99 protein-coding genes and 3 tRNA genes (2 of these 102 only partly in view) are annotated in these 113,968 nt (G+C 57.6%); 52 read left to right on the forward strand and 50 right to left on the reverse strand.

The genetic code is table 11. The features are described from left to right. From RSQ48_RS04545 to RSQ48_RS04560, 4 genes are all read right to left on the reverse strand, one after another. Positions 1–612: the beginning of a gamma-glutamyltransferase family protein gene (locus RSQ48_RS04545; protein ID WP_240209035.1), read on the reverse strand. The gene continues 996 nt to the left of window position 1, outside the view; only the first 612 of its 1,608 coding nucleotides appear in the window; it begins with the start codon at positions 610–612; its stop codon lies beyond the left edge, outside the window. Further along, positions 609–1,625, reverse strand: a complete 1,017-nt coding sequence (locus RSQ48_RS04550; protein ID WP_059318742.1) for a Bug family tripartite tricarboxylate transporter substrate binding protein — start codon at positions 1,623–1,625, stop codon at positions 609–611. Before RSQ48_RS04550 ends, RSQ48_RS04545 begins: the two co-directional genes overlap by 4 nt. A gap of 90 nt (positions 1,626–1,715) precedes the next feature. Continuing rightward, positions 1,716–2,627 (reverse strand): LysR substrate-binding domain-containing protein, encoded by a 912-nt coding sequence (locus RSQ48_RS04555; protein WP_131071372.1) that lies wholly within the window; start codon positions 2,625–2,627, stop codon positions 1,716–1,718. Further along, complete coding sequence (locus RSQ48_RS04560) at positions 2,624–3,622, reverse strand: LLM class flavin-dependent oxidoreductase (protein ID WP_003802682.1); 999 nt, start codon at positions 3,620–3,622, stop codon at positions 2,624–2,626. Before RSQ48_RS04560 ends, RSQ48_RS04555 begins: the two co-directional genes overlap by 4 nt. 88 nt (positions 3,623–3,710) lie before the next feature. Here RSQ48_RS04560 and RSQ48_RS04565 point away from each other — a divergent pair, with 88 nt between their 5' ends. The 3 genes from RSQ48_RS04565 (at position 3,711) to RSQ48_RS04575 (ending at position 6,800) form a co-directional block, all read left to right on the forward strand. Continuing rightward, complete coding sequence (locus RSQ48_RS04565) at positions 3,711–4,322, forward strand: class I SAM-dependent methyltransferase (RefSeq protein ID WP_003802680.1); 612 nt, start codon at positions 3,711–3,713, stop codon at positions 4,320–4,322. 526 nt (positions 4,323–4,848) lie between these two features. After that, on the forward strand, positions 4,849–5,661 hold the full coding sequence (locus RSQ48_RS04570; RefSeq protein WP_039943581.1) for a mechanosensitive ion channel family protein: 813 nt from the start codon (positions 4,849–4,851) through the stop codon (positions 5,659–5,661). A gap of 206 nt (positions 5,662–5,867) precedes the next feature. Continuing rightward, positions 5,868–6,800: a LysR substrate-binding domain-containing protein gene (locus RSQ48_RS04575; RefSeq protein ID WP_059318812.1), complete on the forward strand. Its 933-nt coding sequence runs from the start codon at positions 5,868–5,870 to the stop codon at positions 6,798–6,800. 122 nt (positions 6,801–6,922) lie between these two features. Here the strand turns inward: RSQ48_RS04575 and RSQ48_RS04580 are convergent, their stop codons facing one another. The 11 genes from RSQ48_RS04580 to RSQ48_RS04630 all read right to left on the reverse strand — a co-directional run bounded on the left by RSQ48_RS04580 (position 6,923) and on the right by RSQ48_RS04630 (position 18,216). Continuing rightward, entirely contained in the window at positions 6,923–7,849 is a 927-nt protein-coding gene (locus tag RSQ48_RS04580; RefSeq protein WP_240209036.1) for an acyltransferase domain-containing protein, read from the reverse strand. Positions 7,850–7,851: 2 nt separating this feature from the next. Beyond that, a complete protein-coding gene (locus tag RSQ48_RS04585) occupies positions 7,852–8,814 on the reverse strand; it encodes a triphosphoribosyl-dephospho-CoA synthase (RefSeq protein WP_059318746.1) in 963 nt (320 codons plus the stop codon). Next, on the reverse strand, positions 8,804–9,508 hold the full coding sequence (mdcG, locus tag RSQ48_RS04590) for a malonate decarboxylase holo-[acyl-carrier-protein] synthase (RefSeq protein WP_059318747.1): 705 nt from the start codon (positions 9,506–9,508) through the stop codon (positions 8,804–8,806). Before mdcG ends, RSQ48_RS04585 begins: the two co-directional genes overlap by 11 nt. Continuing rightward, the gene (mdcE, locus tag RSQ48_RS04595; protein WP_059318748.1) at positions 9,508–10,221 is read right to left on the reverse strand and encodes a biotin-independent malonate decarboxylase subunit gamma; all 714 of its coding nucleotides are present in this window, start codon (positions 10,219–10,221) and stop codon (positions 9,508–9,510) included. The genes mdcG and mdcE overlap by 1 nt, the downstream gene beginning before the upstream one ends. Next, entirely contained in the window at positions 10,218–11,120 is a 903-nt protein-coding gene (locus RSQ48_RS04600) for a biotin-independent malonate decarboxylase subunit beta (RefSeq protein ID WP_240209037.1), read from the reverse strand. Before RSQ48_RS04600 ends, mdcE begins: the two co-directional genes overlap by 4 nt. Then, positions 11,117–11,467 (reverse strand): malonate decarboxylase acyl carrier protein, encoded by a 351-nt coding sequence (gene mdcC / locus RSQ48_RS04605; RefSeq protein WP_003802665.1) that lies wholly within the window; start codon positions 11,465–11,467, stop codon positions 11,117–11,119. The genes RSQ48_RS04600 and mdcC overlap by 4 nt, the downstream gene beginning before the upstream one ends. A 34-nt stretch (positions 11,468–11,501) precedes the next feature. Then, the gene (gene mdcA, locus RSQ48_RS04610) at positions 11,502–13,184 is read right to left on the reverse strand and encodes a malonate decarboxylase subunit alpha (protein WP_240209038.1); all 1,683 of its coding nucleotides are present in this window, start codon (positions 13,182–13,184) and stop codon (positions 11,502–11,504) included. A 58-nt stretch (positions 13,185–13,242) separates the two neighbouring features. Continuing rightward, a complete protein-coding gene (locus RSQ48_RS04615; protein ID WP_240209039.1) occupies positions 13,243–14,523 on the reverse strand; it encodes an amidase in 1,281 nt (426 codons plus the stop codon). 9 nt (positions 14,524–14,532) lie between these two features. Next, positions 14,533–15,942, reverse strand: coding sequence for a short-chain fatty acid transporter (locus tag RSQ48_RS04620; RefSeq protein WP_240209040.1), 1,410 nt, complete (start codon positions 15,940–15,942; stop codon positions 14,533–14,535). 510 nt (positions 15,943–16,452) lie between these two features. Then, entirely contained in the window at positions 16,453–17,223 is a 771-nt protein-coding gene (locus tag RSQ48_RS04625) for an IclR family transcriptional regulator (RefSeq protein WP_003802658.1), read from the reverse strand. 144 nt (positions 17,224–17,367) lie between these two features. Next, complete coding sequence (locus RSQ48_RS04630; protein WP_003802655.1) at positions 17,368–18,216, reverse strand: RNA methyltransferase; 849 nt, start codon at positions 18,214–18,216, stop codon at positions 17,368–17,370. A gap of 108 nt (positions 18,217–18,324) precedes the next feature. Between RSQ48_RS04630 and RSQ48_RS04635 the strand changes: the two genes are divergently transcribed. The 3 genes from RSQ48_RS04635 to RSQ48_RS04645 are packed head-to-tail and all read left to right on the forward strand — an operon-like array spanning position 18,325 to position 21,645. Next, positions 18,325–19,116 (forward strand): inositol monophosphatase family protein, encoded by a 792-nt coding sequence (locus RSQ48_RS04635; RefSeq protein ID WP_003802652.1) that lies wholly within the window; start codon positions 18,325–18,327, stop codon positions 19,114–19,116. Positions 19,117–19,174: 58 nt separating this feature from the next. Continuing rightward, positions 19,175–20,758, forward strand: coding sequence for a TerC family protein (locus RSQ48_RS04640; RefSeq protein WP_003802650.1), 1,584 nt, complete (start codon positions 19,175–19,177; stop codon positions 20,756–20,758). A 26-nt stretch (positions 20,759–20,784) separates the two neighbouring features. Then, entirely contained in the window at positions 20,785–21,645 is an 861-nt protein-coding gene (locus RSQ48_RS04645) for an undecaprenyl-diphosphate phosphatase (RefSeq protein WP_240209041.1), read from the forward strand. Positions 21,646–22,694: 1,049 nt separating this feature from the next. On the opposite strand, the gene RSQ48_RS04650 is transcribed toward RSQ48_RS04645, so the two are convergent. From RSQ48_RS04650 to RSQ48_RS04660, 3 genes are all read right to left on the reverse strand, one after another. Then, entirely contained in the window at positions 22,695–23,492 is a 798-nt protein-coding gene (locus RSQ48_RS04650; protein WP_003802647.1) for a UDP-2,3-diacylglucosamine diphosphatase, read from the reverse strand. Further along, positions 23,482–23,991 (reverse strand): peptidylprolyl isomerase, encoded by a 510-nt coding sequence (locus RSQ48_RS04655; protein ID WP_039943527.1) that lies wholly within the window; start codon positions 23,989–23,991, stop codon positions 23,482–23,484. The genes RSQ48_RS04650 and RSQ48_RS04655 overlap by 11 nt, the downstream gene beginning before the upstream one ends. A gap of 169 nt (positions 23,992–24,160) precedes the next feature. Continuing rightward, positions 24,161–24,772 carry a tetratricopeptide repeat protein gene (locus tag RSQ48_RS04660; RefSeq protein WP_230406263.1) on the reverse strand — a complete coding sequence of 204 codons (612 nt, stop codon included), beginning with the start codon at positions 24,770–24,772 and terminating at the stop codon, positions 24,161–24,163. A gap of 264 nt (positions 24,773–25,036) precedes the next feature. Between RSQ48_RS04660 and cysS the strand changes: the two genes are divergently transcribed. From cysS to RSQ48_RS04710, 10 genes are all read left to right on the forward strand, one after another. Further along, positions 25,037–26,488 carry a cysteine--tRNA ligase gene (gene cysS, locus RSQ48_RS04665; protein WP_240209042.1) on the forward strand — a complete coding sequence of 484 codons (1,452 nt, stop codon included), beginning with the start codon at positions 25,037–25,039 and terminating at the stop codon, positions 26,486–26,488. Beyond that, on the forward strand, positions 26,473–27,144 hold the full coding sequence (locus tag RSQ48_RS04670; RefSeq protein WP_003802640.1) for a DNA-3-methyladenine glycosylase family protein: 672 nt from the start codon (positions 26,473–26,475) through the stop codon (positions 27,142–27,144). Before cysS ends, RSQ48_RS04670 begins: the two co-directional genes overlap by 16 nt. A gap of 26 nt (positions 27,145–27,170) precedes the next feature. After that, on the forward strand, positions 27,171–28,136 hold the full coding sequence (locus RSQ48_RS04675) for an acetyl-CoA carboxylase carboxyltransferase subunit alpha (RefSeq protein WP_003802638.1): 966 nt from the start codon (positions 27,171–27,173) through the stop codon (positions 28,134–28,136). A 130-nt stretch (positions 28,137–28,266) separates the two neighbouring features. Further along, positions 28,267–29,214, forward strand: a complete 948-nt coding sequence (tilS, locus tag RSQ48_RS04680) for a tRNA lysidine(34) synthetase TilS (protein WP_003802637.1) — start codon at positions 28,267–28,269, stop codon at positions 29,212–29,214. A 168-nt stretch (positions 29,215–29,382) separates the two neighbouring features. Then, entirely contained in the window at positions 29,383–30,636 is a 1,254-nt protein-coding gene (locus RSQ48_RS04685) for an aspartate kinase (RefSeq protein WP_003802636.1), read from the forward strand. A gap of 60 nt (positions 30,637–30,696) precedes the next feature. Then, positions 30,697–30,789, forward strand: a tRNA-Ser gene (locus RSQ48_RS04690). A gap of 409 nt (positions 30,790–31,198) precedes the next feature. Then, positions 31,199–31,759: a hypothetical protein gene (locus RSQ48_RS04695; RefSeq protein ID WP_230406265.1), complete on the forward strand. Its 561-nt coding sequence runs from the start codon at positions 31,199–31,201 to the stop codon at positions 31,757–31,759. 169 nt (positions 31,760–31,928) lie between these two features. Continuing rightward, on the forward strand, positions 31,929–32,069 hold the full coding sequence (locus RSQ48_RS04700; protein WP_162829359.1) for a hypothetical protein: 141 nt from the start codon (positions 31,929–31,931) through the stop codon (positions 32,067–32,069). Continuing rightward, positions 32,059–32,979 (forward strand): prohibitin family protein, encoded by a 921-nt coding sequence (locus RSQ48_RS04705; RefSeq protein ID WP_131071381.1) that lies wholly within the window; start codon positions 32,059–32,061, stop codon positions 32,977–32,979. Before RSQ48_RS04700 ends, RSQ48_RS04705 begins: the two co-directional genes overlap by 11 nt. An 83-nt stretch (positions 32,980–33,062) precedes the next feature. Further along, positions 33,063–33,422 (forward strand): DUF4870 family protein, encoded by a 360-nt coding sequence (locus RSQ48_RS04710; RefSeq protein ID WP_003802631.1) that lies wholly within the window; start codon positions 33,063–33,065, stop codon positions 33,420–33,422. Here the strand turns inward: RSQ48_RS04710 and RSQ48_RS04715 are convergent, their stop codons facing one another. From RSQ48_RS04715 to RSQ48_RS04725, 3 genes are all read right to left on the reverse strand, one after another. After that, on the reverse strand, positions 33,423–34,406 hold the full coding sequence (locus tag RSQ48_RS04715) for a helix-turn-helix domain-containing protein (RefSeq protein ID WP_039943525.1): 984 nt from the start codon (positions 34,404–34,406) through the stop codon (positions 33,423–33,425). It lies immediately after the preceding gene. A gap of 227 nt (positions 34,407–34,633) precedes the next feature. Continuing rightward, positions 34,634–35,704, reverse strand: coding sequence for a nitrilase (locus RSQ48_RS04720; RefSeq protein WP_240209043.1), 1,071 nt, complete (start codon positions 35,702–35,704; stop codon positions 34,634–34,636). A gap of 221 nt (positions 35,705–35,925) precedes the next feature. Then, on the reverse strand, positions 35,926–36,183 hold the full coding sequence (locus RSQ48_RS04725) for a hypothetical protein (protein WP_003802624.1): 258 nt from the start codon (positions 36,181–36,183) through the stop codon (positions 35,926–35,928). Between the two features lie 109 nt (positions 36,184–36,292). Between RSQ48_RS04725 and RSQ48_RS04730 the strand changes: the two genes are divergently transcribed. After that, positions 36,293–36,892, forward strand: a complete 600-nt coding sequence (locus RSQ48_RS04730; RefSeq protein ID WP_131071385.1) for a phenylacetic acid degradation protein PaaY — start codon at positions 36,293–36,295, stop codon at positions 36,890–36,892. 248 nt (positions 36,893–37,140) lie between these two features. Here RSQ48_RS04730 and RSQ48_RS04735 read toward each other — a convergent pair whose 3' ends face one another. From RSQ48_RS04735 to RSQ48_RS04745, 3 genes are read right to left on the reverse strand one after another with little or no spacing between them, the layout of a single operon-like run. Next, complete coding sequence (locus tag RSQ48_RS04735; protein ID WP_240209044.1) at positions 37,141–38,145, reverse strand: extracellular solute-binding protein; 1,005 nt, start codon at positions 38,143–38,145, stop codon at positions 37,141–37,143. Positions 38,146–38,161: 16 nt separating this feature from the next. After that, entirely contained in the window at positions 38,162–39,829 is a 1,668-nt protein-coding gene (locus RSQ48_RS04740; RefSeq protein WP_240209045.1) for an ABC transporter permease, read from the reverse strand. Positions 39,830–39,834: 5 nt separating this feature from the next. Beyond that, the gene (locus RSQ48_RS04745; RefSeq protein WP_003802617.1) at positions 39,835–40,884 is read right to left on the reverse strand and encodes an ABC transporter ATP-binding protein; all 1,050 of its coding nucleotides are present in this window, start codon (positions 40,882–40,884) and stop codon (positions 39,835–39,837) included. Positions 40,885–41,539: 655 nt separating this feature from the next. Here RSQ48_RS04745 and RSQ48_RS04750 point away from each other — a divergent pair. The 3 genes from RSQ48_RS04750 to RSQ48_RS04760 are packed head-to-tail and all read left to right on the forward strand — an operon-like array spanning position 41,540 to position 44,416. Next, complete coding sequence (locus RSQ48_RS04750; protein WP_003802615.1) at positions 41,540–42,658, forward strand: NAD(P) transhydrogenase subunit alpha; 1,119 nt, start codon at positions 41,540–41,542, stop codon at positions 42,656–42,658. 4 nt (positions 42,659–42,662) lie between these two features. Further along, positions 42,663–42,983 carry an NAD(P) transhydrogenase subunit alpha gene (locus RSQ48_RS04755; RefSeq protein WP_003802613.1) on the forward strand — a complete coding sequence of 107 codons (321 nt, stop codon included), beginning with the start codon at positions 42,663–42,665 and terminating at the stop codon, positions 42,981–42,983. Continuing rightward, on the forward strand, positions 42,980–44,416 hold the full coding sequence (locus RSQ48_RS04760) for an NAD(P)(+) transhydrogenase (Re/Si-specific) subunit beta (RefSeq protein WP_003802611.1): 1,437 nt from the start codon (positions 42,980–42,982) through the stop codon (positions 44,414–44,416). Before RSQ48_RS04755 ends, RSQ48_RS04760 begins: the two co-directional genes overlap by 4 nt. A gap of 86 nt (positions 44,417–44,502) precedes the next feature. On the opposite strand, the gene RSQ48_RS04765 is transcribed toward RSQ48_RS04760, so the two are convergent. The 4 genes from RSQ48_RS04765 to RSQ48_RS04780 form a co-directional block, all read right to left on the reverse strand. Then, entirely contained in the window at positions 44,503–44,835 is a 333-nt protein-coding gene (locus RSQ48_RS04765; RefSeq protein ID WP_240209046.1) for a hypothetical protein, read from the reverse strand. An 85-nt stretch (positions 44,836–44,920) separates the two neighbouring features. Next, positions 44,921–45,304 carry a hypothetical protein gene (locus RSQ48_RS04770; RefSeq protein ID WP_003802606.1) on the reverse strand — a complete coding sequence of 128 codons (384 nt, stop codon included), beginning with the start codon at positions 45,302–45,304 and terminating at the stop codon, positions 44,921–44,923. Positions 45,305–45,820: 516 nt separating this feature from the next. After that, positions 45,821–45,897: transfer RNA gene (locus RSQ48_RS04775), tRNA-Arg, on the reverse strand. A gap of 458 nt (positions 45,898–46,355) precedes the next feature. Next, positions 46,356–46,432 (reverse strand) — tRNA-Arg (locus tag RSQ48_RS04780). A 484-nt stretch (positions 46,433–46,916) separates the two neighbouring features. Between RSQ48_RS04780 and RSQ48_RS04785 the strand changes: the two genes are divergently transcribed. After that, positions 46,917–48,086, forward strand: a complete 1,170-nt coding sequence (locus RSQ48_RS04785; RefSeq protein WP_275694071.1) for an alpha-hydroxy acid oxidase — start codon at positions 46,917–46,919, stop codon at positions 48,084–48,086. Here the strand turns inward: RSQ48_RS04785 and RSQ48_RS04790 are convergent. The 7 genes from RSQ48_RS04790 to RSQ48_RS04820 all read right to left on the reverse strand — a co-directional run bounded on the left by RSQ48_RS04790 (position 48,080) and on the right by RSQ48_RS04820 (position 52,752). Continuing rightward, positions 48,080–49,093, reverse strand: coding sequence for a glutathione S-transferase family protein (locus tag RSQ48_RS04790; protein WP_240209047.1), 1,014 nt, complete (start codon positions 49,091–49,093; stop codon positions 48,080–48,082). The genes RSQ48_RS04785 and RSQ48_RS04790 overlap by 7 nt on opposite strands. 14 nt (positions 49,094–49,107) lie before the next feature. Next, complete coding sequence (gene wrbA / locus RSQ48_RS04795; protein ID WP_003802600.1) at positions 49,108–49,707, reverse strand: NAD(P)H:quinone oxidoreductase; 600 nt, start codon at positions 49,705–49,707, stop codon at positions 49,108–49,110. A gap of 171 nt (positions 49,708–49,878) precedes the next feature. Beyond that, positions 49,879–50,286 (reverse strand): PaaI family thioesterase, encoded by a 408-nt coding sequence (locus tag RSQ48_RS04800; protein WP_003802598.1) that lies wholly within the window; start codon positions 50,284–50,286, stop codon positions 49,879–49,881. Positions 50,287–50,291: 5 nt separating this feature from the next. Continuing rightward, a complete protein-coding gene (locus RSQ48_RS04805; RefSeq protein ID WP_003802596.1) occupies positions 50,292–50,606 on the reverse strand; it encodes an I78 family peptidase inhibitor in 315 nt (104 codons plus the stop codon). A 60-nt stretch (positions 50,607–50,666) separates the two neighbouring features. Continuing rightward, the gene (locus RSQ48_RS04810) at positions 50,667–51,284 is read right to left on the reverse strand and encodes a DNA-3-methyladenine glycosylase (RefSeq protein ID WP_003802594.1); all 618 of its coding nucleotides are present in this window, start codon (positions 51,282–51,284) and stop codon (positions 50,667–50,669) included. After that, entirely contained in the window at positions 51,277–52,314 is a 1,038-nt protein-coding gene (locus RSQ48_RS04815) for an adenosine deaminase (RefSeq protein ID WP_240209048.1), read from the reverse strand. The genes RSQ48_RS04810 and RSQ48_RS04815 overlap by 8 nt, the downstream gene beginning before the upstream one ends. A 57-nt stretch (positions 52,315–52,371) precedes the next feature. Further along, positions 52,372–52,752 carry a DUF423 domain-containing protein gene (locus tag RSQ48_RS04820; protein WP_059318762.1) on the reverse strand — a complete coding sequence of 127 codons (381 nt, stop codon included), beginning with the start codon at positions 52,750–52,752 and terminating at the stop codon, positions 52,372–52,374. A gap of 92 nt (positions 52,753–52,844) precedes the next feature. On the opposite strand from RSQ48_RS04820, the gene RSQ48_RS04825 reads away from it, so the two are divergent. From RSQ48_RS04825 to RSQ48_RS04860, 8 genes are all read left to right on the forward strand, one after another. Continuing rightward, the gene (locus RSQ48_RS04825; RefSeq protein WP_059318763.1) at positions 52,845–53,849 is read left to right on the forward strand and encodes a magnesium and cobalt transport protein CorA; all 1,005 of its coding nucleotides are present in this window, start codon (positions 52,845–52,847) and stop codon (positions 53,847–53,849) included. Between the two features lie 41 nt (positions 53,850–53,890). After that, positions 53,891–55,483: an acyl-CoA dehydrogenase family protein gene (locus tag RSQ48_RS04830; RefSeq protein WP_131071388.1), complete on the forward strand. Its 1,593-nt coding sequence runs from the start codon at positions 53,891–53,893 to the stop codon at positions 55,481–55,483. 48 nt (positions 55,484–55,531) lie between these two features. Continuing rightward, positions 55,532–56,167 (forward strand): thermonuclease family protein, encoded by a 636-nt coding sequence (locus tag RSQ48_RS04835; protein ID WP_003802584.1) that lies wholly within the window; start codon positions 55,532–55,534, stop codon positions 56,165–56,167. Next, positions 56,161–58,347: an ABC transporter substrate-binding protein gene (locus tag RSQ48_RS04840; protein WP_003802582.1), complete on the forward strand. Its 2,187-nt coding sequence runs from the start codon at positions 56,161–56,163 to the stop codon at positions 58,345–58,347. The genes RSQ48_RS04835 and RSQ48_RS04840 overlap by 7 nt, the downstream gene beginning before the upstream one ends. Further along, on the forward strand, positions 58,347–59,324 hold the full coding sequence (locus tag RSQ48_RS04845) for an ABC transporter permease (RefSeq protein ID WP_003802581.1): 978 nt from the start codon (positions 58,347–58,349) through the stop codon (positions 59,322–59,324). The genes RSQ48_RS04840 and RSQ48_RS04845 overlap by 1 nt, the downstream gene beginning before the upstream one ends. A 7-nt stretch (positions 59,325–59,331) precedes the next feature. Further along, on the forward strand, positions 59,332–60,786 hold the full coding sequence (locus RSQ48_RS04850) for an ABC transporter permease (protein ID WP_240209049.1): 1,455 nt from the start codon (positions 59,332–59,334) through the stop codon (positions 60,784–60,786). Beyond that, positions 60,783–62,468, forward strand: coding sequence for an ABC transporter ATP-binding protein (locus RSQ48_RS04855; protein WP_240209050.1), 1,686 nt, complete (start codon positions 60,783–60,785; stop codon positions 62,466–62,468). Before RSQ48_RS04850 ends, RSQ48_RS04855 begins: the two co-directional genes overlap by 4 nt. Positions 62,469–62,554: 86 nt before the next feature. Beyond that, positions 62,555–63,019, forward strand: coding sequence for a DUF1178 family protein (locus RSQ48_RS04860; RefSeq protein WP_039943557.1), 465 nt, complete (start codon positions 62,555–62,557; stop codon positions 63,017–63,019). On the opposite strand, the gene RSQ48_RS04865 is transcribed toward RSQ48_RS04860, so the two are convergent. Further along, positions 62,970–64,853 (reverse strand): sigma-54-dependent Fis family transcriptional regulator, encoded by a 1,884-nt coding sequence (locus RSQ48_RS04865; protein ID WP_240209051.1) that lies wholly within the window; start codon positions 64,851–64,853, stop codon positions 62,970–62,972. The two genes, RSQ48_RS04860 and RSQ48_RS04865, sit on opposite strands and share 50 nt — an antisense overlap. Positions 64,854–65,096: 243 nt before the next feature. Between RSQ48_RS04865 and RSQ48_RS04870 the strand changes: the two genes are divergently transcribed. After that, a complete protein-coding gene (locus tag RSQ48_RS04870) occupies positions 65,097–66,623 on the forward strand; it encodes an aldehyde dehydrogenase family protein (RefSeq protein ID WP_059318770.1) in 1,527 nt (508 codons plus the stop codon). Between the two features lie 134 nt (positions 66,624–66,757). Continuing rightward, the gene (locus RSQ48_RS04875; RefSeq protein ID WP_003802565.1) at positions 66,758–67,906 is read left to right on the forward strand and encodes an iron-containing alcohol dehydrogenase; all 1,149 of its coding nucleotides are present in this window, start codon (positions 66,758–66,760) and stop codon (positions 67,904–67,906) included. 152 nt (positions 67,907–68,058) lie between these two features. On the opposite strand, the gene efp is transcribed toward RSQ48_RS04875, so the two are convergent. From efp to prpB, 8 genes are all read right to left on the reverse strand, one after another. Further along, a complete protein-coding gene (gene efp / locus RSQ48_RS04880; RefSeq protein WP_003802564.1) occupies positions 68,059–68,616 on the reverse strand; it encodes an elongation factor P in 558 nt (185 codons plus the stop codon). 72 nt (positions 68,617–68,688) lie between these two features. Further along, positions 68,689–69,828 carry an elongation factor P maturation arginine rhamnosyltransferase EarP gene (earP, locus tag RSQ48_RS04885; protein WP_240209052.1) on the reverse strand — a complete coding sequence of 380 codons (1,140 nt, stop codon included), beginning with the start codon at positions 69,826–69,828 and terminating at the stop codon, positions 68,689–68,691. Between the two features lies 1 nt (position 69,829). Next, positions 69,830–71,041: a DUF2863 family protein gene (locus tag RSQ48_RS04890; RefSeq protein ID WP_230406266.1), complete on the reverse strand. Its 1,212-nt coding sequence runs from the start codon at positions 71,039–71,041 to the stop codon at positions 69,830–69,832. A gap of 156 nt (positions 71,042–71,197) precedes the next feature. Next, positions 71,198–73,783 (reverse strand): bifunctional aconitate hydratase 2/2-methylisocitrate dehydratase, encoded by a 2,586-nt coding sequence (gene acnB / locus RSQ48_RS04895; RefSeq protein ID WP_003802555.1) that lies wholly within the window; start codon positions 73,781–73,783, stop codon positions 71,198–71,200. A gap of 139 nt (positions 73,784–73,922) precedes the next feature. Continuing rightward, positions 73,923–74,198, reverse strand: a complete 276-nt coding sequence (locus RSQ48_RS04900) for a GNAT family N-acetyltransferase (RefSeq protein ID WP_059318773.1) — start codon at positions 74,196–74,198, stop codon at positions 73,923–73,925. A gap of 11 nt (positions 74,199–74,209) precedes the next feature. Next, a complete protein-coding gene (locus RSQ48_RS04905; RefSeq protein WP_131071393.1) occupies positions 74,210–74,611 on the reverse strand; it encodes a hypothetical protein in 402 nt (133 codons plus the stop codon). Between the two features lie 212 nt (positions 74,612–74,823). Beyond that, a complete protein-coding gene (prpC, locus tag RSQ48_RS04910) occupies positions 74,824–75,987 on the reverse strand; it encodes a 2-methylcitrate synthase (RefSeq protein WP_415302184.1) in 1,164 nt (387 codons plus the stop codon). 105 nt (positions 75,988–76,092) lie between these two features. Next, complete coding sequence (prpB, locus tag RSQ48_RS04915; protein ID WP_003802547.1) at positions 76,093–76,992, reverse strand: methylisocitrate lyase; 900 nt, start codon at positions 76,990–76,992, stop codon at positions 76,093–76,095. A gap of 254 nt (positions 76,993–77,246) precedes the next feature. Here prpB and prpR point away from each other — a divergent pair, with 254 nt between their 5' ends. Continuing rightward, on the forward strand, positions 77,247–79,160 hold the full coding sequence (gene prpR, locus RSQ48_RS04920) for a propionate catabolism operon regulatory protein PrpR (protein WP_415302185.1): 1,914 nt from the start codon (positions 77,247–77,249) through the stop codon (positions 79,158–79,160). A 55-nt stretch (positions 79,161–79,215) separates the two neighbouring features. Here prpR and RSQ48_RS04925 read toward each other — a convergent pair whose 3' ends face one another. Beyond that, entirely contained in the window at positions 79,216–80,676 is a 1,461-nt protein-coding gene (locus RSQ48_RS04925; protein WP_415302186.1) for an MFS transporter, read from the reverse strand. 101 nt (positions 80,677–80,777) lie between these two features. On the opposite strand from RSQ48_RS04925, the gene RSQ48_RS04930 reads away from it, so the two are divergent. Then, positions 80,778–81,602, forward strand: a complete 825-nt coding sequence (locus RSQ48_RS04930; RefSeq protein WP_003802542.1) for a helix-turn-helix transcriptional regulator — start codon at positions 80,778–80,780, stop codon at positions 81,600–81,602. A 127-nt stretch (positions 81,603–81,729) separates the two neighbouring features. On the opposite strand, the gene RSQ48_RS04935 is transcribed toward RSQ48_RS04930, so the two are convergent. Then, entirely contained in the window at positions 81,730–82,719 is a 990-nt protein-coding gene (locus RSQ48_RS04935) for a malate dehydrogenase (RefSeq protein ID WP_003802540.1), read from the reverse strand. A gap of 279 nt (positions 82,720–82,998) precedes the next feature. Here RSQ48_RS04935 and RSQ48_RS04940 point away from each other — a divergent pair, with 279 nt between their 5' ends. From RSQ48_RS04940 to gltA, 7 genes are all read left to right on the forward strand, one after another. Beyond that, positions 82,999–83,778, forward strand: a complete 780-nt coding sequence (locus RSQ48_RS04940) for a GntR family transcriptional regulator (protein WP_415302187.1) — start codon at positions 82,999–83,001, stop codon at positions 83,776–83,778. Between the two features lie 102 nt (positions 83,779–83,880). Further along, entirely contained in the window at positions 83,881–84,294 is a 414-nt protein-coding gene (gene sdhC, locus RSQ48_RS04945; RefSeq protein WP_003802537.1) for a succinate dehydrogenase, cytochrome b556 subunit, read from the forward strand. After that, positions 84,294–84,677, forward strand: a complete 384-nt coding sequence (gene sdhD, locus RSQ48_RS04950) for a succinate dehydrogenase, hydrophobic membrane anchor protein (RefSeq protein WP_003802535.1) — start codon at positions 84,294–84,296, stop codon at positions 84,675–84,677. Before sdhC ends, sdhD begins: the two co-directional genes overlap by 1 nt. 3 nt (positions 84,678–84,680) lie before the next feature. Continuing rightward, the gene (gene sdhA, locus RSQ48_RS04955) at positions 84,681–86,459 is read left to right on the forward strand and encodes a succinate dehydrogenase flavoprotein subunit (RefSeq protein WP_003802531.1); all 1,779 of its coding nucleotides are present in this window, start codon (positions 84,681–84,683) and stop codon (positions 86,457–86,459) included. Between the two features lie 13 nt (positions 86,460–86,472). Then, a complete protein-coding gene (locus RSQ48_RS04960; RefSeq protein ID WP_003802530.1) occupies positions 86,473–87,189 on the forward strand; it encodes a succinate dehydrogenase iron-sulfur subunit in 717 nt (238 codons plus the stop codon). Positions 87,190–87,207: 18 nt separating this feature from the next. Beyond that, positions 87,208–87,468, forward strand: coding sequence for a succinate dehydrogenase assembly factor 2 (locus RSQ48_RS04965; protein ID WP_003802528.1), 261 nt, complete (start codon positions 87,208–87,210; stop codon positions 87,466–87,468). Between the two features lie 18 nt (positions 87,469–87,486). Beyond that, on the forward strand, positions 87,487–88,791 hold the full coding sequence (gene gltA / locus RSQ48_RS04970) for a citrate synthase (protein WP_039943520.1): 1,305 nt from the start codon (positions 87,487–87,489) through the stop codon (positions 88,789–88,791). A gap of 184 nt (positions 88,792–88,975) precedes the next feature. Here gltA and lldR read toward each other — a convergent pair whose 3' ends face one another. Then, complete coding sequence (lldR, locus tag RSQ48_RS04975) at positions 88,976–89,755, reverse strand: transcriptional regulator LldR (protein ID WP_059318777.1); 780 nt, start codon at positions 89,753–89,755, stop codon at positions 88,976–88,978. A 243-nt stretch (positions 89,756–89,998) separates the two neighbouring features. On the opposite strand from lldR, the gene RSQ48_RS04980 reads away from it, so the two are divergent. Then, complete coding sequence (locus RSQ48_RS04980) at positions 89,999–91,762, forward strand: L-lactate permease (protein ID WP_003802522.1); 1,764 nt, start codon at positions 89,999–90,001, stop codon at positions 91,760–91,762. A gap of 257 nt (positions 91,763–92,019) precedes the next feature. Here the strand turns inward: RSQ48_RS04980 and RSQ48_RS04985 are convergent, their stop codons facing one another. Beyond that, positions 92,020–94,314 (reverse strand): NADP-dependent malic enzyme, encoded by a 2,295-nt coding sequence (locus RSQ48_RS04985; RefSeq protein ID WP_003802519.1) that lies wholly within the window; start codon positions 94,312–94,314, stop codon positions 92,020–92,022. A 520-nt stretch (positions 94,315–94,834) separates the two neighbouring features. Here RSQ48_RS04985 and RSQ48_RS04990 point away from each other — a divergent pair. The 5 genes from RSQ48_RS04990 to RSQ48_RS05010 all read left to right on the forward strand — a co-directional run bounded on the left by RSQ48_RS04990 (position 94,835) and on the right by RSQ48_RS05010 (position 103,248). Beyond that, the gene (locus RSQ48_RS04990; protein WP_003802517.1) at positions 94,835–97,702 is read left to right on the forward strand and encodes a 2-oxoglutarate dehydrogenase E1 component; all 2,868 of its coding nucleotides are present in this window, start codon (positions 94,835–94,837) and stop codon (positions 97,700–97,702) included. Positions 97,703–97,736: 34 nt separating this feature from the next. Next, positions 97,737–98,951: a 2-oxoglutarate dehydrogenase complex dihydrolipoyllysine-residue succinyltransferase gene (odhB, locus tag RSQ48_RS04995; protein WP_003802515.1), complete on the forward strand. Its 1,215-nt coding sequence runs from the start codon at positions 97,737–97,739 to the stop codon at positions 98,949–98,951. A 163-nt stretch (positions 98,952–99,114) separates the two neighbouring features. Further along, complete coding sequence (lpdA, locus tag RSQ48_RS05000) at positions 99,115–100,542, forward strand: dihydrolipoyl dehydrogenase (protein ID WP_003802513.1); 1,428 nt, start codon at positions 99,115–99,117, stop codon at positions 100,540–100,542. A gap of 217 nt (positions 100,543–100,759) precedes the next feature. Then, complete coding sequence (zapE, locus tag RSQ48_RS05005; protein WP_003802510.1) at positions 100,760–101,851, forward strand: cell division protein ZapE; 1,092 nt, start codon at positions 100,760–100,762, stop codon at positions 101,849–101,851. A gap of 74 nt (positions 101,852–101,925) precedes the next feature. After that, on the forward strand, positions 101,926–103,248 hold the full coding sequence (locus RSQ48_RS05010) for a tryptophan--tRNA ligase (RefSeq protein WP_003802508.1): 1,323 nt from the start codon (positions 101,926–101,928) through the stop codon (positions 103,246–103,248). A gap of 249 nt (positions 103,249–103,497) precedes the next feature. Here the strand turns inward: RSQ48_RS05010 and RSQ48_RS05015 are convergent, their stop codons facing one another. Then, positions 103,498–104,010 carry a hypothetical protein gene (locus RSQ48_RS05015; protein WP_003802506.1) on the reverse strand — a complete coding sequence of 171 codons (513 nt, stop codon included), beginning with the start codon at positions 104,008–104,010 and terminating at the stop codon, positions 103,498–103,500. Positions 104,011–104,013: 3 nt separating this feature from the next. Next, positions 104,014–106,362 (reverse strand): Tex family protein, encoded by a 2,349-nt coding sequence (locus RSQ48_RS05020; RefSeq protein ID WP_415302188.1) that lies wholly within the window; start codon positions 106,360–106,362, stop codon positions 104,014–104,016. Between the two features lie 160 nt (positions 106,363–106,522). On the opposite strand from RSQ48_RS05020, the gene RSQ48_RS05025 reads away from it, so the two are divergent. From RSQ48_RS05025 to RSQ48_RS05050, 6 genes are all read left to right on the forward strand, one after another. Then, positions 106,523–108,577 (forward strand): ATP-dependent DNA helicase, encoded by a 2,055-nt coding sequence (locus tag RSQ48_RS05025; RefSeq protein WP_415302189.1) that lies wholly within the window; start codon positions 106,523–106,525, stop codon positions 108,575–108,577. 407 nt (positions 108,578–108,984) lie between these two features. Beyond that, positions 108,985–110,466: a SulP family inorganic anion transporter gene (locus RSQ48_RS05030; protein WP_415302190.1), complete on the forward strand. Its 1,482-nt coding sequence runs from the start codon at positions 108,985–108,987 to the stop codon at positions 110,464–110,466. 263 nt (positions 110,467–110,729) lie between these two features. Beyond that, positions 110,730–111,095 (forward strand): ethanolamine utilization protein EutQ, encoded by a 366-nt coding sequence (locus RSQ48_RS05035; RefSeq protein WP_230406269.1) that lies wholly within the window; start codon positions 110,730–110,732, stop codon positions 111,093–111,095. Further along, complete coding sequence (locus RSQ48_RS05040) at positions 111,092–112,417, forward strand: NAD(P)/FAD-dependent oxidoreductase (RefSeq protein WP_059318783.1); 1,326 nt, start codon at positions 111,092–111,094, stop codon at positions 112,415–112,417. Before RSQ48_RS05035 ends, RSQ48_RS05040 begins: the two co-directional genes overlap by 4 nt. Before the next feature lie 48 nt (positions 112,418–112,465). Further along, positions 112,466–113,458: a TRAP transporter substrate-binding protein DctP gene (dctP, locus tag RSQ48_RS05045; RefSeq protein WP_415302191.1), complete on the forward strand. Its 993-nt coding sequence runs from the start codon at positions 112,466–112,468 to the stop codon at positions 113,456–113,458. Positions 113,459–113,478: 20 nt separating this feature from the next. Beyond that, a protein-coding gene (locus RSQ48_RS05050) for a TRAP transporter small permease (RefSeq protein ID WP_003802492.1) crosses the window boundary here: on the forward strand, positions 113,479–113,968 show its 5' portion. Its footprint extends 17 nt past the window's final position; only the first 490 of its 507 coding nucleotides appear in the window; the start codon lies at positions 113,479–113,481; the stop codon falls past the right edge of the window.

Here is a 113,968-nt window from a genome sequence, read left to right on the forward strand (position 1 = left end):
GGCAATACGCTCCAGCGTGTTGGCCTGGTCCGGGTTCTGGTACCACTGTCCGGCAACGGGGGCTTTGCCATCGCGTAAAAAAGCCTCGGCAAAACCGGGCTGATCGCCCAGGCGTTGACGGCCCAGTTCCCACAAGCGGGCAATCACGGGTGAGACAGGAAAGCCGTCACGGGCATAATGAATCGCCGGGGCGGCAACCTGCTCCAGGCTCAGGCGTCCCAGCTTGCTGGACAGCTCGGCCCAGGCAGAGACGGCACCGGGCACGGAGACGCTTTCCCAGCCTTTGTCGGGCATGGCTGTGTGGTCTTTGAATCGATCCGGCGACCAGCCTCGGGGCGAACGTCCGGAAGCGTTCAGGCCATGCAGTTCTTTGCCGTCCCAGACGATGGCAAAGGCGTCACTGCCTATGCCACAACCAGTGGGTTCCACCACGGTCAGGGTAATGGCGGCAGCCAGAGCCGCATCGACCGCGTTGCCCCCGGCTTGCAACATGCGCAGTCCTGCTTGCGCAGCCAGGGGATGGGAGGTGCTGACCATGTTCTGGCCAAGTACGGCAGAGCGGGCGGACGGGTAAGGGTTGTGCCAGTCCATGCCTTTGTCAGTGGTATTCATTGAATCTGTATTCCAGTCAATTTAATCAGGCTTTGCCAGCGTGCGCTGTCTTCGCGAACCAGGGCAATAAAATCTTCCCGGCTGGTGCTGCGAGGTTGGTCCACGCCTAGGGTTTGCAGGCGCGAGCGCACGTTGGGGTCCTGAATGGCATGTGCAAAAGCTTGATAGGCTTTATCACGGATGTCGTCGGGCAGGCCTGCCGGTGCATACAGCCCGAACCAGGTTACCGACTCGTAGCCCGGCAGCCCCGACTCCTGAAAGGTGGGTAAATCGGGAGCCAGCGGCGAGCGCTGTGGACCGGTGACGGCCAGAGCGCGCAACTGACCACTTTTCACATAGGGCATCCCCGTGGGGATCGCATCCAGTAAAACATGGATGGAGCCACCCAGCATATCGTTAATGCCTTGACCGGTGCCACGGTAAGGAACGTGGGACATGACGATATTGGCCTGATTCAAGAAGGCTTCGGTGCCCAGATGCACAATCGTGCCGTTGCCGCTGCTGGCGTAGTTCAACTCATCAGGATGGGCGCGGGCGTAATCAATCAGCTCTGGCAGCGTTTGTGCGGGTACGGACGGGTTCACCAATAAGACGCTGGCGGCATCGCCCAAGTGGGCGATGGGCGTGAAGTCTTTCTCTGCATCGTAGGGCAGGGACTTGTACAGGTGCGGAGCAATCGCGTGGGTGCTGCTGGTGGTGAACAAGAGGGTGTAGCCATCGGGCTTGCTGCGGGCTACCTCGCCAGAGCCAATGGTCCCGCCTGCGCCCGTTCGATTGTCCACCACAATGTTGGTGTTCAGCTCTTTGGCGGCGCTCTCGGCAATCAGGCGGCTGATGACATCGGTGGCGCCCCCCGTGGGGAAAGGCACAATCAGGCGAATGGGGCGCTCGGGCCAATCACTGGCGTGCGCGACCAGGGCGCTGCTCGCCAACAGGGCGCCTGCAAAAGACTGGACAAGCCGCCGCCAGGAACGGCGCGGCGCGGGTAAGGGTTCGGTGCTGGGTCGGGTCATGGCTATCTCCTCAATCAAGAGATGATAGGAAAGGCGATGATGCCGAACCAGCAACAAATAAGCAGGCCAGCGTTGCTATTTCGGCAAGCCTTAAGGCGCGATTTCAAGCTGTGGCAGCAACTCATCCAGAAAGCGGCGAACAATAGAGGGCAAGCGGCGGCCAGCCAGGGCCTGCACTTCAATTTGACGGTTCAGCAAGCCGCGTTCATGGATGAAACTGGCTTGCAGCAAACCTTGCTCAATCAGGTGACGCGCCGAGAGCAAAGCCGACACGGTCACGCCTGCGCCGGACAAGGCAAATTGATGCAGAGACTGCATGTGGTTGCTGCTGAATACGGGGTCCAGGCTGAGGTTTTGCGCGCTGCATGCCACGTCCATCATTTGCCGCACTGTGGTGTCGGGCCCGGGCAAGGCCAAAGGGTGGGCCAGAAGGCTTTTCAGACTGATGCGTTCTGTCCGGGTGACCGGGTGCCCGGGAACGGCCAGGGCCATGACAGGGGCATCGCGTCGAAACAGCGTTTTAATATCTTTCTCGGCCGTCTGCGTAAATTTGATGCCGATATCAATTTGCCCGCTCAGGAGCAGCATGGTGATACGTTGTGGGGGCAACACGTCCAGCTGAAAACGTATGCCTTGATGCTTTTCACGGAATTGCGCGATGCATTGAGGCAGGAGCTGAGCGGCCAGTCCTTCAGAGGACGCAATCCGTATCAGGCCGGTTTGCAGGCCTTGCAGGGCGGCAATATCGTGCAGGGTGCGCTCGGCGTCCAGAGCACTGCGGCGGGCATGAGCCAGCAAAAGCTCGCCCGCCGCTGTCAGGCTCATGCCACGGGCATGGCGTTCGAACAGGGCCATGCCCAGGTTTGTTTCCAGCCCGCTGATCTGACGGCTGATGGCCGAGGTGGCGACATACAGATTGCTGGCCGCCTGCGAGATAGAGCCACAGCGCGCCACTTCCTGAAAGTAGCGCAGTGCGGTCTCTTGGAGATGACGTGGGTTCATACCAGACTGCCGCGCAACTGGGCGGCAATCTCGTAGGAGCGCAAGCGCTTGTTGTGGTCAAAGATATTGGCGTTGATCATCAGCTCGTTGGCGCCCGTCAGTTCGATGAAACCTTTCATCTGTTCAAGCACTTGCGCCGGATTGCCAATGGCCGTACAACTGAGCAGGGAGTCCAGAAGATGCTGTGCGGGTGGGCTGCATTGCTCGTAGTAGTCACGCACGGGCGGCGGCAACTGGCCCGGACGACCGCTGCGCAGGTTCACAAAAGACTGCTGCCAGGAGGAGGCCAGCAACTTGGCTTCGTCTTCGGTGTCGGCGGCAAAGACGTTGTAGCCCAGCATGATGTACGGTTTCTCCAGATGGATCGACGGCTGGAACTGACGGCGGTAAACCTCAATAGCATCCATCAACTGGGCAGGCGCAAAATGCGACGCAAAGGCATAGGGCAAACCCAGCGCGGCCGCCAACTGAGCACCAAACAGGCTGGAGCCCAGAATCCAGACCGGCACGTTCAGGCCACGACCTGGCACGGCCATGATGCGGTTGCGGGGCTCGTCAGACATATAGTCCATCAGCTCGAGCACATCGCGAGGGAACTGGTCCGGGTCGCTGCTCAGATTGCGGCGCAAGGCGCGAGCGGTTTCGGGGTCTGAGCCGGGCGCGCGGCCCAGGCCCAGATCAATCCGGCCCGGGTACAGGCTGGCCAAGGTCCCAAACTGTTCGGCGATCACCAGCGGAGAGTGATTGGGCAACATGATGCCGCCAGCCCCGACCCGAATGCGGCTGGTCTGGCCGGCAATATGGCCGATCAGTACCGCCGTAGCGGCGCTGGCGATACCGGGCATGCCGTGGTGTTCAGCCAGCCAGTAACGGTGATAGCCCCACTGCTCGGCATGGCGGGCAAGATCGGCAGAACTGCGGAAAGACAGCGCTGCAGTGGAGCCCTGCACAATAGGGGACAGGTCTAGGACGGAGAGCGGATAGCTTGGCTTCATGGCATCAGATTCAAATTGGACTCAGGATATAGTCGATCCATCGTTAGGTAGCGTCAAGTAAACCCATAACACAGGCAAGGATGTTCAGATGAAAGAGACCAGTCGTCGCACCGTCAATCATTATCAGGACCATGCGCAGGCGTACCGTGATGGCACCTGGGACCATGATGTCAGCCAGAACCGGGACGCTTTGCTGGCCGCCATCGGCGCAGCCGGGCCGGTGGATATTCTGGATCTGGGTTGTGGACCCGGCCGTGATCTGGTGGCATTTCAGGCCATGGGTCACCGACCTGTGGGACTGGATGGGTGCGCGGCCTTTGTCGAGATGGCGCGCCAGCAAACCGGTCTGACGGTACTGCATCAGGATATCCTGGATTTGAAATTGCCTGCCGCCGCGTTTGACGGCGTGTTTGCCAATGCCGTGTTATTTCACATACCCAGTGCGCAGCTACCGGCTGTGCTGACAAGCTTGCGGCACAGTCTGCGACCCGGTGGCGTGCTGTTTTCTTCCAATCCGCGCGGTCAGGGGCAAGAAGGCTGGAATGGACAGCGCTATGGGTGTTACTACAGTTGGGAGCAGTGGGCGCAGCGCCTGGAGCAAGCAGGTTTTGAGTATATCCATCACTTTTACCGCCCCACGGACAAGCCGCCTCAGGAGCAACATTGGCTGGCGTCTTTGTGGCGCGTGCCGGTCTCCTAAGCAGCCAAATGGTGAATCCCTGACCTGGCTACCTATCTTTTTGTTTTGTAATGGGTTTTTTGGCTAATACAGGGGTTTTCCCTATTTTTATGCACATCTTTTGTGGATAAGCCGATCGTTAGCATGAAGGACCAGGTCCGGGGAAAAAAATGGTAAAGAATTGTCGATTCTCTGATCGGGTTTGTTAAGTTGTTGAAATTGTTTAGATAAATGCACTGATTCACGGTTTATCCTGTGACTTGTCCACATTTTATGGGGATAAGATTGCGGGTGTTGAGGCATTTGGCCGTTTTCTGCCCGCCCGTTTTAAGTGGCTGATACTACGAACGGTTTTTCTGATTTGCCCAGTTTTTCCTACGAGCTATCCACAGTTTTCGTGGATAAGATCACGCGTTTGAGCAGCTTGGGTTCCCCTCAGTCTCAAGGCTATGATGCACACGAGCAATGTTGACCTTTAGCGGCCAGTCCCTTCGGTTCTTTGCCATTTTCTTCAGGAGAGTGAAACGTGGAAAAATTGCAAGTCTGGATGACAGAATTTCCCGCTGTGGTCGCGATTGGGCTTAACGTCGTGATCGCGTTGTTGATTCTGATTATTGGCTGGTGGCTGTCAGCCGTTGCCGGCCGGGCCATCAAGCGAATGGCAGCCAGCTCCCCCCGTGTGGACCCCACCATCGTGCCTATGGCCCAGTCGGTCACGGTCTGGACGATCCGTATTTTTGTACTGATTGCGGTGCTGGCACGCTTTGGCGTCCAGACAGCCAGCATTATTGCGGTGCTGGGTGCGGCTGGCCTGGCAGTGGGTTTGGCCCTGCAGAACACCCTGCAAAACATTGCCGCTGGCATCATGTTGTTGATGCTGCGCCCTTTGCGTGCGGGTGAGTTCGTGTCGGTTGTGGGCAAAGGGGATGGTACGGTACAGGAAGTGGGCTTGTTCTTGACCCGCTTCGAGCAGGTCGATGGCATTCAGTTTACGTTGCCCAACAGTCTGATCTGGGGCAATCCCATCATCAATTACAGCCGCAATACGACTCGTCGTCTGGATTTTGGTGTGGGTGTCCGGTACGGTGACGACCTGGATCTGGCCTTGAAGTTGCTGCAAAACCTGCTGGACGAAAACGACAAGGTTTTGAAGGACCCGGCCCCTCAAGTGATGGTTATGGAGTACAAGGATAGCGTCATTACGGTCAATCTGCGTGCTTGGATCAGTGCCGCTGACTTCTGGGATACCCGCTTTCACTTGTTCCGTCGCGCGATTCAAGTGCTGAATGAAGCTGGTTTGCAAACCCCGGTTCCCGTACGGGAAATCGTGCAATCGGGCGGCGATAAAAAAGCGGCCTGAGCCGGATGGCCGCCGAGGCCGGATATCGAGCCGTTTCAGTGGTCAGGACAGCCACGTCTAGTGTGGTTGCAAATAGCAGCAAAAATGCCCCAAGCCTTGCGATCAGCAGCTTGGGGTTTTTTTTCGGGTTAGCCTGCATTGGAGGCAGAGAGCGCTTCCTCCATACTGTACGCTTTGCCTGAACGCCACCCCTATCGCTCCCCACGATGTTTCTGATCGACGAAAAAATTACGGTACGACGTTTGGAAGTTTTGTTGGCCTTTTTGGAGGCTGGCACGATTTCCCGTGCGGCGGACCAGTTGGGTACCAGTGCGGTCAGTGTTCATCGGGCATTGAAAAGCCTGGAAGAAGGCTTGCGGTGCCCCTTGTTCTTGCAGGAGGGGCGTAATCTGGTACCTCAGGACTCCGCCCGTGAGCTGGCCGAGGCAGCCAAAGAAACCATACGCACCTTGCAGCAGGGTATTGATGCCGCGCGTGAGGCCGGGGGCTACTCCTCGGATCAACTGCGCATTGGCTCCATGTATTCACTGACAATCCGGCTCGTTCCCCGTCTGTTGGTGGAGCTGAAGATACACAAGCCGTTGTTGCAGATCGATCTGGTGCTGGACTCCAATGAAAAGCTGCTGCAAAAGTTGCGCAGTGGTCATATTGATGCCGCCCTGATCGAACTTCCGCAGGCCCAGCCTGATCTGGAGTTGCTGCCAATCTTTGATGACGAGCTGATGTTTGCCGCGCCGCTGGGCTGGCACGGTGCGCAAGGGTCGGTCGTGGATTTGGCGCGGTGTTCCAAAGAGCGTTTTGTATCGTTGAGCGATGATTTTGCCACTGGGCGTGATATGCAGCGCATGATGGCCAAGGCCGGGTTCGAGCCCGAGATTGTGATGCGTACCGGCGACATCTTTTCGTTGATGAGTCTTATCAGCGGCGGGGTGGGATGCTCTCTATTGCCTGCCCGTGCCAAAGAGGTGTTTTCTGACAAGATCCAGTGGTTAAGCCTGGAGTGGCCGTATCGGCATTCGCAGCGGATTGGTCTGGTTTGCATGAAGTCGCGCGAACGCAGCCCCAATGTGTTGAGTGTGCTGCGGGCGTGCCGTATTGTGCGCAATCAACTGGAGAAAGAAGGGCACAAACCGGTTTGATAGGAACGCGATGGCCTTGCTGGAGCTCGGTCAGGAGGGAGGGGCTGCCGCTTCCAGATGCTCAGCTCAAGCCCCCAGCGAGTCTGCCAGGGCAGGAGTACACCTGGTGCTGCAACTGACAGTCAGGCCCATCTGGACAGCCAGCGTTGCACGCCATCCAGGGTTTGGAATTCATCCACGCAGCGTGCAGGGATATCGGGATAGCGTTGGTTCCACAGGGTCGCCAGGCTGCGCCCTGGGCCGATTTCCAACACCACATCGGGCTGACGTTCTTCAATCTGTTCCATGCAGGCATCCCATTGCACGGTCTGCATCAGTTGCGCTGCCAAGGCGTGGGCCGCACTTGCCGCGCTGTGTACCCACACACCGGCATTGCTTGGCCAAGGCACATTGGGGGCCGCCAGCCCACTTTGGTTTAGCTGCTCGTGAAAGGCGTGAGCGGCGCTGCTCATCCAATGGGTATGGGATGCAATAGTCACGGCCAAGGGCGTGCAACGCGCCCCCTGTTCTTGAGCGAATGTTTCCAGGGCCGAAAGTTTGTCGCGTGGCCCCGCACAGACGGCGCTCTCGGGACCATTGCGTATGGCCAGGGCAGCGCCTTGTGCCTGGCACCATTGTTCAATTGACCGAATGGAAACCCCACTGATCGCCAGCATGCTGCTGTCTTGTCCGGCCCCGGCCTGATCCATGAGGGCGGCTCGTTGTCCGGCCAGTGTGACCGTGTCGCTGCTGGAGAGCACTCCCGCGACGCATGCAGCCGCCAGTTCGCCAATGCTGTAGCCAGCCACGGCAGCCAGACAAGGGCTGGGCGCCTGCAGGGCAGGGACGCGTTCCTGCAATTGCTGCCAGGCGGCCAAGGCGCAGGCTGTCAGGACGACCTGGGCATGGGCGTTGGTGCTCGCCCAATTGGCATCGCGCATGGCGCTGCGCCAATCGGCAACGTGCAACTGATCCTGCATCTGCAGCAGCAAGGGATGGGTTGGCTTGAGCCAGGGCAGCATGTCCGCGCATTGCATGCCTTGCCCGGAAAACAGCAGGGCGATTTTCATGGTCAGACTCCAGTAGGGCGACGTTGGCGTGCACGGCCGGGAGCCGTGGCTTGCAGGCGGTCCAGCCAATAGCAGGCCGACAAGGTATCGGCAGCGCCTCCAGGGGACAGACGGCGCTGCATAAAGGCGTGATGCAAGGTTTGGGCGCGTTGCACCGCATCCGGGGTAAATGCGCTGCCTGCGTGCAAATACTGTGCGGCGCAGCGGCGCGCGTAGTGCAGCCCCTCCAGTCCGCCACGATGGGCCAGATTGCTATCGTCAAGGACCGCCATCACCGAAAAGAAAGTATGCAAACCCACGGTCTGCAATTGCTGATCGGTAATAGGTGCGCTGTGCGGAGACAAGAGGTTGACAGCGGCTTGCCAGGCGGGCCAGGCCGTTTCAAACAAGGTGGGAAATCCTTGGGCGGCTTCCTGGTTCGCGCCCTGTAAACCATAGCGGCGTACCGCTTGTCCACCCGGCAGTGCGGACGAGGTTTGCTGGCTGCGGGCCTGTAAAGCTGCCCCCCATAATGTTTGAAGTTGGTCCCGAATCGTGGCGGGAGTCAGGGCGCGAAAAGGAAGGCAGGCGCCTGCGGCTGCACACAGCAGGCCGAGCATGAAGATGGCTCCACGGTGCGTATTGATGCCGGCGGTTGCCGCCTGCATGCGAGCCTCCGCTGCCATCCCGCGAGTTTGCAGTTGGCAAAAGGGAGCACGCTGTTGGCCCAGGGCTGCCATGTCAGAAAAATAGTGGCGCAGAGCGAACAGACTGCGGTAGAAGGTGCTGGCGTCCATATCGTCATGGCTGCCGCTGTCGAGCAAGGAAACCAGTCCCGGCTTGGGGGCCAGAATCAGCTCGTCATACAGCGCCAGAACAGCCGCCCGGCCTATGTCCGCACAACGCCAGGAAGGGGATGGGTCCATGAGCTCAGGGGGCGTCGGTGGGGGCGCCCATACCCTTGTTTCAATGGCATCAAGCAGCATGAGAAGACTCCAGGGCAGGGGCGTGCTCAGGCCAGTCCGAGTGCGCCTGAATACGTAAACCATGCGTGTGTTTGATCATGACTTTGCTGCTGGCACCACTGCGCCATTGCTGCCATTCACGCCAGGCGATGGCGGCGTCATCCGGAAACAGCAGCTCGCCATCCAGACGGGGCAAACCCGGCCATTCGCTGGCCGCATGCAAGAGCTGCACCAGACGATCGGCCTGCGTGGCGCACTGCACGGGCAGCAGCAAATCCAGGTCCGAGCCTTCACGCACATAACCTTGCCCCGTGATCAGCTCCCAGCCATAACTGCCATAAACCTGAGCTGTGCAGCCGTGTGCCTGCATCTGCTGGCATAAGCTCAGCCAGTCTTGCGCCAAGGAAACCAGCAGCAAGGTTTGGGCTTCATGGGCGGGGGGGAAACAGCCCCAGGCCAGGCTCCGCGCCTGGGGAACAATCAGGGACAGACGTTGCCGTCCCCAATCGGTCGGTAACGGAATGCCCACTTGCAGCTGCCCGTGACGCAGTTCACCTGGCTGACGGCTGACTACCAGCGGCCAGCCTCGGGCCTGCCATTGCTGCAGGCTCAGACTGGCGTGGCTGCTTGGCTCCAGATCCGCCAGCACCTGATCCCAGGCTGGGCTGTCCAGCGTAATCAGATGGTGACGGCGAGCGGGCAGTGGTGCGGTCATCAGGATGCCTGCAAGACTTGGTCAATGATCTGGGCCGCCAGACGGCGACCACCGCGTTGGGCGCCATCACTGGCACGGCGATCCTGGTGATCGGACTGGGCCAGTGCCGCACGCAATGACGCACGCAGATGCTCAGGCGAACGGTTGTCCCAGACAGCCTGAATACCCCCCATGGCCACATAGTTGTCTACGCCGGGCGCAAAAACCGGATTGGACTGTGCCAGTTCTTCCAGCAGGGCTTCGGGCAGCTTGGTGACGCGGGCCATGGCGGGAATGCGCATGACGCGAATCTCGGCCTCGGGTACGGCATAGCAGGCGTCGGCAATCAGCCCGGAGGTGATGAATCCGCCTGAAAGTGCCTGGTCATAGACCAGTCCAATGACTTTGTGACCTTTGCGTCGGGCCAGATCCAGACACATGCCCAAATGGGCCATGGCGCGGTTGATACCCAGCAGCTCATCGCGGCGGCGCAGTTGCTGGCCTTGGGTATCGACCAAGAGCAGCAGACTGCGGCCAGGATGGTGCCTAATGGTGTCCAGCACCGCCTGAGCCTGGGTCAAAGCCAGGGATACGCCAATAGGCGCGTGTTCGGTGGTTCCAATAACGTTCAGTGTTTGACCCTCAAACTCGGCTGTCCCCTGTAAAAATAAATCCTGTTCGGTGATGGTGTGCTGCGTATCGAACAGCGATTTCACCAGTGCTTCCCATTTCATGACAGCGCCTCCTGGCTGCGTAATGCTTTGACGGCCGCGGCATCCATCTGCCCGACTTGATCGCTGTGCTTCAAACCCAGCGCCTGCCATAAGTGGCGAGCCTGGTTCTCCGTGTGCTCCCATTGTTCGACAGGCAGCAAGGCGGTGCGATGGGCCAGCATCCGGTGTTCCTGTTCCAGTTCTTCCACGGTGACGGGGCCACGGGCTGGTTTTTTCAATCCTTGCACGGCGGCAGCACGGAAAGCTGTCACAGTGTCAGGCACAAGGTCGTCGCAATCGGCGGTCAGCCAGCGATGTTTCCCGCCACTGGTCTGCCAGACCAGCGCACGGTCTTTGGAGTCGTATTCCTCCACACCGTGTGAAGCTTCAATGACTTCGGGGCCGGACATGGCCAGACGGCCTACATCACTCATGATGAGGTGATTGGTGCAGCGAGCCACTATGCCCATGCCGCCAAAACAACCGTTTTGCCCGCCTACCAGGGCAATCACCGGCACCCCGGCATTGCGGGTATCCAGCAGGGCGCGCATCACTTCCGACACGGCGATCAAACCTGCATTGGCTTCGTGCAAGCGTACACCGCCGGACTCCAGTAGCAGCACCACGCCAGCAGGGCGGTCGATCATGGCACGACGCAGCAGGCCCACCAGCTTGGCGCCGTGGACTTCGCCCACACCACCGCCCATGAACTCGCCTTCTTGCGCTGCCACATAAACGGTCTGCCCTTCCAGCAAGGCATGGCCGATGGCCACACCATCATCAAAAGAGGAGGGGACGCCCAACTGAGCCAGGTGCGGGCTGCTGATGCGTTGCGCCGGGGGCAACCACTCATGAAAGCTGTTCGCGTCAAACAGAGTCTGGACGCGCTGGCGGGCAGAACATTCCAGATAACTGCTCATGACTGTGTTCCTTGTGCTTGGCTACGTGCCAGCGCTTCGCTGGCGGCCTGGTCCAGACGCAGGCTGACCACGGCCGGGGTGGCTCCCATATCGTTGATGTCAAAGTGAATGCCGGCCAGCGGATGACGCTGGTGAAAGTCCCGTACCACGGCATCCCAGATGGCGGAAAACCCTCGTGCTGAGGTATGAATGTGAATAGTGCAGTCGGGGCTGTCCTTGGGTTCGGCCAGTACTTCCAGATTGCCCGAACCCACGACGCCAATCAGCACGGGCTGGAAGGGGCCAATGGGCTCTTGCCCCTGAAAACGGTAGGCCAGGGTCTCCAGGCCGTGAGGATGCTGAGTCATCGTGATCTCCTAATGCAAATAGCGGTGCGGGCCCTTACCAATTACGAAAGCGCGCCGGGGGCTGATACAGGCCGCCCGAGGCGTCAACCAGATCCCGCATGCTGCGTGCGGCCAATAGATTGCGAGTGGCCTGACGTGGGTCTATGCCTAAATCCTGCGGTCGCCGGATGATGCCGCGGTCGCGCAGGTTTTCCACCATGCGCACATCGCGGCCCAGGCCTACGGGCGTATACCCGGCTACGCCGCGTATGGCCTGCTCGCGTTCTTCGTCGCTCCGGCACAGCAACAGGTTGGCAATGCCTTCTTCGGTCAGGATGTGGGTGACATCCTCGCCATACACCATGATGGGGGGCAGATCCATGCCGGTCTGCTCCTGCAGGGTCCAGGCATCCAGGGTGTCCACAAAGGCCGGCGTCATGTGTTCGCGGAACGTTTCCACAATCTGCACCACCAGCTTTTGGCCTCGCGGCGTACCGGCCGCCCCCTGGCGTCCTGCGCGGGCTTGTTGACCTGCTTTGAGCCAGGCGGGGCTGGCGTGGCGCCGGCCACGGGCATCGGCCCCCATATTCGGTGCGCCACCAAAACCGGCAATGCGGCCCAGCGTGGCGGTGGAGCTATTGCCCTGCAGATCGATCTGCAAGGTGGAGCCGATGAACAGATCGCAGGCATAGTGACCCGCTGCCTGACAAAAAGCACGATTGCTGCGCATGCTGCCATCGGGACCAGTGAAGAACACATCGGAGCGGGCGCGCAAGTAATTTTCCATGCCAAGCTCGGAACCAAAGGAATGCACGGATTGCACCCAGCCAGCCTCAATCGCGGGGATCAGGGCAGGATGCGGATTTAAGGCCCAGTGCTGGCAAATCTTGCCTTTCAGGCCCAGCGATTGACCGTAGGTGGGCAAGAGCAACTCGATGGCGGCGGTATCAAAACCGATGCCGTGGTTCAGGCGCTGCACGCCGTATTCCGCGTAGATGCCCTTGATCGCCATCATGGCCATCAAGACCTGTATTTCGCTGATCTGCGCCGGGTCGCGGGTAAACAGCGGTTCGATAAAGTGGGGGCGCGGGGCCGGGATGACGAAGTTCACCCAATCTGCGGGGATGTCCACGCGAGGCAGGCGCGTGGTCTTGCTATTGACCAGTTCATTGACCTGAGCAATCACAATGCCGCCCGAAAAAGCGGTGGCTTCCACAATGGCGGGGGTGTCCTCGGTATTGGGACCGGTGTATAGATTGCCGTGCTCATCGGCGGCCTGAGCGGCGATGAGCGCCACATTCGGAGTCAAATCGACAAAGTAACGCGCAAACAACTCCAGATAAGTATGAATAGCACCGATGTTCAGTCGCCCTGCCGATGCCAGCCGGGCCAGGCGTGCACCTTGCGGGCCCGAAAAGCTGAAATCCAGGCGGCTGGCGATGCCTTTTTCAAACACATCCAGATGCTGGGGCAAGGCCAGCACGGATTGCACCATGTGCAGGTCATGAATCTGTGTGGGATCGACCCCCACCAACGCGTCAGCCAGAAAATCGGCTTGTTTCTGGTTGTTGCCTTCCAGACATACACGATCGCCTGCCTGCAAGACGGCTTCCAGCAATAAGCTGGCTTTATCCGTGCTGCACAGTTTGCCTTGCAGCGAGTCTGCCAGTGCTCGGCTGGCGCGTTGCAGTCGTTGCTGACGCGCTTGATTCTTAAGATTCCAGTTGCTGTCCGTCATTAGGTTTCCCTGTCATACCTCTGTCGATGTGTTTCTTTAAAGCCTGTTGCCTGAAGTGTCACGAACGCAGCTCAGGCAGCGCGATGGAGCGGGTGCCCAGGTGATGGGCGATGCGAGTGGCTGCTTCCAGCAGCAGGTCATCCTGCCCGGGCCGGGCGGCCAGTTGCAGGCCCAAGGGAAGCCCCTGGCGGCCAAAGCCAATGGGAATGTTCAGACATGGAATGCCCAACGCTGTCCAGGCCCGACACAGCACCGGATCGCCCGTCGTCTCACGTGTAGGGGCTTCGCCCAAGGCCGAGGCGCTCAGGATCAAATCTGCATCGCCGAAGATCAGCTCGGGCTGGCGTTTGAGCTGATTGACCAGGCCTTGGGCCTGAATCAGTTCAACCGGCCGAGTCTGCGCACACCGGTCCAGATAGGCCTGCAAAGCGGGTGACAGCAGCTCAAGATGGTGCTGGCGCTCATGGCCTAAATGAATCAGCACTTCAGCGCCCATGATGGCCTGTTGTGCATGAGTCAGCTCACCAAACAGGCTGTCCTTACCGTTACGTTGGATCTCAAACTGGCCGTCGTTGGCGCTCAGATGGGCTATCACCGCCTTGAGTCGGTCCCGCAGATCGTCTGATAGTTCCTCCCACCACGGGGTCTGTAAAAAACTCAGACGCAAGGGGGCTTGCAACAGGCTGGATGTGATTTCCGGGCTGGTGCGCAGCACATTGAACACGCGCTGTATATCTTCCAGGCGCTGGCCCAGGATTCCCACGGTGTCCAACGAGGGACTGATCGTTTTCAGGCCGTTGCTGGGCAGGACCCCAAAGCTGGGCTTGAAGCCGTAGATACCGCAAAAGGCGGCAGGGCGCACGACAGAGCCGGCGGTTTGGGTACCCAAGGCCACAGGCACCACATTGGCCGCTACGGCGGCGGCCGAGCCTGATGATGAGCCGCCGGGCGTGTGATCCGGATTCCAGGGGTTGCGGGTCTTGGGGGGATGGAACAGGGCGAATTCCGTGGTCACGGTTTTCCCAAAAGGCACCGCAGCGGCCGCGCGAAGAGCTTGCACGATGGGCGCGTCCTCACTGGGCCGGTTGTCCCGGTAAATGGGTGACCCGTAAGTGGCCGGCGCATCGGCCGTATTGATCAGGTCCTTGATGCCGATGAGCAGCCCCTTCAAAGGGCCGCTACGGTTTTCCTGCTCCCGGGCCAGGCGCCGTACCTGCTCCTTGTCCAGATGGGCAAAAGCCTGGATCAGATCCTCGGTTTGTTCGTAGCGGGCAAGAGCAGCTTCCGCCGCCTGCTGGCTGGATGTCGTGTTTCGGGTGGCGAACTCATTCACAGACATGGCATGACCTCAGATCGTGAAAGGAGCAATAAGAATAGCAATCGTCAACACGACGGTGCCAATCAGAAAAGCCACGACGGTAAAGCCCATGACCTGCCGCACATTCAAGCGTGCGATGGCCAGCACGGGCAAGAGCCAGAAGGGTTGGATCATATTGGCAACGGCTTCGCCAAACGCCACGGCCATGGACATCAGGCCCAGATAGGCAGGGCTGTCCTGACCGATGGCCAGAGCTGACTGCACGGCGATGGGGCCTTGCACCCCCCAGTGTCCGCCACCGGAAGGGACAAACAGCGAGATGATGATGGAGGCGATAAAGGTCAGGAAGGGCAGGGTGTATTCATTGGCCCCGGTGACCAGCGCGGAGGACAGGATTTCTTCCAGGGCGCGGCCGCCTTCCATGGGGATATAGGCCAGCAAGCCCATAATGCCGCCATACAGCGGGTATTGCAGAATCAGCGGGCCAGCCGTTTTGGCGGACTCGACAAAGGACTTGATAAAGCGGATAGGCGTCCAGTGCAGCAGGGCACCCGTAACGGTAAACAGCATGATCATGGAGGAGATGTTCAACGCAAAACCGCTGCGCACGAAGTAGTACATACCCGCGGCAAAGAACAGCACATTCAGAATCCACAGGTTCTCCAGCTTTTCAGCCGGAGTGCTAGCCTTGGTTTTGGGCAGGTCTTTCTCAATATCGGCAAAGACGGCCGGGTCGGGCGGCAAGGCATGTTCGGGTTCCATGCGCCAGATCGTCAGAAATAGCAGGATGATCAGGGCCAGCACCGGAATCCAGCTGTAGGGCTGAAAGATGGTCAGGCTGAAAGGCACCGTCATGTTGGTCAACTGGTGGATAACATTGATCGGGCTGTTGGGGTCGGTATTGGCCAGTGCAATCGAGCTGGAGAGCCCTTGAGTCCAGAGTAAATAGCCCATATAGCCCGAGGCAATCAGATAGCCAAAGTGCACGTGAGGCAGACGGCGGGCGACCTGACGCGCGACCAGAGCGCCGGCAACCAGGCCCAGGCCCCAGTTCAGCAGGCAAAAGAGGGAACCTACGGCAAAGCACAGCAGCGCACCTTCAACCTGATTGCGGGCACGAGAGGCCAGCCAGATAATGGCGCGTTTTAAGGGCGGCGCTTCGGCAAGCGTATAGCCGGTCACCAAAATCAACACCATTTGCAGGGCAAAGGTGAAAATGCTTTTCGGCCCCCATACTCCACGGTACCAGGCATCCACCATTCCTCCAGGGGTGGCGCCGTCTACAAACAGGGCGATTAAACCGACAACCAGCAAACTCAGAATGACGGCGAACAGATACGGGTCAGGCATCCATTTTTCTACGTAACGCACGCAGATGTTGGTAAAGCGTGTCAGCAAGTTCGGCCTGGGCTTGGCCGTGAGGGTAGCAGTGGTGTTCATGATGAACTTATCCTTGTTTTTGTCTCCCCGACCTGGCTAGTGGGTCGGCTAAGGGGTAGGGTTGCGTGATGCACCGTTTCGCCAGCACGTGCAGCTGGGTCGGGACGGTTGCCTGCATCTCGCTTTCCTCTTTTGGGTGTGCCCTTGGTGGGCTTATCGTTGTGCTGACAAGATAGCGACAGGCTTGGGCGTGGATCAATAAAGCAAATGTCGCTTTATTTACGCAGGGTGAAACGATGCCGCGTTAACCCTAGGGGAAAACAGGGTTAGCGCAGAGCCAAGCAGTTGCTTTAGATATAAAGCGGCTCGGATTTGTGCAGAGAGGATATTTAGCGAAAACGAACGGATCAGACGATCAGATGTCCAGGCCCGCAAGGGGCTGGATGAGTGGATGACCAGGGAGCGCAGGGGCTCAGAGCTTTAAAGGGTCGGAGTCAGCGGGTGGCGAAAAGGGGCGGCTAGGCGGGAAAGCCCGGCGCGAAGGAAAGAAAGCGGTACCCGCTGCTTTCCTTAAAATTTGTCAGCGACTGAATCCAGTGCATCGCGCAACAGACCGGCAATCTCTTTCTGACGCGGTGCGGGCATGCGTTCGGTAATGGCGGTCACGCTCATGGCCAAAATGGGCCGGCCTTTGTGATCGCAGAGCGCACAACCTACTCCCAGAGCGCCGCGAACGGCGTAATTGCCGACCACCGAGTAGCCGCGAATCCGGGTGTTGGTGACCAGTTGGCGCATCTCCCGTTGGGTCATGCCCCCATACTGATCCAGTTGATTGGCGTTGCGTTCGATGATCTGCTCGATTGCCTCGTCTCCCAGTGTGGCCAGATAGGCCATGCCGCCTGAGCCCACTCCCAGAGGCTGACGTTTGCCCACATAAGTCGCCAGTATCTGCACCGGATAGGGGCCGATTTCACGCCACAAGCTGACCGAATCGTCGCCATCGCGTCCCACCAGAAAAACAGCATCCCCCGTCAGCTGCGCCAGCTCCTGCATGATGGGTTGCATGATGGTGACCCTGGGGTCCATGCCAAACAAGCCCTGGTCCTGACGTGTGGCGCTGTAGCGGCGGCTGTGACTGCTGTTTTGCACCAGCCCGTGATCGATCAGGGCGGCCAATAGGCGGTAGATCGTGGGACGCTGCAATTGGGTGGCACGCGATAGATCGGTGACGCTCAGTCCTTTGCCTTGATGGTTCTGCAAAGTCTTGAGCACCAGCAGGCCGCGTTGCAAGGTGCGCGGCCCGGCCTGATCCTGCGGTTCTACGGTCTCTGGAGTATTCATGCTTGAAAACGGCCGATGTTTACCAAAACGTAACCTGCTAAGAATATACGCCAGCTCGGAAAGTGTCCACTGTGTGATCGTTCAATAAAGCAAATGCCCGCTGCGTGCAGCGGGCAGGCGGGAGCGACGGCAGCCGTGGCGCAATCAGCGCTGCTCGGGACCGGCGGATTCCTCTTTGCGTTGCTCGGGGATGGGGTGCCCCGCTGCTCTGGCGGTCTTGATCATGGCGGTACACAGGCCCCGCAACATATCCACCTCGTCCAGGCTCAGTTGCGCGCGTCCAAACAAATGCTGCATGCGGGGGACCAGTTTTTTGGGATGCTTGGGGTCCAGGAATTTGACGCTTTCAATGGCCTGTTCCCAATGCTGCATCAGGGCTTGCACTTTGGCCTGGGTAGCCAGCGCTTTGCCAGGGTCCACCTTGCCCTCGGTGTGGGGCAAGAGGGGGGCGCCGCTTTCGGCCAGCAAGGCGTAACGCAACTCCCAGGCAGCCAGTTGCAGTGCCTGGGCAACATTCAGTGAGCTGTACTGGGGGTTGGCCGGAATGTGGCAGACGTACTGGCACTGGCTGATATGATCGTTGGTCAGTCCGACACGCTCAGTGCCCAGCACGATGGCCACCGTACCGGCGTGTTGACGCAGGTGTTCGCGGCTCAGTTCGGCGGTCTGGCGAATATCGGCAGCCGGGGGGCCCAGATAGCGGGGGCGGGCGGTCAGGGCAAACGCCAGGGTGACCGGTTCCAGCGCATGAGCCAGGGTGGGAACGATACTTGCTTGTTCCAAAACGTCTAGGGCGCCGCTGGCCAGCGAGATGGCCTGAGGGTTTTGTACAACGTCCGGGTCCAGCGGGTCGACCAGACATAAGTCGCCAAAGCCCATGGTTTTGATCGCACGGGCCGCTGCGCCCACGTTTCCAGGGTGGCTGGGTTGCACCATAATGAAGCGAACCCGGTGAAAATTATCATCAAATGCCGATGCTTGCGTCTGAGTCATTTAAAATAGCTACTTTGAAGCTACGCTTCCTGTGTCTGCCCATGCGATTTTGCCCTGCGACAGGGCACGCCAGGCAGGCTCAATTATTGTTAAAAAAACGGAATTTCCATGCACCCGATGCTCAATACCGCCATCAAGGCGGCTCGCCGTGCCGGCACCATTATCTCTCGCGCCAGTCTGGACCTCCAGCACCTGTCGGTTGCGCGTAAAGGCCCTAAAGATTATGTCACGGAAGTGGATCGCGCAGCAGAGGAAGCCATCATTGAAGTGTTGAGCGAAGCCTATCCCGATCATGGTTTTATCGGTGAGGAAACGGGCGAGCGCCCACCGCTGGAACCCGCAGGCGAAGGCACTCCCGAGTACCAGTGGATTATTGATCCGCTCGATGGCACCACCAACTTTATCCACGGTTTTCCGTGCTACGCGATATCGATTGCGCTGATGCACCGTGGCCAGGCTGCCCACGCCGTTATTTACGATACCAACCGCAACGAATTGTTTACAGCCAGCCGGGGGGGCGGTGCCTTCCTGAATGATCGTCGTATCCGTGTCTCGGGCCAGACCCGTTATCACGATGCCCTGATCGGTGCGCACGTTCCCGATTCGGGCGCGGGTGTAAAACCCACGTCTCCGTTCGCCGACATGCTGGCCGATTGCGCCGCCGTGCGTCGCATGGGGGCAACGGTTCTGGATCTGGCCTATGTGGCGGCAGGTCGTCTGGATGGTTTTTGTGCCGTCAACCTCAAATCCTGGGACCTGGCTGCGGGCACCTTGCTGGTTACCGAAGCCGGGGGCCTGGTGGGCGACTTTGAGGGCGAACAAACCTGGAAAGAAACAGGAAATGTGATTGCCGCCAGTCCGAAGATCTTTATTCAGATGCTGTCGCACCTGCAAGATTAAGAACCTAGACCCCGGCATCGCCGGGGTGTTCTTTTAATCACAGCGCCAAGGAGCTGAGATGGAGTGGTTGATGGACCCGACCGTCTGGGTTGGGTTGCTCACACTGGTAATTCTGGAAATTGTTCTGGGCATCGATAATCTGGTGTTCATTGCAATTCTGGTGGACAAGCTGCCGCCGGCACAGCGTGACCGGGCGCGTGTGCTGGGTCTGTCATTGGCCTTGCTGATGCGTCTTGGCCTGCTGACCGTGATGTCTCACCTGGTGCAACTGACAGACCCTCTGGTCTCTGTCATGGGTCTGGCTTTTTCAGGTCGAGACCTGATCATGATCGTGGGCGGATTCTTTCTCTTGCTCAAAGGTACGCTGGAACTGCACGAGCGTATCGAAAACCGCAGCGCGCATGCCTCCGGCTCGCGCATGTATGCCAGTTTCTGGGTCATTGTGGCGCAGATCGTGGTGCTCGATGCCGTGTTCTCCCTGGATGCGGTCATTACCGCGGTGGGCATGGTCGAGCATTTGCCCATCATGATGGCTGCTGTGGTCATCGCCATTGGCATCATGCTGGTGGCCTCCAAGCCGCTGACCGCCTATATCAATAGCCGTCCGACGGTGGTGATCCTGTGCCTGGGCTTTTTGCTCATGATTGGTTTTTCGCTGCTGGTCGAAGGTTTTGGCGTACATGTACCCAAGGGTTACCTGTATGCAGCCATTTCCTTTTCCATCCTGATCGAAATGTTCAACCAGTTGGCGCGTCGCAAGCTGCGTCTGTTGCAAGCGGGGCGTCCGATGCGCGAGCGCACGGCCGAGGCGGTGCTGCGCATGCTGGGTAAGCGTCCGGACTCGGGCGATGCGGCGATCGGTCCCGATCTGCCGGGTGTGGCAGCGCAGACCGTGTTCGGTCAGGAAGAGCGCAATATGGTCAGTGGCGTGCTCACCTTGTCCGAGCGAACCGTCCATTCGGTCATGACGCCACGCAATGCCATTACCTGGGTCAACATTCAGGACGATGTCCAGGTCCTTCGCGAGAAAATGACACAGGAGCCTCACAGCATGGTGCCTGTGTGCCGTGGTTCGCTCGATGAGGTGATTGGTATCGGTCGAAGCAAAGAGTTACTGGCAGATTTGCTGATTCATGGTCATATCCGTCTGGACCAGTTGCGTCAGCCGGTGTTTGTGTATGAATCCATCGGAATTTTGGATCTGATGGAAACCATCAAGCAAAGCCGTGGCCAACTGGTTATGGTGACCGACGAGTTTGGGACGATTGAAGGGCTGGTGACGCCGCTGGATATTTTCGAGGCGATTGCGGGCGACTTTCCCAGCGAAGATGAAAGTCCCGATATTGTTCAGGAGTCCCAGGATCATTGGTTGCTGGATGGCTCGACGGACTTGCATCATCTGGAGCAGATGCTGGGTGTAGACGGCCTGGTCGATGAGCAGGAAGAGTATGCGACCCTGGCGGGCTACCTTCTGACACGTTTCGGACAATTGCCCAAGGTGGGTGATGTCTGTGAGCTTGAGCAACGCGATGCCGTGTATCGCTTCAAGGTTCAAGAGCTGGAAGGGCGTCGCATTTCCCAAGTCAGCCTGGAGCGTCTGCCCTACGATGAAGAACAAATTGATCCGTTCTTGAACACTTAATTTTTATTGGCGTTGATTGACACAACATGACCGAGCAAACTCTCTATTTGTTGAAAGCCCTGTTTCTGGGGATTGTTGAAGGCATAACGGAATTCATTCCTGTCTCCAGTACCGCGCATTTGTTGATTCTGGGGTCCTGGATTGATTTTTCCTCGGGCGATGCCAAGGTGTTCGAGGTCGTGATTCAGTTCGGTTCGATCCTGGCGGTTATCTGGATTTTTCGCGCCCGCCTGATTCAGCTGATTATGGGGACCTTGCGCGGTGATCGCACGGAGCTGATGTTCACGCGCAATCTGCTGATCGCCTTTTTACCTGCCGCTGTTATTGGTGCCTTGACGATTCAGTACGTGAAAGCCTTGTTCCATCACCAGATTGTGTTTGTGTTCACGCTGGTATTGGGGGGGGTATTGATGCTGTGGGTCGAGCGCAAGCCGCAGTACGCAAAAAATACCTCTGAGCTGGATCAGGGTGAAACTGCCACCTCGCAAAAGGCCACGGCCTTTGCCCTGGAGGAGATCACCTGGAAGCAGGCTTTGGTGGTGGGTTTCGCTCAGTGTATTGCCATGGTGCCCGGTACTTCGCGTTCGGGGGCGACGATTATTGGTGGCATGCTGGCCGGTATTCAGCGCAAGACGGCCACGGAGTTTTCTTTCTTCCTGGCGATGCCAACCATGTTGGCTGCCACGGTTTATGACTTGTACCGCAACGGCGCTTCTTTAAGTTCGGATCAGAGCACCGCAATTATCGTGGGCTTTGTGGCTGCCTTCTTTAGCGCACTGTTTCTAGTGAAAGCCGTGCTGCGTTTTGTGTCCAGCCGTACTTATCGTCCTTTTGCCTGGTATCGGATTGCGTTGGGCGGGGTATTGTTTGTGTGGCTGATGACGTAGACCTTTGCCGCCTAAGATGTTTTGAAATCCCCGCTTGGCTTGTTGGCCAGCGGGGATTTTTCTTTTCAGTGAGGCTCGGTCAATGTCGTCTTTGCACACACCTACTTTACCTACCTACTTATCTATCTATTTATCGGTCTGTCTGTCTGTCTGTCCGCTTATCTAGCGATGTACCAACTTGATAGGCACGTTTTTAGTGACTATTGTGTTCAAGGGTTTGTTGGCAAATAGCGGGTTTGTCGCCCGTTGTTTGGTCTGGCATGGCTTGTCTTGGCTTCGATACGCTGCTGCTTATTGAAGGGAGCTTGGTCTCAGCAAGGCGCCTCTCGGTTCGTCTGCCCCGGTATCCGGGCTGACTACTTGCCGGTGCTGTGCACCGGTACCCTTGTCGGTGTTCGGATACAGGCGCGCCCTTAACTCGCGGGGTATCTTGTCCACCGGACAAGACACAAGCGTCCCGCTCAAACAGAAGGGCGATTGCACCCTGTATCCGAACACCGCCTGCGGCAAGCAGTCTGAACCGCCCCGGATACCGGGGCAGACGAACCGAGAGGCTCACAGTGAGGAGGGGACAAGCAGCCTTGCTGTTCATGGTGCTAAGAGTCGATGTTCGGACACGAGACCAGCTTTCGATGGTTCTCTTCAGTAGCCGCGAGTGAAAGTATCTTGCTGGCAAAAATCACGGTCTCTTTTGCGTTTTTGAGGGGGTAGTTGGGCTCGACGGGCGAGTCAGGGCTCTGGCCGCAGGCTCTTGCAGTATCCAGGATGCAAGCCCTTTGCTGTTTGAGCGGGGTGCTTGTGGTTCGTCCGGGGGACGAACGACCCCGCGAGTTCACAGGGCGCCTGGATACGGCAAGAGACCAGGGAGCTCGTGCGCAGCGCGGGCCGGACACCCGCCAAGTCGAGCCCAACTGCCCGCTCAAAAATGCTCATGCAGCCACCTTGATTCCTGCCACCAGCACCGTGTGAAGAAAAACAGGTTTTATCGTAAGAAGGTATAAAAAGACGGGGAGCTTAAACCTGGCTGGCTGTAGGTGAAGTCACTCTTACTAAGGTCTCAGTGTCTGGCACTGATCCTCTTTACCCCATTGGTGCAAGCAAAGCTGTGTGCCTTCAATACTGATATAGCCGCCACGGCGTTCTCCTTGCGAGGAGTCCGCCTCCCAATCCGGTAGTACCCATCGGCGTACCGGCTCAAAGCCGGGAATGTCATGCACTGCAGGGCGATGTGTATGACCATGAATCAGGGCCTGCACAGGATGGGCCTGGCAGGCAGCAATAATCGCCGCAGGCTGCACATCCATAATCTCTTTGGACTTGTATTGCTTGCCGCGCTGGCTACCGGCGCGGGCCGAGTCGGCAATACGTTGGCGCAGGCTTAAAGGGCAGGCCAGATAGAGCTTTTGCAGCCAGGGTTTGCGTACCCAGTAGCGAAAGCGTTGGTAGTCTAAATCATCCAGACAATACTCATCGCCGTGTGACATCAGAATCAAACCGGCCGAGGTGTCCAGGATGACTTGATCCGGCAATAGCGTGGCGTGGACATGGCGGGCGTAGGTGTCACCCAGCAGAAAGTCGCGATTGCCGCGCATTAGATAAAGCGGATGCTGCTGCGCAAACGTGCGCAGCGCCTCACTGACTTGAGCAAGCCAGGGGGCAGGGCGGGAAATTTGATCGTCACCAATCCAGGCATTGAAAATATCACCGCCCAGAATCAAGACCTGTGCCTGATGCTGGGCGGAGTGCAGAAACTGCAGAAAATCCCGGAGGGTGTCTGGATTGTCCGGACCCAGATGCAGGTCCGCGGCAATCCAGATCTTGCCGGTCAGCGTGAGCTTATTCGACAATCGTGGCTTTTTCCAGAATGACGTCATCAACAGGCACGTCTTGGTGAAAGCCTTTGTTGCCGGTGCGCACGCCCTTGATCTGATCGACCACCTCTGTGCCTTCAATCACACGGCCAAACACGGCGTAGCCCCAGCCGTTGGCGGTGGGCGCGGTGAAGTTCAGGAAATCGTTGTCGGCCACGTTGATGAAGAACTGAGCGGTCGCCGAGTGTGGATCGGAAGTGCGAGCCATGGCCAGGGTGTATTTGTCGTTCTTCAAACCGTTGTCGGCTTCGTTCTTGACGGGCGCATTGGTCGCTTTTTGCTTCATGTCGGCCTCAAAGCCGCCGCCTTGGATCATGAAGTTGTTGATCACACGGTGAAACACGGTGCCATCGTAAAAACCGCTGGTAACGTAGTCCACAAAGTTGGCCACGGTATTGGGGGCTTTTTCTGCGTTCAGCTCGACCAGGATGGTGCCGTAATTCGTCTGCAGTTGGACGCGGGGAGAGGTGCTCATAGAAGTGCCTTCAGAAGAAGTGGAAGAATCTGCTGCCATAGCCGGACTGCTCATCATAGGCATAGCCATACAGGCAGCAATAAGCAGGGTGCGCAAGCCGCGAGCCTGATCACACCATTGAAATGTGCTTGCAAACATAAGATAGGGGCAATCCCGTCAAATAAAAATCTTATTGTTGCAGAATTTGGCCAGTTTGTTGTGCGCGTTGGGCTGCTTTGGGCACACCGCTGGCGGCCGCCTGCCGGTAGGTGTCATTGGCCAGCATGAGCTGGACTTCACCCATATTGGCGCGTGCCAGCGCATAAGACGGATCAGCGGTCAGAGCCATCTTCAGGGCCTCCAGAGCCAGCTCCAGCTTGTCTTGCGCAATGTACTCAGCCGCCAGATTATTCCAGGGCTCGGGAAGCTCTGGATAGTAGGTGGTCATGTCCTGATAAATGCGGATGGCGCCATTGTGATCGCCGCTGGCCGACAGGGCACGCGCCTTCAAAAACAGCAACTGCACATTGGCACCCGGTTCACCCCGGTCCTTGCGTTGCTCCAGCTGTTTCTCGATGGCCTGAAGGGCATCGGCATGACGGCCTTGAGCAATCAGGGTGCTGATGCGCTGGCTGATTTGTGCGCCACTCAGAGGCAAAGCGGTATCGACGCTGGGAGCCAGTACGTCCAGCGCGCGGGCCAGACCCTTCCAGCCACGTTCAGGTTCGGGAGCGATATCCAGCAAGGGATCGTTGACCCGCGCACTGGGCGGGGGCAAATCGGGCAGGGATTGGGCGCTCACGGTGTGGCCCAGGGCCAGCAAAAGGGCCAGGGAGCAAGGAGCGAGAAACCGAGTCCGTCTAGATGTACTGAACACAGAGGGGGCGCCTATAAAATCTGGCTTGAAGACCAGGAAGGTTGGTAGATTGCTGCCTTTAACGAGGTCTGCTTGCTATACTTATTGACCATCATTCTAACCTTGCCTCTTGCCGGGCGGGAAATACGGAACCTCATCCAAGGGCAATTGTTCTGGCACAAGGTTCCGATTTTATGACGATTACAGGCCATGTTGCGCATTTATAACTCGTTGTCACGCTCTAAAGAGGTGTTTTCTCCGGTTGAACCGGGCCACGTACGTATGTACGTCTGTGGCATGACGGTCTACGACTTCTGTCACCTGGGGCACGCGCGAATGCTGGTCAGTTTTGACATCGTGCAGCGCTGGTTGCGAGCAAGTGGTTATCGCGTCACCTATGTGCGCAACATTACTGATATCGACGACAAGATCATCCGTCGCGCCGTCGAGCGCAAGCAGCTCATGTCTGAAGTCACGGACTTCTATATTGACGCCATGCACGCTGACGAAAAGGCCCTGGGTGTGCAAAGTCCGGATTCGGAGCCCCGTGCGACCCAGCACGTGCCTGACATGCTGGGCATTATCGCCAAGCTGGAAGAAAACGGCCTGGCCTATCAGTCTGAAGATGGGGACGTGAACTACGCGGTGCGCCAGTTTCCCGGTTATGGCAAATTGTCAGGCCGCTCTTTGGATGATTTGCGGGCGGGCGAGCGCGTTGCCCTGAATTCTGCCAAGCGTGATCCTCTGGATTTCGTACTCTGGAAATCGGCCAAAGACGATGAGCCGGCCGAGTCCAAATGGGAGTCCTCGTACGGTCTGGGTCGACCAGGCTGGCACATCGAGTGTTCGGCCATGAGCAAGGCGCTGCTGGGTCTGCCCCTGGACATCCATGGTGGTGGCCCGGACCTGAAATTTCCGCACCACGAGAACGAAATCGCCCAAACGGAAGGGGCCTTTGGCGGCCAGTTGGCCAATGTCTGGATGCACTGCGGTCCCCTGATGGTGGACTCGGAAAAAATGTCCAAGTCCCTGGGCAACTTCCGTCGCATTCGCGATACCGTGGCGCCCGAAGGTCTGGCCGACGAAGAAAGCAGCTACGTCGCCAACCCGCGTGAAGCTGAAATGCTGCGCTTCTTTATTGTGCGCAATCATTACCGCAGCCTGCAAAATTACGCGCCGGACAATCTGCGCGATGCCCAGCAGGCTCTGGATCGTCTGTACCAGACCCTGCAACACGTTCCTGCTGCCGACGTTCAGATCGACTGGACGCAAGGCCCCGCCTTGGCGTTTGCCGAAGCCATGAACGACGATTTCAATACGGCTGGCGCTATTGCCGTTCTGTTTGAACTGGCTGGCCAGGCCAACCGCGACAAGGATGCGCAGGCCGCTGGTCTGATGCGCGCCCTGGGGGGCGTGATCGGCCTGTTGCAAGTGGACCCGGCCGTCTACTGGCGCGCCAGCACACGTTTTGGTCAGGCAGCCAGCGTGGCCGGTGCCGATTCCTTGAGCGACACCCAGATTGACGAGCTTCTGGCTGAGCGCAGCCAGGCCAAGCAGAACCGTGATTTTGCGCGTGCCGATGCTATTCGTGAGCAGCTCAAAGAGCAGGGCGTAGAGCTTGAGGACCGGCCAGGTGGAGCAACACAATGGCGCAGGGCCTAAGCGGCGTTCAATCCGGCCCTCAAGTGCGCTTGGTGGGCAAACCTGACTACTGGGACGACGCGTGCGCCCAGTTGATGAAGCGCGATCGTATCTTGCGCAAGCTCATCCCCCAGCATGGCGATTACTGGTTGCAACATCAGGCGCCGGCTTTTACCACATTGGTGCGCTCCATCGTGGGCCAGCAACTGGCCTCGCGTACAGCAGACCAGTTGTGGGCGAAGTTGCTGGAGGGCTGCGGTCAGGCGCTGTCGCCCCAACTGATTTTGGAGCTGGGCTACGAGACCTTGCATGGATTGGGTTTACCCAAACGCAAGGCCGAATATATCGTTGATTTGGCGACGCACTTCGATGCCCGTAAAATCGACCCCCAGGCATGGCAGTCCCTGTCTGACGAAGCCGTTATTGCTGACCTGTGTGCCATTCGTGGCGTCGGTCGCTGGACGGCGGATATGTTTCTGATTTTCAACTTGCACAGACCCGATGTTCTCCCTTTGGACGATGCGGGTCTGCTCAAGGCAATCTCTCAGCACTATTTCAGCGGCGAACCGGTGTCCCGGTTCGAGGCGCGTGAAGTTGCCCAAGCGTGGGCGCCGTGGTGTACGGTGGCTACCTGGCATCTGTGGCGCAGTCTGAACACAGTTGCGGTACGATATTAAATTAGGCCTAAACCTTAAGAACCGACATGCGAAATACATTCCTGGAATTTGAGCAGCCTTTGGCCGAGCTCGAAGGCAAAATCGAAGAGCTCCGCTATGTGCAATCTGATTCCGCTGTGGATATTTCAGAGGAACTCAGCCGTCTGCAGCAAAAAAGCCAGACGCTGGCCAAAAATATTTACGCCAAGCTCACGCCTTGGCAAACGGCCCTGGTTGCTCGCCATCCACAACGTCCATATACCCTGGACTATGTAAACCAGATTTTTTCGGACTTTCACGAGCTGCACGGCGACCGCATGTATGCGGACGACCTGGCGATCGTGGGGGGGCTGGCACGATTCAATGGCACCCCCTGCATGGTCATTGGTCACCAGAAGGGGCGCGACACCAAAGAGCGTGCCCGTCGCAACTTTGGCATGCCTCGCCCGGAAGGGTATCGCAAGGCCTTGCGACTGATGCGCCTTGCCGAGAAATTTGGTATTCCCGTGTTCACCTTCGTGGATACTCCTGGCGCGTATCCTGGCATTGGCGCCGAAGAGCGGGGTCAGTCCGAGGCAATCGGTCACAACCTGTTTGCCATGGCCAAGCTGCGTGTGCCTATCATCTCCACCATTATTGGTGAGGGCGGCTCGGGCGGTGCCCTGGCCATCGCCGTGGGGGATGTGGTCTCCATGCTGCAGTACTCCACGTATGCCGTGATCTCGCCGGAAGGCTGTGCCTCGATTCTCTGGCGTAGCGCCGACAAGGCTCCCGTCGCTGCCGAGGCTCTGGCCATTACGGCGCCCCGTCTGAAAGAGCTGGGTCTGGTCGATCGCGTGATCAATGAACCGATCGGCGGCGCGCATCGCGACCCCACGATGATGGCTCGTCAGTTGGGCCGTGCCCTGGCCGACGCCTTGCGTCAGGTGTCGGGTCTGACTACCGAGCAATTGCTGGCGCAACGCATGGAACGTCTCCTGGCCTATGGCCGCTATCAGGAAGTACGTGCCTGATCCATTGCCTTGCAGTCCGCTGGGGGGCTTTAGCCCCTCGCCTGCGCTGCTAAAGGCGCTTGACCACCACCTGAGTTTTACAAGCAGCGATAGCATCGCTGTCGCCCTGAGTGGTGGCGCGGACTCGGCTATGCTGGCGGTACATGCCCATTTTTGGGCCAGCCGCCGCAAAGTCACACTTCATTTTTTCCATATTCATCACGGCCTGCAAGCCTTTGCCGATCAGTGGCAAGCGCATGTGCATGACTTGGCGGCGCGTTTGCAGCGACCCTGTCACAGCTTGCGGGTCCAGGTGCAGTCCCGCCGTCTCAGCGCGGATGGCATGGAATCCGCCGCACGTGATGCCCGCTATCAAGGTCTGGCTGAACTGGCGCATTTTGTTGGCTTGCAGCATGTGCTGCTGGCCCATCATCAGGACGATCAGGCTGAAACCGTTTTGATGCGTTTGCTGCGAGGCACGGGCACAACCGGCTTGGGTGCGATGGCACCCCATATGCAGCGTGATGATCTGAGTTACTGGCGACCCTGGCTGGAGCAGCCCAGGGCACTCATTCTTCAAGCCAGTGAACATTTTACGGCGGCCACAGGCTGGCACGCAGTACAAGACCCCACCAATACCAATCCTGATTACACCCGTGGCGCGGTGCGTGACTTGCTCACGCCTGTGCTGGATGCACGCTGGCCCGGTTGGCAAAGCCGTTTGCAAAGACAGGCCCACCTGAGCCGTGAAACGCAGGAGGTCCTGGACAGTGTGGCGCGTCAGGATTGGCTGGGTCTGGAGCCGGATGAAACCGGCCGCAGCTTCAGTTTGAGCGCCTGGCGCGGTCTGGAACCGGCCCGGCAAAGCATGGTGATCCGTTATTGGTTGCAGGAACAGGGCGCCGGTTTGCCCACGCATGCCCGTCTGGCAGAGCTGCTGCGCCAGCTGCGTGGCGTGCATGCCCAGGGTCACGACAGAAATTTGATGTGGAAGCATGGACCAAACCTGATCCGCTGTGTTCGTGGTCGGGTGCTGATCGAATCTGCCGGTTCAGGCGGGCAGCAAGCCGGCCTGAAGGCCGATCAAGCAAGTAAGTAGTTTTGGGGTGGCCTGTGGCAGGAGCGTGGGCTATGGTGTTGAGTCGACAAAGTATGTGTTTTTTTGCGTGCGCATGTGGTAGAGCCTGCGCTTGGGGCACAGAAAGTCGTTAGAATAGTTGGGTTTTGTGTCTATCCCAGACCTTAGCCCTTTGATGCAGAGTAAAAGATGTCCCTGATCGTACATAAATATGGCGGCACGTCGATGGGCTCGATCGAGCGCATCCAGAATGTGGCGCGTCGGGTTGCCAAATGGCATGCCGCCGGGCACCAGGTGGTGGTGGTTCCTTCGGCCATGTCCGGCGAAACTAACCGCCTGCTAGGCCTGGCCAAAGAACTGAGCGTTCAGCCTGATCCGCGTGAGCTGGATATGCTGGCAGCCACGGGCGAACAGGCCAGTAGCGCCCTGTTGGCCATGGCCCTGGCGGCCCAAGGCGTACCTGCCCGCAGCTATACCGGCTGGCAGGTTCCCGTAAAAACTGACAACGCCTACACCCGTGCTCGCATTCGTTCTATCGACGACACCCGCATCCGCCAGGATCTGGACGCAGGCCGTGTGGTCGTGGTGACCGGTTTCCAGGGTGTGGATGATGAAGGCAATATCACGACCCTGGGTCGTGGTGGCTCGGACACCTCGGCGGTGGCGGTGGCAGCGGCCATGAAGGCCAGCGAGTGCCTGATCTACACCGATGTGGACGGTGTCTACACGACCGACCCGCGCGTCGTGCCGGAAGCCCGTCGCATGAAAGTGCTGTCTTTTGAAGAAATGTTGGAAATGGCCTCTCTGGGCTCCAAGGTTCTTCAAATCCGGTCCGTGGAATTTGCCGGCAAGTACAAGGTGCCCGTACGCGTCTTGTCGTCCCTGACCGACCCCATGATTCCGCTCGAAGAAGAAATGTCTTCGGGCACGCTGATTACTTTCGAGGAAGACCAAAAAATGGAAGCTGCCGTTGTCTCTGGCATCGCCTTCAGCCGTGATGAAGCCAAGTTCACCCTGCGTGCCGTGCCCGACACCCCTGGCGTGGCCTATTCCATTCTGGGCCCTATTGCCGCCGCCAATATTGAAGTCGACATGATTTTGCAGAACCTGTCGGTTCAAGGCACGACCGACTTCTCCTTTACGGTCAGCCGCAATGATGCACTGCGCACCAAGGAATTGCTGACCAATCAGGTTGGCCCTGCCGTGGGCGCTGGTGAAATCGTGTTTGACGAAGCCGTTTGCAAAGTCTCCATCGTGGGCATCGGCATGCGTAACCACGCCGGTATTGCCAGCTCGATGTTCCGTGCCTTGTCCGAAGAGGGCATCAATATCCAGATGATCAGCACCAGCGAGATCAAGACCTCTGTGATTATTGCCGACAAGTACATGGAATTGGCTGTGCGTGCCTTGCACAAGACTTTCGAGCTGGATCAGGAAAAATAATCTCTTTTGCTATTTGCATTGGTTTTTTATAAATGCTATAGTAGCTTCTTTCCTAGAGCTGGAGACGTGGCCGAGAGGTTGAAGGTACTCCCCTGCTAAGGGAGCATACGGCTTATACCCGTATCGAGGGTTCGAATCCCTCCGTCTCCGCCAGCTGGAATTAAATTAAGCCCTTGTTTTCAAGGGCTTTTTTTATTACCTGCTGTTTTCTGACGATATGTCGGCCCCTTAATGGCCGGCAGTCACCAGATACTTGCACCACTTTTTTTTGCATCCGTCACGCGGATTGCGCTGTGTTCACTCTGTTCCCGTGATACGTAAAAAACAATAATTGTTACCTTTCCCTTGCTTCATCCGAATCAGTTGCGGATCTGGGAAGGAGGGATGTTTCAAACAACACGGATTGCAAAGAGTGCAAGACTTTTCAAACAAAGACACTTGAAGAATGAAAAGGCTGTGTCGTTTTTGGCACAGGCCAAGTAAAGCAGCGGGTCTCGTGCTTACAATCAAACAAAGTGTTTTGCGTCGTTCAAGACGGCAGTCTTGTTTTTTAGGGCGAGCGATGATTAAACGAGTCCTCTGTATCTGTGGCATAGCCTTGATGGGCTTGCCGTTTTTGGCGTCTTCAACTGAGCTGGCATTAGATGAGCAGGTGGTGACTCGTTACGTGCAAAGCCTGCGCGATATTTTGCCCGTGCTCCAAACGGTGGAGCGCAGCGAGCCCGTGTGGGACGGGGGGCAGCCGGATGGCTTGCCGCCTGTACTGGAACTTGAGCAGGTGGAGCGCGGCTCGGACTTGTACCGCCAGTTAAATAGTCTGACGCAAAAACATGGCTTCTCCGGACTGGAGCAATGGGACGCCGTGGGCCAGCAGATCTGGCTGACCCGTCTCTATATCCAGGAGCGTGAAGATCTGGATTCGGTCTATGAGCAGCTGGATGTACTGGAAGCCGCTTTGCGTGATAACGCCCGCCAGTATTCCACGGCCGAGCTCGAGCAGTTAATGCGCACGTTCCAGGACAGCAAAAATCATATTCTGCGTTTGATCGCAACGCGCAGTGATGTCCCCCCCGTACAGGCACATATGGCTGATCTGGATGCGGCACTGGCTTCGCTGGAGTAACGAGGCGGCTGTCAGGTACGGGGCAGCACGATGCAATGGTGCTCGTTGGGAATGGATTCCCCGCAATTCGGGCTAGTTGTCATATTTTGACGCTTCTTTTCTGAGCATGACAGAAGGAATCGGGGATAATTGCCGTCTTGTTGAAAACTAGTGGGAAGACTGAAGCGTCATGCGTATCATCTTGATTTTGTTGGGGGCTGCGGTATTGGCCTACCTGATTGCCAAAGGCATACGGCAACTGATGGTGGAACGGCGTCAATTAAAAGACCAGACGCGACAGCCACGCCCAGGAAACCGTGATGAGCACTGATAAAAATCCATTTACTAAACTGGCTGCGAAAACAAAGTCTGAAGGTGGCGCCAATTATTCCAAGGGACTCGGTTTCCTGGGGGCTGCGCTGCTTATTTTCCTGATCCTGATTGTGGCCTCCATGGGCTCATTTCTGCAGGTTGACCAGGGGGAGCGGGGTGTGGTGCTGCGCAACGGCAAGCTGGTGCGCGTGGCCGAACCGGGCCTGGACTTCAAGGTACCGTTCTTTGATACGGTGCGCAAAATTTCGGTGCGTGACCACACAGTTCGCATGCAGCTGGAAGCCTATAGTTATGATCAGCAGTCTGCCTCGATGGTCGCATCGGTCACGTATCGCGTGCCAGAAACCGATGTGGCCCAGCTGTATTCCGAATATGGTTCGCTGGAGGCGTTGGAAACGCGCTTGCTCGAACGCAAGGCGCTGGACGTGATCAAGAACGTGTTTGGTAAATACACGGCCGCCCAGTCGATTCAGAATCGTGAAAAGCTCGGGGCCGATATCAACGAAGCCATGCGGGTGACGCTGGAGTCTGCGCCTTTGCAGATGATGGGCGTGCAGGTTGAGGAAGTGTCCTTCTCCAAGGCTTACGAGCAGTCGATCGAAAACCGTATGCTGGCTCAGGTTCAGATCGAAACCACTCGCCAACAGAAGGAAACCGCCTCCATCCAGGCGGAAATCGAGGTGGTTCAGGCTGAGGCTCAAGCTCGTGCTCAGCGTGAACGGTATATGGCCGAAGCCGACGGCATTCGTTTGCGCGGGGAAGCGGAAGCCAAGGCTATTTCGGCCAAGGCACAGGCACTGGCGCAAAATACGAATCTGGTCAATTTGAATGCCGTGGAGAAGTGGGACGGCAAATTGCCAGAGAGTCTGGTGCCTGGTTCGGCCATGCCTTTTATCGGGTTGCGCTAAGGCAGGGGCTGGCCTGAATGGGCTTTCTTCGGTAGCGTTAGGACAAGCATGACGCTACCGATTGTGTTTCCAAGGAGTGATGGATGAATGAAGAAATGAACCCTGTCCCACAAGGTGGGGGTAGCAATCAACTGGTCAGTCTGCGTAATCTGACACTCATCAATTACGCGCTGTATATCTTGTCCATGTTTGGCGGCATTACCGCCCTGGTTGCCATCATCATCAATTACATCAAACGCGATGAAGTGCGCGGCACGTATCTGGAGTCGCACTTTGACTGGCAAATCCGCACCTTTTGGTGGGGCTTGGCTGGTGTGGCCCTGTCTTTCTTGCTGATGGCGATTCTGATCGGTTTTGTGACGATCGTCATCGTGAGCGTCTGGATCTTGTACCGTCTGATCAAAGGCCTGCTGGCCCTGAATGACGGCAAGGCGATTGCCTGATCAGCCAGTCATCAAGCGTGGTTGAGAAAGGGCTCGCATCGCTTCGCGGGCCTCTTTGGGCGGTACCCCAAAATGCTGTCGAAAGGCACGGCTGAAATGCGCGGAGCTGCTAAATCCCCAGTGGTAGGCAATCTCGGTAATGGTTCGCTTGTGATGAGCCAGGCGGCGCAAGTCTTGCTCAGCCCCTTGCAGGCGCATGGACCAGATCCAGTTTGTCAGTGAAGTCGCCTCGCCGTCCCAGGCGCGGTGAATCGTGCTGGCGGCCAGCCCCAGACGCTGGGCGATCTTGCCAACGCACAGTTCAGGATCGCGCAGGTTTTCCAGCACATAGGCTTTGATTCGCTCGCGTCGCTGCGAGGCCGTGTGGTCTTTCAAGGGCAGTGTGCTCAGATTGTCAGCCAGTGCCGCCACCAAAATACCCACCAGACTGTCCGCCAGCGAGCGGTCTACCAGATCCCCGCGGGACGGCGGGCTGTTCATCAGCTCGGACACCATATGCGAGAGCAGGCGTGCCGTACCGGATTGGGCGCTGCTCATCGTGCAGGCGGTCATGTCTTCGGCATGGTGCAAGCGTTTGCGCAAGATGGAACCGGGCAAGGAGAGCACATATTGCTCAAAATCCTGGTCAAACAAAAGCTGGTAAGGGCGGGTGGAGTCGTACAGGGCCAGATCTCCAGGCTTGAGATGGGCCGTTTTTTGGTCCTGAATCAGCTGCCCGGTGCCCGCGACCTGAATGCTGAGCAGAAAAATATCTTCAGAGGCGCGGGAGATTTGCAATGGCGTGCGCAATACGGTTTGCGTGGTCGAGGTGATTCGGGACAGATTAACGGCGGCCAGTTCGCGACGAGTAATGGCGCCAAAGAAGGGAGCCGTGGAGCGGGAGGGAACGGCACATTCCAGTTGCACATAGGCTTTGTTGACGGCTTCCATCCAGTAAGGGGCGCGCCGTGCGGGGGGAATTGTCGTCGTAGACCATTGCTCCATGGAAGACCTCGTCGTCTTAGAACCAGAGGCAGATAGCAAGCGCTGCCATCAGCCGAACTGGCTAAGTATCCGGTATGTTCCAGGGTTTGGACCAGACCAGAAAGCGTCCCAGGAGGCGATAATTTCAGACCAGCTGGAGCCCGGCGCCTGGCTTACCCCTCAATGAGCGAGCAGCAAGCGCACCGGGCCCTTTCTGTGGGGCGTAAAGGTTGATCGACCTGGACCCGTCAGGATGGCTCGTGCAGCAGTACCGTGTCAGTGCTGTAGTTTGGCTGAGTAGGCTCGGCCGGAGCGCTGCTCAGTGGCGATGGGCTAGCCGTGCTCTCTTTAACGACGCTTTTGGGGTGTAGGCGGGTCATAGGCTCACGATGCCCCAAGTCCAGCACCAGGCGGGTGGCTTCGGGTTTGGAATAGTGCCCCACAGGGTCATTGATGGCCTTGGCGTAGGCAATTTCTTCCATGTCCAGATCAGCGATGATCAGGCCTTCGGCATCATGGGGCAGGTAAGGTGCCAAGGTACGGCCATCAGGGGCAAAGATCATGGAGCTGCCTCCGCCTACGGTCAGTAGATGGGCGTTGTGCTCACCGACTTCCAGCATGTCCAGCGTCTCTTGGGTGACGACACTGCTGGCAGCAATCGTAAAGCACTGACCCTCCACCGAGTAAATCTGTGAAGCGGCCATATTCACCTTGGCGCTCAACGCATGTGCCTGTTCGCTGTACAGTGAAAAAGAGGGCCAGGCAGCAATGTGGATTGCCTCATGCTGGGAGTAAAGTGCGTATTTGCTCAAGGGGGAGAGGTGCTCCCAGCAGCACAAGGCTCCGACCCGCCCCAGCTCGGTATCGGAGACGATCAGGTCGCGGGCATACCCTTCACCAAAGACCGTGCGCTCTACATGCGTGGGTTTGAGTTTGCGGCGCGACCACAACATCTCGCCCTTGTGATCAATCAGGCACTGCCCCAGATACAGGCTGCCGCCACTACGCTCGCTGTAGCCCAGGGCAATAAAAATACCCAAGGTACGCGCGGCCTGGGCAATGCGATGAAATTCTGCACTGTCCAGACAGAGCGAGTTGGCCTGATAACGGGCACTGTATTTGAGTGACCAGGCCGGTGCGCCCAGCCAGACATGAAAAGGGTAGCCCGGTAGCCAGGTCTCGCCAAACACGATCAGGTCGCATCCCTCATCGCGCGCCTGACGGGCAAGTTCAATGGTCTTGTCCACGCCGGCTGCCAGATCGTAATTGGGAGAGGCGGCCTGTACGGCGGCGGCCCGAACGATTTTCCTTGTCTGCATACATCCTCCATGTCGCGGTATTCGCGATCTTGATCCCCATGCCGTGCACAATACCGCACCCGGCCGTTATGATTTGACTCAGTGTAGGGCCGGGAGCGGGTGAGGAATTGACTGACCGACGCAGCAGACTTGACTGGTAGGCGCAGGCTCAGGGAAGTTCGGATGAGCGTTTGAGCCGGATAGCGACGGGCGCAAGGAGGCGGTCGCCGCGTTTCTGTTACTTATGGTGCGAAGCTGTATTGCACCGTCAAGCCCAGACCCAGGACCCAGAGGATCAAGGGGATTGGATGCATCAGCAGGCTGGGAATGGTGCGCAGGATAAAGCCGAGCAGACGGGTAAACAGCCAGAGCAGGGAAGGCGATCTATCTGTTTCTTTCATATAAATCATGCCTTGCGCCAGCAAAAAGGACTGCGACAGGTAGGCGGCGTAAAACACCATGCCCAAGCAAAAGGCCAGCCAGTAATACAACATGCTCATAGGATGCAAAAAGAAAGAGGACGGCGCATTATATCGAGCTGTAGAGGCTATGATCTTCTTTTTGGCCGGACCCCGTGCTGGCCAGGTGCAGGCTTTGTACGAGGCAGGTATGCAAAATATTTATTCTATTGATGGTCTGGTGCCCGTCGTTCATCCTACGGCCTTTGTTCATCCTACCGCCGTGTTGATTGGGGACGTGATTATCGGCGAAGGGGTTTATATCGGCCCCCTGGCGAGTTTGCGTGGCGACTTCGGGCGCATCATCATGAAGGCGGGGTCCAACATTCAGGATACCTGTGTGATCCACGGCACGCCCTACCAGGACACCATCGTGCATGAGGACGGTCACGTCGGACATGGTGCGGTGCTGCACGGATGCGTGATTGGACGCAACGTACTGGTGGGCATGAATGCGGTGGTCATGGACGCGGCGGATATTGGCGCGGACAGTATTATTGGCGCCATGGCCTTTGTTAAAAAAGGCATGCAGGTGCCGCCGCGCAGTCTGGTGGCCGGCTCTCCCGCAGTAATCGTCAAAGAGCTGGATCAGAAGGCCATTGATGGGAAATTTTTCGGAACACGCATGTACCAGCGTCTGGCTCAGCGCTCGCTGGCGACCATGCAGCGTGTTGAACCTTTGACCGAAGTAGAGGCCGATCGCCCACGCCTACGTGAAGACCAGATTTACCCGGTGGATTGCTCCAAGTAGAAGCTTGAGTGGCACTTTGCTTCTCTCAGCCCCAGACGGTATTGCCGATTTATACGCGGGTTTGAATACGCATAGGGCTGTGTATTGGCATCCTGCGAGTCTTGCTTGCTGCCGTGTGTCGGCAGTAATAATGAAAAAACCCTTGGCATGGAGTGATATCCAGAGGCCAAGGGTTTTTTGTGCGTTCAGTCTTCAGGCTGCAAGGTCTGAGCTGCCAAGCAGGACGAGGCAGCCCGTGCTTGCCGGACTTATTTGCCTGCCGCCGTCAAAGCCTGTTTCCAGGCGTCGAGCACGGTGTTGTATTCAGCCGCCGCTTTCAAGGGATCGATAGTGGCCACTTTGATCTGATCCAGGTTTGGCAACTGGGTCAGTTCGGCCACATTGATGTCGCTACGGGTGGGGCGACGGAAGTTTTCTACCAGTTCGGCTTCCTGTACTTCCTTGGACAGCAAAACGTCTACCAGTTTGCGAGCTGCCTCCTGACCGTTCTTAGGATTCTTGATCACGGCCACGCCTTCCGGGGCAACAAAGGTGCCGTCTTCGGGGTAGATCAGCTCAATCCCTTTCTGGCCACCGGCGACGTAGGCGTAAGCGGCGTATTCCATGGTCACGCCCAGTGGGTATTCACCGTTAGCCACACTTTTGTAGACCTGGCCAGAACTCTTGGACACGATGACGTTGGCAGCCAGTTTGTTCAGGCCTTCCGCGCCGTACAGTTGGTAAATACCGTAAACCTGATCGTAGGCACTACCCGAGGAGGCGGGATCACCGATGATGATCTTGCCTTTCCACTGAGGCTCGAACAAATCAGACCAGGTCTTGGGAGCGGCCAGGCCTTTCAGCTGGCGCTCGTTGGCCATGATGACCATGACGTGGGCATTGGAGCTGGTCCACAGGCTGTCCTTGCCGTGGAAGGCCTGCGCAATAGCCTTGTTCTCGGGTGATTCGTAGGGCTCAAAGTTTTGCTGGAAAGCAGCCATGGTGCCGTAACCAGCGCCCCAGACCACATCGCCCAACGGGTTTTGTGCTTCGGCTTCGATACGCTTCATCAAGGCGCCCGCGCCTGAGGTTACTTGTTGAATGGACAGGTCCGGCGCGGTTTTGCGGGCGATTTCCAGGGCCGTATCAATGGTTTGCACATTGTTGGGCGTATACATCACGGCATTGGCGGCCAGAGCGGTACTGGACAGGGACAGGGCGCCGACACTGAGCGAGAGTGCCAGACCTGTTTTCAGGAAACGTGTAGTCAGCATAATGAGCCTTTTTAGATTAGCGGCTGGAAAACAGATCCAGCTTGAGGAAACGGATAGCCAGATAAATAGGCACCAGAATCACGACCATCAAGATCACGCCATAGGCCGAGGCGCGGGCCAGAAAACCGGCGTCAATCTGGCGGAACATCTGGATGGGCATGGTTTCCATCCCACCGTAATACAGCACGATCGTGGCGGAAATTTCGGCCAGGGAAGTCACCCACATCAGGATGGCCGCCCCCAAAATGGCTGGCTTCATCAAGGGCAACACCACCTTGAAGAAACTCTGAAAAGGACTGACACCCAGGTTGATGGAGGCTTCTTCGATCGAGTCGGGAATGTTGTAGAGCGAGGCCGACGCGGAGCGAATGGAAAAGGGCACCTTGCGCACAAAGTAGGCGCCGGCCATGATGACCCAGGTGCCGGTGAGCACCAGCATGCCGCTGTTGTAGGTCTGGATCAGGGCGATACCGAGCACAGTGCCTGAAATGGCCAGGGGCAGCATCACCATATAGTCCAGCGCCGTCACCACGAACAGTCGCTTTTTCACGATCAAGTAACTGCAGATCGTGGCAAAGCAGGTGCCTGCAACGGTGGCGACACTGGCCAGCATCAGCGAGTTCAGGATGGGCTCCGGTGCGTAGCGCAGGGCGCGCTCCATATTGTCCAGGGTGAAGGTCCCGTATTGCATGACCGGGCCGCTGGCTTTGGTGAACGCGCCAATCAGCACGATAAAGGCCGGAATCAGCGAGAAGGTCACAAAGAGCACGGCGCCGATGGTCAGCAAGATGCCGGCCAGGCCTTGGGCGTGTACAGGACGCGGCGCACGGCCTTGCTGCATCTGGAAGGTCTTGCGCTCCAGAACCCGTTTCTGGATGAACAGCACGGCACCGACCAGAATTACCGAGACGACGGCCAGCACGCCTTGCATGGTGGGGTTGCCACTCATTTCGGACAGAAAGGTGGTGTAGGTCAGCGAGGACAGTACATCGACCTGACCGCCCAGAATCATGGGGATGGAGAAGTTGTCCACGGCCAGTGTGAACACAATCATGGCATTGACCAGCAAGGCAGGCATCAGCACCGGAAAGGTGACGCTAAGCGCGCGCTTGAAGTTGCTGGCCCCCAGGTTCACAGCCGCTTCTTCCAGCGTACCGTCAATAGCCTTGAGCGCCGCCAGCATGCCGATATACACATAGGTGTAATCGTTCAGGATCAGCACGTAAGACATGCCAAACCAGCCGTAGAAACTGGGCAGGTCGATGCCGATGTTCTCCAGCGCCAGACGCACCACGCCGTTATTGCCCAGCAGCATCAGCCAGGCCTGCGAGACAATGATGTCCGGCAGCACAATGGTGGTCAGCGGCAAAATGGCGACAATGGCTTTGCCGGGAAAGTCGTAGCGCGCCACCACATAGGCCAGTGGAGCGCCCAGCAGCAAGGTGCCGATGGTGGAAATCAGCCCCAGCTTGATGGTGTTGAAAAAGGCCTCGACGTAGCGGGGGTCACTGAAAAAGGTTTCAAAGCCGTGCAGGCTGGGCAGGCCCGTTGCCGGATCAACGACACTTTGATAGAACAAGGAAGCCAGTGGCCAGACGACCCAGAAAACCAGTACCACCAGACAAACCAGGGCAGGCAGGAACCAGGGAGAACGAAGGGCCAGTGGTCTTGCAGCAATAGCCATGAGTATTACGCCTCGACCAGACGACATTCAGGGCTAAAGCTCAGGTTCACCGAGCGGCCTGCCAAAAGATGGGGGTCCAGGGCGGCCGCAACGTCAGCAATGATCTGTTTGCCGTCATTGAGCTTCAGGCTGTAGGCCGTTTTGGTCCCCAGATACTGGCGAGCCACCACCTGGGCGGGGATGCTGCCAGCCAGCGCTTGCGTATGCAGCGTGATGTGTTCGGGACGTACCGCCAGCAAGACCTGGCCTGCTGGGGGCGGATTGTTCACCATGATATGGCCGCCTGCGATGCTGACGGTGGTGTGGTCGGGCTCCTGATGAACGCCCAGGGTGTCGATCAGGTTGGCCGCCCCAATAAAGTCGGCAGCATACGCTGTACGTGGGCTGGAGTACATCAGTTCAGGTGTATCGAGCTGGTCGATCCGACCTTGGCGCAACAAAGCGATGCGGTCCGACATGGACAGGGCTTCTTCCTGGTCATGTGTCACGAAAATAGCCGTGATGTTCGATTCCTGTTGCAGTTCACGAATGACCTGACGCATCTGAATGCGCAGCTTGGCATCCAGGTTGGACAGGGGCTCGTCCATCAGCAACACCCGGGGTTCGATCACCAGGGCACGGGCCAGGGCCACACGCTGACGTTGACCGCCTGACAGTTCAGCAGGGTAACGCTGGGCCATGCCGCCCAGCTCGACGCGGTCCAGAATGTAGCCGACTTTTTTCTTTATGTCGCTGCTGCTGACTTTACGTACCCGCAAGCCGTAGGCCACGTTGTCAAAGACGCTCTTGTCCGGAAACAGGGCGTAGTCCTGAAATACCATGCCGGTCTCGCGCTTGTGGGCGGGCAGGTAGGTAATATCTTCTTTGTCCAGATACAGACGGCCTTCATCGGGGATGATGAAACCGGCAATCATGCGTAGCAAGGTGGTTTTGCCACAGCCGCTCGGGCCTAATAATGTGAAGAATTCACCGTGCCGGATTTCCAGGCTCAGTTCATTGATGATGGTGTTGCTGCCGTAGCGTTTAACGACGCGATCGATGTGGATGTCTGCCATGGGGATAGATCAGCCTGGGACTGAATAATGCAGGTAAGCCGCGCTGCAAGAAGGCGGTTGCCTAGGCTTTTAAAGGAAGTGGCTCAGGCGCCGCCGGCGATATAAACCGCCCTGGGGCCTTGGCACAAACAATAATTACAAGTTGATGACATGTTTTATACGAAGTTGCTATCTTAGCAGCAGGTCAATGCTTGTAGTTTTAATTATCAGGCAACTAAGTCTTTGGAAATGGCTGGCCTGGCAGGATGTGCGCGATGCGCAGAGAAAAAAAATCTGCCGCTCACGCCCTCTGTTGCGATAATCAGGTGGTAGTAATGTGTCTTGCGTTTTTGTCTAAAGCGGTCTAGTGCGGGTGCAGATTTCTTGTGTCAAATAAAGGCCCTTATAGTGAGTTCCAAAAAGAATGACTGTTTTTGACAGCGCGCAGGAGAGGGAGAGGGAAACAAAAGGATAGCGTTCTATCCTGTTTAAGCAGGCGTGTCAGACGCCTGTACTTGCGCATCCGAATTTATAGAGAGTGTTCCGGTGTGGTGTGGAAGCACACATCGGGCCGGTGTGGTTGCTGAGTCGCGTCTGAAAAGAGGCAGACTCACCCAGCCGGGTACTGCACGTCGTCAGAGATCGTAGAAGTTAGTTAATTAACTGGAGATTGAAGATGCGACTGGGTGTACTAAGCCCCCGGGGGACCGGGGAAAAGAGGGTAGCGGCCACGCCCGATACCGTCAGGGCCTACCGCAAGGCGGGCCATGATGTGATTGTCGAGGCGGGTGCTGGACAGGGTATTGCCAGCTCGGATGCAGACTACGAGGCGGCAGGGGCTACGATAGGCGATCCCTATCAGGCCACCGTACTGCTGCTTGTAGGGCCAGCCGATGTGGATCTGGCCCGTCTACGTGCCGAACATGTGCTCGTCGGTATGCTGGACCCCTATGAGAGCCAGGGTCTGGATGGACTGGCTGCTTCTGGTTGCCAGGCATTTGCCCTGGAGCTGATCCCGCGTACGACGCGGGCGCAAAGCATGGACGTTCTGTCCTCGCAGGCCAATATCGCAGGGTATGCCGCAGTGCTTAAAGCGGCCACTTTGTATCCCCGATTCTTTCCCATGATGATGACCGCGGCGGGTACCGTCAAAGCAGCCCGTGTCGTGGTGCTGGGCGCGGGGGTGGCCGGTTTGCAGGCGATTGCGACGGCCCGTCGTCTGGGGGCGGTGGTCGAGGCCTCTGACGTGCGTCCGGCTGCCCGTGAGCAGATTGAGTCGCTAGGTGGCAAGTTCATTGACGTACCTTACGAGACTGACGAAGAGCGGGAAGCGGCGCAAGGCGTAGGCGGCTATGCGCGTCCCATGCCTGCTTCCTGGTTGCAACGACAGGCGGCGGTGGTGGCGGCACGTTGCGCCCAGGCCGACGTCATCATCACCACGGCCTTGATTCCGGGGCGTCCCGCCCCGCGCCTGATTGCCGAGGAAGTGGTGCAGTCCATGCGGGCGGGTTCGGTCATTGTTGACCTGGCTGCGGCACGCGGTGGCAACTGCGCCTTGACCGAAGCCGATCGGATTGTGGAAAAGCATGGCGTGACCCTGGTGGGCGAGACCAACTTTCCGGCTCGCGTTGCCGCGGATGCGTCTGCCTTGTATGCCCGCAATATTCAACAGTTTCTGGGCTTGATGCTCAAGGATCAGTCTGACGAGCTGCATATCCCTGCGGACGACGACATTGTGAATGCCAGCCGGGTGGTTCAGGGTGGTAAACGACTCTTTCCACAGCAGGGAGCCTGAGATCATGGATATTATTTCTCCCCTGGTCATTAATCTGATCATCTTTGTACTGGCCATTTACGTGGGTTACCACGTGGTCTGGACAGTGACGCCCGCTTTGCACACCCCCTTGATGGCGGTGACCAACGCCATCTCGGCCATCATCATTGTGGGCGGTATGCTGGCGGCAGCCCTAACCGAAAGCACCTGGGCACAGGTGATGGGCATCATCGCCACCGCGCTGGCCTCGGTTAACGTGTTCGGTGGTTTTCTGGTAACCCGCCGCATGTTGGAAATGTTCAAAAAGAAGGGCGCTAAAAATACGCCCAAGGAAGGGCAATCATGATTTCCATGAATACCGTTACCTTGTGCTATTTACTGGCTTCAGTGTGTTTCATTCAGGCCCTGAAAGGCTTGTCGCATCCAGCCAGTTCGCGTCGTGGCAATCTGTTCGGCATGGTGGGGATGGCCTTGGCCATTGCCACCACCGCCGTGCTGATCTACAGCCTGGCTCCTGAAGGCAAAGAGCTTTCTGGCCTGCTGCGGGTTCTGATCGGTCTGGTTATTGGCGGCGTGCTGGGCACCATCATGGCACGCCGTGTCGAGATGACCAAAATGCCGGAGCTGGTGGCCTTCATGCACAGCATGATTGGTCTGGCTGCGGTCGCCATTGCGATTGCCGTGGTGCTGGAGCCGGTGGCCTTCGGGATTGGTTCGGCCGAGGTGGCGCTGCCCATGGGTAACCGTGTGGAGCTGGCCTTGGGCGCGCTGGTCGGTGCCATTACCTTCTCCGGTTCGGTGATTGCATTTGGCAAGCTGTCGGGCAAATACAAATTCCGACTGTTCCAAGGGGCGCCCGTCACTTTTAAAGGTCAGCACATGCTGAACCTGCTGCTCGGGCTCTTGGCCCTGCTCTGCGGTGCGATCTTTGTGATGACCCAGGCTTGGTGGGCCTTTGGCGTGCTGCTGGCCTTGTCCTTCCTGCTGGGCGTGATGTTGATCATCCCGATTGGCGGGGCGGACATGCCGGTGGTGGTCTCCATGCTGAACAGCTATTCGGGCTGGGCCGCAGCAGGGATTGGTTTCTCCCTGAACAACTCCATGCTGATCATTGCCGGTTCGCTGGTGGGTTCTTCCGGTGCAATTCTGTCCTACATCATGTGCAAGGCCATGAACCGTGCCTTCTTCAACGTGATACTGGGCGGTTTTGGTGCCAATCCGGAAGCGGCTGCCGGTGGCGCGGATCAGGGCAATCGTTCGGTGAAATCCGGCAGTGCAGAAGATGCCGCTTTCATGATGAGCAATGCCGAGTCCGTGGTGATTGTGCCCGGTTACGGTTTGGCCGTGGCCCGTGCTCAACACGCCTTGAAAGAGTTGTCGGACAAGCTGACCAGCCAGGGCGTGAATGTGCGCTACGCGATTCATCCGGTGGCCGGTCGTATGCCTGGCCATATGAACGTCTTGCTGGCTGAGGCCGAAATGCCTTATGAGCAAGTCTTTGAAATGGACGACATCAATAGCGAGTTTGCGCAGACCGATGTGGTGCTGGTGCTGGGGGCCAATGACGTGGTTAACCCGGCCGCCAAGAACGATCCGGCTTCGCCAATTGCGGGCATGCCGATTCTGGAAGCGTACAAGGCCCGAACCGTGATCGTGAACAAGCGGTCCATGGCCGCCGGTTATGCCGGTCTGGATAACGAGCTGTTCTATATGGACAAGACCATGATGGTGTTTGGCGATGCCAAAAAGACCATCGAAGATATGGTCAAAGCGTTGTAAACCTTTTGGGGTTTTGGCGCTGGCAGTAAAAAAGCGCTCTGGTTCCTTGGGGGGGCCAGAGCGCTTTCTGGTTGGGAAGAGCGAATTTAAAACTTGGGGCCGGAGCGCAATTGCTCGCACATTTGTTGGCGCTGCGCTTCGCTGATCGTGGCCATGTCCTTGCTGCCGCGTTCCAGACCTGCATTGAACGCTGCTTCAAAGTCGGCTTCGTTCAGGCCCATCTCTTTCATGGACTGCTGTTGCTTTTCCTTCATTTTTTTCAATTGCGCCTCGGAGTAGTCGCCGCAGACTTTTGCGGCGGCGTGCATGGCACCACCCATTTGGGCAAGCTGGGTCGAGGGAGGCGTGTTTTGCGCGAAGGCCAGGCCGCAGGCCAGAAGCAGGCCGGCGGGCAGTAAACGGAAAATGCGTGAAGTCATGATGAGTCTCGTTGCCTTGCTGTAAAAAAGCCTGGGCTGACCCGCCCAGGCTTTTGAGTATAGCCAGTCTTAAACCAAGCGGTTTTTAGATCTGCGATAAGCTGTAGTCGGAAACCTTATTGTTTTGAAAATGAATGAACAGCGTGTAGGAATCCGCCGGTGCTGCACCCGTAAGGCTGCTGGCGGCCCCCAGTCCGAAGGCACCCATGGCAGAGGACAGCAAGTCAGCGTTTGCGGTGTTACGGGGAGAGTAGGTCCACATCGATGGTCCGTTTGGGCCTTCTTGAGTGGTATCGGGTTTGCCGTAGAGCTGGCGCACTTGCTCAGAGGTGGTGACGCCTGGTTTCAGGTGTGTTTTTAGGTAGGCGGCAGTGAACTTGTCTTCGCCTCCCGTTCCACCACCCTGTAGGGTCTGGCAGGCAGCAAGTGGAATGGACAGTAAAAGCGCAGCGAGCATGCGACGAGTCATGGGTTTCCTCTTTAGATTAATGAACAGATCTGCTTTGTTTGTTTTCGGGTCTATTCAAAGATGGGAATAGCCCAAGATGTGCCAACGACAGGCTGCACCGGGATATCGGTTTCAGCAGGTACAAGCCGGACGGCTCAATTTTCTCTGTCGTATGTGACTGCGTGTTGTACGCAGCCCGTGGCATAAGCTCTTGGAATGGTATGTCCCCTCTTTTAATTCGTGTTGGCAATAATAGAGAGGTTTTACCCTAATTTTTTGAAATTAAAATAAAGTTTCAATTGTTACATCCCATTTGTGGCATTTTTGAAGTTCAGTTTATAAACGCTTGGGCAGGGACTTGAGGATGGGTGTTGTGCTTTTTTGCCTGACAAGGCTGATGGGTGGGAACAATTGACTAAGTCCGCTACATGCAAACCACAGGAAAAAAGCAGATAAAACGGGGACGTCAGGTGAGGTAAAAAAGCGGAAAGACAAACGAAAAAAGCCACTTCCGAAGAAGTGGCTTTTTTCTTTATATGGCGCGGCTGGCAAGATTCGAACTCACGACCCCTTGGTTCGTAGCCAAGTACTCTATCCAACTGAGCTACAGCCGCCAAAGAAATGAAACTATAGCAGACTATTTGCGAGCTTGGCAAGCCTGTAATATTCTTTTTTTAAAATAAATACGAAAATGGTTCGGCTTGACTGAGCAGTGGGCCAGAGGAAGAGGGGGAGTCCATTACGATTGGTGCCTGAGTTGGCCGCTTGTACTAGTTTTCCTGGAGTCGGATGCGCCCAAAACGTCCCGATGTCATGAAGGGAGCTTGCTTCGGACAGGCGGAAAAGTGCATTGGAGTGTGAAGAATGGCAGGCAGGGCGTGAGTCCGCTTTTCAGTCGAGCAGCTCGCAGCGGCAGAATGCATACGAGGCAAGCGCCAGGACCTGAGAGTAAGGGGCGTGCGCAGTGTGTCATTGATGACAGAAACAAAAAAGCCACAATGAAAATTCATTGTGGCTTTACTTGCCAAGACTGAAGTCTTGAAGACTGTTCTATATAGAACACTCTTGAATATGGCGCGGCTGGCAGGATTCGAACCCACGACCCCTTGGTTCGTAGCCAAGTACTCTATCCAACTGAGCTACAGCCGCTAAAGAAGTAGAACTATAGCACGGCTATTTTTACTTGTCACCACAATATCGAATTTTTTTTCGATAAAGTTTCGATGAATAGTCGTTTTTCGGTTGGGCACGTGCTTGGCAAGGGCTGGTTTCAAGGCGATGAGATGGCTGGAGAGGCCAAACGGCTCGCAGTGGCTTCTCGTCGGATCGGCCTGGAGAGGCAACGCAGCTCAACAAAGAGCCAGTCAGCCCTGGGGGAGCTGCGTTAAGAAAGGTTTTGTTCGTGTATCGCGAGTAGTTCGCGCGTCAGGGGGCATTGAGCAGCCTCTTGGGGGAGCGTGCTTTAGCAGGAACAGTGAGCCGTCTATCAGGACTGGTGTGCTCGACTGAGGGCCCTAAGCCATCTCTGGGGGGTGACCCCGTCTATGCGGAACAAGAGCCAGCCGGTCGGGGATGACTTGCCCCCAGGGAAACAAAGTCGCATTATTACGCCATTGTTTTGGAGCTGAATGTCATGGATCTGTCGAAAATTACCTGCACTGAAGATTTCCGCCTGGTGGCTAAACGCCGCGTGCCCAAGATGTTTTATGACTACGCCGACTCTGGCTCTTGGACGCAAGGGACGTATCAGGCTAATGAGCAGGATTTTCACAAGCTGAAATTCAGACAGCGTGTGGCAGTGGATATTGGTCATCGCAGTATAAGGACGACGCTGTTGGGGCAGGACGTGGCCATGCCAGTGGCTATTGCCCCCACAGGCCTGACGGGTATGCAGCATGCCGACGGCGAAATGCTGGCCGCTTTGGCTGCTCGGGACTTTGGTATTCCTTTCACACTGTCCACCATGAGTGTGTGCTCGCTCGAGGATGTGGCTCAGGCGACCCGTAGTCCGTTCTGGTTTCAGCTCTACGTCATGCGTGATCGCAGTTTTATTGAAAACCTGATTGTGCGTGCCAAAGCAGCTCATTGCTCGGCGCTGGTTCTGACTCTGGACTTGCAGGTGCTGGGGCAGCGTCACAAAGACATCAAAAACGGTTTGACGACGCCTCCGCGCCTGACGGTGCCCAATCTGCTCAATCTGGCGACCAAACCATATTGGTGTCGCAACATGTTGCGCACCCATCGCCGCAGTTTTGGCAATATTGTCGGCCATGCCAAGGGCGTTTCGGATTTGCGTTCTTTGGCGACCTGGACCGCCGAGCAGTTTGACCCGAGCTTGAGCTGGAAAGATATCGAGTGGATCAAAAATGCCTGGGGCGGCAAACTGATTGTCAAAGGCATTATGGATGCGGACGATGCTCGCCATGCAGTCGACAGCGGCGCCGATGCGCTGATCGTGTCCAATCACGGCGGTCGTCAGCTCGATGGTGCGCCTTCTTCCATTTCCTGCCTGCCGGCTATCAGCAAGGCGGTGGGTGACAAGATCGAGGTGCTGGTCGACGGAGGAGTTCGCAGTGGTCAGGATGTGTTGCGGGCACGGGCCCTGGGCGCCCAGGGAGCGATGATTGGCCGTGCTTTTCTCTACGCTTTGGGAGCGGCCGGTCAGCCCGGCGTGGCTCGCTTGCTCAAATTGATGGCCAATGAACTGGATGTGTCCATGGCTTTTTGCGGGCGCACCGACATTAATCAGGTTGACCGATCTATTTTGCTCAATCCTGATATTTTTGATCGCCCCGGTTACTGAAGACCAATATGCAAGGGGCCTGGCTGGGCAGGTAAATGGCCGCGTCCGTGGGGCCCGTTCAGATCCATGAGTGGGCCAGCGGGCACAATGCCTGTCGGGTTCAAATGGCGGTGACTGCTGTAGTAATGGGTTTTGATGTGATCCAGATTGACGGTATCGGCGATGCCGGGCATCTGGTACAGCTCCAGCATGTAGTTCCACAGATTCGGATAGTCGATCAAACGGCGCAGATTACATTTGAAGTGGCCGACATAGACCGGATCGAAGCGGATCAAGGTAGTGAACAGACGCCAGTCGGCCTCAGTGAGCCGTGTACCAGTCAGATAGCGCTGTTGGGCCAGTCGGGTTTCCAAGCCGTCCAGACTCTGGAACAGCGCATGCACGGCAGTGTTGTAGGCAGACTGTGAGCGGGCAAAGCCGGCTTTGTACACGCCGTTGTTTACCGCGTCGTAGACATGGCCATTGATCTGCTCGATTTGGGTACGCAAGTCGAGCGGAGCCATATCCAGACTGCGTGCCCCCAAGGTATCGAATGCGTTATTGAAAATACGCATGATATCGGAGGACTCATTGTTGATGATCGTGGCCCGATGCTTGTCCCACAGCACGGGAACCGTAATGCGGCCGGTAAAGTTCGGATCAGCCTTGGCGTAGAGCTGGTGCAGGAACTGGGCATCCATGACTGGATCGGCGATCACACCTTCAGCCGGCTCAAACGTCCAGCCTTGATCGTCCATGACAGGATTCACAACTGAGACGGAAATCAGTTTGTGCAGTCCTTTCAGTTCGCGCATGATCAAGGTGCGATGCGCCCAAGGGCAGGCCAGCGACACATACAGGTGATAGCGGTTGGCCTGAGCGGGCTGTGCCGCCTGCCCCTGGGGACCGGGGCCGCCATCGGCCGTAATCCAGTCCCGGAAGGTGGACTGGGCACGCTGAAATGTATCGGACTCAGTACGGCTGACTGGCTCTTTGCTGTGCCATTGCCCTTCAATCATCATGCCCATTCTTGTCCTCCGTTTTAGCCTTTCAGCTTCATGGCAATTTCAGCGATATGACGGCCCTGGAAGCGGGCACCGTCCAGCTCGTTCTGGCTTGGTTGGCGCGATCCGTCGCCACCGGCAATGGTAGAGGCTCCGTAGGGGCTGCCGCCGGTTACCTCATCGAGCAGGGTCTGACCCGCAAAGCTATAGGGCAGGCCCACCACAATCATCCCAAAGTGCATCAGGTTGTGAATAATGGACAGCAGCGTGAGCTCCTGTCCGCCGTGCTGGGTAGCAGTGGACGTAAAGGCGCCACCTACCTTGCCATTGAGGGCGCCGCGTGCCCACAGGCCACCGGCCTGGTCCAGAAAACTGGCCATTTGTGAACTGATACGCCCAAATCGGGTGCCGGTGCCCACAATAATGGCGTCATAGTTTTCCAGGTCGGCAATCGAGGCAACCGGAGCGGCCTGATCCAGCTTGAAATTCGCTTTCTGGGCCACCGCTTCCGGGACCAGTTCGGGGACACGTTTGATATCCACCGTCGCACCAGCGCTTTGCGCACCTTCAGCCACCGCTTGGGCCATTTTCTCAATGTGGCCGTAGGCGGAGTAATAGAGAACCAGGACTTTTGCCATTTGAATGTCTCCAGAAAAGCGATCAACAAGGAATCGGACGGGGCAGCGGCCCCTGGACAAGGCCGGGGGCGAGCATGCTATGACGATGATAGTCGGGCCTGCCCTGCTATGACAAACCGCCAGGCTATTTGTTTTGTGTCAGAGTCTGTCTTGTTGTCTGCTCGGCCGCGCTCAACCTGGCAACAGGGCGTAGGTGGTGGTGGCGTGGGCGGCCAGGCGGTCCTGTTCATCAAACAGCTTGATGTCGCCAAAGACCATGCTCTTGCCTCGTTTCAGAACCTGGGCATGGACCAGGACATCGCCTTGGGCAACCGGGCGCACAAAACTGGTGTTCAGTGAAACGGTGGTCATGGGACGGAATTCGCCCAGGCTTTGGCTGATGGCCAGCACCATCGCGGTATCGGCTGCCGCCATATAAACCTGACCGCACACCACCCCCGCGACATGGGTCAATTGTTCTGAAAAGGGCAGGCGCAGCACCACGCCGTCCTCCTGCACCTTTTCCACGCGTAGCTTCAAGGCTTGCACCCAGGGCGCGAACAGCGTGTTCAGCAGGTGTTGGCTTTGCTCGTGAGTCATGGGGCTTAGCCGCAGTAGACCGACAGAATGCGGTTTTGCTCATCGACCCGGATGTTCAGGCGAGTAGGGTCGTAGTCGGTGGTGTACATACGATCCGGAGCCAGAATGCGGGCTTGCGAGGCACCGGCCTGTTTGACAAGACGTTCAATCTGGCTTTGGCTGGCTGTTTGTCCGGCCGGGCTCAGGGAGTCGGCATCGCACAGCCCCCCCGAGGTGTTGCGCAACGACGAACTTGAACCGCTTTGGGCGCTATTGCCCGTGGCCGTGCAGGCGACCAGAAAAACGGCGGGAAGGACGCTAAGAAGTACGGAGAGTCGCATGAGAAATCCTTTAAAGCAGCTGGGAAGCATTCAGAGCTTGAAGGACTAATAATACCTGTTCTAGACGGGGCGTTTAAGGCCCTTTGTGCTGCGTTTTGCAGCGGTTTTACCCGGTTTGACCGAGACCTGCGGGTGCTGTGCGATGGCGTAGCGCAGCGGGGCCGTGGCCCAGTCGCCTGCATAGTCCACGCCGATGCGCGGGCCGATGTGGATCTGCTCGGGCGCCAGAGCGGGAGCGTCCAGCAGATGCAAGGTGGGGGAGCAGGCATCGGCACCGTTATAGGCCTTGTCGATATCCAGCCCTTTGCACAGCCGTCCCGGCCCGGACAGGGAAGGCCCTTCCAGGGGAGAGGCCCATTGGGCGGCTCGCAGCAGCACCGCCGTGCCGTCTCCTTCCACGCCACTGACGATATTCATGCAGTGATGCAGGCCGTAGATCAGATAAATGTAGGCATAGCCGGCCGGGCCGAACATCAGTCGGGTGCGATCGGTGATACCTCGCCGGCTGTGGGCGGCCTGGTCCTGGGGGCCGAGATAGGCCTCGGTTTCCACAATGGTGGCGCAGCGTTGGCCGCGTTCGTCATTCAGCACCAGTGTTTTGCCTAACAACTCCAGGGCGACGTAACGTGGGTCGCGGGCAAAAAACGCCCGCGGCAGATACAGGGAAGGCTTAGCCATGGCCGGGAATAGACTCCAGCTTGTTCAACCAGAACTGCTGCTTTTCCTTGGGCAAAAAGGAGGCGCGCAGACTATTGGCCGCCAGCGTGCGCAAGTCCGCTTCCTGTAAGCCCAGGGCTTGGGCGGTCTGCATATAGTTATCCAGCAGGTAGCCCCCGAAATAGGCCGGGTCGTCCGAGTTCACGCATACATTCAAGCCGAGATCAAGCAAATGCTTCAGGTTGTGTTGGTCAAGACTATCAAACACCTTGAGCTTGATGTTGGACAGAGGGCAGACCGTCAAGGGAATGGCGTGATCGATCAGGTACTGTATCAAGGCCGGATCATCCTGGCTGCGCACACCATGGTCGATGCGTTCCACGTTCAGAAGCTGCAGCGCATCGCGCACATAGCTGGCCGGGCCTTCCTCGCCGGCATGAGCAACTAGGCGAAAGCCCAGTTCACGGCAATGAGCATAGACTTTCTCGAATTTGGCGGGTGGGTTGCCTTTCTCTGAGGAGTCCAGACCAATGGCGACCCACAGATCTGCATACTGTTCGCGCAAGGGCAGGGCCGCTTTCAAGGTCTCAAAGGCGTCCGCCTCGCTGAGGTGACGCAGAAAGCTCAGGATCAGATAGCTGCTGATACCCAGTTCGGATCTGGCTTGGCGTGCCGCCCGCGCAATGCCTGCGAATACGGTTTCCATGGCAACGCCGCGGGCCGTATGTGTCTGCGGGTCAAACATGATTTCGGTGTGGACAATGCCATCGGCCTGGGCGCGTAAAAAGTAGGCCCAGCTCATGTCAAAGAAGTCCTGTTCGTGAATCAGGACACCGGCCCCGGCATAGTACAGATCCAGAAAGGACTGCAGATCAGTGAACTTATAGGCAGCCTGCAGGCTGGCCTGGTCGGGGTAGGGCAAGGTGATCTGGTTGCGCTGGGCCAGCTTGAAGATCAAGTCTGGTTCCAGGGTGCCTTCAATATGAAGGTGCAGTTCGGCCTTGGGAAGTTGGCGGGTAAACTCGCGTAAGGACAAAGCGGGATCGGACACGGGGCGCTCCTGTTAGGCAGACTATGCGCCCCATTATACGAAGGCCAGTGTCCCGGGTCAGGCACCCTGGCCGCGCACGGCGGCAAAAGCCAGACAAAGCCAGGCCAGAATCATCGCAACCCCGCCTATCGGGGTAATGGCCCCCAGCCACTTCACACCGCTCAGCACCAGAATGTACAGGCTTCCACTGAAGATCAGGACGCCGACCAGCATCAGGACGGCGCTGCGAGATTGCCAGGCGGGATGAAGCCGGTTACCCAAGGCGGCGATCAGCAACAGGCCCAGTCCATGCAGCAATTGATACAGGACAGCCGTTTGCCAGGTCGCCAGGGCGGAGGCGTCCACCATGGCGCGCAGGGCGTGGGCGCCAAAGGCGCCCAGACCGACGCCTACCGCCATTATCAAGGCCCCCAGGCATAGAATGGTTCGTGATTTCATATTGATCCTTGCTAGTGGCCACCGTCGCGGCGCGTAGGCAGGCCAGTGCTATTATCGAACAAAAAAATTGGCTTTGTCTGCAAGGAGGCAGCATGCAAGAAATAGCTCCGGTCACGCCTGATGTACAGGATATGGTGGTGGCCGCGTATCGCTATCAGTCTGGCCAGCCTGCCATGGCTTTGGATATTCATCATCTGCCTGCCCACGATCCCCTGAAGGATGGCTTTATCTGGATTGGCTTGAAAGATCCCAGCGAGGCGATTTTGCGCGAACTGGGGGTTCAACTGGGCCTGCCGGACAATGCGGTCGAGGAACTGATCGCTCCCCATCGCCGTCCCAAGCTGCTGGAGTTTAGCAATTGTCTGATTGTGGTGGCGGTCACCTTGGGTCTGAAAGATTTGCGTCCCTTGCTGGGCACGACGCAGATTCTGATCGCCCACGGCTTGTTGCTGACGGTGCGGCGAGGTTCCAACAGCAGTTATCTGCAGTTGCGTGCCCGCCTGGAGAGTACCCCTGCCTTGCTGGCACGGGGCAGTGATTTTGTCGCCTCAGAACTGCTGGATCTGATTGTGGATCAGTACCAGACTTCCCTGGAGCAGACTGAGAAGGCGGTCGAGGCGATCGAGCAGCAATTTCTGATTCGCGGCTTCAAGGAAAATGATGTGCGGCGGATTTATCGTTTGCGGCGTGATCTGCTGCGAGTCCATACGGCGGTGTCGCCCCTGGCCGAACTGACGCGCCGCTTGTCACGCATTGAACTTGAGTATGTCGATGCGGAAAGCCGGGCTTATTTTGGCGAGGTGTCGGACCGTATTGCCCGTACGGCCGAGTTCATCAATAGCCAGCGACAAGCGCTGGCTTTTGCCTTTGAAGGCGGTTTGATGATCGGACAGATGCAGCAAACCGACACCACCCGAAAGCTGGCGGCCTGGGCGGCCATTCTGGCTGTACCGACTGCAGTTGCGGGGATTTACGGCATGAACTTCAAGCTCATGCCGGAACTGGAGTGGACACTGGGTTATCCCTATGCTTTGGGTTTGATGGGCAGTGTCTGCGGATTCTTGTACTGGAAATTCAAGAAGGCCAAATGGCTCTAGTCTGAATCAGGGAGCGAGAGGGCCGGTATCAAGGAGGCGTGATGGGTCTGGAGCAGCAGTTACAGAATCAAGTGCCGGATTTGATGGATGATGATCTGTTTGGCGAAGATCCGGCCCTACAGTATTGGCAAGCGATGCTGGCGTCTGAGGAGGCCCGGCAGGCGCTGGCGGAATATGGGCGCACGCTCGGTTGCGCCCATTGGCGCGAGCAGGGTGCCCTGGCCAACCGTCAGCCACCGCAATGGCGTGGCTGGTCCGCCCAGGGCCAGCGCGTGGACCAGGTGGACTTTCATCCTGCCTGGCATCATCTGATGCAACTGGGTATGGAGCAGGGACTGCACATCTGGCCGTCTGAGGCTCGGGCCGGACAGCATCTGCAGCGTGCGATGGGCTTTTACATGCAGGGTCAGATCGAGGCGGGTACCTTGTGTCCTTTGACCATGACGCGGGCGGCCGCCCCTTTGTTGCAGACTGAACCGTTTCAGGACTGGGCCGCCAGGTTGCGCCTTAATCATTATGATCCCTCGGCGCAATGGTTCATGCAAAAAAGCAGTGTGCTTGTGGGCATGGGGATGACGGAAATGCAGGGCGGCTCTGATCTGCGCACCTGCATCACCGAGGCGCACCCCGACTCCCAGGCATTTCGTCTGTACGGGCACAAATGGTTTTTTTCCGTGCCACAGGCGGACGGACATCTGGTGCTGGCTCGTGAGCACGAGCAGTTTTCCTGCTTCCTGATGCCGCGCTATACCGAATATGGGCTGAACCGGCGCTATATACGCCGGCTCAAGGACAAGCTGGGCAATCGTTCCAACGCCAGTGCGGAGATTGATCTTGACGGCGCGCTGGCCTGGCGGGTGGGTCAGGCAGGTCGAGGCATTGCCTTGCTGGCGGCAATGGCGGCCCGTACCCGTATTGATTGCGTGTTGGGCAGCGCCGCCCTGATGCGGCAGGCCTTGGTGCAGTCTTTGCATTATTGTCAGCATCGACGCTCTTTTGGCAAAGCATTAATCGATCAGCCCCTGATGCAGGCCGTTTTGCTGGATATGAGTCTGGAAAGCGAAGCTGCCACTCATCTGGCCTTGTTTCTGGTGGACTTGCAGGAGCGGATCGATGACCCAGTGTCGCAGGCGGTACTGCGTGTCCTGGCTCCAGCGGCCAAGTTCTGGGTGTGCCGTCGGGCTATCGCTCTGTGTGCCGAAGCCATGGAAACCTGGGGGGGCAACGGCTATATCGAGGAAGGACCGATGCCGCGCCTGCTACGGGAAGCCCCTGTCAATTCGATTTGGGAAGGCTCTGGTAATGTGATGTGCCTGGACGTGCAGCGCGCCTTGAGTCAGGAGGGCGTAGGGGAGGCCTTGCAGGCCGATTTGCATGTCCGTACGGGGGATGACGCGGAACTGAGGCAGGCGGCCCAGGATTTATTGAATACGGTTTCTCAGGCTGGGGGCCGTGTCTGGGTGCAGAAGTTGGCTGTTTTGTATCAGGCCTGCCTGATGCGGCAGGTGGCCCCCGATGCTGTGGCGGATCTGTTTGTGGCTCATCGAGTACAACAGGACCCTGCAACCGTGTTCGGCCTGGAGGGCGTCGAGCAGGCCTCCTGGTATTTGCAGCGTGCCTGGCCTCGTCGGTAGGGAGCCCGATGCAGGCGGGCCGCCTAGGGACAATGCTCTGGACAGGCGGTGCGCAGTATCTATAATTTGTTGGCTTGGTTTCTGCAATCCGCCTGGAGTGTTGTCCGTATCATGATCGTGTTTCCGCTGTCCGGCTTTTCTTCTTTGACGCGGCGAGCCGCTGTTTGCGCAGGCCTGACCGCCTTGATGACGGCATGGACCGGGCCGGTTCAGGCGCAAGGGTTTGAGCTGACTGGACGAGTGGTGCGCGTGGCCGATGGAGATACACTGACGATTCTGTCTGGCAACAGAAAGCAGGAGCGAGTGCGTCTGGCCAGTATTGATGCGCCCGAGACGACCAAGGACAGCCGTCGTCCTGGCCAGCCTTTTGCCGAGGCCTCGCGGCGTTTTCTGTCGGATCTGGTCTCCGGTCAACATCTGACCTTGTCATGCCATGAACGGGACCGTCACGGTCGTGCCGTTTGTGATGTACCGCTGGCAGGGGGGGAAACGGCTAACCAGAAACTGGTACGGGCGGGAATGGCCATGGCCAATCGTGAAAAAGGTGGCCGTTTTTTGCGTGATCCACGTATCGCAGAGTTGGAGCGTGAAGCCCAGCAGGCCCGTGTCGGCATCTGGTCTGAACCCAATCCTGTTCCGCCATGGAAATGGCGCTATGACTGTTGGCAGCAAGGGCAATGCTAAGTTCTCTGCGTCAGATTGGGCTGGCCGTGATATGCGTCGCCTTGGCGGCCTGCTCCAAGCCGGTCAATAGTCCTTATCACGAAGGCAGTGCAGCCCAGAACACGCTGTACAGTGCGTTTACGACCCGCTCGCCTAATCATCTGGACCCTGCTTTGTCCTATTCCGGGGACGAGACACCATTTACCTATTCCATTTACGAGCCCCTGTACGGCTATCACTATCTGGACCGTCCCTACCGCCTGATACCTAAAGTGGCGCAAGCGTTGGTAGAACCGGTCTACCTGGACGCACAGGGTAATCAGCTGCCTGCAGATGCGCCGGGGGAGCAGGTGGCTATCAGCCGTTACGACATTCCCATTAAGAAAGGCATTGCTTTCCAGCCTCATCCGGCGTTTGCGCTGGATGAGCAGGGTGACTATCGTTACTACCCCATGCGGGCTCCGGACCTGAGCGGGGCGTACAGTATTGCTGACTTTGACCATACGGGTTCGCGCGAGCTGACTGCTCACGATTACGTCTATGCCTTCAAGCGTTTGGCCAGCCCGCGGCTGGCCTCGCCCGTTTTGGGCGTGATGGCCGAGCATATCCGGGGCTTTAAGGAGTTTAGCGAGGAGCTGGCCCGTGTCGACAAACAGGAGCCGCGCCCGCAATGGCTGGATTTGCGACCTTATACGCTGTCAGGAGTACGGGCGCTGGACAAACACACGTTGCGCATCGAGGTCAATGGCAAGTATCCGCAGTTCAAATACTGGTTGGCCATGACATTTACGGCCCCGATGGCCTGGGAGGCCGAGCGTTTTTATAGCCAGCCAGGCATGGCGCAGCACAATCTGACGCTGGACAGTTGGCCCGTGGGTACGGGGCCCTTCATGTTGACCGAGTCCTTGACCAATCGTCGTCATGTTCTGAGCCGTAACCCGAATTACCGGGGCGAACCCTACCCTTGTGTCGGTGAGCCGGGCGATCAGGCGGCCGGGCTGCTGGACGATTGCGGCAAGTCCATGCCTTTTCTGGACAAGGTGGTGTTTTCTCTGGAGAAAGAGGGTGTGCCCCTGATGGGCAAGTTTCTGCAGGGCTATTACGACATTCCGCAAGTGGAGCGGGGTGAGTACGGGGTAGCCATGACGGTTGCCGCTCAGGACTCGGTCGAGAAAGCCAATTTGTATCAGGAGCGCGGGCTGCAACTGCGAACGGCCCCCGAAGCACAATTGTTTTACATGGGTTTTAACTGGCACGACCCGGTGGTCGGGCAGGGCGATACGCCGGAGCAGTTCGAGAGAAACCGCAAGCTGCGTCTGGCCATCAGCATTGTGTTCGACTGGGAGCAGTACGTATCGATCTTCATGAATGACCAAGGGCAGGCTGGACATGGCCCCTTGCCGCCTGGGGTTCCGGGCTATCAGCCTTTGCCGCAAGGCGCCAACCCCTATGTCTACACCAAGGATGACGGCGTGGTGAAGCGACGCAGTCTGGATGAGGCGCGCGAGCTGTTGCGGCAGGCCGGTTATCCTGACGGACGCGACAGCCGCACGGGCAAGCCCTTGATTCTGTATTACGACTCCATGGCGGGCATGGGCTCGGACGCCACGGTGGATTGGATGCGCCGCCAGCTGGCTCAGGTGGGCTTGCAGCTGGAGGTACGCGCCACGGATTACAACCGCTTTCAGGACAAGATGAAGCGCGGCGCCGCCCAGATGTTCCTCTGGGGCTGGGTTGCAGATTACCCGGATGCGGAGAATTTCTTTACCTTGCTGTACGGACCTCAGGCCAAGAAGGATTTTGGGGGCGAGAATGCCGCCAATTATCAAAGTGCCGAGTTCGACCGCCTGTATGAACAGATGCGTTTTTTGAATGATGGCCCGGAAAAGGACGCCGTGGTGCAGGAGATGATTCGTCTGGTGCAGCACGACGCCCCCTGGATGTTTGGCTACGTCCCCAATGCGGGTGGCGCCTATCAAAGCTGGGTGCGCAATGCCAAGCCGTCCTTGATGGTGCGCGACAGTCTGCAGTATTACCGTATCGACCCACAACAGCGTGTTGAGCGTATCGATTGGTGGAATCCGCCTGTATGGTGGCCCGCCATCCCGCTGGGTGTGCTGCTGGTGGTGCTCGTATGGGCGGTGCGTTCGCAGGCGCGGGCGCGACGCCGCCATGTGGCTTTGCGTCAGGAGAAAGATTGATGTTTTCCTACATCGTGCGGCGCATTCTGTATGGCGTACTGATTCTGATCGGGGTCAACCTGCTGACCTTTGTGCTGTTTTTTGCCGTCAACACGCCCGACGACATGGCGCGTTTATCCATCGGCGGGCAGCGTGTCAGCCAGACGGCCATTGATAACTGGAAAGCTGAGCGCGGCTATGACAAGCCCCTGTTCTATAACGCGCAGGCCCAGGGGGCCCAGGCTTTTACCGACACCATCTTTTATGAGCGATCTGTTCCCTTGCTGCGTCTGGATTTTGGTCTGTCCGATCAGGGGCAGGATATTGCCTATCAGATCAAGCAGCGCATGGGGCCCAGTCTGGCGCTGGCCCTACCCACCTTCTTTCTGGGTTTGTGGGTGTGCATCAGCATCGCCTTGCTGATGGTGTTTTTTCGTGGGTCCCGGCTGGACTTTTCTGCCGTCGTGCTATGCGTGGTGTTGATGTCCATTTCGGGCCTGTTCTACATTATTGCCGGGCAGTGGTTGTTTGCACGCGTATTGCGCTGGGTGCCATTTTCCGGCTGGGTGGATGGATTGGATAACTGGCGCTTTCTGGTCTTGCCGGTGCTGGTGGGCATTTTGTCGCGCGTCGGGGCGGAGTCGCGCTTTTACCGCAGTCTGTTTTTGGAAGAGGCCAGCCGCGATTATGTGCGTACGGCACGTTCCAAGGGTTTGACTGACTCGACGGTTCTGTTTCGTCACGTTTTGCCCAACGCACTGTTGCCTATCCTGACGGGCACGGTCTCTGCCTTGCCCTTGCTGTTCATGGGCAGTCTGATTTCCGAGTCTTTTTTTGGTATTCCGGGTCTGGGCAGCTTCACCATTGATGCCATCAATGCCCAGGACTTCTCCATTGTGCGTGCCATGGTGTTTTTAGGATCGATGCTGTATATCGCCGGTTTGATTCTGGCTGATATCTCCTACACCCTGGTTGACCCCCGCATTCGTTTCAGTTGAGCCCGCCATGCCACAGTTCGTCTTTCTCTGGACCGATACCTTTGTGCTGGCGCTGTTCCTGGCGATGGCAGTCTATACCTGGCGAGTGTTCAAACGCCCGGCTTTGCGGTCGGCCTGGGCCAGTGTGGCCCGTACGCCCTCGGCCATGTGTGCCGCGGTTTTCCTCGTTTTTTTCCTGCTGGTGGGTTTGCTGGACTCGATTCACTATCGGCCACTGTTGCCTGCCGCCCCCGGACAGGAAGTCAGTGCACCTAGCTACGCGCCTGTCGCGCGCTCGGCGCTGGACGATATCCTTAACACAGCCGGTTTGGCAAAGGTGGAGAAAACCTATTCCGCTCCTTTGGCTCGCTTCCAGCTGACCAAGGAGAGCATGCTGATTGACGGCAAACCCGTGCGGGATTTTCCGCGGCTGGTCAATGCTGGAGTGGGGGTGGACACGCCCGCCGAGCACCGGCGCGATATGCTGCAGCTGGGGGCAACAGGTTTGGCGTGGGGGGCGCTGGGCTGTGTGCTGCTGGCCGTTTTGTTGACCGTATGGGGGCGCAGGCAGTCCATGGCGACGGGTTGGGGCGCTGCCTGGCGTTACTGGTGGCAGGGTCAGGGTCTGGTTAACTGGCGGTTGATCTGGTTCAGTGCCTGTCTGCTGGTCATCGTGCTTTGTCTGGTCTGGAGTCTGAGCACAAACTATTATGTGCTGGGCACGGACCGCACGGGTAATGACATTATCTGGCAAGCCCTGAAAAGTGTGCGCACTGCATTGGTGATTGGTACCCTGACCACCTTTGCCATGTTGCCGCCGGCCATTATTCTGGGCTTGGCGGCCGGTTACTTCCGGGGCTGGGTGGACGATGTCATTCAATATATTTACACCACCTTGACGTCCATACCGGGGGTGCTGTTGATTGCCGCCTGCGTGCTGATGATGCAGGTCTATATCGACACCCATCCCGAGAGCTTTGACACCGTGGCGGCCCGCGCGGATTTGCGTTTGTTCATGCTCTGTCTGATTCTGGGGCTGACAGGCTGGGCCGGTCTTTGCCGCTTGCTGCGTGCCGAGGTGTTGAAACTGCGTGAGCTGGATTATGTTCAGGCGGCCCAGGCGTTCGGTGTCGGTCACTTTCGCATCATGTTCCGCCACCTCTTGCCCAACGTCATGCATATTGTGCTCATTACCTTGATTCTGGAGTTCTCCGGTCTGGTGCTGTATGAGGCCGTGCTGTCCTATCTGGGTATTGGCGTGGACCCCAGCATGCCGTCCTTTGGCCGCATGATTGATGCTGCCCGTAGCGAGTTGTCCCGCGACCCGATTATCTGGTGGGGTCTGGCTGGGGCCTTTGTGATGATGCTGGGGCTGGTTCTGTCCGCGAATATTTTTGCCGATGCGGTGCAAACGGCTTTTGACCCTCGGACCCGTCGTTTCAAGACGTTGCGGGTGCGCCCAGCAGGGGGAGCCAAGGCATGAGTCAGAATGAAAACCTCGCGACCGGGAAGCCTTCTGACGCTCCTGCCGTACTCAGGATTGAAGATCTGGAGCTGCGCGTGCAGTCCGATGCCGGTGTGCAAAGTGTGGTGCGCAATTTGTCGTTGGCCGTTCAGCGGGGCGAAACCTTTGCCTTGGTGGGCGAGTCGGGCTGCGGCAAGAGCATGACTGCCATGGCGATTCTGCGTCTTTTGCCAGAAGCGGCCTGGATGCAGTCCGGGCAAATTGCGCTGGACGGACTGGAGCTGCCGCTTTTGCCCGAGCAACGCATGCAGGATGTACGTGGCAAGCGCGTCAGCGTGATCTTTCAAGAGCCATCCACCAGTTTGAATCCGGTCATGTCCATTGGCCGTCAGATCAGCGAAGTCATCCGACGTCATGCAGTGGTGCCCGCCGGGCAGGAGCGGGCAAGTGCCGTCAAGTGGCTGGAGCGCGTCGGCATCCCCGCTGCAGCCCAGCGTTACGACGACTTTCCGTTCCAGTTCTCCGGCGGGCAAAAACAGCGCATCATGATTGCGATTGCCCTGGCGGCAGAACCCGATTTGCTGGTGGCCGATGAGCCGACCACTGCATTGGATGTGACGGTTCAGGCGCAGATTTTGCAGCTGCTGGCGGATATACAGAAAGAGATGGGACTGGCCATCTTGCTGATCACCCACGACTTGCTGCTGGTGAAACAGTATGCCGATTATGTGGCCTTGATGCGGCATGGGCAAATTGTGGAGTCAGGCCTGGCCAGCCAGTTCTTTCTGCGCCCGACTCACCCTTACGCCCGAGAGTTGCTGGGCGCCATCCCCACATTTGAAAAGCGTGGTCGGCCCTTGTCTCGTGCGGCGGCGCCGATTGAAGCCGTCGCTACCCATAAAGGTGACAAAGAGCGGGTCCTGGACATTCAGGACCTGTCTGTGTCGTACAAACAAGCCGGTTCCTGGTGGCGACGCTCGCCTTCCATTCCTGTGGTCAAGGGCCTGAGCCTGCAACTGCACAAGGGTGAGACGCTGGCTCTGGTGGGCGAATCGGGCTGCGGCAAGAGCACTGTGGCGCGTACCTTGATGCGTTTGCTGGATCGGCAGGCCCAGATCAGTGGTCAAGTCTATCTGCAGGAGCAAGACGTCCTGCGAGTGAAAGGCAAGGCGTTGCGACAGTTGCGCTCGCGCTTGCAGATTATCTTTCAGGACCCCTATGGCTCTCTGGACCCACGCATGATGGTGGGCGATATTCTTTTGGAGGGCCTGACTGCTTTGCGTCCCGACCTGGACGCCAAGGCGCGTCGTCAACGCATTGAAACGTTAGTGGATCAGGTAGGTCTGCCCAAGAATGCCCTGGAGCGTTACGCGCATGAGTTTTCCGGCGGCCAACGCCAGCGCATCGCGATTGCGCGGGCCTTGGCGGTGGAGCCCGCAGTTCTGATTTGCGATGAACCGACCTCGGCCCTGGATGTGTCTGTGCAGGCGCAGATTCTGGACTTGATGCGAGAGTTGCAGCTGGAGCTGGGCCTGGCGTACTTGTTCATCACCCATAATTTCGGGGTCGTGGAGTATTTGGCCGACCGCATCGCTATCATGGCCAAAGGACATATTGTGGAACAGGGCAGCGCGCAGCAGGTGTTGTTCCATCCCCAGCAAGCGTTGACTCAGCGCTTATTGGCCGCTGTTCCCCGTTAAGCGATATTCTGTGCGGGATCGGTATCAATCAGTCTGCACTTCTATGTCACAATATGGCGGTCTGTCCGCCCATTGATACACACATCATGAGTTTGAAGGTTTTTGATCTTGAGTGCGAACACGGCCATGTGTTCGAGGGTTGGTTTAGCTCACGCGAAAGTTACGATGAGCAGCTCGGTCGTGGCCTGCTGTGCTGTCCCGTCTGTGACAGCCACGAGGTCAAACGTAAGCTGTCGGCTCCTCGTATCAATGTCGGGGCCCAGGAAAGCGCCAGTGCGCCGGTTCCCGCACCCTTGCCGTCGGCCATGCCCACTGAAGAGCAAATGCGGGCGATTCAGGGCCAGATCTTGCAGGAATTGCGCTCGGTAATCCGCAAGTCGGACAATGTGGGCACCCAGTTTGCGCGGGAGGCGCGCCGCATGCATGAGGGCGATATCGAGCCGCGTGCCATACGCGGTCAGGCCACGGTGCAGGAATACCAGGACTTGGCTGATGATGGCATTATTGCCATGCCGATTCCGGACTTTCTGGACGATGATCGTCTGCAGTAAAGAAGGAGGACATCGTTTTCAAACGGCGGTGCAGGGTGCTGCGATGCAGACCCAAGGCGCGTGCCGCCTTCGATATATTTCCCTGATGCTGTTTTAAGGCCTGCTGAACGGCGGCGTACTCCTGCTCTCGTAGCGTTTTTGGTGTGGGAGCCGCAGACTGGGCAGTGGCTCTGCTTCTGCTGTGGTCGGCTGTTACGGCAAATGCCGGTTCCTGGGGGGCGGGCGATTCCGCATTCAGGCACGGCAAAGCAGGCAGGTCTTGTATCCGCCAGACACGCCCCGGATAGTCTTGCACCATGATTTGCAGCAGCACCGATCGCAACTGGCGATAATTGCCCGGCCAATCGTAGTCCTGCAGCTTTTTCAAGGCATCGGGGTGCAGTTGCGGTGCCACTTGACCGTGTGACAGGGCGACCAGCTCCCTGGAAATGTAGTCGCCCAGGTCGGGACGCTCTTTCAGGCTGGGGACGGTGCAAATGTAATCCTGCAGCCGGAAATACAGGTCCGCGCGAAAACGTCCCTCGCGCACCAGTTTTTCCAGGGGTTGGTGACTGGCACTGATCAACTGGAAGTCCAAACGGTGAGTACGCTCCGATCCCAAGGCTTGCACTTCACGTTCTTGCAACACACGTAGCAAACGACTTTGCAAACCCACAGGCATATCGCCAATTTCATCCAGAAACAGCACCCCGCCATGCGCCTGACGCAGTTTACCGGCGTAGCCTTGACGGCGGGCACCGGTAAACGCCCCGGCCTCATAGCCAAATAGTTCGGCCTCAATCAGGGTTTCGGGCAGGGCAGCACAGTTGATCGCCACAAAAGGGCCGCCGCGTGAGGGATGGCGACGGTGCAGCTCACGAGCCATCCGCTCTTTACCGGAACCGCTGGGGCCGCTCAGCAGGATGGACAAACCCATTTGCATGGCTCGCAAGGCAGGCGCCAACGCCTGCTCCTGTTGCGGGGACAGGGGCTGGGTTTCCGCTGTTTCAGCCTGAGTGGGGACGGGGCGGGCTGGCGGAGCGGGTTTGGTGGTAGAGCTCAGATGCAGGGTGAGCGCCTCGCTGGTGTTTTTCGCTCGTTCCAGCACGGACTGCAGATCCTGCCCCGGCAGTTCCTGCCAGTGCTGACGCAACATACGGGCGGCAAGCTCATCAGCGGCCACAATAATGTCGTCCTCCAGAACCAGCCGTCCGCTAAACGCGCTATTGAGCAGTCCGGGGTCGGTATGCAGATGTAGCAGACGACGGGCAGGTGAGCAAAGTGACTCCAGCATCTGCCGGTTGATCTGGCGGGCGTAGAGCTGGGCCAGATCCAGCGCATAGTGATGCTCCAGCTCCGCCGGCCCGGAAATATCGAGCACGCCGATAATCTGCCCGTAAGGATCGTAGATCGGCGCCGCATGGCAACTCAAAATCCGGTTGTCAGGCAGATAGTGCTGGCTGCCGTGAATCTTGATGGGTTGTGCGCAAAACAAAGCGGTGCCAATGGCATTGGTGCCCCGATGATTTTCTGCCCAGCTGACTCCAGCCCGCAAGGCAACCTGTTCGGCCCGTCGCAGGAAGTTCGGGTCACCGGCTTGCTGCAGCACGGTGCCTTGCGCATCACACAGCAAGACCAGACTGCGGTGTGTGCGTACCAGTGCGGCCAGATCCTGTACGGCGGCGGCAGAGTGATGCAACAGGTGATGCTGCTGTTCCAGCAACTGTCGCAATGCGCCTTGGCTCATGTCCCGCGGTTCTGCGCTTAACTCGGACTGCATGGTCTGACAGCGCTCCCAGGACTGTCGCCACATGGTTTCGTTGGTCTGCGGGCAAAACGTGTGTCGAAAAGTCATGAAGGTGCTCCGAGGGGGGGTGTTGCAGTCTGCGACAGTGTTCGCGTTTTGCGACAGTCGGTGTCGCAGTCTGCGACTGGAGGTCGTTCCATTATGGAGGGGGGCAGGCCCAGGAGCGAGTCGGGACAATCGCTAATTAGCTTGGCACGCTATTTGCTTTAGTAAAAACAAGACAAAGGAGAACCTTGCCTTTTTCTACGGTGCGCCTTCGGTGACACCACACTAACTAATAAAGGAGACATCATGAATCTGTCCGATCTCAAATCCATGGGCCTGGATCTGGAATTCCCGTTCAAATCCCGCTATGACAACTACATCGGTGGCCGTTGGGTACCGCCTGTCGAGGGCGAATATTTCGATAATGTCTCGCCCGTGACCGGGCAGGTCTTTTGCCAGGTGGCCCGTTCCGGTGCGGCGGACATCGAACTGGCGCTGGATGCCGCTCACAAGGTGCGCCATCAGTGGGCGAATACGGCGCCTGCCGAGCGCTCTGCCGTTCTGCTGCGCATTGCCGACCGTATCGAGCAAAACCTGGAGCGTCTGGCGGTGGCAGAAACCATCGACAATGGCAAACCCATTCGTGAAACCCGCGCTGCTGACTTGCCCCTGGCCGTCGATCACTTCCGTTACTTTGCCGGTTGCCTGCGTGCCCAGGAAGGCAGCATCTCGGACGTGGACAGCACCACGGTCGCCTATCACTTCCACGAGCCAATCGGTGTGGTCGGGCAGATCATCCCCTGGAACTTCCCCTTGCTGATGGCGGCCTGGAAGTTGGCGCCCGCCTTGGCGGCTGGTTGTCCCATCGTGCTCAAGCCTGCCGAGCAAACACCTGCTTCCATCTTGTTGCTGATGGAAATCATCGGTGACCTTCTGCCTGCCGGCGTGCTCAACGTGGTCACCGGCTACGGTAAAGAAGCAGGCCATGCCTTGGCCAACTCCAAGCGCATCGCCAAAATCGCCTTCACCGGCTCCACACCCGTTGGCCGAGAAATCCTGCACGCTGCTGCCGATCGCCTGATTCCCGCTACGGTCGAGCTTGGCGGCAAGAGCCCCAACATCTTCTTTGAAGATGTGATGCAAAGCGATGATGCTTTCCTGGATAAGGCTCTGGAAGGCCTGAGCATGTTTGCCTTGAACCAGGGCGAGATTTGCACCTGCCCATCGCGTATTCTGATTCAGGAATCCATTTATGAGCGATTCATTGAGCGCGCTGTAGAACGCGTCAAACGCATTCAGGCAGGCAATCCGTTGCATGCTGGAACGATGGTCGGCGCCCAGGTGTCGGAGAAGCAAATGGAGCGCATCCTCGGTTACATTGATCTGGGCCGCGAAGAGGGCGCGCAACGCCTGATCGGCGGGGAACGCAATCGTTTGGGTCAGGGCCTGGACGACGGTTTTTATATCAGCCCCACCATGCTGCTGGGCAAAAACAGCATGCGTACCTTCCAGGAAGAAATCTTCGGACCGGTGGCCGCTGTGACCACCTTCAAGGACGAGGAAGAAGCCATCGCCATTGCCAATGACACCGAGTTTGGTCTGGGAGCGGGCGTCTGGAGCCGCGACGGCTCACGTGCCTATCGTGTAGGCCGTGGCATTGAGGCAGGTCGCGTGTGGACCAACTGCTATCACCTGTATCCGGCCCATGCGGCTTTTGGTGGCTACAAACAATCCGGCATTGGTCGAGAAACGCACAAGATGGCCCTCAACAACTACCAGCAAACCAAGTGCCTGCTGGTCAGCTACAGTCCGAACGCCCTGGGTTTCTTCTGATTTATTGATCTATTCGTAGTGTGTCCAAACCTCCCCCCATGCAATATGGGGGGATGCCCTTCTTGCGCGCTTTTGATGTGTCTGCACTGAAAGCGGCAAGGGATTTCTTCGATCATCCATAAGGAATACGCACAATGACCGTTTCGGAATTCTTTATCCCCTCGCACAATATTCTGGGTCCTGGTGCCCTGGATCAAGCCATGCCGATTGTCGGGAAGATGGGCTTTAAAAAGGCGCTGATTATCACTGACGCCGATCTGGCCAAGCTAGGCATGGCCAAGATGGTGGCGGACAAGCTGATTGCACAAGGTATCCATACTGCGATCTTTGATCAGGTACAGCCCAATCCTACGGTCGCTAATGTCAATGCGGGCCTGGAGGCCTTGAAGGTGCAGGGCGCTGACCTGATCGTCTCCCTGGGGGGCGGTTCTTCGCACGACTGTGCTAAAGGTGTGGCGCTGGTCGCCAGCAATGGCGGCAAGATTGCCGACTACGAAGGCGTCGATAAATCTGCCAAGCCGCAACTACCACTGCTGGCTATCAATACGACCGCCGGCACGGCGTCGGAAATGACACGCTTTACCATCATCACCGACGAAACCCGTCACGTAAAAATGGCGATCATCGACCGCCACATCACTCCCTTCCTGTCAGTGAACGACTCAGACCTGATGGAGGGCATGCCGGCATCGCTGACCGCTGCCACCGGCATGGATGCCTTGACCCACGCCGTCGAAGCCTATGTCTCCACCATCGCCACCCCGATTACGGACGCCTGCGCGGTGAAGGTGGTCGAGCTGGTTGCCAAGTATCTACCTGTTGCCGTGCGTGAACCCCATAACAAGAAAGCCCGCGAACAAATGGCGTACGCGCAGTTCCTGGCAGGGATGGCATTCAATAACGCCTCACTGGGCTATGTGCATGCCATGGCGCACCAGCTAGGCGGTTTCTACGACCTGCCGCATGGTGTCTGTAATGCCCTGTTGTTGCCGCATGTGCAGGCTTTCAATATGCAGGTGGCCGGAGAGCGCCTCAATGAAATCGGCAAGCTGCTGTCGGATAACAATGCAGATCTGAAAGGGCTGGATGTCATCGCCGCGATTAAAAAACTGGCGGATATGGTGGGGATTCCGAAGTCGTTGGAAGAGCTGGGTGTGAAGCGGGAAGATTTCCCGGTTCTGGCAGATAACGCGCTCAAGGATGTGTGTGGTGCGACTAACCCGATTCAGACGGACAAGAAGACCATTATGGGAATTTTTGAGGAGGCGTTTGGGAAGCGATAAGAGCGGGTCGTGCAGGAGTGGCCAGAGTGCTGCTTCTGCTATGGATCGGACGCCAAATCGTCTCGAGCACCCATGGTGACAGACAGGAAAAAGGGGCTGTAAAAACAGCCCCTTTTTTTGCGCGTACCGCACTGGGCGGCACGACGACTTTCTTACATCACGCGGCTGCGGTATTCGCCAGTGCGGGTGTCGATTTCGATCTTGTCACCGATGTTGCAGAACAAAGGCACGCTGATTTCGGTGCCTGTGTTGATCTTGGCGGGTTTCAGCACTTTACCGGAGGTATCGCCTTTCACGGCAGGTTCGGTGTAGGTGATTTCGCGCACGATGATGGTGGGCAGCTCAACCGAGATGGCACGGCCTTCGTAGAAAACGGCCTCAACGGACATGTTTTCTTCCAGGTAGTCCAGGGCGTCGCCCATGCTTTCGGCTTCGATTTCGTACTGGTTGTACTCTTCGTCCATGAAGACGTACATGGGGTCAGCGAAGTAGGAGTACGTGCATTCGCGCTTTTCCAGCTGAACAACTTCAAATTTTTCGTCGGCTTTGTGCACGGCTTCGCTGTTCGAGCCGGTCAGCAAGTTCTTGAACTTCAGTTTGACAACGGCGGAGTTGCGACCGGATTTGTTGTATTCCGTTTTCTGAACGACCAGAGGGTCGCCATTGACCATAGCGACGTTACCAACGCGCAGTTCTTGTGCGGTTTTCATTAAAAAAACTCCGAATGGGACAGGCTCCGCCAAACGCAGTGTCAGGGAGCTTTTAAGAGGTAATCGGTTATTTTAGCGTTTTCGGGCGACTTGGGTGTAAAAACTCAGCAAACTGCTGGCCAAATCGGCTTGTTCAGCCAGTTTTGCACTATATGCGCGGGCTTCTTGGTGCCATAGACGCAACATCTCAGGTTCCAGACAGCGGCTCAAGGCAGCGGCAGCACCGGACTGATCTGCGCTGCTCCAGGCCAGATGCAGGGCTTGAACCGGTTCGGGTAGATTGCCGGTATCCAGCCAGGCTTGAAGCTTGTCCAGATGGGCCTGTTCTTCCTGCACGTAGGGCTGCCACAGCATGGGCTGACCGGCCCAGATGGCGCGCACCAGCGAGTCCTCGCCGCGTACGATATTCAGTGCACTGCGCCAGAGCAAGGCATCAAAGTCGGCCTGGTTCACAGCAGGGATACGCTGTACCAGCAAGTTGCCTTGCTCCAGATCCGGGATGCGTTGGGCAACCGACTCGGGCACCAGCAGCAAGGTTTTCTGCTGTCGCGTGGATAGCACCTCGGGCAGGGCCAGCACGGGTGCATCGGGATAGCAGAACAGGAACATTTGCTGCATCTCGCCCTGGAGCAAGGCTTGAATGTGTTCCTGCGCCACGCCCAGACGGTTCAGCATGGCCTGGTAGGCGGCATCGTCTTGTTGAAAGGCATCGCGGCGGGCCAGCAGATCGCTTTCACGCAGCAGGCCCCCTGTTTGCGGGACAAATCCGGGGAAAAAGAAATACTTGTTGGCCCCGTTTGCTTGCGGGGAGGGCAGACCGTGACAGCCTTGCACCCAGGGTTCTGCGCTCAGGTAATCCAGATTGATCCATAGATGGCTGTCTGCCGTCAGTTGCCTTGTCATGGCGTCGGGCGGCTCGCAGGCAAAGGCTTCGATCACAAAGGGATGTGGCGCAGGGTAGTCCTGGCGCGCATCGTACCAGTGTTCTATATCTACACCTTGCAGCTGCTGGCTTTGCAGACCGCTTTGGATTTCGGACTGAATGCGGCTGAAGCTGTGCAGATCATCCACCCACAGGCGCAGCTGAGCGACATCGGGGCTGGCAGCCAGCTGACGGGCCAGCCGCCAGCACACGCCTATATCCCCCAGATTGTCGATAACACGGCAAAACAGGTCTATGGATACAGGCTGAGAAACAGGAGCAGTGTTCAATTTAGTGCAGCTGTACGGGGTCCAGGTCGATTTCGTCCGGCAGTTCCGGGTGTTGCATCTCGCCATTGATATCCGGGAAGAAGGGGGCGTTGCAATCGTCGCAGGTCTCGGTGGAGTGCAGGCCGGGCAAACGCTGGATCTGGACCAGGCCCAAGGTGCTCAGCAGCGCTGCAATCACATCCGGAATATCGATGTGGTCCTCGTTGTGGAACGAGGAATCCGCCTCTTCCTGGCTTAGAACAGGCCAGATACAACCATAAATGACGGTGGGCGAGGAAAGGGTGCTAAAGCCTACCCGGTATTCTTCGACCTGTTCATCCCCGCAGGCCACGATCACCGCGCGTAAATGATCGGGAGAGAGCTTGACTGCGGTTTGCAGCCAGGTCACCCCCGCTTTGAGCGCCAAGGGGCGAATTTCCCGATCGGATTCGCGATTATTGACGTAGTAGGCATTAGGGGCCAGAAACTGCAGCTGGCAGCCTGTAAACAAAGGAGTGACGATAGCCGAGTAACGCTCCACCCATTGCTCGACATAACGCAGATGGTCCGCGTGCAGATTGTCGCTGGCTTGTTGCCAACGAAACAGGGGCTGGCCGACCGGGGCCATGACAACGCCAATCAGAAAGCGGGCATCTGCGAGCAGGCTGCTGGCTTCTTCGGGCTTGTTCAGCGGCGGCAGTTCCTGACTGCGACCCAAGGCTTGCGCGGTCAGGCTGCGAGTCCAGGTGTAAGCCTGCTGGTACGTCTGGGGCATCTCGTCGTAGTTGACCAGATTGGGCAGCAGTGCACACAGCGTGCCTTCAGCCAGAACGGTTGCGCGCAGGGCATCTTCCAGCTCCTTGTGCTGCTGGGGCTTGAGCACGCCCTGGGGCAACTGATAACGCGTCCAGGCAGTGAGGGGGGCCGAGAACAGCAGCGCATCGTAGCGCACGCCCTCATGTTCGATTTGCTGGCATTCCGCGTGGGATTCGGCCAGTTCCATCAGAATTTCGTAATGCTGGTGTTGCTGCTGGCTGCCCAGCAGTTCCAGCGTTTGTTCCACGGCCGTATTGCGTCGTCCGCTATAGAGCTTGTCCAGCAATTGAGCGGTCAGCCCTTGCCAGTAGCGGTCTTCGATCTGCGAGCCGGAACGGACCAGCGCGTCCGTGTAAGTGAGCAGACGCTGGATTTCTTTGGGTTGTTGGGCGAGCAGTTTGGAGTTGAGTTGCGACATGGACATACAAAGCCGATAGAGGGACAGGCTAGTTTACCCTTTGCCACGACTGGGGTGTGCGAATGAGGGAAGCCCCTAGGGGGCCGGATCAAAAGGACAAACAAAAACGCCCTCACCGCATGGGCGGCGAGGGCGTTTTCAGGCAAAAGCCAGGACTTACAGACCTACGGAGTCGGCAATTTCCTTGAACTCTTCGATCTGGTCGAAGTTCATGTAGCGATAGATGTCCTTGCTATTGGCTTGCAGCACACCCATATCGGCCAGATACTCTTCGCGGGTGGGGATGCGACCCAGACGCGAGCAGATCGCCGCCAACTCAGCCGAACCCAGGAACACGTTGGTGTTCTTGCCCAGACGGTTGGGGAAGTTACGGGTGCTGGTGGACATGACGGTGGCGCCCTCACGAACCTGAGCCTGGTTACCCATGCACAGCGAGCAGCCTGGCATTTCCATACGCGCACCGGCTACACCCAGAACGCCGTAGTGGCCTTCTTCGGTCAGCTGTTGCTGGTCCATCTTGGTCGGAGGAGCGACCCACAGACGGGTTGGAATGTCGCGCTTGCCTTCCAGCAGCTTGGAGGCGGCACGGAAGTGGCCGATGTTGGTCATGCAGCTACCGATAAACACTTCGTCGATCACGGTGCCGGACACGTCGGACAGGGTTTTCACATCGTCAGGGTCGTTCGGGCAGGCCACGATAGGCTCGTGGATTTCAGCCAGGTCGATATCGATGACGGCGGCGTATTCTGCGTCTGCATCGGGTTCGAGCAGTTCTGGATTGGCCAACCAGGCTTCCATGGCCTTGATGCGACGCGAGATGGTGCGCTCGTCTTCGTAGCCATTGGCAATCATCCACTTGAGCAGCGTGATGTTGCTGTTCAGGTATTCGATGATGGGTTCCTTGTTCAGACGCACGGTACATGCGGCGGCAGAACGCTCAGCCGAAGCGTCGGACAGCTCGAAAGCCTGTTCGATCTTCAGGTTGGGCAGGCCTTCGATTTCCAGGATGCGGCCGGAGAAGATGTTCTTCTTGCCGGCTTTTTCCACGGTCAGCAAACCTTGCTTGATGGCGTACAGAGGAATGGCGTTAACCAGATCACGCAGCGTGACGCCGGGCTGCATTTCGCCCTTAAAGCGCACCAGAACGGATTCTGGCATGTCCAGAGGCATCACACCGGTAGCAGCAGCAAAGGCCACCAAACCGGAACCGGCCGGGAAGCTGATGCCAATCGGGAAACGGGTGTGCGAGTCGCCACCGGTACCGACGGTATCGGGCAACAACATGCGGTTCAGCCAGGAGTGGATGATACCGTCGCCTGGGCGCAGGGAAACACCGCCGCGTGTGCTGATGAAAGCAGGCAGCTCGTGGTGAGTCTTGACGTCAACAGGTTTGGGGTAAGCGGCGGTGTGGCAGAAGGACTGCATCACCAGATCGGACGAGAAGCCCAGGCAAGCCAGGTCTTTGAGTTCGTCGCGCGTCATTGGGCCAGTGGTGTCCTGGCTACCAACGGTGGTCATGCGTGGTTCGCAGTACGTACCGGGACGCACGCCTTGGCCTTCGGGCAGACCGCAAGCACGGCCAACCATCTTCTGGGCCAGGGAGAAGCCTTTACCGGAATCGGCAGGGCTTTGTGGCAGGCGGAACAGGGTGGTCGGAGGCAGGCCCAGTGCTTCGCGAGCACGGGTGGTCAGGCCACGGCCGATAATCAGTGGGATACGGCCGCCGGCGCGCACTTCGTCAAACAGCACGTCGGACTTGACCTGGAACTCAGCGATTAGCTCGCCGTTCTTGAAGGCCTTGCCTTCGTAGGGGCGCAGTTCGATAACGTCGCCCATTTCCATTTTGGACACGTCCAGTTCGATTGGCAACGCGCCGGCATCTTCCATGGTGTTGTAGAAGATGGGGGCAATTTTGCTGCCCAGGCACACGCCACCGAAACGCTTGTTGGGAACGAAGGGGATGTCTTGGCCGGTGAACCACAGCACGGAGTTGGTGGCCGACTTGCGCGAAGAACCGGTACCCACCACGTCACCCACGTAGGCAACCAGATGGCCTTTTTCTTTCAGGGATTCGATGAAGCTGACAGGACCTTTCTTGCCGGGCTCTTCGGGTTCGATACCGGGGCGCGGATTTTTCAGCATGGCCAGCGCGTGCAGCGGAATGTCCGGGCGGCTCCAGGCGTCAGGGGCGGGCGACAGATCGTCCGTGTTGGTCTCGCCAGTGACCTTGAAAACGGTAACGGTCAGGCTTTCGGGAACTTCAGGGCGGCTGGTGAACCATTCGCCGTCAGCCCAGCTTTGCAGCACTTCCTTGGCAAATACATTGCCTTTCTCGGCTTTTTCCTGGACGTCATGGAACGAGTCGAACATCAACAGGGTGTTTTTCAGGCCGTTGGCGGCAATCTGGCCCAGCTCGGGGCTGTCCAGCAATTCGATCAGCGGGCTGATGTTGTAGCCACCCAGCATGGTTCCCAGCAGCTCTGTAGCGCGCTCGCGGCTGATCAAAGCACAGGTTTCTGTGCCCAGCGCGATGGCGGCCAGGTAGGAGGCCTTCACTTTGGCCGCATCGTCCACACCGGCGGGGACGCGGTGCGTCAGCAGGTCGACCAGAAATGCTTCCTCACCGGCAGGTGGGTTCTTGATGAGCTCGATCAGCTCGGCGGTCTGCTGAGCCGACAAAGGCAGCGGGGGAATGCCCAGAGCAGCGCGCTCGGCAACATGTTCGCGGTAAGAGTCCAGCATAGTGCGGGTGCCTATCGGTAAATGGTTGATATGAAAATGCAATAAATCGCGTCTCGCCTCAATTGTAATTTGAAGCGCGCAGTGAAGCAATGGTCTTATATCTTATATAAGACTTACTGAAAGCTGAACGTTCTGGGGTTCAGGCCAGCAGATCGGCGTATTCGGGGTGACGGCGCATATAGACCACCGCGTAACTGCATACGGGCCGCACTTTCCACTGTTGGTTTTTTGCCGTTTCCAGTGCAAAGCGAGTCAGTTGCCCGGCAATGCCACGGCCTTCCAGCTCGGGTGGCACACGCGTGTGGGTGATGCTCATGACTGCATCGGCCAGTTCGTATTCGATGACGCTGCGGCGGTTTTCAATGTCGCAGTAAAACAGACGTGCTTGTGGGTCGTGATGGATGGTGGCCGTCATGGCAGGCTCCCTCAGGTAGGGTTGGAGTGCAGGGCGATCAGAACCCAAACGGCCAGCATGCAGATCATGCCCAGAAAGCAGCCGCCCCACAGTCCCATCAGGGGCCATTTGATGCCCATGGGAACATCGTCGGGTTGTACGTGCTGGAGCAGGCGATTGGCATTGCCAAACAGCGAGCCTTGGCGTTTGGGGAAATTCAGGCGCAAAAAATAATCCAGCAGCACACCGGCTTTGAGGGGCAGCGTCAGCTTTTCCCAGGGGTACTGATCCAGATAAGGGTGACGCAACACCTGATGGCTGCGACGCAGATTGAAAAGAAGCAAATAAGCGCCGGAAACCAGGCTGGTCAGGGCACAGGCAATCATCAGGGTGCCGGCCAGTGGCAAGGCATAGCGTACAAAATCAGAGAGCATTGAAGTTACCAGCAAGACGGCCCCGCCTGCGTGATGCAGCGGGGCCGAGAGTGAAGAACCCCGGCCAGAGGGCCGGAGCATCTCCGTCACTATATGGAGGCGCCCCTGGCGCCATTTCCACCTTGCCTCGCTCGGGCTCACCGGAAACGGTGAGGCTTGCGCGTTGGCTTGTGGTCAAGATCACAGGCGAATAATAGCCCAGGATCTATGACTTATGGGCGCTCATCCAGGGGTACGAAGCGCTGATTCTCAGGGCCAATGTAGTTGGCGGTAGGACGAATGATCTTGTTGTCCACGCGCTGCTCGATGATGTGAGCGGCCCAGCCTGCGGTACGCGCAATCACAAACAAGGGCGTGAACATGGCGGTGGGCACGCCCATGGTGTGGTAAGACACGGCCGAGAACCAGTCCAGGTTGGGGAACATTTTTTTCACTTCCCACATCACGCTTTCCAGACGCTCGGCAATTTCATACATGCGAGTGTTGCCATCGGCCAGGGCCAGCTCCTTGGCCACCGATTTGATAACTTCATTGCGGGGGTCGGAAATGGTGTAGACGGGGTGGCCAAAGCCAATAATGACTTCCTTGTTCTCCACGCGCTTGCGGATGTCTTCTTCGGCCTGGTCGGCCGTCTCGTAGCGCTTCTGGATTTCAAAAGCCACTTCGTTGGCACCGCCGTGCTTGGGGCCGCGCAGGGCGCCAATGGCGCCGGAGATCGCGGAATAAAAGTCCGAGCCTGTACCGGCAATGACGCGGCTGGTGAAGGTGGAGGCGTTGAATTCGTGTTCGGCGTACAGGTTCAGCGACACGTGCATGGCTTTTTCCCACTCGGCCGAAGGCTTTTCGCCATGCAGCAGGTGCAGGAAGTGCGCGCCGATGCTGTCATCGTCGGTCTGCACGTCGATCATCTCGCCATTGTGGCTGTAGTGATACCAGTACAGCAGGGCAGAGCCCAGGCAGGCCAGCAGGCGGTCCGCGATGTCGCGGGCGTCGGGCAGGTTGTGGTCGTCCTTTTCAGGCAGCACACAACCCAGCACCGATACGGCCGTGCGCATCACGTCCATGGGGTGGCTGTGGGCGGGCAGGGTTTCCAGTGCGCTTTGCAGGGCCAGGGGCAGGCCGCGCAGACGCTTGAGTTTTTGCTTGTAGGCGCGCAATTCATTGCGGTTAGGCAGCTTGCCGTGAATCAGCAAGTAAGCCACTTCCTCAAATTCGCAAGCCTGGGCCAAGTCCAGGATGTCGTAGCCGCGGTAGTGCAGGTCATTGCCGCTGCGACCGACCGTGCACAAGGCGGTATTACCTGCGACAACGCCAGACAAGGCAACAGATTTCTTGGGCTTGAAGCCAGTGCTAGGGGTGTTCTCGGTACTGCTCATAAAGGTCTCCTGGTTGCTGGGCAGCCCGCGCGAGGCTGGCTGCCAAATGGGGTTTTGACCCGCGCGAGGCCCGGTTTGGTGGGTCTGGCGGGAGCCTGTGATGGCTCAGGATTTCTTGTTTTTCTGAAACAGCTTGTCGAGGCTTTGCTCGTAAGCATGGTAGCCGATACGATCGTACAGTTCCTCGCGAGTCTGCATCAAATCGATGACATTTTTTTGATGCCCGTCACGGCGGATCGCCTGATAGACGGTTTCGGCTGCTTTGTTCATGGCGCGGAATGCGGACAGTGGATAGAGAACCATGGCGACATTGACCGAGGCCAGTTCCTGCACGGTAAACAGTGGGGTTTGTCCAAATTCTGTGATATTGGCCAACACGGGCACATTCAGGGTGTCGGTAAAACGCCGATAGGTGTCCAGATCGTAGCAGGCCTCGGCAAAAATGCCGTCAGCACCAGCCTCCACGCAGGCCTGGGCTCGCTCCAGGGCGGCATCCACGCCCTCCACTGCAATCGCGTCCGTGCGGGCCATGATGAAAAAATCCGGGTCGGTGCGAGCATCCACAGCGGCTTTCACGCGGTCAGCCATTTCCTCCGTGCTGACAATTTCCTTGCCGGGGCGGTGACCGCAACGCTTGGCACCTACCTGATCCTCAATGTGGCAGGCAGCCGCGCCAAACTTGATCAGGCTTTTGATGGTGCGAGCGATGTTGAAGGCCGAGGCGCCAAAGCCGGTGTCAATGTCCACCATCAGGGGCAGATCGCACACATCGGTAATACGACGAATGTCGGTCAGGACATCGTCCAGGGTATTGATACCCAGGTCAGGCAGACCCAGGGACCCGGCAGCCACACCGCCGCCCGACAGATAAATGGCACGGTAATTGGCTCGTTGTGCCAACAAGGCGTGATTGGCGTTGATGGCGCCAATGATTTGCAAAGGCTGCTCGTCGCGCAGGGCCTGGCGGAAACGGGCGCCTGCCGATGTCAGTGGATTTTGGCTCATTTGGGGCTCCAGATCACAAGATAAAAAAATGTCGTCAGCGTGATGCTGCGATGGGTTGGTTTCAATAAAGCAAATGCTGTGCCAAGTTCAGGTATGGGGGCGATGAAACGCCTGAAGCCAGACTAGGCGGGGATTTCTGCCATGGTTTGCACGCGTCAGTTCTTTTCGTGAATACTGCCTTTCACTGTTTTGTGTTTCAATGTTGAAACGTAATTTGAAACAATGTCGCATTGTTGATGCCTGGATGAAACCACATGCCTTATCCGTCTTCCCTTCCTGCTCGTCTGCGTCTGGTGGCGTTCGGTTTGCACGGACTGCGGTCTCTCTTGGAGGAGCTGGTGCCGCAGTTCCGCGCCCAGGCTGAAATTCTGATCGTGGACAAGGCTTATGGCGAGGCCGTGGAAACCGTGCAGGTTTTGCGACAAACAGGTGAAATCGACGTTCTGGTGTCCGCCGGTTCCAACGGCAGTTATTTGCGTGAGCATCTGGACCTGCCCGTGGTGCTGGTACATCCCGGTGGTTTCGACATTATGGGCAGTCTGGCCTCGGCACAGGCCGAGCGCAAAGCCGTGGTGACCTATGGCGAAATACCGCTTGAGTTGATGGAGTTTGTGCAGCGTTTTGATCTGCCCGTGGAGCTACGCAGCTATCGCAGCGGGGCCGATGCACGTAGCTGTGTTCAGGATTTGAAAGAGCTGGGTGTGGAGTGGGTGCTGGCACCCGGGCTGGTCGTGGATCTGGCGCGTGAGAACCAGATGGAAGGCGTGCTCCTGTATTCACAAGGAGCAGTGCGACAGGCTTTGGAGTCCGCTATCGAACTAGCCCGTGTTGCTCGCGCTGAAGCGGCTCGTCGGGATCGCTTGAATACGATTTTGGCGCAGTTGCGTGACGGTGTGGTGTCAGTCGATAGGGATGAGCGTATTGAAACCGTGAACCCGGCCATGGAAGCCTGGTTGGGTCAGCCTGCTCAGGCCATGATCGGGCGCCGCCTGGGGGCCTTGTATCCCGAGCTGGATCTGGCCGGCACACTGCGCAGTGTGGAAGTAGAGCTTGATACGGTGCAGCAGGTGGGAGGGCGCACGGCGATTGTGACCCGTATGCCGATTCTCGAGCAGGGGCGCCTGAGTGGGGCTGTGTTGATTTGTCAGGACCCGGCAGCCATTCAGCGGCTGGATCGCAGTTTGCGCTCACGTAGCCAGCAGACCGCGTCGCGGCATGCCCGTTATCAACTGGCCGACTTGATAGGGCAGAGTTCGGCCATGCGCACATTACGTGCTCAGGCCCAGGCTTGTGCACAAAGCACGGCCACGACCTTGATCATTGGCGAAAGCGGGACGGGCAAGGAGCTGCTGGCTCAGGGCATACACAGCGCCAGCGCCCGGCGTGGTCAACCGTTTGTGGCAGTCAACTGTGCCGCTTTTCCCGACAGCCTGCTGGAGAGCGAGCTGTTCGGTTATGTGGAAGGGGCATTTACGGGCTCGAGCCGGGGCGGCAAAGTGGGCCTGGTGGAAGCGGCTCATACCGGCACCTTGTTTCTGGATGAAATCGGGGAAATGCCTTTGCCTTTGCAAACTCGCTTGTTGCGTGTGTTGCAGGAGAAGGAAGTCTTGCGTATCGGGGCGATTGAGCCCACGCCGGTCGATGTGCGTGTGATTGCCGCGACGCATCGCGATTTGGCGGCGCAGGTGAAAGAAGGAGTGTTCCGCCAGGATTTGTTTTATCGCCTGAATATTCTGGTGCTGCGCTTGCCGCCTTTGCGGCTGCGCACCGACGATCTGCCGGAGCTGGTGGAGCATCTTTTGGGGAAAGTAGCCCAGCGTTTAGGCGGCGCGCTTACGTTGCAGCCAACGTGGCTGACGCAATTGTTGAAGCGGGGCCCTGATTACGCCTGGCCCGGTAATATCCGTGAGCTGGAAAACCTGATTGAGCGGCTGATGGTGCTGGGCTCTGTCCAGGGGGAGCAGGCGGTACAGCTGGAGGAAATCGCTCCGGAATTGCAGGCGACCGCCACAGAGAAGGCGGTGCCCGCGCTGCGTGAGCGGCAAGAGCGCAATGAACAGGAGCATGTGGCCCAGGTGCTGCAAGCATGCGGCGGTAATCGTGCTCTGGCTGCCCAGCAACTGGGGATCAGTCGCAGCACCTTGTGGCGTAAATTGCGCAAGAAGTGAGGCAGTGGCTGCCCGCCTGCTCAAGCCAGCCCGTGGGGGAAGGGGCTGTTGGTGGTCAGGGCTGCTCCTGATATTGAGCGAGTTTGCTCAACGCCATCAGTAATAGGCAGACCAGGATGCAGGCCAGCAGGTTATAGCTCATGCCTGCTACAAAGGCCGCCACATATTGTTCGGTCTGGGAGGAGGCAAGACCACCTGCGTTTCGGCCCGCAGTAAAGAGCAGGCCAACCACGGCCACCCCTAGCGCTGCCCCAACTTGCTGGATGCTGGAAATCACCCCGGATGCCATGCCTGCCTGAGCCGCTTTGACAAAACCCAGAACCAGATTCAGCAAAGGAGTCATGATCAGGCCTTGGCTGGCGCCCAGAAAAATCAGGACGGGAATCAGGTGAGCGGGTTCCATCCGGGCTCCTGTCCAGGCGACCTGAGCGATCAGCCAGGCAAAGGACAGCGTATAGCCAAGGGCACCGGCTGTAATCGCACGGGTGCCATAACGGGCGACCAGGCGTGGTGCACCCAGAGACGCAGTCACAAAGCCTGCGCTGGCGGGCGCGAAAATACTGCCCGCCTGAAACGGACTCAGACCCAGGCCGCTTTGCAACAAAAGGGCAAAGCAGAGAAAGAACGAGCTGGCCGTGGAATACACCAGCAGGACCAGTAAAGCGCCTAAGGCAAAGCGTGGCTGGGCCAGCAGTTGCATATCCACCAGGGGCGACTGCCCCGTCTGTCGGCGTTTTTCCTGCTGTTTGTAGAAAGCCAGAAGCAAAAGTCCGGAGGCCGCCAGGGCGGCCAGGCTGGATGGGGGCCAGCCGTGCTCTGAGCTTTGGATAAGGGGGATCAGCAGCAGGCTCAGGGCAAGACTGATGAGAACCACACCCGTGCTGTCCAGCCCCTGGCCCTGGGGCGCACGGGTTTCGGGAATGTAGCGAGCCGCCCCAATCGCCAGCAGACCCACAGGCAGGTTGATCAGAAAGATGCTGCGCCAGCCCAGATCAAACAGGTTGAAATGAACCAGCCATCCTCCCAGCACCTGTCCCGCAATCGCGGCCAGACCCAATGTCATTCCCAACAGACCAAAGGCGCGACGGCTGTTATCACCGTCAAAGTTGACCCGGATGGACGCGTAGACCTGGGGAAAAAGTAGAGCAGCGGCCAGACCCTGCAGCACCCTGGCCAGGATCAGCAAGAAAGCGCTGGGTGCCAGCCCGCATAGTGCCGAGGCTAATGTGAAACCGGCCATGCCAATCTGAAAGAGCCTGCGCCGACCCCATAAATCGCCCAGCCGCCCGCCAGTGATCAGCAGCACCCCAAAGGCCAGTTCATAGCCCGCCACAATAAAACCGATCTGACTAAAGCTTGCTCCCAGCCTGCTTTGCATGTCCGGGACAGCCACATTGACCACGAACAAATCAAAAATGGTTACAAAACCAGCTAGAAGTAAAACGGACAAGCCTAGCCAGGGCGGTGTGTCGGGCGTCGGCGGGGGTGGGGTTTGGCAATAAGAGTTCGAGTTCATGATGCTTGTCTGAATTGAAAACCCGTGTATTCTTGAACTCTTTTTAAACAATTACAATTTAACTGTTTATGCTATTACTTAAAGCAATGGGGTGCTGATTGATGAGGACGCTGGAGCGAACACGCCCGGAGCTGTCTGCCTTTTTGCGCGCATGCCGTGAACGTCTTTTGCCGGAGGAGGTGGGCTTGCCCAGTGGCGGACGGCGCCGCACTCCGGGCTTGCGGCGCGAGGAGGTGGCGGCTTTGGCGGGAGTGGGGCTGACCTGGTACACCTGGTTGGAGCAAGGGCGTGATATTGGCGTATCGGCCAGCTTTCTGGACAATTTGGCCCGTGTTCTGAAACTGGATGCGGCCGAACGCAGACACTTGTTCTTGCTGGCGCATGAGCGCCTGCCTGCCGAGCCAGGAATTACCTGGTGTGTCTTGCCGCCCTTGGTGCGACGCTTGATGCACGACTTGCCGCATCCGGCTTTTGTCTTGAATTTACGCTGGGATGTTCTGGGCTTTAATGCCTTGGCGGATGATCTGCTGGGCTTGGGGGCATATCCAGATGGGCAGCGCAATCTTCTGTGGCAGATGTTTACGAATCCCGCTTTGCACACCCGCTTTGTCCCTTGGGAATCGCAGGCGCTGGAGATGTTGACCAGTTTTCGTCGCGACTTTGCTCGGGCCACAGACGGAACGGATATTCATGAACTGGCCAATGAGCTCAAACGCGTATCACCGGAGTTCAAGCAGTGGTGGGAGCAACATGATGTGCATTCACCTTGCGGCGCGTTACGCACCGTGCTTGTAGATGGGGAGTTGCGCGAGTTTGAGCAGACCTCGCTCATCATTGATGAGAGTCGTCATTTGCGTATGGTGGTGTATGTGCCGTCTGTGCAGGAAGATTCAGACGACGGGAGCGGCCAGCCTAGGGTTGGATAGGCTTGTGCCGTGTTCCAGTGCACTGGTTCCAGGCGCGAAGTATCGAGCAGCAGGCATCAGTGATAAGGCGACAGGCAAAAAAAATCCCCGCCGATACGGGCGGGGATTGCAGACACTGGCGGTTTAATTAACCCAGCAGGTCTTTCACACCGTCACGTTCTTCCAGCAGTTCGTTCAAGGTGTGGTCCATGCGCTCACGCGAGAAGGCGTCAATTTCCAGGCCTTCCACACGTTTGTACTCGCCGTTTTCGGTGGTGACGGGCACGCCGTAAACGATGCCTTCAGGAATGCCGTAGGAGCCGTCCGAAGGAACGCCCATGGTGACCCATTTGCCGTTCGAGCCCAATACCCAGTCACGCACGTGGTCGATGGCGGCATTGGCAGCCGAAGCCGCCGAGGACAGACCACGGGCTTCGATGATGGCGGCGCCACGTTTGCCCACGGTGGGGATGAAGGTGTCGCGGTTCCAGGCCTGATCGTTGATGATGGCGTCGATCTTCTCACCGTTCACCGTCGCGAAACGGGTGTCAGGGTACATCGTGGGCGAGTGGTTGCCCCAAACGATCAGGTTCTCGATGTCAGCAACGGGCTTGCCGGACTTGGCGGCCAGTTGCGACAGGGCGCGGTTGTGGTCCAGGCGCAGCATGGCGGTGAAGTTCTTGGCTGGCAGATCAGGAGCCGATTTCATGGCGATGTAGGCGTTGGTGTTGGCAGGGTTGCCCACCACCAGAACCTTGACGTCGCGGCTGGCAACTTTGTTCAGGGCGCGACCTTGTGCGGTGAAGATCTGGGCATTGAAGGCCAGCAGGTCTTTACGCTCCATGCCGGGGCCACGTGGACGGGCGCCGACCAGCAGGGCGATATCAACATCTTTGAATGCGCTTTCAGGGTCGCTGTGGGCGGACATGCCTTGCAGCAGGGGGAACGCGCAGTCGTCCAGTTCCATCATGACGCCCTTCAGGGCCTTTTGGGCTTTCTCGTCGGGTAGCTCCAGCAACTGCAGGATCACAGGCTGGTCTTTGCCCAGCATTTCGCCAGAAGCGATGCGAAACAGCAGGGCGTAGCCAATCTGGCCAGCAGCGCCGGTAACGGCGACGCGCATTGCGGGTTTGGACATGAGAGTATGACTCCGTTTTTGGGTTTGAAGACGGTGACGAAAAACACAGTTTAAATCTTTTGCGAGCCGGCGGCCGGCTTGGGAAACGGTTTTTCGCAAGAGGAATAGTCTCTTTTTTCACTGCGCAGACTAGACCAAAACGATAAGGACGTCAAACGTCTTATATCTTATATAAGACATAAGAGCGTTAGACATTCGAGGCCGGTCATGCGAAAATTAGCGCACTGTCTATTTTATGAACAAATGCGTGTTCCCCGCTGTATTTATCGCGCATTTTTTATGAGCCCCATGTCTGAGAACGTGCCGCCGCTACGCACCCAGGAAATCGAAAAATCCGCTCCTAGCGCGGCCTATAGCCCTCTGTATCAACAGATCAAGGCTTTGCTGCTGCAGGGGCTGGATCGTGGCGAGTGGAAGCCTGGCGAGGCCATTCCCAGTGAGCTGGAACTGGCCGCACGTTTTCAGGTCAGCCAGGGGACGGTGCGCAAGGCTATCGATGAGCTGGCCGCCGAGAATCTTCTGATCCGCCGTCAAGGAAAAGGCACGTTTGTAGCCACCCACCACGAGGCGCGGGTGCGTTTTCGGTTTTTGCGTCTGGCCCCCGATGACGGCAAGCCGGTCGCCTCACAAAGTCGAATCATCGATGTTCGTCGCATGAAGGCTCCCACGGATGTCGCGGTGCTGCTCGATTTGCGCACGTCCGACATGGTGGTGAACTTGCGCCGGGTCCTCTCCTTTGATCAGGTTCCCACCATTTATGACGATATCTGGTTGCCCGGCTCGGTGTTCAAGGGCCTGACCCTGGACGCCGTCGAGCAGAACAAGGGCCCGATGTATGCCTGGTTCGAGAGCAAGTTTGGCGTGAGCATGGTGCGTGCCGATGAAAAGATTGGCGCGGTCAGCGCCACCGAAGAGGCTGCCTCGGTTCTGCAGGTGGCCGCCGGCTCCCCGCTTTTGTATGTAGAGCGTGTGTCCTACACCTATGGTGACCGACCGATGGAGTTGCGCCGGGGTTTATACCTGACTGAGCGCTTCCATTACCGAAACACACTCAGCTAGTACGGCGGCATACGGTATTTGATACTGCATCGTCGTGTCAAATAGGTGAAAATACCAAGGTTAAAAATTTTATGACTTTTTTTTATCTACTTCGAGGCCATCATGTCTGATACCGCACCCAAGCAGCGTCCGCAGTATCGCAATATCAGCGTGCCGCAGATATTGAGCTACCGCTTGCCCCTGGCCGCAAAATCGTCGATTTTGCATCGTGTCAGCGGCGCATTGCTGTTTCTTTGCCTGCCGCTCGTTCTATTGCCACTGTTCTCTTTGAGCGTGAGCTCTCCAGAGTCCTTCGAGACCATGCGCAGCTATGTCGACAACCCTGTCTGTAAGCTGATTCTTCTGGTGCTGATCTGGGGCTATCTGCACCACTTCTGTGCCGGCATCCGCTATCTGGCACTGGACCTGCACCTGGGTAATGACAAAGAGTCCGCCAAGAAATCGGCCGGCATGGTGTTTGGGGTCAGCCTGGCGCTGACTGTTGTGTTTGGTTTGAAACTGTTTGGGGTGTGGTAATGGCTAATCGTGAGCGCATTGGCGCAAACCGCCTGGTAGTGGGTGCCCACTACGGTACCTTGGACTTTCTGGCACAGCGGGTGACTGCAGTCATCATGGCCATCTACACCTTGGTCATCATTGGCGGCATCCTGTTTAGCAGTGAACTGAATTTCGAGACCTGGCGCGGCCTGTTCTCGTTCACGGTCGGCTCCCTGCCTCTGGGTCAGTTGCTGGCAACCCTGTTTTTCCTGTCGTTGTCCTGGCACGCCTGGATCGGTGTGCGTGACATCTGGATGGACTACGTCAAGCCCGCTGGCCTGCGCTTGTTCCTGCAAGTGTTGACCTTGCTGTGGCTGGTGGCCAGTGTCGTCTTTTTTGCAAAAATTATCTGGAGTCTCTAAACCGTGGCTTCCATCACAAAATCTTTGCCCCGCCGTCAGTTTGACGTAGTGGTGGTCGGTGCCGGTGGCGCCGGTATGCGTTGTTCCCTGCAATTGGCTCAGGCCGGCTTGTCCGTGGCTGTGCTCAGCAAGGTGTTCCCAACCCGCTCCCACACGGTGGCCGCCCAAGGTGGCGTCAGTGCCTCCCTGGGTAACATGAGCGAGGACCATTGGTACTGGCACATGTACGACACCGTCAAGGGTTCGGACTGGCTGGGTGACCAGGACGCCATCGAATTCATGTGCCGTGAAGCGCCGCACGCAGTGTACGAGCTCGAGCACTTTGGCATGCCTTTTGACCGCAACCAGGACGGTACGATTTACCAGCGTCCATTTGGTGGTCACACCGCCAACTTTGGTGAAAAACCTGTCCAGCGCGCCTGTGCGGCAGCTGACCGTACCGGTCACGCCATGTTGCACACGCTGTACCAGCGTAACGTTGCTGCCCGCACCCAGTTCTTCGTGGAGTGGATGGCACTGGATCTGCTGCGTAACGAAGCGGGCGACGTCCTGGGCGTGACTGCCCTGGAAATGGAAACCGGCGAAATCTACGTTCTGGAAGGCAAGCGCGTGGTGCTGGCTACCGGCGGTGCTGGCCGTATCTGGGCTGCGTCCACCAACGCCTTCATCAACACGGGTGACGGTCTGGGTATGGCCGCTCGTGCAGGTCTGCCTTTGCAGGACATGGAGTTCTGGCAATTCCACCCCACCGGCGTGGCCGGTGCCGGCGTGCTGATTACCGAGGGCGTGCGCGGTGAAGGCGGTATCCTGTTGAACAAGGACGGCGAGCGCTTCATGGAGCGTTACGCTCCCACCCTGAAAGATCTGGCCCCTCGTGACTTCGTGTCCCGTTCCATGGACCAGGAAATCAAGGAAGGTCGCGGTTGTGGCGACGGCAGCTACGTGGTGCTGAAGCTGGATCACCTGGGTGCCGACGTCATCAAGAAACGTCTGCCCTCGATTCGCGAGATCGCCATCAAGTTCGGTAACGTCGACCCGATCAAGGACCCGATCCCCGTGGTTCCCACCATCCACTACCAGATGGGCGGTATCCCCACGAACTACTACGGTCAGGTGGTGACGCAAACCCCGACCGGCGAGAGCAAGATCGTCAACGGTCTGTACGCGATCGGTGAGTGTGCGGCCACGTCCGTACACGGTGCCAACCGTCTGGGTACAAACTCGCTGCTGGACCTGATCGTGTTCGGTCGCGCTGCCGGCAACCACATTGTGGACTCGCACCCCGAGAAAGATCACGCTCACCAGGAAATCAACGAGTCCTCCATCGAGTTCTCGCTGGACCGCGTCAATCGTCTGGAGTCCCGTACCTCGGGCGAAAAGGCTCAGGATGTGGGCAACAAGATTCGCGTGGCCATGCAGGCTCACTGTGGCGTGTTCCGTACCCTGGATCTGCTGCACAAGGGCGTCGACCAGATCGAATCCCTGGTTCCCGAAGTCAAGGATATTTACTTCAAAGACAAGTCCAAAGTCTTCAATACCGCCCGTATTGAGGCGCTGGAAGTGGCCAACATGATCGAAGTGGCTCGTGCCACGACCAAGTCGGCCGCCAATCGTACGGAAAGTCGCGGCGCTCATGCCCTGAACGACCACCCGGAGCGTGACGACGAGAACTGGCTGCGTCACACCTTGTGGTTCTCGGAAGGCAGCCGTCTGGAGTACAAGCCTGTCCAGATGAAACCGCTGACAGCCGAAACGATTCCGCCCAAGGCCCGGACTTTCTAAGCAGGATACTGACATGAGCCAAAAACGTAAGGTCAAATTTGAAATCTACCGCTACGATCCTGACAAGGACGAGCGTCCCTACATGCAAAAGATCGAAGTCGAGTTGGAACCTACCGACAAGATGCTGCTCGATGCGATCTTGCGCATTAAGAACGATATGGACGACAGCCTGGCGTTGCGTCGTTCCTGCCGCGAAGGTGTGTGCGGTTCCGATGCCATGAACATCAATGGCAAGAACGGTCTGGCCTGCACGACCAATATGCGCGACCTGAAAGAACCTGTGGTCCTGCGCCCATTGCCAGGTCTGCCGGTTATCCGTGACCTGATCGTGGACATGACCCACTTCTTCGATCAGTACCATTCGGTCAAGCCCTTCCTGATCAACGATGCGCCTCCTCCTGAGAAAGAGCGTCTGCAAACGCCTGAAGCTCGTGAGGAACTCGATGGTCTGTACGAGTGCATTCTGTGTGCCTGCTGCTCGACCTCTTGCCCCTCGTTCTGGTGGAACCCCGACAAGTTCGTCGGTCCTGCCGGTTTGTTGCAAGCCTATCGTTTCATTGCCGACTCGCGTGACGAGGCTACTGGCGAGCGTCTGGATAATCTGGAAGATCCTTACCGCTTGTTCCGTTGCCACACGATCATGAACTGTACGGATGTCTGTCCAAAAGGACTGAATCCCTCGCATGCCATCGGCAAGATCAAAGAAATGCTGGTGCGTCGCAGTATCTAAAAAGGTGGGTATGTACCGATGAGAACATTGACGGAATTGGAGCGTGCGCGTCTGCGTTGGCGTGCGCGCCGGGGCTTGCTTGAAAACGACTTGATGATCACCCGTTTTCTGGATCAATACGAAAACGAGCTGACTGATCAGGACGTCTCGGCCCTGACCCGTTTGTTCGAAATGGACGATACAGTTTTGCTGGATGTCCTTCTGGCTCGCTCCGAGCCGGAAGGGCAATACGCCACCCCGGACATTCAGCGACTAGTAGACATTATGCGAAAGCTATAACCATTGAGGAAAAAAGTGATGGAATTGTCAGAAAAAAAAGCCACGCTATCCTTCTCCGACGGTAGCCCTTCGGTTGAGTTCCCTGTACACAAGGGCACCGTAGGTCCGGACGTGATCGATATCCGTAAGCTCTACGGTCAGACAGGTATGTTTACCTATGACCCCGGCTTTATGGCGACGGCGGCGTGCGAATCGGGCATCACCTACATCGACGGCGACAAGGGCCAGTTGATGTACCGTGGTTACCCTATCGACCAGTTGGCACAAAAGTGCGATTTCATGGATGTGTGCTACCTGATCCTGAACGGCGAGCTGCCTAACGCCGAGCAGAAACAGGAGTTCGACTCCCTGGTGACGAACCACACCATGGTTCAGGAACAGATGCAGCACTTCCTGCGCGGCTTCCGTCCGGACGCTCACCCCATGGCAATACTGACTGGCCTGGTCGGTGCCTTGTCGGCGTTCTACCATGATTCCACGGACATCACGAATCCTCATCACCGCCATGTGTCGGCTATTCGCTTGATCGCCAAGCTGCCAACGCTGGTTGCGATGGCGTACAAGTATTCTTTGGGACAGCCATTCATCTATCCCAAGAATGATTTGTCCTACACCGGCAACTTCTTGCGCATGATGTTCGCCACCCCTTGCGAAGACTACAAGGTCAACGAAGTGGTTGAGCGCGCTTTGGATCGCATCTTCATCCTGCATGCAGATCACGAGCAGAACGCCTCGACTTCCACCGTTCGTCTGTGCGGCTCGTCGGGTACCAATCCTTTCGCTGCGATCGCTGCGGGCGTTGCCTGCTTGTGGGGTCCTGCTCACGGTGGTGCAAACGAAGCGTGCCTGAACATGCTGGAAGAGTTGCAAGCCAACGGCGGCATCGACAAGGTTGGCGAGTTCATGGAGAAGGTCAAGGACAAGAACTCGGGCGTGCGCCTGATGGGTTTTGGTCACCGTGTCTACAAGAACTACGATCCACGCGCCAAGCTGATGCAGGAAACCTGCAAGGAAGTTCTGGAAGCCCTGGGCCTGGAGAACGATCCTCTGTTCAAACTGGCCATGGAACTGGAGCGCATCGCTCTGGAAGATCCTTACTTTGTCGAGCGCAAACTGTACCCCAACGTGGACTTCTACTCGGGTATCGTTCAGCGTGCTATTGGCATTCCAACCTCCCTGTTTACCGCTATCTTCGCCCTGGCTCGTACCGTAGGCTGGATTGCGCAGTGGAACGAAATGCTGTCCGATCCTGATTACAAGATCGGCCGTCCACGTCAGTTGTATGTGGGCCCAACCCAGCGCGATGTACCTGCTCAGCGTTAATTCTTGCGGGACCGGGTACCTGGGGCTTGCCCCGGGTGTAGATCTGGCCCGCAGCGCTATTGGGCAGTGACCATAGCGAGAACGCTAAGTGCACCACATGGTGCACTTTTTTTTTGCTTTTTTCCTTTGTAAACAGTCCGATTTCAGACGCGCGAGTGGGTACGGGTGCGTGAGTCAGCTGTACTCACGGTGGAGAGAGAGGGTTACTAAAGCGAAAGATGCGTTGCTCACGTGCTTTGTTTTCTTCTGACAGCCGGACTTTTGCCTGGACGTGATCAAGGTGATGGCCAATCAGCTCGCGTGCCCGGTCTGCGTCCCCGTTCAGAATCGCCTTCATCACTCCCTCATGCTGTTCAGTCAGAATCTCGACTTCACGGGCATTGTCGAACTCGAACATGGCCCGTCGGTTCTCTTTCACTGTCGAGAACACCAGCTGGAATAAACCGTTCATCAGTTGCAGCAGTACGACATTATGCGAGGCCATGGCAATGGCCAGATGAAATTGCGCGTCGGCGCGCGCCGAGAGATCTGCATCCTGATTCTGCTGGTGACGGACCATGACCTGAAAACAGTGCTCAATGCGCTTTTTGTCCGCCTCTGTCGCCCGGTGCGCTGCATGCCAGGCCGTGCTGGCCTCCAGGGCGCGGCGCGCCTCCAGGACATCGTAGCGGTACAGCGGGTCTTCATGGATCAACTCTTCCAGGGGCGCAATGCTTTGGGCCGGCCAGTTCATCAGATCGCTATCCTGAACGTAGGTACCGCCGCCGCGGCGGGTCACCAGCAGGCCTTCAGAGCACAGGGAGCGCAAGGCTTCCCGTATGGGCACGCGCGAGACCTCCAGTTGCTCGGCCAATTGACGCTCGGAGGGGATGCGGTCCCCCGGCTGCAAATGTTTCTCCTGAATCAGCTGACGAATTTTCTCTGCAACCTGGTCTGACAGGCGCGAGCGGGATTGCTTGGTCATGGGAGAGGCTTTCTCGGATATTGGTATTACCACTTTATTTGATTTCACAGGATTTTGGTGAGGGTAGGGGCCAAACTAGTCAGGGTTTGTGCTGGTAATACAAAGGTGGTAATACCGCTATGATGCTCAAAAATACAAAATGGGAAGCGGCCTTTCTGCCCGAAGATCTGTTTCATGCTGGTCTTTTGTCCTTTAACAGAAGTGCTTCCTGCGTACATGTAGTCACACAAAGGAGAATCCGGGATGAGTCTTTTATACACCTTGTTGGCCCTGACGCCATTGCTGGTCGTCTTTCTATTGATGGTGGTGATGGGACGATCAGCCAAGTTGTCGATGGGGGCCGCTTATCTGGTGACGGTTCTACTTGCCTTGTTTGTCTGGGGTAGCCAGACCGCGGTGATTGCAGCCGCTACCGTCAACGGGATTGTGACCGCCTTGACCTTGCTGTTCATTGTATTTGGAGCTGTTCTGCTTTTGAATACGCTCAAGGTGGGCGGTGCCTTGAAAGCGATTCGGCAGGGCTTTATGGATGTGTCGCCCGACCGTCGCATTCAGGTCATTATTGTGGCCTGGCTGTTTGGCTCCCTGATCGAAGGCTCCTCTGGGTTTGGCACGCCATCCGCGGTAGGGGCGCCCTTACTGCTGGCGCTGGGCTTTCCGGCCATGGCTGCCGTCATGTCCGTACTCATCATTCAGTCCACGCCGGTGTCCTTTGGCGCAGTCGGCACGCCTATGCTGGTCGGCGTGCGTTCGGGCATTGATAACAAAGCTGACGTGGCCGCTGCCATTGCGCCCATGCAGCCGATGGAGTATTTGCAGCAGATTGTCGAGAATGTGGCTCTGATCCATGCTCTGACCGGTTTTGTGATTCCCTTGTTGCTCTGCGGTCTGCTGACCCGTTTCTTTGGTGAGCGCCGCTCCTTTGCCGAAGGGCTGGGTGCATGGAAGTTTGCTCTGTTTGCGGGTCTGGCCTTCACGGTTCCTTATTATTTGATCGCCGTCATTCTGGGGCCCGAGTTTCCGTCGATGTTGGGCGCGATGGTGGGACTGGTGCTGAGCGTGACAGCGGCGCGGAAAGGATGGTTTGCGCCACGTAAGACATTTGATTTTCCCGATCGCAGTCAATGGCCCTCTCATTGGCTGGGCACGGTTGCCATGGACAATACGGAGGCGCCGCAACGATTTTCCGTTTTGAGGGCGTTCTCGCCCTATGTGCTGGTGGTCTTGCTGCTGATCGTTACCCGCACTTTTCCTGCCGTTAAGGCCTGGCTTACCGGTCCGTCCGCGACCATCAGAATTGAAGGCATTTTCGGCACGGGTATTTCCACATCGGCGCAATTGTTGTTCTCACCGGGGGCAATCCTGATTGTGGTGTCCTTGGCATGTATCGCCATCTTCCGCATGAGTGGCCAGCAGTACGTGGTGGGGGTCAAAGACTCGCTGCGCACCATGGGTAGTGCAGCGCCTGCCTTGTTGCTGGCCGTGCCTATGGTTCAGGTGTTCATCAACTCGGCTGCGGCAGATGGTTCTATCGCCAGCATGCCTCTGGTGCTGGCGCAAGGAGCGGCCACCGCGGTAGGGCATGCATGGCCCAGTGTTTCGCCCTGGGTGGGCAGCTTGGGCGCATTTATTGCAGGCTCCAATACCGTGAGCAACATGATGTTCTCCTACTTCCAGTTCTCTACGGCACAGCAGATTGGTTTGAATATCGACCAGTCCGCTGTTGTGGTTGCATTGCAGGCAGTCGGTGGGGCCGCCGGGAACATGATTTGTGTTCATAACGTGGTCGCCGCCGGGGCGGTAGTCGGCATGCTGGGCCGTGAGGGGGAAATTGTCCGCAAGACCCTGATCCCCATGGTGTATTACGTCATTCAGGCAGGGCTGATTGGCCAGGCCTTGATTACCGGGGCGATGGGTTGGTGGATTGCCGCTGCCATTTTCCTGGCACTGACCATTGGTGGCTTGAGTTTGTCTCGTGGACGGCAGATGACTCCTGCTATGGCTTGAGAGCTCTGTCCTCCCCCCCTCTGGGGGGGGGCAGGGCGGCAGCACGGTAAGTCCCTTTGAGTGGGGAGCGGCATTTTTTGTTGCGTGCCGTGTCTTTTGAAGCAGTGGATGAATTGCCTGCAGACACGGGTTTCTGGCCTAGCCTGTAGGCCTTGTTGAGGACAACGTCTGTTTTGATCGTTTTCAGTCCAGCGACACTCCAAAAAAAACCGGATGCGGCTTAAAGCGGCATCCGGTTTTCAGTTAGCTAAACAGGTTTAGCTGTTTTGCTGAGCTTCTTGCTGAGCATCTACAACAGCCAGAGCGGTCATGTTGATGATGCGACGCACCGTGGCGCTGGTGGTCAGGATGTGGATGGGGCGAGCCGCACCCAGCAGGATGGGGCCCATGGCCACACCGTTGCTGCCTGTCATCTTCAGCATGTTGTACGTGATGTTGCCGGCGTCCAGGTTAGGAGTGATCAGCAAGTTGGCCGAACCGCGCAGCGTGCTGTCGGGGAAGGCTTTCAGGCGGATCTTCTCGGACAGGGCGGAGTCAGCGTGCATTTCGCCGTCCACTTCCAGGTCAGGAGCGCGTTCAGCCAGGATCTGACGAGCCTTGGCCATCTTGCGCGAGGACTCGGTCTGGCGGCTGCCAAAGTTCGAGTGCGACAAGAGGGCAACGCGTGGCACTACGCCAAAACGACGAACTTCCTCGGCGGCCTGGATCGTCATGTCGGCGACCTGTTCGGCGGTGGGGTTCTCGTTGACGTGGGTGTCGCACACAAACAGAGTCTGTGTCGGCAGCATCAGCACATTCATGGCGGCAAAAGTCTGGGCTTCTTTCTTCAGGCCAATGACTTGCTCGACATAATTGAGCTGACTGTCGTAGTTGCTGGCCACACCGCAGATCATGCCGTCCGCGTCGCCCCGTTGCAGCAGCATCACGCCGATCAGCGAGTTGTGCTTGCGGATCATGGCTTTGGCGATGTCCGGCGTGACGCCTTCACGTGCCTTGAGCTTGTAGTAGGCGGTCCAGGTTTCGGTGAAGCGATCGTCGTCTTCAGGATCAACGATTTGCACGTTCTTGCCGGCTTCCAGACGCAGACCCGCTTTCTTGACGCGCATGTCGATGACGCTGGGGCGGCCAACCAGAATAGGCTGAGCCAGCTTTTCGTCCACCACGGTTTGGACAGCACGCAGGACGCGCTCGTCTTCACCGTCAGCGTAAATGATGCGCTTGGGTGCAGCCTTGGCCTGCATGTACAACGGACGCATCAGCGGGCCGGTGTGGTAGGTCATGGCGATCAGCTTCTGACGGTAGGCGTCCATGTCTTCGATGGGGCGGGCGGCAACGCCAGAATCCATCGCAGCCTGGGCCACGGCCGGAGCGATTTGAACAATCAGGCGGGAGTCAAACGGCTTGGGAATGATGTACTCAGGCCCGAAGCGCAGATCTTCGCCGCCATACGCGGTGGCCATGTCGTCGCTTTGCTCGACCTGGGCCAGTTCGGCAATGGCTTTCACGCAAGCCAGCTTCATCTCTTCGTTGATCACGCTGGCACCAACGTCCAGGGCGCCACGGAAGATGAAGGGGAAGCACAATACGTTGTTGACCTGGTTCGGGTAGTCCGAGCGGCCGGTGGCGATGATGCAGTCAGGGCGGGCAGCCTTGGCCACTTCAGGGCGGATCTCGGGCTCGGGGTTGGCCAGCGCCAGAATCAGGGGCTTGTCGGCCATGGTCTTGACCATGTCGGCAGACAGTACGCCAGGGGCCGAGCAACCCAGGAACACGTCAGCGCCCACCATGGCGTCAGCCAGTGTGCGGGCGTCGGTTTCCTGAGCGTAGCGAGCCTTGTTGGGCTCCATGTTCTCGTCACGACCTTTCCAGATGATGCCGCGCGAGTCAGCTACGAAGATGTTGCTCAGCTTCACGCCCAGGGCAACCAGCAAGTCCAGGCAGGCAATGGCGGCAGCGCCCGCGCCCGAACAAACCAGCTTGATGTCGGCGATGTTCTTGTTGACGACTTTCAGGCCGTTCAGAACAGCGGAGGACGAAATGATGGCAGTGCCGTGCTGGTCATCATGGAACACGGGGATGCTCATGCGCTCGCGCAGCTTCTTTTCAATATAGAAGCACTCGGGGGCCTTGATGTCTTCCAGGTTCACCCCACCCAAAGTGGGTTCCAGCGCAGCAATGATGTCGACCAGCTTGTCGGGATCAGTTTCGTTCAATTCGATATCGAATACATCGATGCCAGCGAATTTCTTGAACAGGCAGCCTTTGCCTTCCATGACGGGCTTGGCGGCCAGAGGGCCGATATTGCCCAGGCCCAGTACCGCCGTCCCGTTAGTGACCACGGCGACCAGGTTGGCGCGCGAGGTGTACTTGGCGGCGGCTTCTTCGCCTTCGGCGTGGATGGCCATGCAAGCAGATGCGACGCCGGGGGAGTAGGCTAGCGAGAGGTCATCTTGATTGGCTAGGGTCTTGGTAGGGACCACCGAGATTTTCCCGGGAGTGGGATACGCGTGATAGTCCAGCGCAAGTTTGGCCAGATCGGCGTTGGCATCCATTTTGGTAAAGCTCCTGATAGGATTTTCTAGTGTAAAAGTGAATCTAATTTATAAGAAATACAGACACCAGGTAGGTGCTGATTTGTTATAGGCAGCATATGTCATGGCAACGCTTGTTGCCTGCCTCAAGGTGACCAAGGGCAGGCTGGGCTCGGTTTGGTGGAAAAGAGGCCGGCGACGCGCGTACTTGCTGCACCCGTTTAGCATATCGGAATTTTTCCATCATGTGGGGCAGGCAAGGGGCGTCAATCATGATTTGGCGCGCTTCTTTTGTAAGAATCCGTCCGCGTGATAGATCGATGTGTTTGTTAATGCCAACGGTCTGGTGCAGTCCCCAAGCATTTTAGATGTCATTAATTGCGCCTTTTGTGTGCGGCGTTATACTAGATCAATACGGCTTGTATAAGGCGTCCCACGTTGCCTTCTGCTCCTGCTATCCGCTAACCGGCGAGGTCCGTGTCGCGGAAGGTTTTCCTGCATCTCAACACGAGTGAAACACTCGGATAGGTGAAGCGTAATAATGTCATCGCAAAAAGAACTGCTCAGTAACTCTTATCTGTTCGGGAGCAATGCTCCTTACGTCGAAGAACTCTACGAGTCCTACCTCGACAATCCGGGCTCCGTCGCCGACCAATGGCGCGAGTACTTCGATCAACTGCAGCATCAGCCAGCTACTGACGGCCGCGACAGCACCCGCGATCAAGCGCACGCGCCTATCGTCGAGTCCTTCGCGCAACGTGCCAAAGCCAATGCCTTCCTGACCAGCGCGCAGGCACCGGATCTGACCGTTGCCATGAAGCAAGTGTCCATCCAGTCCATGATCGCGGCTTATCGCTCCCTGGGCGCACGCATTGCTGATCTGGACCCCCTGAAGCGTTCGGAACGTCCCAACATTCCCGAGCTGGACCCCGCTTTTTACGGCTTGACCGAAGCGGATCTGGATCAGGTCTACTCCGCCACCAACACCTACTTCACCAAAGCCGACACCATGACGCTGCGCGACATGCTCAAGGCCTTGCGTGATACGTATTCCCGTTCGGTGGGCGCAGAATTCATGTATATCTCCGACCCGGTCGTCAAGCGCTGGATTCAGCAGCGTCTGGAGTCGGTGCACGGCACAGGTTCTTTCAGCGTTGAGCAAAAACGCAACATCTTGCAGCAGTTGACCGAAGCCGAAGGCCTGGAGCGCTTCCTGCACACCAAATACGTCGGCCAGAAACGCTTCTCCCTGGAAGGTGGCGAGAGCTTCATCGCATGTATGGATGAAGTCATCAATCACGCAGGCGAGAACGGCGTTCAGGAAATCATCGTGGGCATGGCCCACCGTGGTCGTCTGAACATGCTGGTCAACATCATGGGCAAGATGCCCGGCGACCTGTTTGCCGAATTTGAAGGTCGTCACGCTGAAGGTCTGACCGACGGCGACGTGAAATACCACAACGGTTTCTCCAGCGACCTGTCCACCCGCGGCGGTCCAGTACACCTGTCTCTGGCTTTTAACCCCTCTCACCTGGAAATTGTTAATCCCGTGGTCGAGGGCTCGGTGCGCGCACGTCAGGATCGTCGCAGCGACGAGGACGGCAGTCAGGTTCTGCCCGTACTGGTTCACGGTGATGCGGCGTTTGCCGGTCAGGGCGTTGTCATGGAAACACTGAACCTGGCCCAGACCCGTGGTTACGGTACCGGTGGCACCCTGCACATCGTTATTAACAACCAGATTGGTTTCACGACGTCTGACCCACGCGATACACGCTCCACACTGTATTGCACCGACGTGGTCAAGATGATTGAGGCCCCTGTTTTCCACGTTAACGGTGATGACCCCGAAGCCGTGGTGTTCGTCACTCAGCTGGCACTGGATTTCCGTCGCGAGTTCAAGCACGACGTGGTGATTGACATCGTTTGCTTCCGCAAACTGGGTCACAACGAGCAAGATACGCCCTCGATGACCCAGCCGCTGATGTACAAGAAAATTGGTCAGCACAATGGCACGCGCAAGCTGTACGCTGACAAGCTGGTTGCGCAGGGTGTGTTGTCCGAGAACGAGCCCGAAGATCTGGTTAAAGCCTACCGTCAATTGATGGAAGACGGCAAACGGACGGTGGAACCGGTTCTGACCGATTACAAGAACAAGTACGCTACGGACTGGTCTGCATTCTTGGGCGCAAAATGGACAGACCATGCGGATACCGCACTGCCCATGTCCGAGCTGACCCGCATCGGCGAAAAACTGACCACCGTGCCCGAGGGCTTTACCGTTCACCCGCTGGTCAACCGCATGCTGAACGACCGTCGTGCCATGGCACGGGGCGAGGCACAGGTTGACTGGGGCATGGGCGAACACTTGGCCTTTGCCACCCTGGTCAACAATGGCTATGCCATCCGTATCACCGGTCAGGACTCGGGTCGTGGCACGTTCACGCACCGTCACGCCGTGCTGCACGATCAAAAACGTGAGCGCTGGAACGACGGCACCTATATTCCTTTGCAGAATGTCTCCGAGGGCCAGGCGTCCTTTACGGTGATCGACTCGGTTCTGTCCGAAGAAGCCGTGTTGGCGTTTGAGTATGGCTATGCTTCGGCAGAACCCAATATCCTGACCATCTGGGAAGCCCAGTTCGGTGACTTCGCCAACGGCGCTCAGGTAGTGATCGACCAGTTCATTACCTCGGGTGAAGCCAAGTGGGGGCGTCATTGCGGTCTGACCTTGATGTTGCCACACGGTTATGAAGGTCAGGGTCCGGAGCACTCTTCGGCTCGTATCGAGCGCTTCCTGCAACTGTGTGCAGACAACAATATTCAGGTTGTCCAGCCTACCAATGGCGCCCAGATCTTCCACGTTCTGCGTCGTCAGATGATTCGTCCTTTCCGCAAGCCCTTGGTCATCATGACGCCCAAGTCCTTGCTGCGTAACAAAGACGCCACGTCGCCACTGAGCGATCTGGCTGAAGGCCACTTCATGCCTGTGATCGGTGAAACGGATCAGGCCATTGATGCAGCCGCTGTCAAGCGCGTTCTGGTGTGTTCGGGCAAGATCTACTATGACCTGGTCAACACCCGTAAGGAACAAGAGCGCAGCGACATTGCCATTATCCGTGTGGAGCAGTTGTACCCCTTTGCTCACAAGGCCTTCCAGGCAGAGCTGTCCAAGTACAGCAACGCCAAGGAAGTGATCTGGGTTCAGGACGAGCCTCAAAACCAGGGTGCCTGGTTCTACGTTCAGCATCACATCTACGAGAACATGAGCGAAGGTCAGAAATTGGGTTACGCCGGCCGCGCCGCGTCCGCTTCGCCCGCCGTAGGCTACCTGGCCAAGCACCAGGAACAGCACAAGGCGCTGCTGGAGCAGGCTTTCGGCGCTCGCAAAGGCTTCATGCTGACCAAATAACGCACCCAAAATTTTAAATACGGAAAATATAATCATGGCACTTACCGACGTTCTGGTTCCCCAACTCTCTGAATCCATCTCCGAAGCCACTTTGCTGGAGTGGAAAAAACAACCTGGTGAAATGGTCCAGGCTGACGAAATCCTGATCGAAGTCGAAACCGACAAAGTCGTGCTGGAAGTTCCCGCCCCTGCCTCGGGCGTGCTGAGCGAGATCGTCAAAGCCAATGGCAGCACCGTGACCTCCGGTGATGTATTGGCTCGTATCGACACCGAAGGCAAGGCCAGCGCTGCCGCTCCAGCCGCTGCCGCTGAAGCCGCTCCTGCGGCTGCACCTGCAGCCGCTCCCGCCGCTCCTGCTGCATCGGTATCGTCCGTAGCATCGCCTGCGGCCGCCAAGATCCTGGCTGAAAAAGGCGTGGAAGCCAGCTCCGTGGAAGGCTCCGGCCGTGGCGGTCGCATCACCAAGGGTGACGCACTGCAAGCCAACACCGCGTCCGCCAGCAAGCCTGCCGCCGCTCCCGTGGCTCCTCCTACCCTGTCCCTGGATGGTCGTCCAGAACAGCGCGTACCGATGAGCCGCCTGCGTGCCCGTATCGCCGAGCGTCTGTTGCAGTCGCAGTCCGAAAACGCCATGTTGACTACGTTTAACGAAGTCAACATGCAGGCGGTGATGGATCTGCGTAAAAAGTACAAAGACCAGTTCGAGAAAGAGCACGGCGTCAAGCTGGGTTTCATGTCCTTCTTCGTGAAAGCCGCAGTGGCTGCTTTGAAGAAGTACCCCGTGTTGAACGCCTCGGTAGATGGCAAAGACATCATCTATCACGGCTACTTTGACATTGGTGTAGCGGTTGGTAGCCCACGCGGTCTGGTGGTGCCTATCCTGCGCAACGCCGACCAGTTGAGCATTGCTGAAATCGAACAGCAGATTGCTGATTTCGGCGCCCGTGCTCGTGACGGCAAGCTGACTCTGGAAGAGATGACAGGCGGCACTTTCTCGATCTCCAACGGTGGCGTGTTCGGCTCCATGCTGTCCACTCCCATCATCAACCCACCACAGTCCGCCATTCTGGGCATTCACGCCACCAAGGATCGCGCCGTTGTGGAAAATGGTCAGATCGTGGTTCGCCCCATGAACTACCTGGCCATGTCCTACGACCACCGCATCATCGACGGCCGCGAAGCCGTTCTGGGTCTGGTGGCCATGAAGGAAGCCCTGGAAGATCCACAGCGTTTGCTGTTGAACGTCTAAGCACGTGGTCGTTCCGGTCTAGTATGTTTACGGCCAAGTGCTTGCTTCTAAGCCTTGGCCGGCTTTGTTTAAGGCCCTGGGGGCTGGTTTTTCCGGCCTGACTGCTTCCCGTCTGACTCGCAGACGGTCCAGTGTGCCTTTTCACATTTATGGGATTTTTTTTATGGCTAAGCAATTTGATGTTGTCGTGATTGGTGCGGGCCCTGGTGGCTACATCGCCGCCATCCGTGCGGCTCAACTGGGTATGAGCGTTGCTTGTGTGGACGCCTGGTCGACCGCTGAAGGCAAGCCCGCTCCTGGCGGCACCTGCACGAACGTGGGTTGCATTCCTTCCAAGGCCTTGCTGCAATCGTCTGAGCATTTCGAGCACGCCAATCTGCACCTGGCCGAGCACGGTGTGGACGTCAAGGGCGTATCGCTGAACCTGGACAAGCTGATCGGTCGCAAAGATGTGGTCGTCAAGCAAAACAACGATGGCATTTTGTACCTGTTCAAAAAGAACAAGGTGACTTTTTTTCACGGCACCGCCTCCTTTGGCGCCAAAGTGGATGGCGGCTGGTCCGTGAACGTAGCCGGTGCCAATGCTGAAGAGCTGGTTGCCAAAAACGTCATCATTGCGACCGGTAGCTCGGCCCGTGCCTTGCCCGGTGCCGAGTTCGACGAAGAACAAATTCTGTCCAACGATGGCGCATTGCGTCTGCCCAAGGTACCCAAGAAGCTGGCCGTGATTGGCGCCGGCGTGATTGGTCTGGAGCTGGGCAGCGTGTGGCGTCGCCTGGGTGCTGAAGTGACCATTCTGGAAGGGGCTCCCGAGTTCTTGTCCGCTGTAGATCGCGACGTTGCCAAGGAAGCATTGAAGGCTTTCACCAAACAAGGTCTGAAGATCAACGTGGGCGTGAAAGTGGGCGAAATCAAAAAGTCCGCCAAACAGGTCACCATCAACTACGTGGATGCAGCTGGCGCCGAGCAAAAACTGGAAGCCGACAAGCTGATCGTCTCCATTGGCCGTGTTCCTAACACCGCCGGCCTGGGCGCGGAAACCATCGGTCTGAAGCTGGACGAGCGTGGCTTTGTGATTGTGGACGAGGATTGCGCGACCAGCCTGCCCGGTATCTGGGCAGTGGGTGACGTGGTTCGTGGTCCTATGCTGGCGCACAAGGCGGAAGAAGAAGGGGTGGCCGTGGCCGAGCGTCTGGCTGGTCAGCAGCCGCATGTCAACTTCGACACCGTGCCTTGGGTTATCTACACCTCGCCCGAGATCGCCTGGGTTGGCAAGACCGAACAGCAACTGAAGACGGACGGCCGTGCTTACCGCGCTGGCAGCTTCCCCTTCCTGGCTAACGGCCGTGCCCGCGCACTGGGTGATACAACCGGCTTTGTGAAGGTTCTGGCGGATGCCAAGACCGATGAGGTCTTGGGCGTACACTTTGTGGGTCCTGTGGCTTCCGAACTGGTGGCTGAAGCAGTTGCCATCATGGAATTCCGTGGCGCATCCGAAGATATCGCCCGTATTTGCCATGCACACCCAACCCTGTCCGAAGCTCTGAAAGAAGCGGCTCTCGCAGTGGATAAGCGCGCTCTGAACTTCTGATAGACTTTCAGGGTGTTGTGGGAAAAGGGCGGGCACAGTCTCGCCCTTTTTTTCGCCACCAAAGGCTGTTCACGTCAGTCTGGCAGGGCTGGCATGTGTGTGATAGTGACCGCGCTGCAAGGCTCAGGGCCTGCCTTAATAGCCGTGCTGCGGCGGGCCGCAGCGCAGGCTGGCAGATCACTACCTGTCCTGGACAGGTTCTTTTATTTTCAGTGCTATGAATGTTCGCGAGTATTACCATCAGGCCCTAGCAGAAAAAGGCTACCGTGCCGACCAGGCGCAAGAGCAGGCTATTGAGCGGCTGCAACGCTATTACGACGAGTGGGTGGCCTATCGCAAGATGCGATCCAGCGCCTTGCGCCGTATGTTCTCCCGCCCGGAGGTGCCGCGTGGGGTGTACTTATGGGGAGGCGTAGGACGTGGCAAGAGCTTCCTGATGGACGCTTTCTACCTGACAGTGCCGCTCAAGCGTAAAACCCGGATTCACTTTCATGAATTCATGCGCGGCGTGCACAAAGAGCTCAATCAGGTCAAGGGCATGAGCGACCCGCTGGACGAGGTCGCCAAACGTATCGCCAAGCGTTATCGCCTGATCTGTTTTGACGAGTTCCATGTTTCGGACGTGGCTGACGCCATGATTCTGTACAAGCTGCTGCTGGGCTTGTTCGAGCGCGGCACATCCTTTGTGATGACGTCCAACTACGAGCCCTCCACGCTGTATCCGGAAGGTCTGCACCGCGACCGCATTCTGCCCGCCATTGCGCTGATCCAGAAGAACATGGATATCATGAACGTGGATACCGGCGTGGATTACCGTCGTCGTGCGCTGGAACAGGTGAAAACCTATCTGACGCCCTTGGGGCCGGAGACCACCGCAGAGCTGCAATCCATGTTCACCGCCCTGTCTGACACGGCTCCTCAAGAGCCTGTGCTCAGTATCGAAAATCGGGATGTGAAAGCGGTGGCCTTGTCCGGCTCGGCCGTGTGGTTCGATTTCGAAACCCTGTGCGTGAGCCCACGCTCACAGAACGACTATCTGGAACTGGCCAATCGTTTCCAGACTGTGATCCTGTCCGATGTTCCCCGTATGACGGCCCGTGATGCTTCTGCCGCACGGCGTTTCACCTGGCTGGTCGATGTTTTTTACGACCACAAGGTCAAGTTTATTATGTCCGCGGCGGTGCCCGAGGAACAGTTGTATGTGGACGGCCCCATGGCTAATGAATTTCACCGTACTGTCTCGCGGTTGATGGAAATGCAATCGCGCGAGTACCTGGAGTCAGAACGGCGCCAGGCAGTTATTTTGTAGGAATGGGGTGCGGCCCTGGCCCGGGCACCTGATTCCTGACCCTGACACGTAGTTTTATAAGCGTATTTTTTATCATGACGACACGAGTACTGACCGGTGTTACCACAACCGGTATTCCACATCTGGGTAATTATGCTGGCGCGATTCGTCCCGCCATCCGTGCTAGCCAACAAGCCGATGTCGACGCCTTTTTCTTCATGGCCGATTACCATGCCCTGATCAAATGCGACGATCCAGAGCGCGTGGCCATCTCGCGCCGTGCGATTGCCGCGACGTGGCTGGCCTGCGGCCTGGATGTGGAAAAAGTAACGTTCTACCGTCAATCTGATATTCCCGAGATTCCAGAGCTGGCCTGGATGCTGGGGTGTGTGACCGGCAAAGGCCTGATGAACCGTGCCCATGCCTATAAAGCCGCCGTGGACAAGAATGAGCTGGCGGGGGCCGAGCCTGATGATGGCGTGACCATGGGGCTGTTCAGCTACCCCGTGCTGATGGCGGCCGATATTTTGATGTTCAATGCACACAAAGTGCCAGTGGGCCGCGATCAGGTCCAGCATTTGGAAATGGCCCGTGATATCGCCAAGAGCTTCAACCATCTGTATGGTCGTGGCCAAGAGCTGTTTGTGTTGCCCGAAGTGCAGGTCGAAGAAGACGTGGCACTCTTGCCCGGTCTGGACGGGCGCAAGATGTCCAAGAGCTACGACAACACGATCCCGTTGTTCGAAGGTGGCGCCAAGGCATTGAAGGCAGCCATTGCCCGCATTGTGACGGACTCCAAAGGCCCGGGCGAGCCTAAAGATCCGGATGATTCGCACCTGACAGCCTTGTACAAGGCATTTGCGACACCCGAGCAGACTCAAGCCTTCCGGCAGCAGTTGATCGAGGGCATGGCCTGGGGCGAGGCCAAGGATGCCTTGCACCAGTTGCTGGAAGCCATGATTGCTCCCATGAGGGATCGTTACGAAGCCCTGATGGCTCGTCCTCAAGACATTGAAGACCTGTTGCAAGTTGGCGCCCGTAAGGCCCGTGCCTATGCAACGCCTTTTATCCATGAATTGAAAGCCGCGGTTGGCTTGCGTGACCCATTGAGCGTGACGGCCGTCAAAACGGAATCCAAGGCTCGCAAAGCTCGCTTCGTGAACTTCCGCGATGAGGATGGTACTTTCCGTTTCCGCCTGCAAGACGCTGCGGGTCAAGCCTTGTTTCTGTCCCGCTCCTATGCGGACCCCAAGCAGGCCGGTGTAGCGATCAAGGCCTTGCAGACGGCGGCATTTGATGAGGTGGTCAGGCAAGAGGGCTCGGAACTGCAGATTCATTGCGCAGGGGAAGAAGTCGCGCGGGTATCGGTTGATCAGCGTGACGCCGTCCACGCCGCTTTGGACTCGATGCGAGACTAGCAGCAGGGATGATGCGCTGCAGGGTTGATCCCTCCTTGGGATGGAGTCTGCAGCTGCCCTGATGTCGGGTTTTATGTCTCGTCCTGACGAGCCAACGCCTCAAGCCACTGGTGCATGGGCATAAAAGCGCTTGACGAGGGTGAGGTTCAGCCAGGGCTGGGAGTGATGTGCGCCTGGCGCAAAACATCGAGCCCTGCATGAATGCTCACGCAGGGCTCGCTACTTTTGTTCAGATTGTGCAGCTAGTCTTTATTCTGCCGCCTGGGCTGGTATGTCCAGCTGCTCGCAGAGCGTCAGAATTTCGTCCAGGTGCTCACGTTTGACGACGATCAGTTGGAACTCCTCGTCATAGCTCTGGGCAAACTCCAGCAGACAGTAGGAGGGGTGAAACTCCTGCAACTGTTCATTCGCCCACTGAAAAAAGCCGTCCACATCCTGGAAAGGCATGTCGTCGTAAGGAAAAGCGGGCAGGTCCCGGCTTTCAAAAGCGGCCAGAATCTCTTCCCACAGCTCATCGACGGTATCGGCTAGTGCCAGATAGTCATCCAGCTCGTAGCTGATGGCCAGGACCAGAGCGCCATCCGGATCATGTTCCATCAGGTTCTGGGCATGCTTGCCATAGGCCTCACCCATCGCCGCTGTACTGGCGCTGGCAGCCAGAACGGTCTGGCTGATGGCTGCAATCTCCTGCTCCTCCTGATCAAATCCGGTCAGCAGATTGAGCAGACGCGTCAGTTGGGAAAGGCGCTCGGTCTCAGTCATGGCTTATCTCCGAAGTTTGCTAAAGGCCGCTGCCATGGCACCTGTTGGTGCCGGTTCAGCTTGCCGGTTGGGGCGATTGTTTCCGGAACGGCGCTGGGGAGCGTTGCTTGTGTTGCTGGAACCACGCACCGGGGCGCTGTCGTCGTTCAGGCGCATGGTCAAACCAATACGCTTGCGGGCTACATCCACTTCCTGGACTTTAACCTTAACCGTCTGACCTACGCGAACCACATCACGTGGATCTTTCACAAAGGTGTCCGACAGGGCGGAGATATGTACCAGGCCATCCTGATGGACACCCACATCCACAAAGGCACCAAAGTTGGCCACATTGGTGACCACGCCTTCCAGAATCAGACCGGGCGTCAGGTCATTCAGGGAGTTGATGCCTTCCTGGAATTTGGCGGTTGTAAATTCAGGGCGTGGGTCACGACCGGGCTTTTCAATTTCGTTAAAAATATCACGCACGGTGGGTAAACCAAAGCGCTCATCCGTAAAGTCCGAGGGAGACAGGCCTTTGAGGGCGCCTGATTTACCCATGACATCGCTGGCCTGGGCCTGTAAGCGCTCCAGAATACGAGCGGCAACCGGGTAGGCTTCGGGGTGAACGGCAGACGCGTCCAGGGGGTTGGCTGCGCCGGGAATACGCAAGAAGCCCGCTGCCTGCTCAAACGCTTTCTCGCCGAATCGGGGTACTTCGCGCAATTGTTTGCGGCTCTGGAAAGCCCCGTTCTCGTCACGCCAGGTCACGATGTTTTTGGCCAGAGTGTTGTTCAGCCCCGAAACCCGGGCGAGCAGGGGAGCAGAAGCAGTGTTCACGTCCACCCCGACTGCGTTCACACAATCCTCGACTACCGCATCCAGACTGCGGGCCAGCTCGCGTTGGTTGACATCGTGCTGGTACTGCCCGACACCAATGGATTTGGGGTCGATCTTGACCAGCTCGGCCAGGGGGTCTTGCAGGCGGCGGGCGATGGAGACGGCACCACGCAGGCTGACGTCCATATCAGGAAATTCCTGGGCAGCCATTTCCGAAGCAGAGTACACCGATGCCCCTGCCTCGGACACGACCACGCGGGTCAGTGGCAGTTGCGGGAAGGCCGACTGAAGGTCGGCCACCAGTTTTTCTGTTTCACGCGACGCTGTGCCGTTGCCAATGGCTACCAGTTCAACCTGGTGACGGGTAGCCAGACCGGCCAGGGTGCGAATTGCCCCTTCGCGGTCGCGACGAGGCTCAAAGGGGTAGACGGTGGCGGTATCCAGTACCTTGCCGGTGGCATCGATCACAGCGGCTTTGACGCCGGTACGAATGCCAGGGTCCAGGCCCAGAATGGCTTTATTGCCCGCGGGGGCGGCCAAGAGTAAATCGCGCAGGTTGGCGGCAAACACGCGGGTGGATTCCTGCTCGGCTTGTTCGCGCAGACGACCAATCAGCTCGGATTCAAACGCCGTCAGCAACTTGACGCGCCAGGTCCAGCGGCAGACCTCGGCCAACCAGTGATCCCGTGGGCTGGCGTCGGCGGAAAAGTCAGCGCCAATATCGGTCAGTTCCGCCACTTTCAGCACACAAGGGTGCGGCAAAAGCTGATCCTGTTCGGGGTTCAGGCCCAGGCGCAGGTCCAGCGCACCTTGCTGACGACCGCGCAACAAAGCCAGTACGCGGTGAGAAGGTAGTTGGCGCAGCGCTTCGTTAAAGTCGAACCAGTCGCGGAATTTGTCACCTTCCTGTTCCTTGCCTTCGGCAACCTTGGAGTACAGGTGGGCGGACTTCCACAGATAGTCGCGCATGGCTTCCAGCAAATCGGCCTGTTCAGCAAAGCGCTCGGCCAAAATGTCGCGGGCGCCGTCCAAAGCGGCCTTGGCTGTGTCGATTTTGGCCTCGGCATTCAGGTAGCCTTCGGCCAGGGCCAGTGGATCGGCCTCTTTTTGGGCCAGAATGGCGTCTGCCAGCGGCTCCAGACCCGCTTCGCGGGCAATTTGGGCACGGGTGCGACGCTTGGGCTTGTAAGGGGCGTACAAGTCTTCCAGACGCTGCTTAGTGTCCGCTGCCAAAATGGCCTGTTCCAGCTCGGGCGTCAGTTTTTCTTGCTGGCGGATCGATTCCAGAATGGCATGACGACGCGATTGCATATCGCGCAAATAGATCAGGCGCACTTCCAGATCGCGCAGGACATTATCGTCCAGGCCACCGGTGGCTTCCTTGCGGTAACGGGCAATAAAAGGGACCGTGGCCCCGTTGTCCAAGAGCTCGACCGTGGCGGCGGCTTGTTGGATGCGGATGTTCAGTTCAGAGGCCAGTAGCGCCAGAATCTGTTGGTGATCCTGTTGCTGGGCGAGGGTTTCCACAGTCATTTCAGTTATGGGTCCATCGTTGTAAAAGGGTCTGCAAGCGCCGCATTTTGCCATAAAGACCGGCAGCGACCCAGAATTGGCAGGTATCATCTTGTATGTATTCCACTGTGATTGTAGACAGTTCTGTCTTTCATCACCTCACCCTTAGCGGTTTTGCCCCATGTTGTTGCAGGATTATTCCGATATATTTTCCCCTCAGGGCCCCCTGGCAGGGTCTGTCTCGCACTATCGTCCGCGGCAGGCTCAGCTGGAGCTGGCCCAAGCCATCAGCGAAACGGTCGCCGACTCCGGCGTGCTGATCGCCGAGGCCGGTACAGGAACGGGCAAGACCTGGGCCTATCTGGTGCCTGTGTTCATGCAAGGGGGCAAAGCGCTGGTCTCGACCGGCACGCGCACCTTGCAGGATCAATTGTTCCGGCGCGACATTCCCCACTTGCGCAAGGCGCTGGCCCTGCCGGTGGATGTGGCCTTGCTCAAGGGGCGCAGCAACTATGTTTGCCATTACCATCTGGAGCGCCTGGGGCAGGACGACCGAGCCCTGAAGTCCCGTGCGGAGATCGCGTATCTGCGAGCCATCCAGCTTTTTACCGAGCGCAGTCGTAGTGGCGACAAAGGCGAACTGGCCGAAGTCCCTGAGGATGCGGACATCTGGCATCGGGTCACGTCCACACGAGATAATTGCCTGGGGCAGGATTGCCCCTTTGTACGTGACTGTTTCGTGATGAAAGCGCGCCGCCATGCTCAGGATGCCGATGTGGTGGTGGTGAATCATGCCTTGTTCATGGCCGACTTGGCCCTGCGCGAAGAGGGTGTGACGGATTTGCTGCCCAGCGTGGATCTGGTGGTGTTTGACGAAGCCCACCAATTGCCCGACGTGGCCACCCGTTTTCTGGGTAGTAGCGTGTCCTTGTACCAATTGACCGATTTGTGTCGGCAGATTGAAGCGGCAGGTCTGGCCCAGGCGCGCGAGACCGTGGACTGGAGTCAGGTCGCCCGCAAGTTGGAGCAAGCCGCTCGGGATTTGCATTTGCGAACCGCGTCGCTGGCGGCTCAAGGTGGCCGTGCAACGTTCCAGGCCTTGCCCGAGCCGGAGCTGTTTGATGAAGCGCTGGAGCATTTGCTGGAAACCTTCGACAAGGTCATCAAGATGCTGGCCATGGTGGCGGAGCGGCATCCTGATCTGGCCGCGGCTCATAAAAGCGCCTTGGACTTGCGGGCGCGTTTGTTCCAGTGGAGCCAGCCGGATCGTCAGGGGCGCCATGCCTACCTGCCTGAAAGTGAAAAAGAGCAGGACCAGCCCGATGAGTTTGTCCGTTGGGTCGAAAGTGGCCAGCACTATTTGCGTTTGCACAGTGCTCCTTTATCGGTGGCCAAGATTTTTTCGCGCTACAGAGGCAAGGAGCAGTCCTGGGTGCTGACCTCGGCCACCTTGTCGGTGCATGGCGATTTCAACCACTTCAAGCGACAGCTCGGTTTGTTTGATGCTCGCACCGAAGCCTGGGCTTCACCGTTCGACTATCCGAATCAGGCACTGTTTTATGTGCCCAGCACCTTGCCGCTTCCCAGTCATCCGAATTTCAATCAGGCTTTCGTGGATGCGCTCATCCCCCTGATCAAGGCCGGGCAGGGCGGGGTGCTGGTGCTGTGCACCACCTTGCGTTCGGTGGAGCGAATCGCTGAGATGTTGCGGGATCGATTCGATCGGGAAGACATTGAGCGTAACGTGCTGCGCCAGGGAGAGCGATCGCGGCAAGTGCTGCTGGATGAGTTCCGGGCGCGTGGCAATGCGGTGCTGGTGGGCAGCGCCAGTTTCTGGGAAGGGATTGACCTGCCCGGTGATGCACTGACTCTGGTGGCAATCGACAAACTGCCCTTTGCGCCACCTGATGATCCCGTGCTGGAAGCGCGTATCAAGGAGTGCAAGGATCGAGGTGGTAATCCCTTTATGGAATACCAACTGCCAGAAGCCGCGATTGCCTTGAAACAAGGAGCAGGGCGCCTGATCCGTACCGAGCGCGACTGGGGCGTGTTGATGGTGGGTGACGCCCGTATTGTCGAGAAACCCTACGGCAAATTGCTGTGGCGGGGTTTGCCACCCTTTGCCCGTACTCGTGATCCTGCCCGTGCTCTGGCGTTTCTGCGGGAGCAGAAAGCCCGGCGGCAAAGCGAGGAAGTGACGGATGTCTCGATGCAAGATGGCCCGGCGCAGCGCTGACGGCGCCATTAAGGAGCTGCTTCCGTACACCCGTTCATAGATCAAGATAATGCTGGAGGTCGGTTGTTTGGCCGATTTCCAGTTTAGTCGGGTGCTTGTTTCCAGAGGCAAGAAACGCTTTTGTTTTCTGAGTACAATGACGGCTATGGCTGCCCTTGCTTACTTCACATTGGAACCGCTGGATTACCGGGGCGCAGCCATGCCTCGCGGACACTTCCACTCCGTTACACCGCCCTAAGTGGCACTAGCGCTGCAAGAGCGCTCTCTTCTTGTCCCCTACCTGTTTGACTGGTCTGTAGCTATCCATCGCTACGGGCTTGCTCCTGTTTGCCTTGCACGTTCTGCCCTTGTTTGTGGAGTAGGGCGTTGTGAGCGCGTCTATCCCTTGTTTGCTAAGGGCAGTGTTCATGTTTATTGAAAAAATGAGAACGGAGTGGTTCTCCAATGTTCGGGGTGATTTGCTGGCTGGTCTGGTGGTGGCCTTGGCCCTTATTCCTGAAGCGATCGCATTTTCCATTATTGCCGGAGTCGATCCTAAAGTCGGTCTGTATGCCTCTTTCTCTATCGCCACGCTTATTGCTTTTGTTGGCGGGCGACCCGGGATGATTTCGGCAGCGACCGGGGCGATGGCCTTAGTGATGGTGACCTTGGTGAAAGAGCACGGGCTCGACTATCTGTTGGCTGCAACCATTCTGGCAGGAGTACTGCAAATGTTGGCTGGGTTTTTACGCCTCGGCCAGCTTATGCAGTTTGTCTCTCGGTCGGTTATCACGGGCTTCGTCAACGCGTTGGCTATCTTGATTTTTATGGCCCAATTGCCAGAGTTAAGCAATGTCGCCTGGCCCGTTTATGCGATGACTGCGGCAGGTCTGCTTATCATTTATGGATTGCCTTATTTCACCAAGGCGGTGCCTTCGCCCTTGGTGGCCATTGTTGTTCTAAGTATTGTGTACATGGTTTTGGAACTGGATATCCGTACCGTCGGCGATATGGGAGCCTTGCCGGACAGTTTGCCCAGTTTTTTGATCCCACAGGTTCCCTGGACGTGGGAGACCGTGCAAATTGTCTTTCCTCATTCTGCCACCCTATGTGTCGTGGGCCTGCTCGAATCATTGATGACGGCCACCATTGTGGACGATATGACCGACACCACGAGTAACAAGGATAGAGAGTGTGTCGGTCAAGGTATTGCCAATATCGCTACGGGTTTTGTGGGAGGCATGGCTGGTTGCGCCATGATTGGTCAGTCAGTGATCAACGTGAAATCCGGTGGCCGCGGTCGCCTGTCCACCTTAACGGCGGGTGTGGTGCTCTTGATACTGGTTGTGTTCCTGGGGGAGTGGGTGAAGCAGATACCTATGGCGGCCCTGGTCGCTGTGATGGTGATGGTTTCTATCAGCACCTTTAATTGGCGCTCGATCAAGGATCTGGTGGTTCACCCCAAAACATCCAGTGTCGTCATGTTGGCCACGGTGGTGGTAACGGTGGCCACGCATGATTTGGCCAAGGGAGTACTGACAGGCGTTTTGTTTTCTGGCGTGTTCTTTGCACATAAAGTTCGCCGTGTTTTGCAAGTTAGCTCCAGCCTTAGCCAGGATGCCCAGACCCGTACGTATGTCGTGTTTGGGCAGGTGTTTTTTGCTTCTGCAGAGAGCTTTGTTGAGAAGTTCGACTACCAGGAGAAAGTGGCGCGCATTTGCATCGATGTAAGCCAGACACGATTCTGGGACTTAAGCTCGGTCGCAGCGCTGGATCGGGTTGTGCTGAAACTGCGCCGTGGTGGAGCCTATGTCGAGGTGCACGGTTTGGATGCCAGCAGCACGGCGATGGTGGCGCAATTTGCCAGTTATCCCAGAAATAAGGATATGGATTCCGTAAGCGTTCATTAATTGAAACGGCCGGAGCTGGATGCTCCGGCTTTAAGTTTTATGGATTGGCCATTGTTGCTCCTGATTGAAAGTAGTTAGGCCCCGGCTTTCAGTCTTTTACGGCGCTTCATCTACTGAAAATAATCATTCAGGTTTAAACAAAAAACGTAACTGATCGCAGGGTAATCCCCATACTCCATGTCATTGACTCACCAAATCTGACTCATTACCATCTCAACATACAACTATGTATGTTCTAAAACCACTTGTGTTTGGTGATCCGCATGACAAGAGAAAAAGCGTTGCCGCGAGTAATGCGTTTTGACGATTTGGTCTTTCAGCCTCGGCAGGAAAAGCCAGAGATGGCGCAGTTGGCGGAGATTGTGGGCGAGGATGACGGTACGCCTCTGGGGGCGGGGTATGCACGTTTGAATCAGGCCCGTATTGAATGGACCGTGCTGTATGACGAGGTCGTGACGGTGATTGAGGGCAGCATGCGCATTCACACCCCTGAGGGCATTCTGGAGGCGGGGCCGCGCGATTGCATCTGGCTGCCTGCTGGCACCCCCTTGATCTATGAAGCAGACTCCGCGCTGATTCATTACTGTCTGCACCCCAGCAACTGGGCCAGCGCACGGGCGGCGACATGAGCATCCAGAACATTACGTGTCTGCCCGAGAACGACAAGACCAATGGCTGGAGTCGCTTGCTGGCTCCCCGCACACCCAAGCCCGCCTTGGCTAACGACGTGCACGCTGACTGGGTGGTCGTCGGTGGTGGCCTGGCCGGCTTGGCCGCAGCCCGTCGCCTGGCAGAGAATCGCCCCGGCGACCGCATCGTTGTGCTGGAAGCGGATCAGGTGGGCGAGGGCGCGCAAGGTCGAAACTCCGGCTTTGCAATTGATAGCCCTCATAACGTCGGCAGTTCCATGGGCGAGCTGGATGCCGCCCGCTCGCATGTACGCCTGGCGCGTACCGCGATTGCTTACTTGAAAACCCAGGTCGAGCGTTACGGCATCGAGTGCGACTGGAGTCCCATCGGGAAGTTCCACGCCGCGGTTTCCGAGGAAGGCGTACGCACAACCTTGAAGCCTACGCTGCAAGTGCTGGAGTCCTTGAAGGAACCGCATGAGTGGCTGGACGGCAAGGCGCTGCACGACAAGCTGGGATTCAAGCATTTCCGCACAGGGATTTATACCCCCGGCACCGTGTTGTTGAACCCGGCTGGTCTGTCGCGTGGTCTGGCCGACAATATGCCTCCCAACGTCACCGTCTACGAAAAAACACCTGTGCTGTCCTTGCAGCAAGGCGATGGCGTCACGCTGGAAACACCCGGTGGCAAGGTTCGTGCAGGCAAGATGATTCTGGCCGTGAACGTCTTTGCGGAGCAGTTCGGTTTTTATAGCGGCAAGCTGATGCCGATGGCGGCTCATGCCAGCTTGACCCGTTGCCTGACGGAAAGCGAACAGCGCGAACTGGGTGGTTTGCCCAGCTGGGGTTTGACGCCCGCCAACGCCTTTGTGGGCATTACCATGCGTCGCACCAATGACCAGCGCATTCTGATTCGTCAGCACATGACATACGCTCCCAGTTTGCGTAGCGATGACGAGAGCCGTCGCCGCGTGCGCATTGAGCACAAAACCCTGTTTGACGAGCGTTTCCCGAATCTGAAGAACGTGGAAATGGAGCACACCTGGACGGGCTTCATCTGTTTGTCCCGTAACGGCTCGCCCGGCTTTGGTCAGGTGGCCCCGCATGTGTATTCCGCAGTGTGTCAGAACGGGGTGGGGCTGACCAAGGGCACGATCTCGGGCATGTTGGTCGCGGATCTGGCTTGCGGTCTGGACAATCCCTTGATTGCCGATATGCAGGCTTTGGGGCAACCCGATGCCTTGCCGCCACGCCCGTTTCTGGATATCGGCGTCCGGGCCCGTTTGGGCTGGGAGCTGTGGCGAAACCGGGCGGAAGCCTGATACTCAAAGTGTGAACAACAAATTTAAAAGAGATACCCAGGAGGAGTTATGAAGCTGTTGAGCAAGACTTTGCTGACTGTGATGTTCAGCCTGAGCGCGGCCACCGCGTCCGCGCAAACCATGCGCATTGCGACGGACTCGGGCGCGCAAGGTTCACCCAGTGGTGATGCCATCGAGAAATGGGCGGCTCTGATTAAAGAAGGCACGCAAGGCGCTTTGTCGCCGCGCGTGTTTTATCAAAACCAGTTGGGTGGTCAGGAGGAGGTGTTCGACCAGCATGTGGCTGGTGACGTGCAGTTGATGCTGAACTGGCCCATGACCTCCTACGACAAGCGCATCGCGGCGATCTATACGCCCTATATGTTCACCACCTGGGAGGAGGCGCTGGCCGCTTATCAACCGGGTGGCTGGCTGAATCAAACCCTGGATGGTGTGTATAAGGAAAATGGCTTGAAGTTTTTTGGCGCCTGGCCTGAAGGGTTCAATGGAGTGGCCACCAAAGGCAAACATGCGCTGACCGTGCAGGACGCCAAAAATATCAAGGTGCGTGTGCCTCCTATCGCCCTGATGCAGCAGTCCGTGCAGGCCATGGGTTACCAGACGGCCGCCATTGATTGGGGTGAAGTGTTTACCTCGATTCAGACCGGCGTGGTCGATGGCGATGCAGCCAACGTCATTTATTACGACTACGAGTACTTCCGGGACACGCTGGATTACTACGTGCGCAGCAAGCAGCAGTTTATTACCGGTGTGCTGTCCATGAACCTGCAGGCCTGGGAGGCCTTGAAGCCCGAGCAGCAGCAAGTCGTTCAGGCTTCGGCCATCGCCATCATGAAGGATCAGTTCGCCAAGGCTCAAGAGACCGACGCGGCAGTGGTCGAGAAATGGAAAGCCTTGGGCAAACACTATATCGAACTTGACAAAGATCAACTGGCCGCGCTGGGAGAGCATGTCCGCGCGCAGGTCTGGCCGTCCATGAAGTCGCAGGTAGGCGATAGCATCATGGCGCATATCGAGAAAAATGCCTCGGCGCTGAAGTAAGCAGCGGCGTACAAGGGAGTATGACTGTGAGTGAGGACCTTCCGATCAAGCAAGGCCCGGCCCTGATCGCCCTTCAATGGCTGGCCATTGTGTCCAGCATTGTAGTGGCGGCAGGTTTGGCCTACGTGGTGGCTGCGCGTTATTACCTCCACTGGCCAGCAACCGGTGTCCATACCATTGTGATGGTGGCGGCGATTTGGCTGTACATGACAGGGGCGCTGATCGCCAGCCAGTCCCGTCAGCATCTGGTGGTGGATTACCTGTCCCATCGTTTGAAAACGCCGCGTGCGCGAGCGATTCACCGATTCTGTGTGGCAGTGCTGGTGCTGCTAATTGTGGTGGCCTTTGCCTATTGGACCTTGCGCATGTTCATGTGGGGATCGCGTTTTTCCACCACGATGGCCGAGCTGTCTATCCCTGTCTGGGTTCCTCAGTCAGCTATCGGTCTCAATGCCCTTGGCAGTCTGGCCTATGGCTTGCGTGATGTCTATGAGTCCTGGATGGCCTTGC

The organism is Alcaligenes sp. SJTW-7 (genome assembly GCF_047716895.1).
Lineage (GTDB): Bacteria > Pseudomonadota > Gammaproteobacteria > Burkholderiales > Burkholderiaceae_B > Alcaligenes > Alcaligenes ammonioxydans.

Bases quoted from the DNA above. Each gene is read 5' to 3' on its own strand.
- efp (WP_003802564.1), bottom strand. From the start codon at position 68,616: ATGAAAACCGCACAAGAACTGCGCGTTGGTAACGTCGCTATGGTCAAT.
- RSQ48_RS05040 (WP_059318783.1), top strand. From the start codon at position 111,092: ATGAGCATCCAGAACATTACGTGTCTGCCCGAGAACGACAAGACCAAT.
- RSQ48_RS04890 (WP_230406266.1), bottom strand. From the start codon at position 71,041: ATGTCGCAACTCAACTCCAAACTGCTCGCCCAACAACCCAAAGAAATC.
- RSQ48_RS04980 (WP_003802522.1), top strand. From the start codon at position 89,999: ATGAGTCTTTTATACACCTTGTTGGCCCTGACGCCATTGCTGGTCGTC.
- RSQ48_RS04745 (WP_003802617.1), bottom strand. From the start codon at position 40,884: ATGGCAGACATCCACATCGATCGCGTCGTTAAACGCTACGGCAGCAAC.
- RSQ48_RS04550 (WP_059318742.1), bottom strand. From the start codon at position 1,625: ATGACCCGACCCAGCACCGAACCCTTACCCGCGCCGCGCCGTTCCTGG.
- RSQ48_RS04900 (WP_059318773.1), bottom strand. From the start codon at position 74,198: ATGACGGCCACCATCCATCACGACCCACAAGCACGTCTGTTTTACTGC.
- RSQ48_RS04855 (WP_240209050.1), top strand. From the start codon at position 60,783: ATGAGTCAGAATGAAAACCTCGCGACCGGGAAGCCTTCTGACGCTCCT.
- RSQ48_RS04675 (WP_003802638.1), top strand. From the start codon at position 27,171: ATGCGAAATACATTCCTGGAATTTGAGCAGCCTTTGGCCGAGCTCGAA.
- lpdA (WP_003802513.1), top strand. From the start codon at position 99,115: ATGGCTAAGCAATTTGATGTTGTCGTGATTGGTGCGGGCCCTGGTGGC.
- mdcA (WP_240209038.1), bottom strand. From the start codon at position 13,184: ATGACGGACAGCAACTGGAATCTTAAGAATCAAGCGCGTCAGCAACGA.
- RSQ48_RS04700 (WP_162829359.1), top strand. From the start codon at position 31,929: ATGCGTATCATCTTGATTTTGTTGGGGGCTGCGGTATTGGCCTACCTG.
- RSQ48_RS04565 (WP_003802680.1), top strand. From the start codon at position 3,711: ATGAAAGAGACCAGTCGTCGCACCGTCAATCATTATCAGGACCATGCG.
- RSQ48_RS04560 (WP_003802682.1), bottom strand. From the start codon at position 3,622: ATGAAGCCAAGCTATCCGCTCTCCGTCCTAGACCTGTCCCCTATTGTG.
- wrbA (WP_003802600.1), bottom strand. From the start codon at position 49,707: ATGGCAAAAGTCCTGGTTCTCTATTACTCCGCCTACGGCCACATTGAG.
- RSQ48_RS05015 (WP_003802506.1), bottom strand. From the start codon at position 104,010: ATGACTGAGACCGAGCGCCTTTCCCAACTGACGCGTCTGCTCAATCTG.
- odhB (WP_003802515.1), top strand. From the start codon at position 97,737: ATGGCACTTACCGACGTTCTGGTTCCCCAACTCTCTGAATCCATCTCC.
- lldR (WP_059318777.1), bottom strand. From the start codon at position 89,755: ATGACCAAGCAATCCCGCTCGCGCCTGTCAGACCAGGTTGCAGAGAAA.
- RSQ48_RS04750 (WP_003802615.1), top strand. From the start codon at position 41,540: ATGCGACTGGGTGTACTAAGCCCCCGGGGGACCGGGGAAAAGAGGGTA.
- RSQ48_RS04640 (WP_003802650.1), top strand. From the start codon at position 19,175: ATGGAGTGGTTGATGGACCCGACCGTCTGGGTTGGGTTGCTCACACTG.
- RSQ48_RS04755 (WP_003802613.1), top strand. From the start codon at position 42,663: ATGGATATTATTTCTCCCCTGGTCATTAATCTGATCATCTTTGTACTG.
- RSQ48_RS04905 (WP_131071393.1), bottom strand. From the start codon at position 74,611: ATGCTCTCTGATTTTGTACGCTATGCCTTGCCACTGGCCGGCACCCTG.
- RSQ48_RS04710 (WP_003802631.1), top strand. From the start codon at position 33,063: ATGAATGAAGAAATGAACCCTGTCCCACAAGGTGGGGGTAGCAATCAA.
- RSQ48_RS04765 (WP_240209046.1), bottom strand. From the start codon at position 44,835: ATGACTTCACGCATTTTCCGTTTACTGCCCGCCGGCCTGCTTCTGGCC.
- dctP (WP_415302191.1), top strand. From the start codon at position 112,466: ATGAAGCTGTTGAGCAAGACTTTGCTGACTGTGATGTTCAGCCTGAGC.
- cysS (WP_240209042.1), top strand. From the start codon at position 25,037: ATGTTGCGCATTTATAACTCGTTGTCACGCTCTAAAGAGGTGTTTTCT.
- RSQ48_RS04985 (WP_003802519.1), bottom strand. From the start codon at position 94,314: ATGGATGCCAACGCCGATCTGGCCAAACTTGCGCTGGACTATCACGCG.
- RSQ48_RS04960 (WP_003802530.1), top strand. From the start codon at position 86,473: ATGAGCCAAAAACGTAAGGTCAAATTTGAAATCTACCGCTACGATCCT.
- RSQ48_RS05030 (WP_415302190.1), top strand. From the start codon at position 108,985: ATGTTTATTGAAAAAATGAGAACGGAGTGGTTCTCCAATGTTCGGGGT.
- RSQ48_RS04685 (WP_003802636.1), top strand. From the start codon at position 29,383: ATGTCCCTGATCGTACATAAATATGGCGGCACGTCGATGGGCTCGATC.
- RSQ48_RS04705 (WP_131071381.1), top strand. From the start codon at position 32,059: ATGAGCACTGATAAAAATCCATTTACTAAACTGGCTGCGAAAACAAAG.
- RSQ48_RS04785 (WP_275694071.1), top strand. From the start codon at position 46,917: ATGGATCTGTCGAAAATTACCTGCACTGAAGATTTCCGCCTGGTGGCT.
- RSQ48_RS04580 (WP_240209036.1), bottom strand. From the start codon at position 7,849: ATGAAAATCGCCCTGCTGTTTTCCGGGCAAGGCATGCAATGCGCGGAC.
- RSQ48_RS04990 (WP_003802517.1), top strand. From the start codon at position 94,835: ATGTCATCGCAAAAAGAACTGCTCAGTAACTCTTATCTGTTCGGGAGC.
- RSQ48_RS04830 (WP_131071388.1), top strand. From the start codon at position 53,891: ATGGGTCTGGAGCAGCAGTTACAGAATCAAGTGCCGGATTTGATGGAT.
- RSQ48_RS04805 (WP_003802596.1), bottom strand. From the start codon at position 50,606: ATGCGACTCTCCGTACTTCTTAGCGTCCTTCCCGCCGTTTTTCTGGTC.
- RSQ48_RS04695 (WP_230406265.1), top strand. From the start codon at position 31,199: ATGATTAAACGAGTCCTCTGTATCTGTGGCATAGCCTTGATGGGCTTG.
- RSQ48_RS04840 (WP_003802582.1), top strand. From the start codon at position 56,161: ATGCTAAGTTCTCTGCGTCAGATTGGGCTGGCCGTGATATGCGTCGCC.
- RSQ48_RS05010 (WP_003802508.1), top strand. From the start codon at position 101,926: ATGACGACACGAGTACTGACCGGTGTTACCACAACCGGTATTCCACAT.
- RSQ48_RS04715 (WP_039943525.1), bottom strand. From the start codon at position 34,406: ATGGAGCAATGGTCTACGACGACAATTCCCCCCGCACGGCGCGCCCCT.
- sdhC (WP_003802537.1), top strand. From the start codon at position 83,881: ATGTCTGATACCGCACCCAAGCAGCGTCCGCAGTATCGCAATATCAGC.
- RSQ48_RS04570 (WP_039943581.1), top strand. From the start codon at position 4,849: ATGACAGAATTTCCCGCTGTGGTCGCGATTGGGCTTAACGTCGTGATC.
- RSQ48_RS04725 (WP_003802624.1), bottom strand. From the start codon at position 36,183: ATGAGCATGTTGTATTACTGGCTGGCCTTTTGCTTGGGCATGGTGTTT.
- prpC (WP_415302184.1), bottom strand. From the start codon at position 75,987: ATGAGCAGTACCGAGAACACCCCTAGCACTGGCTTCAAGCCCAAGAAA.
- RSQ48_RS04735 (WP_240209044.1), bottom strand. From the start codon at position 38,145: ATGCTGACTACACGTTTCCTGAAAACAGGTCTGGCACTCTCGCTCAGT.
- RSQ48_RS04865 (WP_240209051.1), bottom strand. From the start codon at position 64,853: ATGACTTTTCGACACACGTTTTGCCCGCAGACCAACGAAACCATGTGG.
- RSQ48_RS04655 (WP_039943527.1), bottom strand. From the start codon at position 23,991: ATGAGCACCTCTCCCCGCGTCCAACTGCAGACGAATTACGGCACCATC.
- RSQ48_RS04720 (WP_240209043.1), bottom strand. From the start codon at position 35,704: ATGCAGACAAGGAAAATCGTTCGGGCCGCCGCCGTACAGGCCGCCTCT.
- RSQ48_RS04630 (WP_003802655.1), bottom strand. From the start codon at position 18,216: ATGACTCAGACGCAAGCATCGGCATTTGATGATAATTTTCACCGGGTT.
- mdcC (WP_003802665.1), bottom strand. From the start codon at position 11,467: ATGACTCAGCATCCTCACGGCCTGGAGACCCTGGCCTACCGTTTTCAG.
- RSQ48_RS04575 (WP_059318812.1), top strand. From the start codon at position 5,868: ATGTTTCTGATCGACGAAAAAATTACGGTACGACGTTTGGAAGTTTTG.
- RSQ48_RS04670 (WP_003802640.1), top strand. From the start codon at position 26,473: ATGGCGCAGGGCCTAAGCGGCGTTCAATCCGGCCCTCAAGTGCGCTTG.
- RSQ48_RS04770 (WP_003802606.1), bottom strand. From the start codon at position 45,304: ATGACTCGTCGCATGCTCGCTGCGCTTTTACTGTCCATTCCACTTGCT.
- RSQ48_RS04635 (WP_003802652.1), top strand. From the start codon at position 18,325: ATGCACCCGATGCTCAATACCGCCATCAAGGCGGCTCGCCGTGCCGGC.
- mdcE (WP_059318748.1), bottom strand. From the start codon at position 10,221: ATGAAATGGGAAGCACTGGTGAAATCGCTGTTCGATACGCAGCACACC.
- RSQ48_RS04645 (WP_240209041.1), top strand. From the start codon at position 20,785: ATGACCGAGCAAACTCTCTATTTGTTGAAAGCCCTGTTTCTGGGGATT.
- RSQ48_RS04760 (WP_003802611.1), top strand. From the start codon at position 42,980: ATGATTTCCATGAATACCGTTACCTTGTGCTATTTACTGGCTTCAGTG.
- RSQ48_RS04555 (WP_131071372.1), bottom strand. From the start codon at position 2,627: ATGAACCCACGTCATCTCCAAGAGACCGCACTGCGCTACTTTCAGGAA.
- RSQ48_RS04870 (WP_059318770.1), top strand. From the start codon at position 65,097: ATGAATCTGTCCGATCTCAAATCCATGGGCCTGGATCTGGAATTCCCG.
- RSQ48_RS04930 (WP_003802542.1), top strand. From the start codon at position 80,778: ATGAGGACGCTGGAGCGAACACGCCCGGAGCTGTCTGCCTTTTTGCGC.
- RSQ48_RS04625 (WP_003802658.1), bottom strand. From the start codon at position 17,223: ATGAATACTCCAGAGACCGTAGAACCGCAGGATCAGGCCGGGCCGCGC.
- RSQ48_RS04585 (WP_059318746.1), bottom strand. From the start codon at position 8,814: ATGCTGCTTGATGCCATTGAAACAAGGGTATGGGCGCCCCCACCGACG.
- acnB (WP_003802555.1), bottom strand. From the start codon at position 73,783: ATGCTGGACTCTTACCGCGAACATGTTGCCGAGCGCGCTGCTCTGGGC.
- RSQ48_RS04925 (WP_415302186.1), bottom strand. From the start codon at position 80,676: ATGAACTCGAACTCTTATTGCCAAACCCCACCCCCGCCGACGCCCGAC.
- RSQ48_RS04935 (WP_003802540.1), bottom strand. From the start codon at position 82,719: ATGTCCAAACCCGCAATGCGCGTCGCCGTTACCGGCGCTGCTGGCCAG.
- RSQ48_RS04810 (WP_003802594.1), bottom strand. From the start codon at position 51,284: ATGGCTAAGCCTTCCCTGTATCTGCCGCGGGCGTTTTTTGCCCGCGAC.
- RSQ48_RS04615 (WP_240209039.1), bottom strand. From the start codon at position 14,523: ATGTCTGTGAATGAGTTCGCCACCCGAAACACGACATCCAGCCAGCAG.
- prpB (WP_003802547.1), bottom strand. From the start codon at position 76,992: ATGAGCCAAAATCCACTGACATCGGCAGGCGCCCGTTTCCGCCAGGCC.
- RSQ48_RS04740 (WP_240209045.1), bottom strand. From the start codon at position 39,829: ATGGCTATTGCTGCAAGACCACTGGCCCTTCGTTCTCCCTGGTTCCTG.
- RSQ48_RS04850 (WP_240209049.1), top strand. From the start codon at position 59,332: ATGCCACAGTTCGTCTTTCTCTGGACCGATACCTTTGTGCTGGCGCTG.
- RSQ48_RS04800 (WP_003802598.1), bottom strand. From the start codon at position 50,286: ATGACTCACGAGCAAAGCCAACACCTGCTGAACACGCTGTTCGCGCCC.
- RSQ48_RS04620 (WP_240209040.1), bottom strand. From the start codon at position 15,942: ATGAACACCACTGCTACCCTCACGGCCAAGCCCAGGCCGAACTTGCTG.
- RSQ48_RS05025 (WP_415302189.1), top strand. From the start codon at position 106,523: ATGTTGTTGCAGGATTATTCCGATATATTTTCCCCTCAGGGCCCCCTG.
- RSQ48_RS04790 (WP_240209047.1), bottom strand. From the start codon at position 49,093: ATGGGCATGATGATTGAAGGGCAATGGCACAGCAAAGAGCCAGTCAGC.
- RSQ48_RS04825 (WP_059318763.1), top strand. From the start codon at position 52,845: ATGCAAGAAATAGCTCCGGTCACGCCTGATGTACAGGATATGGTGGTG.
- RSQ48_RS04875 (WP_003802565.1), top strand. From the start codon at position 66,758: ATGACCGTTTCGGAATTCTTTATCCCCTCGCACAATATTCTGGGTCCT.
- tilS (WP_003802637.1), top strand. From the start codon at position 28,267: ATGCTGGCGGTACATGCCCATTTTTGGGCCAGCCGCCGCAAAGTCACA.
- RSQ48_RS05035 (WP_230406269.1), top strand. From the start codon at position 110,730: ATGACAAGAGAAAAAGCGTTGCCGCGAGTAATGCGTTTTGACGATTTG.
- sdhD (WP_003802535.1), top strand. From the start codon at position 84,294: ATGGCTAATCGTGAGCGCATTGGCGCAAACCGCCTGGTAGTGGGTGCC.
- RSQ48_RS04965 (WP_003802528.1), top strand. From the start codon at position 87,208: ATGAGAACATTGACGGAATTGGAGCGTGCGCGTCTGCGTTGGCGTGCG.
- prpR (WP_415302185.1), top strand. From the start codon at position 77,247: ATGCCTTATCCGTCTTCCCTTCCTGCTCGTCTGCGTCTGGTGGCGTTC.
- RSQ48_RS04845 (WP_003802581.1), top strand. From the start codon at position 58,347: ATGTTTTCCTACATCGTGCGGCGCATTCTGTATGGCGTACTGATTCTG.
- mdcG (WP_059318747.1), bottom strand. From the start codon at position 9,508: ATGACCGCACCACTGCCCGCTCGCCGTCACCATCTGATTACGCTGGAC.
- RSQ48_RS04940 (WP_415302187.1), top strand. From the start codon at position 82,999: ATGAGCCCCATGTCTGAGAACGTGCCGCCGCTACGCACCCAGGAAATC.
- gltA (WP_039943520.1), top strand. From the start codon at position 87,487: ATGGAATTGTCAGAAAAAAAAGCCACGCTATCCTTCTCCGACGGTAGC.
- RSQ48_RS05020 (WP_415302188.1), bottom strand. From the start codon at position 106,362: ATGACTGTGGAAACCCTCGCCCAGCAACAGGATCACCAACAGATTCTG.
- RSQ48_RS04820 (WP_059318762.1), bottom strand. From the start codon at position 52,752: ATGAAATCACGAACCATTCTATGCCTGGGGGCCTTGATAATGGCGGTA.
- RSQ48_RS04730 (WP_131071385.1), top strand. From the start codon at position 36,293: ATGCAAAATATTTATTCTATTGATGGTCTGGTGCCCGTCGTTCATCCT.
- RSQ48_RS04860 (WP_039943557.1), top strand. From the start codon at position 62,555: ATGAGTTTGAAGGTTTTTGATCTTGAGTGCGAACACGGCCATGTGTTC.
- zapE (WP_003802510.1), top strand. From the start codon at position 100,760: ATGAATGTTCGCGAGTATTACCATCAGGCCCTAGCAGAAAAAGGCTAC.
- RSQ48_RS04600 (WP_240209037.1), bottom strand. From the start codon at position 11,120: ATGAGCAGTTATCTGGAATGTTCTGCCCGCCAGCGCGTCCAGACTCTG.